This window comes from Winogradskyella sp. HaHa_3_26, from assembly GCF_019278425.1.
Classification (GTDB): Bacteria; Bacteroidota; Bacteroidia; order Flavobacteriales; family Flavobacteriaceae; genus Winogradskyella; species Winogradskyella undariae.
The window spans coordinates 3,093,873-3,209,215 of sequence record NZ_CP058981.1 but is presented as its reverse complement, the minus strand read 5'-3'; the positions used below and the strand labels follow the sequence as shown (position 1 = coordinate 3,209,215).

Genomic DNA, 115,343 nt, shown 5'->3' with positions numbered 1-115,343 from the left:
AAAACAAAAAAGTCAACAAATGCTTTTCGACATGGAGTTGTTAGAAATTAAAAACAAAAAACAGAAACTCTATTATTTAACTATTAGTGCCATACTTGCAAGTATAACTCTACTATTAGGAAGTATTCTATTATTTAGAAAATATAAAAAAGGAGAAAAAATTATAGAAGTTCTAATGAGTAATGAGAAAAAATTACTTGAAGAAAAAATTATACTTCGTGAAAACGAACTTGAAGCTTCTGCTATTGCATTATCACAACGTATAGAAACACTAACATTAATTAAAAACGAACTAAACGAAATAAAAAAACCAGTAATACCTAAGTTAGAAGCTGCTAAGCAAAAAGTAAACGACCTTATTAAATCTGCTTCTGATGTATCTATTATTACAAAAAGAATAGAATCTGAATACCCAACCATGTCGGCTAAATTACTAAACAAATATCCAAACCTATCAGATACACAAATTCGCTATTGCTTATTAACTAAAATGAATTTGTCTATAAAAGAAACGGCCACAATCTTAAATGTAACACCAGATACGGTAAAAGTAGCCCGAAGCCGATTAAAGAAAAAACTAAACATACCTACAGAGGTGTCCATTAAAATGTTCTTAGACCAACTCTTTAAAGAATAGCGCAACAACGGTTTAAAACGCTCCTTATCATATAAGTAATCTAAAAACCTTAAAAACCCATAACTTACACTTAACCAAAAAAATAAGCTACAAATAAACAAAACGAAGTTAATGGGATTAAAAAAAGATAAAGATTTTTAACAACTAATTGGTGGAGGTCCCTTTCGGTTTCACCTACAGCGACTTCTCACATATAAGCTAGCATAATATAAGGTCTTAAAAGTTCACCAAACATTCGCAACGCTTTCTTTAACCCTAATCTCATACAGATACGCAGAAATCTTGGAAAGTTAGGGTGTTCTAAGTGGTTTTATGGCGGGCCTTTTTACACACTACCACCAGCAAAAAAGAGCAAACCATCCAAAGTCCCCTTTTATCTAATAAATGAATTGTTATGCTCCTTAATAATTAAAATTTTAGACACGTCAACCTATGTCATAAAGTAGCTATAACATATCGTGGTAAATACCCAAAACTTTTTAGTATAATAAAGTAAATTAAGGAAGAATACCGATCTAGAATGGGTTAAAACTAGCCGACTATAAATCCAAATCTTACAGCTAGTAAACGATCACTTCACTTAACAACTAGAAACCAGACGTATAAAAAACAGTTCAATAAACAAACAATTCATTTGTAGGTATTTACAATAAAACAGCCCATTTTAAAATAATGTTCTAAAATTCAAATAAAAAACACAACCTAAATTGAAGAAATAACACCAACACCCGAAATCCAATTAAGAATTCTATAAAAATGAAAACCTAACAATGCACCACCGACACAAACAACCATTTAGCAACACTCCAAACAAGAGCTACGTCGGGTATGCGTCGGGTATACGTCGGGTGTACCTCGGGTAAGCCTCGGGTCAGACCACTAGTAATTTAAAAAGTCAGACATGTAAGAAACAAAAAACTAACAATTCTAATAACAGCCAACCACCAAAAACCGCATTAAAACCACATTAAAAACGCATTAAAAACGCATTAAAAACGAAAAAAGAACTAAAAAAGAACTAAAACAATAAGAACAATCAGGCACCTCTTAAACAAGAAAAAAGCTACAATAAAACAGGAATAAAACAAGAATGAAATAAGAATGAAGCAAGAATGAAACAGGAATAAAATAAGAGTGAAGCAAGAGAGAATCAAGAAGTTATAATAAATGAAAGACCTTTTTAAGAGGAATAAACTTACTAAAACCTCACAATCACCACCTATCCAACCAAATAAGCCACTAAAAAACGGAACTGAGTCAATAGATTAAAAAAAATATAAAGAGTTTTGAATCGCAATGAATAAATAAGATTCTAAACCCTAAAGTTTTCAAAATTTAACGGTGATAAACACAGCAACCATGAAAAATTATTACACTGTTTTGCTCATTATTGGTATCGCAACACTTCTAGCGAGTTTCCTTCCCATCTTATTAAAAAAATTCAGAATCAGTTTCACAATTCCCCTATTACTATTAGGAGCCATTTTGTATTATTTAAAAACCCCGCTCCCTTGGCCAAACCCCGTCTGGGATATTGATATCACTTTAAGGTTTTCAGAATTAGTCGTCATTATCAGCTTAATGGTGGCGGGTCTAAAAATCGGACTTAACTACTCATGGAGAGAGTGGCTTATGCCCTTACGTTTACTCGGCTTTACCATGCCTTTATTCATGTTGGTCGTCTTTCTAATCGCCTATTACCTTTTAGAGTTTGATGGGCCGGTGGCCTTACTATTAGCTGCGGTTTTAGCGCCTACAGACCCTGCTTTAGCGTCAGAAATACAACTCAATAAAAAACAAACTATCGACACTAAAAATGTAGGCGTTCAGTATAATCTTACCGCAGAAGCCGGACTCAATGACGGCCTAGCTTTTCCCTTTGTATTTCTAGCTATTGTATGGTCTCAAAACGGAACTTTAGGCATCCAAGAATGGAAAGAATGGCTGTGGTACTACATGCTTTTTAAAATTACCGTTGGGCTATTGGTGGGGGTCGCTATCGGTTTCGCCTACAGTTACTTCACATGTAAGCTAGCTAAATATAACCTCTTAAAAGTACACCAAGCATTCGTAGCGCTTTCGTTAACCCTAATTTCATACGGGCTCGCAGAGATTTTAGATGGCTATGGCTTTCTAAGTGTTTTTATGGCTGGCCTTTTTGCACACTACCACCAACATACTAAAAACAAAACAACTGAAAGCGACCCAAGCTTAGACTTCATCACTAACGTAGAAAAGTTTCTTATTATCTTTTGGATGATTTTCTTTGGGGGCTCTTTAGTCGGTGGCATCCTTAACTTCAACTCCATTGCCACAATAGCATTTGGTACTTTCTTAGTGTGCATTGCACGTCCCTTTTTAGGCTATTTTAGCTTGTACAAAGCTAAACTCACTTCTAAAAAAAAATGGGCCATATCCTTTTTTGGCATCCGCGGTATCGGTTCTGTGTTTTACCTCACTTATGCCATTAAACATGGTAACTTTAAAGATATCAATCACATATTCTCTATCGTCGCATTGATCATTTTACTATCCATTTTACTACATGGAGTCACAACAAAACGATTAATCTCTAAAATTGAAAAAGATTAAATAACAAATACAATAACCTAATGCACTAACTTTTAAATGATTTGAGCTAAAAACCCTATTCTATAGGTTGTACTTTTAGTCGGAATTTAAAGACTAACATAATGAAATACTTTTATAACATTTTTGCAATAACCTTAGTAACACTTTCTTTTTCTTGTAAAAATGAAACGTCAGAGAAAAGCATTCCAGAGACCAGAAACCCAATGAACGAAGAACTCACCGATACGCGGAACTATGAGTCGGATGGAAACTTCAAGGAAGACACTTATACCTACGAAGAAAAAACAGACAGTATAAACGAAAACTGGAACCTTAACAGCCCTGAACGTCAAATGGAACTCTATGCAAGGTTTAAAATGACCGATATGCAACAACAACGTTACGAAACAGCATTAACCAAATGGTGGGATTCTGAAACAGAGGATTCTTTCGAAAAACACTCTGCAAACAAACGTATTGAAGTCGAATCTAATATCTTAAAGAACATCCTTAATGAAGATCAGTACGAAAACTATGAAGAATGGGCTGATGATAACAATAAAAGATAGTATTGCCCAAACATTCAAAAATACCATTACCTAAAGGCTCTCTTCCGTGATTAATATAACAATTAGGATAAAGTTCGATTAAGGCTTTAAACTGTGCTTTATCTAAATACCTGGGTCTCTTTACAAAGTGAAGATAACGCTGTAACCTTTTTGTTCTTCCAAAAATGATCAAACCTAAGTTAAGATAAACTCTAAAGCTACTACTCCAGAAGTATGAGAACTTTAGTCTAATTATTTTTGATATTTTTCAACAATATCCAAATGCTTATTATGCAATTTTAAATACACTAATAAATCGCAAGGGTAACCATTTTTTGATTTCTTATAATGCTCTGGAAGTGGACTGTATTTTTCGGTCATGAGATTATGAAAATGCTGTAACTTCATGTAATAATCTATAATATACTCATAACCTTTTATTACTATCTTAACTTCTGTAACATGGGTTTTTAAAATAATATAGCCTTCCTTTCTTATTTTTTCAAAATTTATAAGCCCTTTAATAAAATCGTGATCTTTTCTGTTTTCATAAAACCATATAAGCTTTTCACGCTCTGTATGTGTATCACTATAATTAATTAGAGCTTCTGTAGTATGCTCTTCATTTGATTTTATATTCGCTATTTTTTCAATATCAGCAATTACACCACTTGCATCATTATATAATTTATATTGAAATTTAAGATAAATACTGATATCCTGTAAAGATGTTCTTAAGGAACTAAAACTGTCAAACCAAATGATAAAATCGTCAAATAGAACATTCTTCTTAAATGCCTTTAAATCAGCTATCAATTGTTGATACTGAGCTTTTATCAACTTATAATCTTCACTAGGTCTAAATTTTACCAGCTCGTCTTTTGAGTAATAAAAACCTAAACTATATGTTTTATTAAGATCTATAACATTTGTTAGCTTATTACAAACATAGATATCATCTACATGTATCTCATCTTTTGTCTCAATAAAAAGATCTAAATAATAACCTGAATCAGATAGAAATGTCATGCCTTCACAACCTTTATTACAGTATTCACAGATTCCGAAAAAAACATCATCAAAAGCTTCACATCCATTTGCCTTAGCTGTTCTAAATCCTTTTTCTAAGCTACTAATAAATTTGTTTTTTGTAACATTCATGTAAGACTTGTCATCGTCTAGCAATTGATGGAGTGCTGTAATGTCAAAATCTTTTATGGCTTGTATTATCTGCGTTTGCATTATTTGCTTTTAGGTTTTAATTATAGAATCATCTAAAAACTTTTATAAGCGCTTTAGAAACTATTAACGCATTTGGCAATTTAAATTAAATAGGGCATAAAAAAACTGATAAGAATCAATTTTACTAAAAACAGGACTGTTTATATTTTTAAGTATATTTCTTTCTCTCATTAGAATAGACAGAAAAAAAAGTGCACATTTTTACATGTGCACTTAACCTATTCCCCCTAGGAATTTATATTAACTAACTAATATACTCTCCAAATATAAGATTGTTTTTTAACTTTTTATTACGGTTTTCCACATTATGCCTAATTTAGATAGAGTCTTATGTATTAATTATCTTCATCAAAAAAATATTCATGTATTTTAATTAGATCACCACCTCCCAATTTGCACTAAATCTTTTGATTCTTTAAAAAAAATCCCCAAAGATCTTTCATTATATAATAACTTCATCTCTTCTGAATAATCAGTTGCAAAATACATACCTCCTTCTAATTTATAAAAAGGAATAACTAATTTACTTTTAACTTTCACCCCTTTATTCACAACTTTTCCTTCTTTCAATGTGGTTTATAAAGCATTTTCATCTTTTTCTCCAAAAGACACCCTTAGATAAGCAACCATCATATTTAACCACTCATCCGCATCAATTAAATACCACGTAATTTTATCAAAATTAATACCGTTAGCACTAATCCATCCTTGACTCGTAAAAGCAAATAAAACTTGTTTCTTTCCATCTAATAGAGGCTTATCTACGGGTATAAGAAATCACAAAAACGGCTGACATATCTTTTAATTTTCCCCCATCAAAATCTAAGGTTTTTAAAGAAAAACTTGATAATTCAGGATGATTTACAAGAATGTACTGTGTTGCATTAAGTTCTGCACGCTCTTCCATTTGCTTTACTGCAGCAATCCCAGTTCCAACGGCTAACAAGCCTCCTGTTATGCCAGCAGCTAAAGCTCCATCATTTTGAGCTGTAATTTTTGATTGAAATACCAATATGCAAACAACAATAAAGAGTACTATTTTTTCATTTAATAATTGATTTAAATAATATTATTAATACCTATTTGAGGTTTCCTGTAATTCTTCAAATAAAAAAGACAACTATTTCTAGTTGCCTTTAAACATCAATACACTTATAACATAAAATCCCCTACAACTTTATACTAAGAATAGTGTCGATGTCTTTATCTATGATTTAAATCTTTTAAATTAATCCTAAATCTTTTGTTATGGATATCAAATGAATGGCATTACTTGCCTTAAATTGTTCCTTAAGTTTATTGAGTCGTTTTTCAATAGTACTTAAGCTATTAGGTTGAATTCCTTGAAATTTCATCGATGTACTAATTTCATCCTGAGATAATCCTTGAGAAAGCATTTTTAATAATGTAATATCAAAATCATCTATTTCTAATTGTGATTTTGGGCTCATTGCATTTTTTACCTGAGGTGAGATATAAACATCTTTATTAAACACACTACTTATTGCTTCTTTTAATTCTAAAGCTCCTCTACGATCCTTACACACATAACCATTAATATTATAATTTTTAACTAACCCACGAATCTTTTGAAGTTGATCTTTCATGGAATAAACTATGATAGGCAACTCAGGGAAATCACTTCGTATTTTAGCAATAAGAGATTCTCCAGAATCTACATCTATTGCTCTATGATCTTTTTTAAATGATAAATCCGTAATTAATAAGTCGTAATTTTCATTATCTAATTCCGCCTTTTTTAATTTTAAATAAGCTTCATCACAATATTGAGATTTATCAATTGACACCACATTTAAATCGACTAATATCAATTCAATACTAGCTAAAATAGCATCATGATCATCATTTATTAAAACTCTTTTAAACATAACTAAACTCTAATTTTAGTTTTAAACCCTTTATTTGACTTTGATTCAAAAGTAATAGTTCCATTAATAGCTTGAATACGGTTTTCCGTATTTTGCAATCCAGATCCTTTTTTTAAATCACATCCAACACCATTATCACTATAACTGATTGTTACTTTTTTTCTATCTAAACTAAAAACAAAAACAACAATAGTGGCTTCACTGTGCTTTTTCATGTTAATTAGCAATTCTTGTAATACCTTATAAATTGTAGTCTTATTTAATTTTGGGATTGCTTCCCAAGGAATCACCGAAATACTTTTAATAATAATATTTGTATCTTCATTATTAAAACTATCAATTAATTCGCTTAAACTATGAAGAAAAGGAAGTTCTGTATTAATAACGTCGTGTTCTTTTGAAATATCTCGTGTTTTGTAATATAAATTATGAAGGTCATTTTTAATATCTTCACCAACTTCATCCTTATCTTCAAGCCTTGTCATAACATGAAATAAATCATTAGCAACCTCGTCGTGTATACGTTTAGAGATTTTAGATTCTGTTTCATAAACTTCTTGAAGCTTCTCTTTTTTATATTTGAATTTCTGATAAGCACCTACAAAAACAATAATTGTAATAACAAATACCGAAACAATAATAATCCGTTCTTTTATTCTTTCACTTTGCTCTAATTCTAGTTCTTTTTTAGAAACCTCATACCTAATCATAGCAAACTGATATCTATTCTCTTGTTCTGCTTTTTGTATGCTATCGTTTAATTCTTTAAAATTATTAGCATAAGGATCATCACTTATCTTCATTAAGATGCCGAGTGCGTTATTTTCAAAAGAGGGAGATTTTATTTTCTGAGCATAATTTAATGCTCTTAAAGCATATGTTTTAGATTTTAAAGTATCACCTGTACTTTTATAATACTCTGCTAAATGAATATAACTTGTGTAAATTCTTGAAGTATCCTTTACTTTTTCTCGTAAGTTTAGTCCTTGATTTATTAACGAAAAAGCTTTATCTGATTTTGTTTTTAGATAAAGCATCCCTAAATTATCTAAAATTAATGCTTGGGTTAATGTATCTGCAAGTCTTGGTATTAATTTATAAGCCTTTTGTAATGCTTTTTTTGCGTTAACACTATCCTTATCATTTATATAAAAGACAGAAATATTATTGTAAACAATAGCACTATCCTTAGTGGTCACTGCCATTGACAATGTTTTATTATAAAGATCTAGAGCTTTGGTCTGATTCTTATTTTCTTGATAAATTATACCTAAAAGATTATAAAAACTTTTTTTTATTGCTATGGTAAAAGACGTATCTTCCATAGTATCTATAAGCTTCAAGGCTTTCACCACAGTTTCTTCACTCTCATCATAAGCCCCTAACTTAAAATCGACACTAGCCATATAATATAAAAACCGTAACGTATATTTAGTATCGTTTTTTTTTATAGAGCTATGAATGTTATTTTTAAAAAAAGCTTTTGCTTTAACTAAATCATTGGCTTTCTGAGGTTGTAATGCTAATTTTGAATAATAACTTACACTATCAACATAGTGTTGAGCACTCATTTTTTGAATACTAAAAAAGCTTAAAAGCACAAATATTATAGAAAAAAAAAGAGATGACTTTGTGATTGGTATCATAAATCTAAAATACTAAGATTTTGATTATTTCTTTTTGTCTAAAACTAGAATTAATCAACATTAAAATCTTCAATAAAAGGTCTTTTAAAACATATATTTCTGCATTAAAATATCGCGTTCTTGTTTTAATTTATGACTTAATCCTATTTTATATTTATGTGGATTTTGAAAACGCTTATATTCTTCTGGGAGTTGCGCTAGCCTAGTTTTAGTGTATTCAGCGATATCTTGAACTGAACGTGGAGGGTTAACTTTCTTTCCATTTTCCATTACTTTTTCTAGTAAAGGCTCATGTAAAAAACTAGTAAGATTCAAACTTTTAGTCGGGTCATAAGCATGTATCATTTCTGTTACAACTTCCTCATCGTAAAGCACAATAGCATCAGCACCATAAAACATACCGTTTTCATCAATCATTCTAAACACTTGTTTTTTTGATGGTAATGACGTTTTCTCTATATTTTCTGAAAGCTTAATCCGTGGTTCCCCATTGTACTCTGATAATTTATAAACACCTCCTAATGATGCATCAGGTTTCCCTGTAACTAAATTTGTACCTACACCATATATATCAATTGGAGCTCCTTGTTCTTTTAAACTTTTTATAACGTATTCATCAAGTTGGTTTGAGGCTATAATTTTTACGTAACTTAAATCTGCATCATCTAAAATTTTGCGTACTTTTTTAGATAGATAAGCTAAATCACCACTATCTAATCGTACTCCTAAAAGCTTTTTACCACTACTTTCCATTTCTTTAGCCACTATAATAGCATTAGGTAAACCGCTTTTTAGTGTGTTGTAAGTATCGACTAAAAACACACAATTTATAGGACGAATTTTAGCAAAATCGCGAAACGCTTTTAATTCGTCTCCATAACTTTGAATAAAAGAATGTGCCATGGTTCCTGAAGAAGGAATGTTATAATCTTTAGCTGCAATAACATTACTTGTACTATTAAAACCACCTATATAAGCAGCTCTAGAAGCATAATAACCACCTGTAGCATGCGCACGACGTAACCCCATATCTAATAAAATTTCATCTTGAGCACTGTAACGAATCCGGCCTGCTTTAGTCGCTATTAATGTTTGAAAATTAAGTAAGTTTAGTAAAAATGTTTCTATAATTTGTGCTTCAATAATATTAGCCTCTACTTGTAAAATAGGTCGATTAGGAAAAACAACATCTCCTTCTTTGCATGAAAAAATAGAGCCTGTAAATTGAAAGTTTTCTAAATAATCTAAAAACTCTTTTTCAAAGCCATGTTGTTCTAGATAAGTAATATCAGAAGCTGAAAATTGAATTGTTTCAAGTATATTTAATACATCCTCTAAACCCGCAAAGATGGCATACCCCCCTTTAAAAGGATTATTTCTAAAATAGTAATCAAAAACAGCCCGTCCTTTAGGCTTAGTCTTAAAATAGACCTGAGCCATAGTAAGTTGATAAAGATCGGTATAAGATGCTGTAATATTCATAATGCTGTTTTAAAAAATAAATTTTAAGTCTTCTAAATTAGAGATAAAAGTACAAAACTAACATAATTATAGATGTATTTAATATTGAATAATTTCTGCTTTAGATTTTGTATTAAAACATTGTAAACCTTACTCTAAAGCAACAAAACGATAGCTTTTCAGCTAAAAATATTCTTCATGATTTTTTAGATGTCTTCATTTGTTAATTCATAAAAATATGATACCTTTCATAATCCAAAATTCTCAACGGAATATAACAACACTTTATAATTTCTGCTTCATTTTAAAATGAAAACTACAAAAAAGAAAATTGGTCTCTTTTTAGGACCTTTGTTATTTATACTTGTCAACTTTTTCTTTCACCCTGAAGGTTTAGACGATTCTGCTAATGCTATTTTAGCCTCTACAGCATGGGTTGCTGTTTGGTGGATTACAGAGGCTATTGCCATCCCAGTAACCGCTTTACTACCCATTATCTTGTTTCCTCTATCTGGTGGACTTTCTCTAGGAGATACTACGGCTTCTTATGGTCATAAATATATTTTTCTATTCCTTGGTGGATTTATTATTGCTATTACTATTGAAAAATGGAACCTTCATAAACGAATTGCCCTTAATATTATAAAAGTTGTTGGGACTAACATTAATAAAATTATTCTTGGCTTTATGATGGCCACAGCTTTACTATCCATGTGGATTTCGAATACAGCTACAGCCGTTATGATTCTGCCTGTTGGTATTGCCATTGTATTACAATTAGAAGACAACCCTAACACTAATGTTAATGAAAATTTAATTTTTGGTAAAGCACTAATGCTGGCCATTGCTTATAGCGCTTCGATTGGTGGTATTGCGACTCTCATTGGTACGCCTCCTAATTTGGTATTGGCAGGTGTTGTAGAAAGTACTTACCATACTGAAATTACGTTTGCACAATGGTTTATGTTTGGGTTTCCTATTAGCGTAATCTTATTATTTATTTGTTGGTTTTATTTAACCCGATTTGCTTTTAAATTTGAACAAAAAGAATTTCCAGGAGGAGAACAAGAAATCGATAAGCAACTAAAAGCCTTAGGTAAAATATCTTATGAAGAAAAAGTCATTTTAACCGTATTTTCAATTACTGCTCTGGCATGGATTTGCAGATCTTTTATTTTAGTAAAATGGCTGCCTGCAATAGATGATACTATTATTGCGATTATAGCTGCCATCGCTTTATTTTTAATTCCGGATGCTAAAAAAAGCAAAGCTCTAATCACTTGGAATGACGCCGTAAAATTACCTTGGGGTATTTTATTACTTTTTGGTGGCGGTATGGCATTAGCTTCAGGTTTTGAAGTTAGTGGATTGGCCGAATGGATAGGTAACCAAATGACTTCTCTTGTAGGAATGTCTATCTTTTTATTGCTTTTAATCTTAATTACTGCAGTAAACTTCTTAACTGAAATCACCTCTAATATGGCAACAACAGCAATGCTTTTACCTGTTTTAGTTTCTCTAGCAGCAGTACTTAATATACATCCTTATATTTTACTTGTAAGTGCAACTCTAGCGGCTTCTTGTGCTTTCATGCTGCCCGTGGCAACACCTCCAAATGCTGTAGTTTTTGGATCGGGGTATTTAAAAATAGAAGATATGGTAAAAAAAGGTATTTGGATGAATGTGATTTCTATTATACTCGTAACACTAGCCGTTTACTTTATTCTTCCTCTAATTTGGGATTTAAATTAAATATTTAAGCGACTATAAACCAACGATTTATAACTTTCACCGATAGGAATTCTTTCATCTTTAATGATGATTCTATTTTTTTGAATTGATGTGATTTTATTCACATTTACAATATAAGAACGGTGAACCCTTATAAAAGTATTTTCGGGTAATTTAGACTGTATTTCTTTAAAACTCATTAAGGTTAAAATGGCTTTAGAGTCTTCTGAATGAATCTTTAAGTAATCTTTTAGACCTTGAATTATTTTAATTTTTTTAATATCTATCTTTATATTTTCATATTCCGATTTTACAAAAATGAAATCATCTTCATGGTTTACAACTTCACAACCTGCTGAAGACACATTAAAAGGTGTATTACCATGAATTAATTTTAGCATTTCTTTTACTCTGTTTACAGCTTTTATAAACCTAGGAAACGGAATCGGTTTCACTAAATAATCTATAGCATTAAGATCAAACCCTTCTAATGCATATTCTGGATAAGCTGTTGTAAAAATAAAATAAGGCACCTTACCTTCAAGCGATCTAATTAACTCAATACCAGAAATATTAGGCATTTCAATATCAGAAAACACTAAATCTATTGGATTATTATTTATAAAATCTAAAGCTTCTATAGCGTTTGTAAATGTAGCTATTACATCTACTGCACCTAATGCCTGACAATACGATTCTATGATATCTATAGCTAAAGGCTCATCATCTATTATTATACATTTCATAATTATTCTAGATTTAAAGTTAAATGAACTCTATAATAAGATTTGTCTTCCGTTATGGTTAGCTCATGATTATTTTTGTACAGATAATTAAATTGATTTTTAATATTCTCTAATCCAACACCAGAGTTTTTATCATCACGTTTATATAACCCTATAATATTTTCGATATGGAAGTAAAATTTATTTCCAACAACTTCAATTTTAATGTCTATATGTGTATTTCCTTTATAGTCTGTTCCATATTTAAAAGCATTTTCAATAAATGAAATTAGCAATAAAGGATAGATTTTAAGGTTTTTTGTCTCTCCTTTTATATTCAATTTAACAGCTTCAGTATTTTTAAGTCGTAAGCGTTGTAAAGCAATATAATGTTGTATGTAATTCATTTCCTTTTCTAAGGCGACTTTTTCATCTTTAGCCTCATAAAGCATATATCTCATCAATTCTGATAATGTAATTACGGCTTCTGGTGCATTATCTGATTTGCTTCGTACTAAAGAGTAAATACTATTTAGTGAATTAAACAAAAAGTGAGGATTTAATTGGTTTCTTAAAAACTGTAATTTAATTTCTTTTTGTTCATTTTCTAATTCTTTAGACTCGCGATCTCTTTTGTAAAAATCAACGACTAAACTAAAAATACCACCTAAAAGAAAGATGGAAAATGAAAATACTAATGGGATTGCATGTCTTATAACTAAAGGACCACCTGGTCTACCACTTGGTGACTTTGGCATGTCTATAAATTGGCTTGCAAAATGTGATGCTATTAATTCTTCACCCACATAATTGTAAAGTAATAAGAAGAGAATAGAAACTATAACGTAGAGTCCTAATTTACGTTTTAATAAAATATAAGGTACTAAAAATAAGTAATTAACATAAAATAAAATTGGACGTATTACTTGTCTAAAATACATCGCTGAAGGAATTTCACCTAAATCAATATAAGCTGTAAGCAGAGGAAATATACTTATACATAACCATATTATGATATGCACAATTAACTCTTTATAAGATATCTGTTTTATCAACATTTAAACTTAAATAGAATTAAATTTTCTTAAAAGTTATAGCATTAGCATTTAACTCTTCTACACTAATAATCGGCATCTTGTTATTAGAAAGTTTACTCATAACAAGGTTACCAATTTTTTCTGCGTCTTCTTTAGACTGAAACCCTTGTCTTCCTTTTACAGCTGGAATATATTCTTGTCGAATAAATAAACTATTTCCTTCATATACTTCATAAATCCAAAGGCTATCTTGCTCTATGACTTGTAAAGCAAATGAACTTTGATCTTCTGTAGAATTCTCACTGCCCATAAATTGAATATAAAAAAACAATACAAATAGGGTTGTAATCCCTAAAAAAACAGTTTTATAATTTAAAAATTTTTTCATCTTTTTTTTAATTTAAAAAAAAGAGCCAGGATTAATGAAGGATACCTACATTACCCTGACTCTAAATTTGGTCATACCGTCAATCACTACAGTGATGACCCATCAATCAATCTAAACAAATTTTAATATCTTAATTATCGTCGTCGTCTTGCTCTGCATTAGGGAAAAATTCCATGTTATCATCTAGATACAAAGTTCCGTTTCTACCTAAAGCTACAAAAGCACGTGATCCATCTCCGAATGCTACAGCATCTCTTCGTGCAAAATTCTCAAAAGCTGTTCTTTCTTCCCAACTATCATTAGAAGGCGTATATTGATAAACTGTACTTATACTTCCTGAATAGTCACCACAAGCAATATATCCTTTACCATCAATAGAGAATGCTACTGCATTAGATCTAAAAACGTAATCATCATCATCTTCATCAATATCATCATGTTGCGTCCAAACTTCAGAATCTAAATTAAAAGACCAGAAATCTAATTCATATACACCGTTACTAATTCCTGTTCCTAAATACACTTCGTTTCCTATTGTGAAAGTCACACCATCTCTTCTCTTATCTCCACCAAAACCAGATATTTCTACCCAAGAATCAGCAGTAGGATCATATTTCCAAAAATCTTTTTTATCACTACCGTCGTAACCTGTACCTACATAACCATAGCTATCTGATCCAAAACCAACAGATCCATATCTCGCTGTACCACCAAAATCTGCTATTTGTGTCCAACTATTTAAACTTACATCGTATTTATAAAAATCAGATAACTCTTCGTTTAAATCTCCATCATAACCAGTTCCCATATAACCGTTGTTACCAATTACAAATGAAGTTGCAGAACTTCTTTCTATACCTGGGAAATCTGATAATTGTTGCCATGAATTTGTATCCATGTTATAACCCCAAAAATCATTGTAATAATCACTACCGTCATATCCAGTACCCATATATCCAATGCTACCAATACTAAAGGCAGATGAACTACTTCTTGCTTCTTCATTAAATGTAGATGTCTTTACCCAGTTACCTAAATTATCATCATCATCATCGCTATTACAACTCGTAAATAGTGCCAATACGGCTCCTAAATAAAGCATTATCACGGCTGGTTTGTTATTCATTTTTCTCATTTTATTTATTATTTATGTTTAAACTGATTCCTATGTTTAATGACAGAGAATTATTAGCTTCAAAGTCATAAATTGTATTTTCATTTTCGCTTATTGTTAATTCACTTGCTGTTAAATAGCCTACACCAAAATTTGAAGACCAATTCTAATCAAATTGAAATTTATAATCTAGCGCTAATTTTAAAGCTTTAAATTCTAGTTTAGAATCGTTATATGATTCATCTATCAAATTAAAATCAGAAGCATTGTTTGCATATACAGATTTAGGCTTTGCTTTAAAATCTAAATTCTAACGATATTAAATCTCCTTGGTTTGTTGTTGTGAACATTACTTGCCCAAACGACACCATATTAACGAGATTAAAGATTAAATAATGTGTTACATTTTTTTTCATTGTTTGCTAAAATACTACCACAATCTTATACTTCAATTACAAAATATACCTAAGCTATTTTTTTGTAGACAAACACCAATTTTTAATCTATAAAACAAAGTACAAACTTTTATAGTATAAAAAGCCCTTTTTGTAGACAAATATACGCTCTATGTATATTATACTTTTTATTAGATCAATTGGGCCTTTTTTTTGTAAAAATTCTACAAAACAAATGTTGAAATCATTTCTAAAATTATTTACAGTAATTACCGTTTTAACGATGGTAGTAGCATGTTCTACAGACATAGAAGATAGCTTATTAGCAGGAGAAGACTTCACTGGCACCAATATTAGAGTTCTCTCTATTGATACATTTACGGTTCAATTGTCTACAATGAAATTTGATTCCATTACGACATCAGATTCTGATAATGTTCGTCTATTAGTAGGTCAGTATAATGATAATGATATGGGGATTGTAAAATCTTCAGCTTATTTTCAGCTTAGTTCATCATCTTATTTCATAGACAATGATGCTATTTTAGACAGTGTAGGTATAAATCTTGATTACGATACTTATTATTATAATGACACGACACAAGTCTCTACTATTAATATCCATAAACTAACAGAAAAAATGGATACTGATGATAATGATCCTTATTACTATAATACAACAGAAACAGCATATGAATCAACACCAATTATAAGTAAAAGCTATTATCCTACGCCTAATAAAGATTCTCTTTACATAACTCTACCTTATGATTTTGGAGAGGAAATATTTAATGCGATAAGAGATAATAACATTACAGATCAAGAATCTCTTTACCAACAATTACAAGGACTTACCATACGACCAGGAGACAATGACAATAGCTCCGTTATTGGTTTTTCTGCAACTAGTGGTATTAGTTATCTTAGATTTTATTACACCATTCCTGATGAAGTAGAAACTGACGAATACACTTATGATTTAAATATAAACACTTATTATAATCACATAGAAAGTGATGTTAGTGGCCTACCTCTTGAAGCGATTACTGATCAAGAATATAATTTAGCGTCTCAACAAAGTAATAATATTAGTTACAATCAAGCTGGTACAGGTTATGTAACTCGAATAGAGTTCCCTAATATTAAAAATATTTATGATATAGGTAGCGAAGGAACAATTTTAGACGCTGTACTTTATATAGAACCTAATTTTGATTCACTTTCTGATATTCAACCTCTAAGTCAATCATTGTTACTTTATACAATAGATCAAAACAACGATTTAGCGAGTCAAGTTTCTAATAGTGTTGATGTCGTTACTGCAGGAGTTACAAATGAAGATTCTGAATATAATGACGTTACTTACACCGTTCCTGTTATTGATTTTGTAGATCAAAAGCTAACTGAGAGTCCAGAAACTGAAGATGCTCTTATTTTAATTCCAGCAAATTATAATTCTACCGTAAATAAAATAATTTTTAATGACAGTCAGCGGTCAGATTATAAAACAAAATTAATTATAACCTATGCAGTATATGAATAAGTCTAAGTACATAATAATTTTCACAATGCTGTTTGGGGTTTATAGCTATTCTCAAACTAACAGTCTTACGGGTTCACCTTATTCTCTTTTTGGCTTAGGTGTTGAAAACAACTCTAATGTAGGAAGAAATAGTGGTCTTGGTAAAACAGGAATTTCTTTAGATGCTGATTACGGAATTAACCTTTACAATCCTGCTTCATTTATATCGCTAAAAGAAAATGAAATTACATTTGACTTCGGAGGCTCTGTTGAATTTATTAACTTAACAGCTGATGATTTAGACGAACAAAACACAACCTATAATTTTACAAATATCTCATTAGCCTTTAACCGTAATGACAATTACGGTATAGGATTAACTTTAAAACCTGCTACCACTGTCGGATACTCTCTTACAGGTTTAGAAAATAATATTGAAGGGAGTGAAGAGGAATTCACAAGTAATATTATCGGTACTGGAGGTTTGAGTGAGATAAGATTAGACTATGCCCGAACCTATTTTAAGGACTTTAATATTGGTGTAAAAGCATCATATCTATTTGGCAAAATAGATGAAACAGAATCTATAATCACTTCTAATAGTTATTTAGAAATTAATGAAAGCAATTACTATAGTGGAGCACAACTTGGTTTAGGTTTACAATACAATTTATTAGATAAACATAATTTTGGATTAATTGTAGATTTACCTACAGTTTTAAAAGGTAGTAAAGATGTAGTCATTGGTAAATATTCAAATGCAGCTTATAGTATTCTTGAAGAAACAGAAGACGAGTCTATAGATAGTTTTTACCTTCCTTTAAAAATCGGATTTGGTTATAGTACCAAATTTAAAAATTTACTTTTAACAGCAGATTACAACATAAATTTTTGGTCTAGTACAGATCAATCAGATGCTATAGGAGATTATACAGATCAAAATATTTTTAGCCTAGGTGCATCTTACGCTAAGGATCCTACTAGTTATAAATATTGGAACCGTGTTGATTTTAGAATGGGTTTAAACTACAACTCTGGGTATCTTAAAATAGATGGTACAAATATTGATTCTTACACGGGGTCTTTAGGTATTGGGTTACCTCTTGGTAGAAGATCTCTCTTAAACATATCTTATGCCCTAAGTAAAAAAGGAACGACAGAAAGTATTCTTATTCAAGAATATGTAAATACCATAAACATCAATTTATCATTATCTGATTTATGGTTTCAAAAACGAAAATTTAATTAAGAGGTTAATTGTTTCAGTAATTAAAAAGTCTCAACCCTTATTTAGGATTGAGACTTTTTTTTATTTTAATAGCGCTAGCAAAGCTTCAAAATCAACTTTATGCTGCTCTCCGGAAATCATATCTTTTAATGTGAAGATTTCCGATTTCAATTCCTCGTCCCCCATAATCACTACAAATGGAATATTACGACGGTTTGCGTAATTCATTTGCTTTTTCATTTGCTTACCAGAAACAGCTGCATCCGGAAATAGTTCAGCTTTAATATTTGCACGCCTTAACTTTGTTACAGCACCTAAACTATACATTGCTTCTTTATCACCAAAATTTATAAAGAGCACTTTTGTAGATTCTGCTATCGTTGAGGGGAATAATCCTAATTCTTCAAGTACCAAGTAAATTCGGTCTAAACCAAAACTAATCCCAACGCCACTCATGTCTTTAAGACCAAAAATTCCGGTAAGGTCATCATAGCGACCACCTCCACCAATGGAGCCCATTTTTACACCTTCGGGAGCAGAGACTTCAAATATAGCACCTGTATAATAATTTAGACCTCTCGCTAAAGTAACATCTAATTGTAATTTTGCTGTTTTTAATTCTAAAGTTGAAATCGCTGTGTTTATAAATTCAAGCTCGTCAATACCTTTTAAGCCTACTTCTGAAGTACTTAAAATAGTTTTTAAGCTTTCTATTTGATCACCAAAATCACCTTTTAAAGTAAATAAAGGTTGAAGCTTCTCAATGCCTTCTTCAGAAATACCTTTACCACGCATTTCTTCTTTTACCTTCTCCTCTCCTATTTTATCTAGCTTATCTAAAGCTACCGTAAAATCGATTAATTTATCTTGTGCTCCAATAACTTCTGCAATACCAGATAAGATTTTACGATTGTTTATTTTAATGGTAACACCTTCTAATTTTAAAGCTGAAAAAACAGCATCATATAACTGTACAAATTCTACTTCTTGAAATAAAGATTTAGAACCTACAACATCGGCATCACATTGAAAAAATTCTCTAAAACGTCCTTTTTGTGGACGGTCTGCACGCCAAACGGGTTGAATTTGGTAACGCTTAAACGGAAACTCTATATCGTTTTGGTGTTGTACAACATAACGTGCAAAAGGGACTGTAAGATCGTAACGCAATGCTTTTTCTGAGATCTTAGGCGTTAATTTACTTTCAGATTTAGAACTGTAATCATCTTCTGAAATTTTCTTTAGAAATTCTCCACTATTCAAAATCTTAAAAATCAAGCGATCTCCTTCATCACCATATTTCCCCATTAAAGTATCAGAATTTTCAAAACTTGGAGTTTCAATAGGTTGAAATCCAAAAATCTGAAATTGCGCTTTTATCGTCTCCATAATATAAGAACGCTTTGCAACTTCTTCTGCGTTAAAATCTCTTGTACCTTTTGGGATGCTTGGTTTTTGTGCCATAATATGTTCCTTATAAATAGGAATCTCTTTTAATGAAACTTAATTTTAAAATGAATTCAACATTTAAATCAAACATTGATATTCTACGCAAAAATATTATAATTTTCAGAGGTCTTACTAAGATAATTAGATTTTATAGTAACTTTATGCAGATTACGTCGTCTTATACTTTAAACAACCCAACTAACGCGAAAAAAACTATGTTTTCATTAGCTAAAGAAAATATTAGAATTGCCTTTGATTCTATTAAAAGTCAATTACTCCGAACCATTTTAACGGTTTTAATTATTGCTATTGGAATTATGGCTTTGGTCGGAATTTTGAGTGGTGTTTCGGCTTTAGAAAATACGATTTCTAGTAATTTTTCTTCAATGGGTTCTAATACCTTCAATTTTCAACGTTACGAATTTACTGCACAACGCCAAAGTAGTCGAGAACGACAAAAAATAAATCCGATTATAGATTACAGAAATGTAAAAGATTTTGAAGACACCTATAATTATCCTTTTACAAAAGTAGCGGTATCGTTTTACGGAACTTCTACTGCAGAAGTAAAATACGAAAACAAAAAAACAGATCCTGAAGTTGCTGTGCTTGGTGCTAATGAGTTTTTTATTGAAAATTCGGGATTAGAAATCGAAAACGGACGTTCTATTAATGTTTTTGATGTGGGTAATAGTAATGCTGTTTGTGTTATTGGTAGCGATTTACAAAAAGCGTTATTTCCTGTTGAAAATCCTGTAGGAAAAACAATAAGCGTTAGAGGTTCTAAATTTAAAGTCATTGGAATTTTAAAAGAAAAGGGATCTACTTTTGGAAATAATCAAGATTTACGTGTTATAATGCCCATTCAAAAAGCACGATCTATTTTTACCAATCCTAACATTAATTATAGTTTAAGTGTAAAAGTAGATAATACTGATATGCTTGAAAGTGCTCAAGATGATGCGATACTTACGTTTAGAAATATAAGAGGATTAAATCCTATTGAAAAGAATGATTTTGGTATTGAACGAAGTGACGATTTACTAAATCGTGTTGCACAAAATACAGCTGCACTTTATGTCGCTGCTTGGATTATTAGTATTATTACCATTTTTGGATCTACAATTGCCTTAATGAATATTATGCTTGTTTCGGTGAGTGAGCGTACAAGAGAAATAGGAGTTAGAAAAGCACTTGGTGCAAAAAGTAAAACTATAGCGTTTCAGTTTTTTATGGAAACCATAATTATTGGACAATTAGGTGGTTTATTAGGGATTTTCTTAGGAATATTAATTGGTTGGGGTGTTGCAAAAGGATTTGATTTAGAATTCTCCACTCCATGGGTGGCTATGATTTGGGCCACAAGTATCGCTTTTATAGTTGCTGTAATTTCTGGTCTATATCCTGCAACAAAAGCAGCTAAATTAGATCCTATTGAATCTTTACGTTATGAGTAAAATTCATTTAAACAAAGGGAGTTTAATTCAATAAAATATAAATAATTAAGTTGGCAGCAGTTAGAATGCCTGACATAAACTTAAGTAGATAGAGAAATAAATAACTGTTTAAATAGAGAACTTAAAACTTCTCGATACAATTTTATCGTTCCTCTATAATCACACGAAGTAACGAAACAAAAAAAACACTCATTTAGAAAATGAGTGTTTTTTTTATAATATTATAGGACAGTTTATCCTTTTACTAAATTTGCAAAATAATTAAACAATTCTCCTTTAGTGATATTTGCACCAGATTCAATCATTTTAAAAAGATCTAAGTGTTTATCTTCTGTATAATCTTTTTTAGCGTTAAAAAATTCAACAGAATTAGATAATAAATTATTACGTAACCACTCAAAACCTTCTTTAGTCGTAAAATCTACTTCAGGAATCTCAATTTTAAGAGCAATTAATCGCATACTCTTTTCTTGACATTGAAAAAGATGAATTTGGTTTGGTGAAATATGTTCTAAATATTCAACTTTACTTAAAACACCAAGCCATACTAAGTCACTAAAAACGTCTAATTCTTGTTCTGCAGCTTCAGGTTTATTCTTTTTTATATCTTCCCACTCATCTCCTGTAATAGATTGTGTGGCTAAAAAATTGATAAATTCTTTATGTAATTCTTCAAATTGTTCTTTTGTTAATCTAGAATATTTCATCTGGTAATAATTATCTGTTTTTTAAAGATGAGATGCTACGTCTTTAAAAGGTTATTTATATTTTTTATTCAAAAGTATTTCAACACCTAAAATACTATAATAGAAATATGGCATTACATATTTATAGCACCAAAAGCAGCAAAGGGTCTATCTGTAGCAATAATATCAATCCCCATTTTTTTCCACTTTGCATATAATTTTTCACCTTTAGCTTCTGCACTTTTATCTAAGTTACCGATGGTTCCAAGCATACAGACAATATTGTAGTCGTGTAATCTTTTAAAAAGTGAAACATCAGATAAGCGAGTTCCTGTAAAGGCAATCATATTATTTGTTGGAATTTTAGTTTCTAACAAACGATCAAATTCTTCATTACTTCTAGCTGAAACAGATATTAATAAATCTGATGCTAGCTCGTATACCATTTTAGTCTCTTCTACATCATAGGTAATAATGATGCAAATATCCTCAGCACTAGCTTCTCTAATAGCATCAATAACAACTTCTGTGCTTACGCTTGGCTTAATATCAACTGTTAGAATAACGTTATTTTCTTTACTCCAGGCTAAAATTTCTGAAAATAAAGGAATTTTAAATTTTGTTTCATTGCCGTAATCGTCAACCATATTGAATTTTAGTAATTCATCATAGGTTAAATCGCTGACTTTACCACTTCCTGTTGTCGTTCTATCTATAGAATTATCGTGCATTAACACCAAATGACCATCCTTAGTTTGCGCTACATCTATTTCGTAGATAGCTGAAATGCTATCACTAACATATTGTAAAACTTCTAAACTGTTCTCAGGATAATCAACTAGTCCTTTACCTCCGCGATGGACACTAATATTTGGATAATTATTTTCTGAAGCTTTAAAAAGCTCTATCAATTTTGAGTGATGAACTTCAGCTGATACTTTTTGAGCTGTTAATTTATTACAACTAAAAAAAGAAAATACGACAAAAATTAAAAAGATATTTTTCATATAAAAACCACTTTAAAACCTCCTAATTATAGAAACTAGCAAGGTGATGTAAAATTTAAATGATGTTAAAAAAATTAATTACAAAAAAAACCGTTTAGTTAAACTAAACGGTTCTTTAAAATTGTATGACTAAAGATTATGCGTCAGCAATAACTTCGAAAGTTAAATCTACAGTTACTGATCTATGTAATCTGATTGCAGCTACATATTGACCTAAACGCTTAATGTTACCACCTGTAATAGCGATAAACTTTTTATCAACTTCATGACCTGCAGCTTTAAGTGCAGCAGCTAAATCCATATTGGTAATAGAACCAAATAATTTATCTCCAGCAGTTGCTCCAGTTCCAGCCTTAGCTGTGATTTTAATATCTAAACCATTTAATCCTTCAGCAGTTTTTTCTGCATCAGCAATAATAGTTTTTTCTTTATAAGCTCTTTGCTTTAAAGTTTCTGCTAATACTTTCTTAGCAGAAGAAGTTGCCATTACAGCTTGTCCGTGAGGAATTAAAAAATTTCTACCATAACCGTTCTTAACAGATACAATATCGTCTTTAAATCCTAAATTATCAACGTCTTGTTTTAATATAAGTTCCATTGTGTTATGATATTTTATTTTAATAAATCAGCAACATACGGCATTAATGCTAAATGTCTTGCTCTTTTTACTGCTACAGATACTTTTCTTTGATACTTTAAAGAAGTTCCTGTTAAACGTCTTGGTAATAACTTACCTTGTTCGTTTACAAAACCTAATAGCCAGTCTGCATCTTTATAATCTACATACTTGATTCCAGATTTTTTGAAACGACAATATTTTTTAACTTTAGACGTCTCAATATTTAACGGAGTTAAATATCTAATTTCTCCGTCTTTTTTTCCTTTTGCTTGTTGTTCTATTGATGACATAATTATGCTTTTGCTTTAACTTTAAGTTTCTCTCTTCTTCTCTCAGCCCATGAAATAGCATGTTTGTCTAACTTCACAGTTAAGTAACGCATAAAACGCTCATCACGTCTAAATTCAACCTCTAAAGGCTCAATTGCTTCACCATCTACGGTAAATTCAAATAAATGGTAAAAACCACTTTTTTTGTTTTGAATTGGATATGCTAATTTTTTTAGCCCCCAATCTTCTTTTGATACCATCTTAGCTCCTTTAGAAACGAGGAAATCCTCATATTTCTTTACTGTCTCCTTTATCTGGTCTTCAGATAAAACGGGATTTAAGATGAAAACAGTTTCATAATGATTCATAATAAATAATTTTGTTTATTGTTAAAAACGGCTGCAAAAATAATAATTATTTCTAACTTAGACAAAGTTTTTAAAGGTTAATTTAAAACACGTTATCTTTAGATTTTAGCATATCTTAACATACTGTTTGTCGGTATTATTTGTTTTTTAACCGAATTTATTGTACTATTGTCGATATCTTAACCTAAAATTAATAATGTTATGACTTTAAACTGTGTAGTTGTTGATGATTCTGCGATTCAGCGTCTCTCTATAGTAAAGTTAATTGAGAATCATTCCTCTCTTAATCTTATTGCAGAATACAGCAGTGCGTTAGAAACAAAAAACGGTCTTAATACACATAAAGTAGATCTTATCTTCCTAGATATAGAGATGCCTGTATTAAACGGTTTTGAATTACTTGATGTACTTAACAACAAACCCCAAATTATTTTTGTTACTGGTAAAACAGAATATGCTTTTAAAGCATTTAATTACGACGCTACTGATTATCTTCAGAAACCAATTACTAAAGATCGTTTTAATATTGCCGTAGAAAAAGCTATTGAGCAGCACAAATTAAAATTAGACTTTAATGAGACTGAAGGTGAACATATCTTTGTAAAAAGCAACCTTAAAAAACGTAAAGTATATATTAAGGATATTAAATGGATTGAAGCTCTTGGTGATTACGTAAAAGTAGTAACAGAAGAAAACAGCCTAGTTGTATTATCAACTATGAAAGCTTTTGAAAGCGAATTACCTGAAGGTAAGTTTTTAAGAATTCACAAATCTTATATTGTGAACCTCGATAAAATTGACAGATTTAACAGTAAAAATGTTGAAGTTGGCGCTTATGAAATTCCATTGAGTCGTAATAAAAAGACACAATTAGTAGACGCTTTAAATAATATGTAACCCCAAACGCATATACATTTAAAGTAATACATTATAATTTACAGAAATCCTGAGCCTTGCTTGGGATTTTTTGATTTTAATAATAAGATAAATAAAGTTCGGTTAAGCAGAGTTGAAAGCTTTTTTACTTAAACCAGAAAAAACTATTTGTATTACTAAACAATGTGTTTTTAATAAAATACAAGTTCTTTTTTAGCAACTTTAAACATCAAAAAAGGTTAAAAAAACCGACTAAGTCTTAATAATTATCTACATTAATCACCACACGTACAGATCTAAAATCTTTAACAGCATTAAAACTATTATCAATCTTTCTTATCGCTTCTTTTGTTTTTCCTAAAGATTGGTTTTCTGGAATTTTTATCAATATATTTTTATGATATAAATTACGTATTCTAGAAACCGGTGGAAATTCCGGACCTAAAACATTCGTTTTAAATAATTGTTTTAAAGATTTAGCATACCAATCTGCCGCTAAATTAACACGGTCGTAATCTTTATGCTTAAAAGTAATTTTTATCAACCTATAGATTGGTGGATATTTAAAATTGTAACGCTCATTCATCTGTTCTGCGAACATTTCCTTATAAGAATTTGTAGAAACTTGCTGCAAAATATTATGATGCGGGTTGTAAGTCTGAATCAATACTTTTCCGCGTAAATCTGTCCGGCCAGCTCTACCAGAAACCTGAGCCATTAATTGATAACTACGCTCGTGTGCTCTAAAATCAGGGAAGTTAAGTAAGTTATCTGCATTCATAATCCCAACTAATTTTACATACCTAAAATCGAGCCCCTTGGTCAACATTTGCGTACCTACCAAAATATCAACTTCGCGTTGCTCAAAACTATTTATAATCTTCTCAAAACCGTATTTTCCACGTGTGGTATCTAAATCCATACGTGCTACTTTTTTCTCAGGGAATAAAACTTTTACCTCTGCTTCTATCTGCTCCGTACCAAAGCCTTTTGTATCTAAAGTTGAATTTCCGCAACCCTGACAAGCTTTTAGCATTACTGAATTATAACCACAATAATGACAACGCAATTGATCTCGATATTGATGATAAGTTAAACTTACATCGCAATTAGGACATTGTGGTGAAGTTCCGCAAGTGGTACATTCTATAACAGGCGAAAAACCTCTTCTATTTTGAAATAATATAATTTGAAAACCTTCATCTAAAGTTTCTGTCATTTCTTCAATAAGCCGGTCGCTAAAATGACCTTTCATGCGCTTACGCTTGTACTTATCTGCGATATCTACAAGCTCTATATCTGGCATTAAAACGTTATTGTAACGCGTATTTAATTCAACCAAGCCATATTTACCCTGACTAGCATTAAAATAACTTTCTAAACTCGGTGTTGCAGATCCTAAAAGGGTCTTAGCTTTAAAAATATTTGCTAAAACAATTGCCGCATCCCTAGCATGATAACGAGGTGCTGGATCAAATTGCTTAAAAGATTGCTCGTGCTCTTCATCTACGATGATTAACCCCAAATTACGAAATGGCAATAATAATGACGAACGAGCCCCGATTACCACTTGCGCTTTTTCTGAACTGGCCAACATGTTTTGCCAGACTTCTACACGTTCGTTTGAAGAATATCGAGAATGAAAAACAGCTACTTTTTCTCCAAAATACTCTTGAAGACGATTCACCAACTGCGTTGTTAAAGCAATTTCAGGTAACAAATACAACACCTGCTTCCCTAATTCTAATTGCTTTTCAATCAGCTGAACATAGATTTCAGTTTTACCTGAAGATGTAACACCATGTAATAATGCTACTGATTTTTCTTTAAATATTTCTTCAACTTCATCGTAGGCAATTTGCTGCGCCTCACTTAAACGTTTTGTCGCTGCATCTCCTTCGCCTTCAAACTGAACACGATCTATTTGAATGTGATATTCTTCTAAAATATCCTTATTAATTAATGTTTTTATAATACTAGTTGATGCACCACTTCGCTCCGTTAAATCTGTAACTTTTATAGGTTGCTTAAGCGAAGCCTCCATAGTAAACAGAGTTAAAACGACTTCTCTTTGTTTTGGAGCTCTGCTTAATTCCTCTAATAATTCTTGAAGTTTTTCAGGTGATTTATGGTTATGATGTAACTTTACATAACGCACTAATTTGGGCTTGTATTTTTCGTAAATCTCTTCTTGAAGATTTATAACCCCTTTTGCTACTAAACTATTAATAACTGGTAGTACACGTTTTTTATCTAAAATAGAGACAACATCACTAATCTTTAATGACGATTGACGATTTAAAGCCTCATAAATTAAGAATTCTTCGTCTTTTAATTCAGACTCGTTAATCTCTGTCTTTTCATTTTTAGAAATAACAGTTTCACTTTCTAACATAAAAGCATTAGGCATTGCTGCTCGCATTACCTCTCCTAAACTACACATGTAATAACCAGAAATCCATTCCCAATGTTTCAATTGAGTTTCTGTTATTACAGGTGAGTCGTCTAGAATTTGATGGATGGTTTTAGCATCATAAGCCGTTGGTGGATTTTGATGAATATTACGCACCAAGGCTGTATAAATTTTACTTTTACCAAACGGAACCGCAACACGCATACCTACTGACAAAAACTTAGATTCAGCTTCTGTAATATGATATGTAAACGCCTTTTGAAGCGGAATTGGTAAAATGACGTCTATAAAGTGCAGCATTATTTAACGCGTTTCCAGTATTGTGTTCTATAGAAAAAAGCCAAATAACCTCTTACTTGAAGTGTATCGTTATCATCATCTTCTAATTTTAATCTACATTTAAAAACTTTACCATCTTCAGGGTTAAGAATTGTTCCTCCGTCATAAACATCATCATTTTTAGTTAATCCTTCTATAAATACTAAACCGACTAATCTCTGGTCTTTTTGCTTACCCTCACAATCTACACACTTTGCAAATTCTTTTTCAGGATTAAACACGGATAGAATTTTACCGTAAATCTTACCATCCTCTTTGTATATTTCTACTAAAGACTTGGCCTTACCTGTGTTGTCGTCAATTGTTTTCCACTTCCCAAGAATGTCTTGACCTGTAAGATTAAACGATACCATTAATAAGATAAATAGAATAAATGTGTTCTTAATCATAATTGTTGTTTTTATAGAGTTTATAACCCAAATGTAATGGGTTTAATTAAATAACCATAATTATAGATCATCAAACGCTTTACTAAACACGTATTCAAACCAAAAAATAGAATGCTAAACAAAACAATAAAACATTGTTTTACAGATATTTAAAATCAAAAACACACTTTAATTAAGCTACTTAATTAAAACTTATTATAGTTTATAAAGCGATCTCTTAAATATGATTTATAATCTTTTTACGAGAACCAGGATGTTTTCTTAGAAACTGAAGTGATGCATTTAACTCATATCCTAACAATAAAATATTAGAATTTAGCCACAGATATAAAAGCAGAATTAATAACGCACCAATCGAACCATACAACTCATTATATTGAGAAAAATTATCAATATAAATACCAAATAAAAAGGACGTTAACATTATTAATAAAGTAGTTAGCAATGCACCTACAGAAAAGAATTTAGACGCTCTCCCTTCCTTTGTTCCAAAATAATACAACGTAGCGGTTGCTAAATAAGTCATAATCACAAAAAACAAATACTTTGCAAAAATAATCCATCCTAATATGCCATCATCTTCTGTTCGGAAACGACCACTAAAACCTTCATATAAAGGTTGAATAACATAAATTTGAAAATAACCAAAAACAGCAACGGTCAATAACAATAGGAAAACAAGAATCAATGCTACACCAAGCGCAAACATATATTGCTTAAAAATATTTCGGTTTAATTGCTTATGGTAAGACGTTTCAAATCCAGAAAAAACAGCATTAACGCCGTTAGCCATTAAAAACATAGACAGTAAAAAAACAGAAGAAATTAATCCCCCTGTTGTGTTACTACTCATATCTTTAAATATACGATCTATTAAAAACTCGGAAGTTTGAGGTGGTAATATTGAATTTAAAAAATCTAAAAACTCCACTCTAAATCCATCTATCGGGATGTAAGGAATTACGATAATTACAAATAATAAAAAAGGGAAAATAGCCGTAAAAAAACTAAATGCAATAGCACTAGCTCTAGTAGTTAGTGCTCCATTTACGATCCCCATAATATAAAGTTCTAATAAATCGTAAACAGATAACCCTTCAAAACCAGGAAGCTTAATTTGCTTAAAAAAACGAACAACAATCTTTACAACTGGAATTTTATTTAATTTATCTTCTATGGGTTTACTCATTATTCAATTAAATATTTAAGACCTTAAATTATACTGCTTTTAAACTTAAATCCATATTGTAAACTGAATGCGTTAAAGCACCAGAAGAAATATAATTAACACCACATTCTGCGTATTTTCTTAATGTATTTTCATTAATTCCTCCAGAAGATTCAGTTAAACAATGATCACCAATTAGTTTAACTGCTTTACGTGTATCATCATAGTTAAAATTATCAATTAAGATTCTATAAACTCCGCCACAATCTAAAATTTCTTTAATTTCTTCAAGATCTCTAGCCTCCACAATAATTTTTAAATCCCTGTTGGTTTCCTTCAAATATTGCTTAGTTAAATTTATCGCTTTTGAAACACCACCTGCAAAATCAATATGATTATCTTTTAGCATAATCATATCATACAAAGCAAACCTATGATTTTCACCTCCACCAATTTTTACAGCCCATTTTTCTAGCGCTCTAATACCTGGTGTCGTTTTACGTGTATCTAAGATCTTAGTTCCTGTACCCTCTAACAAATCAACAAACTGCCTTGTTTTGGTAGCAATAGCACTCATACGCTGCATAGCATTTAAAACTAAACGTTCAGCCTTTAAAATGGACTGTGAAGCGCCTTCAACATAGAATGCTATATCTCCATGTTTCACTTGACTACCATCTTCAATTAAGGTTTCAATTTTCATATCAGGATCGACATGTACAAAAACTTGCTTTGCAAATTCTACACCTGCAATAATCCCTTTATCCTTTACCAACAACTTTGCTTTTCCTTGTGCCGAAGCAGGAATACAAGCTAACGAACTATGGTCGCCATCACCAACATCTTCCCTAATCGCATTAGAGATTATTAATTCTATTTCTTTATCGAATTGCGCTTTTGAAATCATTAAAATACTTATTTGCTGTAAAAATAGGAATTGAAATCTGAAAATTTGAATAAATCTATAGTCAGTTGAAGTAAATTTGTAAGTAAAACCAATAAATTTGCACCGAGAATCATGTAAACAAGATTTCTCAATACTATTCCGAAAAAATTGGAATCACTCGAAATAAAGAAATCATGAATATAAAGCTCATAGCCATTGGCAAAACCGACAACAAAAATCTACAAGCCTTAATTGCCGATTATTCAAAACGTTTAGGTTTTTATATTAAGTTTGATTTTGAAGTGATTCCGGATCTTAAAAAAGTTAAAAACTTATCTGAAGCTCAACAAAAAGAAAAAGAAGGCGAACTTATTTTAGCTAAAACACAAACTTCTGATGTTTTAATTCTTTTAGATGAAAACGGAAAACAATTAGATTCCGTTGGGTTTTCTGGCTATTTGCAAAAGCACATGAACTCTGGTATTAAAACTCTAATATTTGTTATTGGTGGTCCTTACGGATTTTCAGATGCCGTTTATAGTAGAGCTAACGGCAAATTAGGGTTGTCTAAAATGACTTTTTCACACCAAATGGTACGTTTATTCTTTATTGAGCAATTATATAGAGGGTTTACAATTCTTAGAAATGAACCCTATCATCATCACTAAAAACTATAAACCCTCTAAAAATCAAACATCAAAATGTATTAATGCGTTTTATAAATCTCTTTTCTCTTTTTAAGCTGTCTTGTTAAATCATTAATTGTCTCTGTCATTGCCACTTCATAATTTTTCTCATTAGAAGTAGCAAAAATACGGGGACCAGGTAAGCTTAATTCTATATTACAAATTTTACCCGCATCATGATCTTTTTCATCTTGCTTAAAATAAACTTGAGCTGAAATTAAAAATTCAAACTTATTAGATAATTTTTCTAATTTCTCTTCTGTTAATGCTGAAAGCGTATCACTTGTATCTATATCTACGTATTGAAAGTTTACTGTCATAATTTATAGTTTTTAAATGAATAATATAATTGTTCTTTTGTCTAAGATACAAATATTACCTTCTTTTATTGATGATAAATATCATAAATAATTGGTAAAACTTTAGTGCATTAAGAATTCTTGAAACTAAATTAGTTTTTATTTAAACAACATTAAAAAAGCTAAATAAATATCTATTTCACCTAAAAAAAAAAAAAAAAAGAAAAACACCCTAAAACTGAAGGAAAGCTTAATGTTATTATTATCTACGACGTCCTAACTTATAACCTACTGCTAATTTTGCTTTAGTTAAATTTAAAAGGTAATTATTACCATAATCTAGACTCGTACTATTTAGATCGTTATTATAAGTAAGACTCACATAAAATTGATTAAAATTATAATTTAACCCAATTAAGAAATCTAATTTATATAACATTGGAGAAGAAGGATGGTAGCTATCATCTTCAATTGTTACTTTCTTAGCCGCAAAACCAATTCCTGGCATAAAGTTTACAGTTGCGGTAATATCATAAGGTAATTTAAAATAAGAAATCACGCCACCCATAGCTCCCAAAGATAAACCTTGGTATCGCTTAACATTTCCTTCCTCATTAAAATAAGGACTCGTCGTCTCTGATAGTAAGCCTGAGTCGGATGAGAAATAATCAAAACTACCAAAGACACCAACACCTCCAGTTACAAATATGTTTTTATTATTTTTTTCTGAAAGTCCTGCTTTTAAAAGTGAATAAGAGAATTCTATATCATCAAAAGTGTGCAAATAATTAACACCTATACTAACAGATCTTACATCTCCTCTAAATACTGTAGGCTCATTAAAGTTATTTTTAGCATTAAAACCTTTATAAATCTGTGTAAAGAGTTTTACGTAATTACGATTCTTTAGAATGGTAGTTCCCTGTAAATCAAAACGACTTGTTTTATTTTTATTTGGATTTTTAATATTGACTGCTAAATCTATAATTATTTTTTCATTAGCAAACCCAAGCCCCAAGCCATACCTATTATTGGGCACAAATTTTGCTTTAGAGTCTCCATCTCTAATACTAAATTTATTGACTTTAAAATTGGTAAACAATCGAATAGAATAGTTATCAATATCCCGATCTAGAAGTAGAGAATCTAAATCCTCCATATCTTGTGCACTTAGCGTTAAGCCCGTAAAACATAATATGAAAAGAAAAAAAGGCTTGACTCTCAAGGCTAAATTAAAAATATGTTTTTTTGACAAATGATACAAAATTAGATTGCTATTTTTACAAAAGCTAAATTACACTAATTAAGAGATCTTATGCAACTTGTTTTCACAACTAATAATTTAAATAAAATCAAAGAAGTTCAAGCTATTATGCCGCAGCATATTAAACTCATCAGTTTAAAAGATATTGCTTGTACAGAAGATATACCTGAAACCCAACCTACTATTGAAGGTAATGCCATTCAAAAAGCAGAATATTTAAAGAAACATTATGGCTACGATTGTTTTGCAGATGACACAGGTTTAGAAGTTGAAGCGTTAAATGGAGCGCCCGGTGTATATTCTGCTCGTTATGCTGGTCCACAGCGCAACTCAGAAGACAATACTAATAAATTACTTACTGAACTTGAGGACGAATCTAACCGAAATGCACAGTTTAAAACCGTAATTGCTTTACATCTTAACGGCAAGCTACATACGTTTACCGGAATCTGTAAAGGTGAGATTACAGCAAAAAAACATGGTGAAGGAGGTTTTGGTTACGATCCTGTTTTTAAAGCTGAAGGTCATGAGAAAACATTTGCTGAAATTACTCTTGAAGAAAAAAATAAAATTGGACATCGAGGAAAAGCCGTTTCAAAATTGATAGATTTTTTAAAAGATGAACAATAACGTTTCAACCCTTTAAAACTAAGACAACATATTAAATATCAATACGCTAAACCTAATTTGACGCACCTCTAAACAAATTCATATTTTTATAAAACCTAAATAATTAGGTGTAATAAATTTATATTCCAAATAATTGTTGTAGTTTTGCACCTTGCAAAAAATTCAGGATATGAATTTTTAAATTCCTCAGCGTGAGGATGTGTTACCTAGAAGTTTAAGTGTTTAGTATGTCGATTCGCTTCTCTTGTAACACCAAAAGAACATAATCGAATACATAAAACTCAACAATGAGCACATTCCAAGAATTAGGTCTTAATGAAGACCTTCTTAAAGGTATTACGGATTTAGGTTTTGAAAAACCTAGTGAAGTCCAAGAAAAAGCAATCCCACTTTTATTAGAACAAGACATAGACTTAGTGGCTTTGGCGCAAACTGGTACTGGTAAAACAGCAGCCTTCGGATTTCCGATGTTGCAAAAAATAGATATTGCTAGCAGAACAACTCAAGGCCTTATCTTATCTCCTACTCGTGAACTCTGTTTACAAATCACAAACGAACTTAAAGCCTACGGTAAACATTGTAAAGGTTTAAATGTAGTTGCCATTTATGGTGGATCTAGCATTTCTGACCAAGCAAGAGCCGTAAAACGTGGTGCACAAATTATTGTGGCTACACCTGGTCGTATGAAAGATATGATTAGCCGTAGAATGGTTGATATCTCTAAAATACAGTACAGCGTTTTAGATGAAGCTGATGAGATGTTAAACATGGGATTCAAAGAAGATATTACTGATATCCTTTCTCATACCCCAGAAGAAAAAAATACATGGTTATTCTCTGCAACAATGCCTAAAGAAGTAGCAACCATTGCAAAGAAATTCATGGATAATCCAACAGAAATTACTGTTGGTAATAAAAATGAAAGTACAAGTAACGTAACGCACGAATATTATTTAGTTAATGCTAGAGATCGTTACCAAGCTTTAAAACGTTTGGCAGATGCTAATCCAGATATTTTCTCTGTGATTTTCTGTCGTACAAAAAGAGATACTCAAAAAGTAGCCGAAAACTTAATTGAAGATGGTTATTCTGCAGGAGCATTACATGGAGATTTAAGTCAAAATCAACGTGATTTAGTAATGAAATCTTTCCGTAACAATCAAATACAAATGTTAGTTGCAACTGATGTTGCTGCTCGTGGTATTGATGTAGATGATATTACACACGTAATTAACTACCAATTACCTGATGAACCTGAAATTTACACACACCGTTCAGGTAGAACAGGACGTGCTGGTAAAACAGGTATCTCAATGGTTATTGTTTCTAAAAGTGAAGTTAGAAAGATAAAAGGTATTGAACGTATCATTAAGAAAGAATTTGAAAAGAAAGAAATTCCTTCTGGCGTTGATATTGTTGAAGTACAATTAATGTCTTTAGCAAACAAAATTCATACTACTGAAACTAATCACGAAATTGATAAGCATCTTGAAAATATCAACGAATTATTCGCAGATACAGATAAAGAAGAATTAATTAAAAAATTCTTCTCAGTAGAATTTAACCGTTTCTTTAACTATTACCAAAAATCGAAAGATTTAGGGACTGTAGCCTCTAGAGATTCTGATAGAGATGGTGGACGTGATTACGATAAACAATCTAATGACTCGCGTTACTTTATAAACGTTGGTAGCAAGGATGGTTTTGATTGGATGAAATTGAAAGATTTCTTAAAAGAACAATTAGAATTAGGACGTGATGATGTATTTAAAGTAGATGTTAAAGAAAGCTTCTCTTTCTTTAATACTGAAAAAGGATTACAAGAAAAAGTTTTAGCATTCTTTACAGACTTTAAATATGAAGGTCGTTATGTAAATGTTGAAGTTAGTGAAGATAAAGGCAGAAGTCGTGGTGGCAGAAGCGGCGGCGGAAGAGGTCGTGGTGGAAACGATAGACGTTCTGGTGGCGGAGGCGGAAGCCGTAGACGAGATGATAAACCAAGAGGAGATAGACGTTCTAGTGATAGACGTTCTAGTGATAGACGCTCTGATGGTGGAAGCTCTGATAGACGTTCTAGTGATAGAGGAGAAAGATCATTTAACGATTCTCGTGGAGACAGACGTTCTTCAGAATCTAGTGGATCTGGTTCAGAAAGACCAAGACGTTCTAGAAGAAGAGACTAATTTATCGATTACACCTTAAATTTATATAAAAATCCAAAACTTAAAGTATTACTTTAGGTTTTGGATTTTTTTTAGCCCTAATTTAATCAATTATAAATCTAAAAAAGTTAATATTTAGTCAAATCTAAACCTGCAATATGTTAAATCCGATTTCTTTATTACCTTTACAACGTAACACATTTACATGCGATATCTACTTTTATTATTTATATGCTTAACTACCATCAATGGCTTTAGCCAAGATAGTACAGCAACACAAACACCTACAAAAGTTAAAGGAACTTTAGTTAGCTCTTCTACAAGCCTTCCTTTAAGCGAAGCAAATATTGTTAATATCAATCAAGTTGTTGGTACAGCAACAAATGAAGATGGTGTTTTTGAAATAAGAGCCAAAGTAAATGATACCTTACATTTATCATATTTAGGTTTTAAATCTATTAAAGTTAGAGTAACTAATGACTGGTTAAAATTTGGAAATACTAAAATTGAAATGACCGAATTAGCTTTAGCATTAGAAGAGGTTACTGTAAAGCAACTTCAACTAACTGGTTACCTAAAGGTTGATATGAATCAAGTTCCAATAACGTCTAATAATCGTTATCGTATATCAGGCTTACCAGGTCAAGGTTATGAAGCTGGAAAAACGAATATAGCAACCAAAGTTCTTGGCGCTATATTTAATCCTGCAGATTTCTTATATAATATGTTTGGTAGAAAACCGAATGAGATGCACAAGCTAAAGAAAATGAAAGAAGATGACGAGATTAGAAGTCAACTTTCTAAACGTTTTGATAGAGAAATGCTTCTTGTTTTACTACAGGTCACTAAATTTGATTTAGACGAAATTGTGAATCAATGTAACTACTCTAAGGACTTTATTAACACCGCTAACGATCTTCAAGTATTAGATGCCATTAGTGAATGTTATGAAGAATACAAGGTGATTAAGCGTAGTAAAGAGCGTAAAAACAGCAAAGATAAAGATTAATTTATACAGACTTAAAGACCACTATTGTAACGTTCTACAATTGCATCATAATCTTTTAATGTCTTTTTAATCCAATCGAATCGTTTTTCTAAAATTTCATCATCTGTTAATTTCCAATCTATTTCAGATTTTCTCAATTGTGCCGTAACGTGCTGAAGAATAATAGCAGCAGAAACCGAAATATTTAGACTTTCAGTAAAACCCACCATCGGAATTTTTAAAAAGCAATCGGCTTCATCAATTACTTGTGGAGATAAACCTTCTGTCTCTCTTCCAAAGAAAAAACACGACTTCTTTGTAATATCAAAATCTATTAGTTCACAATCTTCGGCATGAGGTGTGGTTGCCACAATTTGATAATCCTTAGCTTTTAAATCCTTAATACAATCTGCAACCGAATTAAAACGATTAAGATCTACCCATTTTTGGGCTCCCATAGCTATTTCGCGATCAATACTTTTAGAATTTACCTCTTCTACAATATTTAATTCTTGAACTCCAAAAACATCACATGTACGCATAACTGCACTTGTATTATGCAATTGGTATACATCTTCTGTAGCAACAGTAAAATGCTTTGTTCTATTTGGTAAAACACTATTAAAACGCTCAATTCTGTTTTCGGTAAGAAATGTTTCTAGATATTCTAAAAGTTTTAAATCTGCTTTCATATATTCAAAAATATAAAATATAGTAACAAATAACACGAAGCTTCTTAATCATTTTTATTAAAATTTAAATACTTTAAAAAAATAAAATACTAATCATATTGTATTCTATATACTATTACATAAATCACTATTTTTAAACTATGAAAAAACACATCGTCGTATTAACAGGAGCAGGTATTAGTGCCGAAAGTGGCATAAAAACATTTAGAGACGCAGATGGACTTTGGGAAGGCCATGACGTAATGGAAGTTGCAATACCTGAAGGTTTTAAAAAGAATCCTGCTTTAGTTTTAGATTTTTATAATCAACGAAGACAACAACTGAATGAAGTAAAACCCAACCAAGCCCATTTTGATTTAGCTGCTTTAGAAAAAAAATATCACGTTACTATAATTACGCAGAATGTAGATGATTTACACGAACGAGCAGGCAGTAACAATATCATTCACTTACATGGTGAACTGCGTAAAATGAGAAGCTCTGAAGATGAAAATGATATTAAAATTTGTAATGAAGATATTAAACTGGGAGACACTTGTGCAAAAGGCTACCAACTAAGACCACATATCGTATGGTTTGGAGAAGCTGTTCCTATGATTGATAAGGCTATGGAGATTTGTAAACAAGCAGATATTTTAGTCATAATTGGTACAAGCATGCAAGTTTACCCTGCTGCTGGATTAATGGATTATGTACACCCCAACATTCCGATATATTATATAGATCCAAAACCTGCTCATGTAAATAATAAAAAAGTAATTATTATTGAAAAATCAGCTACAGAAGGTACTAAAACCTTATTAGAAATTTTAACCGAAAACGAATAAACCGACTTCCATTTAATGGAACAGCACACTCCTATTTCTTGTTAAATATTTTACAAAAAAACAAAAACATACTACTTGGTATTTTATTTTGTTTATTTTTGAATCATGGAACAAAAACAAAAATCAGAACTTACTAAAGAGTTAATTCTCAATGAGTCCTTTAAGTTGTTCTATAAAGAGGGTTTTAAAACCACTAGCGTAGATAAAATAATGAAAGCAACTAAGCTTACTAAAGGTGCTTTTTATCATCACTACAAAAGTAAAAAAGAGTTAGGTATCGAAGTTATCAGCACAAAAATACAAAAACGTGTTTATGATGGAATGATTACACCACTCTATCAAGATGGAAATGCACTAAAATTACTAGAGACTACATTTTCTGGTCGAATAAAATCATTTTCCCTATACGATAAGCAGCATGGTTGTCCAATGAATAATTTTATTAATGAAATTGCTGACGAAGAAGAAGCTTATCAAATAGCATTAAAACGTATTATTGAAGAATGGAAAGCTGCATTGATTCACTTATTAGAAAGAGGTAAATTAGAAAATAGTATCAATAAAGACATTTCAAATAATGCCGTTGCTATTTATTTAATTAGTGCTTTTGAAGGCATTCGAGGTATTAGAAAACTCTATAATGATGATCAAGTAATAGACGATTATATTTTAGGTCTTTCTTTATATCTAAAACAATTAAAAGTATAATATTTTTTTAACTAAAAACATACCATATAGTATGTTTTAAACAAGAAACAAAAGCGATGAATACCAACAACAGAAGAAGTTTTATTAAAAAATCAGCAATGCTAGGTTTAGCAGGAGCTACAATTCCGCAATTTGGATTCGCTGCAAACACAAAATCAGAAGAAAAAAAAGAAAACATGGATACAACGAGACCAAAAGTATTATTTTTTGACGTTAATGAAACATTACTAGACCTTACTGCTATGAAAGATAGCGTAGGTAAAGTTTTAGGTAACAGAAGTGATTTATTACCGTTATGGTTTACCACTATGTTACAATATTCTTTAGTTAGTACAGTAGGTAGACAATATAATGATTTCGGTATTATTGGTGCCGCAGCTTTACAAATGGTAGCGGCTAATCACGGTATTACGATTACAGAAGAAGAAGCAAGAGCTTCAATTTTAGGTCCTATACGTTCTTTACCTGCACACCCTGAAGTAAAACAAGCTTTAACGGACTTAAAAAAAGCAGGTTATAAATTAGTTTCATTTACAAATTCGTCTAATAAAGGTGTAGAAACACAATTTAAAAATGCTGGATTATTAGATTACTTTGAAGAACGCTTAAGTATTGAAGACATAGGTAAATTTAAGCCACACACAGATGCTTATGATTGGGCTGCTAGAAAAATGGGAGTAGAACCAAGTGAATGTTTACTAGTTGCAGCGCATGGATGGGATATTGGAGGTGCTATTTGGGCAGGCTGGAGAGGTGCTTTTGTAGGAAGACCTGGTGCTCAATTATATCCACTAGCTCCTAACCCAGAAATTAATGAGCCCAATTTAAAATTAATAGCCGAACGTTTAATTGCTTTAAAATAAAATACTATGGCCTTAGATAACAAAGTAATCATCGTTACAGGTTCTTCTAGAGGAATCGGTAAAGAAATCGCTATTCAATTAGCAAAAAACGGCGCTAAAGTTGTTGTTAATCATTCTAATAGTGCTGATGAAGCTCAAAATACTGTAAATACAATTACAGAAGCTGGCGGAACTGCAGTAGCAATAAAAGCAGATGTAAGCAATAAAGCAGATGTTACACAATTATTTGATAAAACCATTTCAACTTATGGAAAAGTAAATGTATTGGTAAACAATGCTGGTGTTATGATTTCAAAACCTTTGAAAGATAATACTGAAGAAGATTTCTCAAAACAATTTGATATCAATGTAAAAGGAATCTTTAATACCTTACAAGAAGCATTTCATAAATTGGAAGACAACGGAAATATCATAAATATTTCTTCAAGCACGGTAAAATTAATGTTTCCTACCTATGCCCTATACTCAGCTTCTAAAGCTGCTGTAGAACAAATGACACGTGTTTTTTCAAAAGAAATTGGTAGAGGAATTTCTGTAAACGCTCTTGCACCAGGCGCTACAGAAACCGAATTATTTATGAAAGGAAAATCACAAGAATTCATTGATAAACTAAGCAGTATGAATGCTTTTAATAGACTTGCAAAGCCTATAGATATAGCTAAAGTTGTATTATTTTTAGCAAGCGATGATTCTAAATGGATCTCTGGTCAAGTAATTGGAGCTAATGGCGCTCTAGTTTAAATAATAAATAAAAAAAATATAATGAAAATCTATACATTAACATTTATCACTTGTCTTTTATTAGCTTCTTGTAATAACAACAAAGCTAAAACAGAAACCCCTCTTCCCCTTGAGGCCGAAATTGCTAAAGAAGAAACTATTAAGACTTTTGCTAATAAAGGACAAGAATTAGTGTATAACCTCACTCAAAAAACAGGTAACTACCAGACGCTTTTAAACAAAAAAGATGTGGTTTACACCTACACTTACCAAACACCAGATGGTAAAAAAGATGTGAGTACTGAAAAGTATATGTTTAACGGCGAATTATCTTATGGTGCTTATAAGCAACATGAAAGAACGCTTCCTAATCTAAAAGGCTTAATAGAGCAAGGTTATGACGGTGATACATATTGGCTTAAACATGATGGAGTAGAAATGAATGACGAAGCCTATTTAAAACGTGTTGCTTTTAATAGACCTACTAATTTCTATTGGTTTTCTATGATGCCTAAATTATTAGATCCAGGAGTTGTTTACGATTATTTAGGAGACAAAAGCATTGATAATAAAGCTTATGAGATTGTAAAAATCTCTTTCACTTCAGAAAAAAATAAACCAACTGATATTTATCAACTTTATATTAATAAAGAAACAGGAATGGTAGATCAGTTTTTGTTTACGGTTGCTGATTTTGGAAAAATGGATATACCTAATTTAATGCAATTAGAATATGAAGATATTGACGGTATGTTAATCCCCACAAAACGCCAGTATAAAAAATCTAACTGGGAAGCTGAAGTCACAGATTTACCTTGGATTTACGTCACATGGACTGATATTAAATTTGATAACAATTTAAAAGAAGAAGACTTTAAAATATAAAATGATGAGTGATACAAACACAACTTCTTTAAAATCTAAATTAGATGAAAAGAAAGCCAATTTTGAATTAAATGCAGACGAGACAAAAAAGAAAATTTATGCTGCTGGATTTGCTGACGTAGAAAATAGCGACATTCTAAGTTTAGCAAAGCAAGTTGGACAACAAGCTCCTAATTTCACATTAATAAATGCTTTAGGAAAACCGGTAACGTTAGAAGATTACTTAAAAAAAGGTCCTGTTGTACTCACATGGTATCGCGGCGGATGGTGCCCGTATTGTAACCTTACATTACTACAATTACAGCAAGAATTACCAAATTTTAAAGCTAACGGAGCTAATTTATTAGCATTAACTCCAGAATTACCAGATGCTTCTGTAAGTACTTCAGAAAAAAACGACTTAGAGTTTGAAGTCTTAAGTGATATTGGAAACAAAGTAGCTAAAGACTACGGAATAGTATTTAAATTAACCGATGATGTTGCTAAAGTATATAACGCATCATTTGGGTTAAATGATCATAATGGTGACACCTCTAACGAACTTCCGTTAGCTGCCACCTATATAATAAATGAAGAAGGAAAGATTGATTACGCTTATTTGAACACGGACTATAGAAACAGAGCTGAACCCTCTGAAATTACAGCGTTTTTAAAGAATAATTTTTAAATAAATTATACTAAAATTACTATTTGATTAATAGTTCTGTTCATTTTTACTAAAAAAGTCATTATTTAATAATGGCTTTTTTTTTATGCATTTTTTAAAACTGTTTAAGTTGAATTTGCAACAGTAATTATTTTAAATTAACTTGTAATAGTTGCTTTAAATATTAAGATAATATAGTGTAACAAATTTTAAACTTGAATTACTAATATTAAAAACAGAACAAGATGAAAACAAGAAAACAACAAAAAACTTTATTACTTCTATGTGTTGGATTATTTATAATTGCAGCTTCACAGATTATTTCATATTACGTACAATTAACGGATTTTATTAAAGGTTCTGCAACAGGTATCGGTATAGGTTTATTACTAACGGCTTTAATTTTTAGTACTTCTAAAACAAATATAAAATCATCAAATTAACAGAAACTCATATTGTACCTCAACGCTCTATCGCTATTCGACTTCAAGATTATGGCGTTGGAATTTTTGATGCATTCCCCACAAAATCGGCTTTTAAAAAAGCACTAAAGAAAGATTATGTTTCCATAAATGATAATATTGCAACTTCTGCAACATTTATAAATGGAGGAGAAACCATAACTCTATCGGTTCCTGAAAATGTGAGTCCCAAAAAACGGCTCATCTTTAAACTTAAGGTGTTATTTGAGGATGATTATTTGGCCATAATTCATAAACCTGGTGGAATTTTAGTGAGTGGTAATCATTTTAAAACCATTACCAATGCACTTATTCAGAATCTAAAACAAAGTACATTAGAAGATGCAACACAACCACAACCGGCTCACCGTTTAGATTTCCCTACAACAGGTATTTTATTAGTTGGAAAAACCAGTAGTAGCATTCGTGCTTTAAATAAATTATTTGAAGACAGAGCTATTAAAAAAACCTATTACGCAGTTACTATTGGAAAAATGAAACCTGAAGGAAGTATCACTACGGAAGTAGACGGTAAACCTTGTAAATCTAATTACAAAGTTCATCAAACTGTTCCTTCTGAAAGATTTGGTTACCTTAATTTAGTGGAATTAGAACCTTTTACAGGACGAAGGCATCAATTACGCAAACATTTGTCGGGAATCGGAAATCCTATTTTAGGAGATAAAGATTATGGAATTGAATCGCTTATTTTAAATGGTAAAGGATTGTATTTACATGCTTATTCTTTAAAATTTGTACATCCATTTACAAAAGAAAAAATGTATTTAAAAGATGATTTCCCGCTGAATTTTAAAAAGATATTTGATAGTTTGGAAGTAGGAGAAATAAACTAATCTTTTTTCACTTTAAAACAAATTAAACATCACTTATTCTTCGCTTCAATCCACTTACTCATGTACTTACTACTCTGCATAGATTGATGCATAAATAACTGCCCTATAAAATTGTTTTCACGATGAGAATTCAGATCACTAGAAAGTGCTTCAATTTTAGATGTAAACCCTTCTTCAAAATTAGCTTTATTAAAACGTTGATTTAAAACCTGAAATCCATTTTTTTGGTTTTCTTTCCAAAGTTCTACATTATTGTAAATCTCAACTGCTTTTTCTGCAAAATCCTCAGGATTATCTTCAATAAATCCATTAATTTCTAAATCGGCAAACATTGCTTCAGCAGCAATACTTGTCATAACACAGGGCGTTCCGTTTTGCATAGCATCTACAAGTTTCCCTTTTAGACCTGCGCCAAAGCGTAAGGATGCTAAACATACTTTAGCATTTTTCATAACCTCATTTACATCTTCAGCAAATCCTTTAATAAAAAAGCCTTCTTTAGGTTTATGTAATTGTGTTACTTTTTGAGATTCATAAGCGCCATAAATATGCAACTCTGCTTTAGGTAATTGTCGCCTTATTAATGGCCAAATACTCTGTTTTAAATATAAAACGGCATCATAATTTGGTGCATGAAGAAAATTGCCAATGGTAATAAAATGTTCCCTTTCTTCAAAAATTGGCAATTGTTTTATATCCACTTCCAAAATAGGTTCTAATAAAAAAGGTAAATAATAGAGTAAGCTTTTATCAATTTTAAATTGCTTGGTTAAAATTTCTATTTCAACTTCAGAAATCATAATGCTTAAATCGCAACGGTAAATACTTGCAATTTCGCGTTTTGTTGTTTCGTTTTGCAAATAAGACAAAGAAACGATTTCATTCTTTTTTAAAGCCACTTCCCTAGCCTTTCGTAAACCATGAAAATCTTCTGTATCTAAAACTCTAATAGCATCCGGACATTGTTCTGCCACACGCCAGCCATATTGTTCTTCGGACATAAAACGATCAAACAATATCACATTAGGGTTTAATTCTTTTACAAATGTATCAAAAGAAGAATCATTTAAATGAATTGGCTTCGTTTCAACATTTATAGAACTTAAATTAAATGTATTATCAGAAGTTTTAGCTGCTGAAGAAAACGTAACAATATAACCTTGTTTTTGAAATTGTGTAATCAACTGAAGTATGCGACTACCAGCTGCTGAACTTTTAGGTTCAGGCCAAACAAAACCAATAACGAGTAATTTTTTATTCATAAAAAGATTCTAAAATTCAATTAGAGTACTAAAATGCAATAGTACTAATTTTGAAATTCTTAGAGTTACTCAGCGTCTTTCAAAAAAATATATTTTAATCGTACGGTTTTTGCCCAAGCTGTAACGTCTTCTATTTGCGCTTCCGTTAATTTTGCCTCGTCATGTATCCAAGTATAACTATCTAAGGGCATTTCTTTTTCTTCGACCATTTCAATTAATTCATCTAATTTATGGTCTTTTTTCTTATCCGAATAATCATCCCACTTCGATAAATTTAAATGCTTTACACCATCTTTAACGTGTTCATCTAACCAATAATTAACGGGTGTAATATTATTATACCAAGGGTAATTCGTATTGTCACTATGACAATCTAAACAGGCATTTTTTAAAATTAATTTTACATTATCGGATGGATTGGTGTCCGCATAAAAAGGTTCCAAAGAACCACTATCTCCTACATTTTTTTTAGGCCCAAAAAATTGTGCAATAATTAATACAACTAAAAGTATGAGTCCTATTCTTTTTATAATCTTCATTTTTCATTAATTTTAAAGTCATAAAATTAACATTTTTATTTTGACCAAAGCTAAACTCTATAAAGAATTAAAGCACGTAAATCATTCTCGTGAAAAACGTTTACATTATTCTAATTTGGTTATCTCTAATCCAGAATGGGTAAAACCATTATTAGAAATTCTTTTTGATGTTGATGATAAAATTTCGTGCAGAGCTGCTTGGGTTTTTGAGTTTATGTGCAGCGAAAGTATTATAGAAATAATTCCGCATTTAAATGTATTTACACAAAATATGCATAAGGTACATTTAGATCCTGCGGTAAGACCTGTTGCTAAAATCTGCGAACTTTTAGTAACTGCTAATTACACAAAAACAGATAATATAATGGCATCTCATATATCTGAACAACATAAAGAAAAAATTACAGCGGCTTGTTTTGATTGGATGATAAACGATGAAAAAGTAGCACCAAAAGCCTACGCTATGACAAGTTTGTACATGCTAGGAAATGAATATAATTGGATTCACCCAGAATTAGCAATTATATTAGAACGTGATTTTAAAACACAAAGTGCCGCTTTTAAAGCTAGAGCAAGACATATATTGAAAAAGATTAAAGAGTGAGTTAGTTGTTAGTTGTTAGTTGTTAGTTGTTAGTTGTTAGTTGTTAGTTGTTAGTTGTTAGAAAAATAAATATTCTATATTATAAATAAGTCTAAATATTTAATCATAAAAAAGACGTGCTATTCCTGTTATAGTATACCTCATTTTTCAACTTAGTTTCTTATATTTGACGCTTCTAAAAAATCAATATAAATGGCACTTTCAGCACTAAATGCAATCTCACCAATAGATGGTCGTTACCGATCTAAAGTCGAAAAATTAAAAGATTATTTCTCAGAAGAAGCACTGATTAAATACCGTGTTTTAGTAGAAATCGAATATTTTATCGCACTTTGTGAATTACCATTACCACAATTAGAATCTGTATCTTCTTCTGTTTTTGAAGATTTAAGAGCGATTTATAAAAACTTTACTGCAATTGATGCACAAGCTATTAAAGATATCGAAAAAGTTACCAATCACGATGTAAAAGCGGTTGAGTACTTTATTAAAGATAAATTTGATGCTTTAGAGCTTTCTGCATACAAAGAATTTATTCACTTCGGATTAACGTCTCAAGACATTAACAACACTGCAATTCCTTTAAGTATTAAGGATGCGATGAATGATGTTTATGTTCCTGAATATTCAGAATTATTAGAGAAAATTGAAGGCTTAGCTACAGATTGGGCACATATCCCAATGTTAGCTAGAACGCATGGTCAACCAGCTTCTCCTACACGTTTAGGAAAAGAGATTAGCGTTTTTGCAGCGCGATTAAAAGAGCAATTTAATTTATTAAACAATGTACCAAGTGCGGCTAAATTTGGTGGAGCAACAGGAAATTACAACGCTCATAAAGTAGCTTATCCAAACATTGATTGGAAAGCTTTTGGAACAGAATTTGTTCAAGGAAAATTAGGATTACAACATTCTTTTCCAACAACTCAAATAGAACATTACGATCATGCAGCAGCTTTGTTTGATGGTCTTAAACGTATAAATACAATAATCATTGATTTAGATAGAGATATCTGGACGTATGTATCAATGGATTATTTTAAACAAAAAATTAAAGCTGGTGAGATAGGAAGTTCTGCAATGCCACATAAAGTAAATCCTATTGATTTTGAAAATAGTGAAGGGAATTTAGGAATGGCAAATGCTATTTTTGAACACCTTTCTGCAAAATTACCGCTTTCTAGATTGCAACGTGATTTAACAGATAGTACGGTTTTAAGAAATGTTGGTGTACCTTTTGGACATACAATTATTGGTTTTAAATCTACAGTAAAAGGTTTAGGTAAATTATTATTGAATGAACCTAAATTTGCTCAAGATCTTGAAAATAACTGGGCTGTAGTAGCAGAAGCTATTCAAACGATATTAAGACGTGAAAGCTACCCTAACCCATACGAAGCCTTAAAAGGATTAACAAGAACTAACGAAGCGATTACGCAAACTTCTATTTCAAATTTTATTGATACCTTAGAGGTTTCTGATGCTATTAAATCGGAATTAAAAGCGATTACTCCTAGTAATTATACTGGGATCTAATATTTAACTATTTGTGAAACTCATTCCAAAATCAAAAGACAAAATTGCTTTAACACTTGCAACCCTTGTAGCACTTGGTTTGTTTATATCTGGTCTATTTGATTTACTTGATTATCTTTTTATAAAAATAATCTTATTTACCAGTTTTGGGTTTCTCTTTATAATAGCTTGTTTATACGCTTTTAAAAATAAAGCAGAAAAAAATCGTCTTGAAGATACTCCTCAAGACGATTTTAATTAACATTTAAATAAGTTACTGATAAACTTTATTGCTCACCATAATGTCAGATTATTTAAAAAAGTCTTTTAAACCTTTTAGTTTTTCTTCATCAAAATCTGCATTTTTAAGTACAGAACCTAAAGACATTAGCTGGCTCGCATTCATATCATCACCTAAAATTCTTGCAATTACAAAACCTTTATTTGTAGCGTTTCCAAAAATGATAAGTTCATCTATACGATCTACATCACCTAGAAATTTGACTACAAATTTTCCCTCTTTAACACTCCCTCCACGTATTAATTCTTCGTATTTAGGATCTTTAAGAATGGTATTAACCTTTGCTAATTCTGATTTATACACCTCTGTATCAGTGTTATCTTTCATATAAGTTAATACATTCAACTTATCTACAGAATTATAAGCTTCTTTTTGTTCTTTAGTCATTTCAATATTTTCAACATTGAAAAAACTTGAAGGGATATCAAACGAAGCAAAACCAGGTTCTAATTCGTTATCTACATAATAGGTTTGTAATGTAGGCTCTTGGTTACAGCTCGTAAAAGCCGCAACCAAAAACAACATTACCATTGATTTTTTGATTGATTGTATCATAATTTTATTTTTTATTTCCTGCTTTCTTTAACTGATCTCCACCTGGAATATCCATTTGGCTCGTCATTTTAGATATTTGTCTTAAATCGATATCTCCGGTTAAAGAGATTACAACAGTTTCAAAATTAAGATTCTTACCATTCACCTCTATATTTCCACCTTCAGTTAACTCACCTAAACCGGTCATAAACATAACGAGTTCTTTTACATGATTTTCATCTTTCCCTTCCTTTACATAGAATTTTACTGTTTTATCTCCTTCTTTAAAACGCATTAATTCTTCTAATTTTGCAGATGTCAAATAACTCTTCACGGTAGTTGTCATTTTTTTTGAGGTCGCTTCATCACCTGATGTAAAAACTTTAAGACTCGTAATATTATTAACCATGTCAACATATTCTTGATCTTCAGAATCCTCTACATTCATCCCCATTGTTGCTAACATCCTAAACATTTTTTGATTTAGAACCAACGCCATTACATTTTCATCATCTTCTAGTTTGTCTATTGCAGATTGACCAAAAGAGGTTAATGTTGTTAGCATCAATACGGCTATTATCACGGTCTTTTTCCCCATTTTTAAGTACGATTTATAATTTTTCATAAGATTTTGTTTTTTAATGTTTTTGTTTTTAATTCTTTAATAATTTATTTGTTGTATCTCCAAATACAGTTATATAACTTGCTTTTTCTAATCCCATATTAAGATTTTCACCTGTCATATCTAAAGCATTCATCCCTAACAAACCTTTATTTAAATTTTTAGAAATTAAGGAGAGCGTTTGCTTGGTCTCTAAATATAATTCCTGTTCTTCTGGCGTATAATCCGCTAGAGTTTTGGGTTCATTACTCCAATTAGGAATAAAAAAACCAAGCATTAAAACAGCTACTGCTGCGACAGAAATCCATTGATACAATTTTGTTTTCTTAGTGTTTAATGGAACGTCTTTGGTATACTGCTCTTTTTTAGATTCAGAAAAAAATAGAAACATTGGCTTGTAATGCTCTAAATGTGGCGCTACATTATTGCTTTTAAAATAGGCTTTTAACTCTGCTTCTTCTTGCAATGTGGTTTCCGCACTATTGTATTTTTCTATTAACTTTTCTATATTATTTAAGTCCATGTTGATGTGTACTCGTTAATTTTTCTCTTATTGTTTTTCTTGCTCTAGATAAATTAACACGAATTGCTGTTTCGTTCATATCTAGCATTTTTGCAATTTCTGCATAATCATATTCTTCAATATCTCTTAATTGAACAATTATTTTTTGCTGTTCTGGCAGGTCTTCCATTATTTTAGAAACCCAATCTATACTATCTTTTGCTTCTACTTGTTTTTGTAATGACGAATTGTTATCCGTGTAATTACTATGAACGATTTTTAAATTCTGTGCTTGTTTAGATTTCAAACGATCTAAGCAAAAATTCTTAGTCATCGTCATACTAAAAGCTTCTACATTTTTATAATCACCAATCTTTTTACTATTTTTCCATAATTTTAAAAGTATTTCTTGCGTAGCATCTTCGGCTTCTTCACGAGAAACGAGTAATCGTTTAGCTAAACGAAATACTTTATCCTTAAATGGCATTACTAAGCTTACAAAATCTGCTTGCTTCATTATTGTTTGATTGGTTGGTTGGTGAAGTTGATTATTATTCGCCTTCATTATTACGACGATACACTTTGGCTTTTGTTACAAAGTTTTTTTTATTTATAATAATGTGAGTAAATTTAGAGTTTTACATTTATATTGCTAATAGAAGAAAAATTTAAAGATGAAAAAATTTAAGATATTACTTTTTACCTGTATTATTCTATTTTCTGTAACAAGTTGTTTTGAAGATATGGATGATAATATTATAGATGCATCCACCGAAGAAATTAATGATTTTGTATGGAAGGCAATGAATTTTGTTTACTTATACAAATCAGAAATACCAAATCTCTCTGATGACCGATTTACAACAACAGACGAGTACGTTGACTATTTAAATAGTTACGCTTCTCCAGAAGAATTATTTGAATCTCTATTATACTTACCAAACGAAATCGATAGATTCAGTGGTATTTACAGTAATTATTTTGATCTTCAAAATGCACTATCCGGAATATCGCTTAGTAACGGAATCGAATACAATTTATATTATGTACCAGGAAGTGATACTGAAGTTTTTGGTGCTATAACTTTAGTGTTAGCAAACAGTCCTGCAGAAAACTTAGGCTTAGAGCGTGGTCAAATTTTTAGAGCTATTAATGATGAAAATTTAACCCTAAATAATTATGTCAATTTATTAAGTAGTACATCTTACACCTTAAATTTAGCAGATTATGATGATAATGATACTTCTGATACTAATGATGATGACACTATTGTACTTTCAGGTATTAACGCAAGCCTTACAAAAGTTTCTTACACTGAAAACCCTGTTCATAAAACAGAAGTTTTAAATGTAAATGGAACAAGCATAGGCTATTTAATGTATAACGGTTTTACCAATGAATTTGATAATAATCTTAACGATGCTTTTGGTGAGTTTAATGCTGCTGGTGTTAGCGAATTAGTTATCGATTTAAGATATAATGGTGGTGGATCTGTACAAACAGCAGCTTATTTGGGTAGTATGGTTACAGGGCAGTTTACAGGTGAAGTTTACTCTAAATTATTTTACAATGAAAACTTAGCAAGTAACGACACCAACTATTTATTTACAAACTCAATAGACGGTGGTGGTTCTATAAACAGTCTTAATCTCTCTAAAGTGTATATACTAACAACAAATAGAAGAACGGCTTCTGCTAGTGAATTAGTTATTAATAGTCTAAAACCTTACATTGAAGTTGTTGTGATTGGCGAGAATACTGTTGGAAAAACACAAGCCTCTAGAACCGTTTACGATTCTCCTACATTATTTTCAGATACAGAAGCAAATCCAAGCCACACTTATGCACTACAACCTTTAATCGCTAATTCTACTAATGTAAATGAAGAATTAGTACCTTCTACTGGTATGGTGCCAGATATTGATCTTTCAGAATCGGTAAACAACCTAGGAATTCTTGGTGATGTTAACGAACCCCTTTTAGCTGCTGCTATATCGCATATGTCATTATCTGGAAGATCTTCAACTTTTACAGAAGACCTTCCTAAGCTGAGAGAAATAAACCTTCCTATTTCTGCTTTACAACAAGATATGCAAATTGATTAACCTTTAACTTTATAAGAAATAAAAAGCCGCTTCTATAATTTGTAGAAGCGGCTTTTATGTTAACAATTCAAACGAAATCTAATAGTACTAGGATCTATTTGAAGATATTATCATTTAGTTAAAATAGATTTTTGAAGCTAATACTCCAACACTAAACGTATTCATTTCTGTTCCTGACACTAAATCATAAACCAATAAAGTACTATTTCCAGAAAAGCTAGCATTTGCATCTGTAACAAATAATTGATTATCATCAACAGATAAACCATAAGCATTAGCTGTCGTTATACCAAATAAAGAAGATATTGGTAAACTTGTAGCATTATCCGTTAAACCATAGACTTCATTATTTAAAATATAATAAGCAGTACCATCTTCATAAGCCATTAAACTTGGGTGCTCACCTGTAGGAAATTCTAAGTTAGAAATTATAGAATTATCACTTAAATCAATTCTTGTAATTGCTGCTTCAGTTTCAACAGGTGGTGTTAACCAAGATTGATCAGCACCAGAACTCAATACTAATAAATCTCCAGATTCATCTATAAACATTTCATCTGGCACATCATTTACGGTTATTGTTTCAACTGTATTATCCGCTATATTAATCACAGAAATCACATTATTAAGACCATAACCACCTTTATGAGATACATAAAGTTTATCCGATGCTTCTAAAACTTGTTCTGGACCTTCAGAAACAGAAATTGTAGAAATTACGGTATTAGAAGTTAAATCAATTACTGCAACATAATCATCTGTTGCATCAAAAGGATCTCCCCAATCTGATACATAAGCTGTATTATCTTCAAAAGCAATATATCTTGGTGTTGTTAAACCTGTAGAAATAGTTGCTAATTTTTCGAATGTGTAACGATTAACAACTGTAATTGTTCCTGCATCTGCAACGATATATGCCTTATCCTCATCAAAACCTATAGATTGTAAATACACATCTGTAGCTTCATTGTTGACATTAAAATAAATTTCATTTTCTGATGACATTAAGTCTTCAGAAATAAAAGATATTGAGCTTGGTGACGAAAAAGACCCTTCTCCACTAACTATAATTCCATCTTCATAAGCACCTAAAGGCTCCGTTGATATATTATCATCATTGTCTTCCGAACATGAAACGATAAATAATGACATTGCAAAAATTGATAAAATGACTTTTTTCATTGTAATTGGTTTAAAAATTATATTGAATTTGAAACTTAAAATTAATATCATAACTCAACCTAGAGTTCCCAAAGATTTTCAGCATAAAACTTATAGTTATTGAAAAAATCCTTGATTTGAAAATAATTTGTTGACAAACATAAACTTTTAAAGACCTCTAAAACTTGATTAAAGTCACTTTTTTTTATTCATTTTATAGATAAGATAAATAAACCCAATTAAAAAATGCGCTATGATTACACCTGAAATGATATATAGTGTTAAATTTGAATTGTCTCTCATGACTGTATTTTTAACAAAATTACCGATTCATTAAATAAACATTAGTTACAAAGGTTACATATGAAAATCATTAAATTCTTCATTCTACTACTTATCGTTAGTGCATGTAAAAATGAAACTAAAAACAACGAGTCAAATACATTAGATAGCATAACAGCAACAGAGACTCCTCTAAAATATGCTGAAGGTTTTAAAATCTCACAATCTAACAATCTAAAAACTATAGAAATAACAAAACCCTGGCCAAAGGCTGAAAAAAAATACACCTATTTAGTACTCACTAAAGAGCAAGCTGCGAAAACAACTTACAATAAAAATGATTATGATGGCGTAATAATTACCCCAATCACAAAAATGGTGGTGACTTCTACAACACATATTCCCGCTTTAGAACTTCTAAATATTGAAGATAAATTAGTGGGATTCCCAGGTACAAATTATGTATCATCAGAGAAAACCAGAAAATTAATAGACGATAACAAAGTAAGAGAACTCGGTAAAAACGAAGGTATAAATACCGAGGTTTTATTAGAACTAAACCCTGATGTTGTCATTGGATTTGGAGTAGATGGTGTAAACAAAACCTTTGAAACTATTAAAAAAGTAGGCATTCCTGTTATTTATAATGGTGATTGGGTAGAGTCTTCTGCCTTAGCAAAAGCGGAATGGATAAAATTATTTGGTGCGCTTTTTAATAAAGAAAAAGAAGCCGATTCTATCTTTAATAAAATTGAAAAAGACTACTTAGAGGCTAAAGAAATCGCTAAACAAGTTGATTTTCAACCTACTGTTTTTAGTGGTGCGTTATATAAAGATGTATGGTATCTTCCAAATGGTTCTAGTGCAGAAGCTCAATTTCTAAAAGATGCCAATGTTAATTATTTATGGAGCGACACTACAGGTAATGGTAGTTTAGCTTTAAGTTTTGAAGCCGTATTAAATAAAGCCAAAATGGCTGACATATGGTTAAGTCCATCTTATTATACCAGTTTAAAACAACTTGAAGAAGCCAACGCATTATATACTAATTTTGAAGCCTTCAAAAAACAAAATATTTATAGCTTTTCTAACACTACAGGAGCAACTGGTGGTGTATTGTATTATGAATTAGGCTCTGCAAGACCCGATTTAGTTTTAAAAGATTTAATTAAAGTTTGCCACCCAGAATTGTTGCAAGATTATACACCTTATTTTTTCAAAAAATTAAAATAAAACGTTGAGAGTTTCAAGATTAAAAAATCTAAAAGCTCTACTTATTAATGAAAACCAACTACACATATCAATTTATAATTTTAGCTGTTATTCTGTTGTTTTGTTTTGTACTTAACATAAGTCTTGGTTCTATCAGTATTCCATTTTCAGAAGTTCTTAAAAGCTTATGCTCTACAACTGATAATGATACTTGGCAAGTTATTATTATGGAATTTAGACTCCCTAAAGCACTCACTGCAATTATGGTGGGTTCAGGTCTAGGAATTTCAGGATTATTAATGCAGACATTGTTTAGAAACCCCTTAGCAGGTCCTTTTGTTCTAGGTATCAGCTCTGGTGCTAGTTTAGGTGTTGCCATAGTTATTTTAGGTTCAGGGCTTTTTGGTGGCTTATTTGCTACAGCACTTATTGCTAAATGGAGCATTGTTATCGCTGCTAGTTTAGGTAGTTTTTTAGTGCTACTTGCTGTTTTAGCGGTTTCAAACAAAGTGAGAGATACTATGGCTATTTTAATTATTGGGTTAATGTTTGGAAGCATTACCTCTGCTGTTGTTAGTGTTTTATCTTACTTCAGCTCTGCAGAACAATTGCAACAATATGTATTTTGGGGCTTTGGAAGTTTAAGTAACTTATCTTGGTACGAACTTTTAATTTTCTTTATCATTTACGCTGTTGGACTGCTATTAAGTATAGCCTCTATAAAAGGACTAAACAGTTTATTATTAGGTGATAATTATGCGAAAAGTTTAGGGTTAAATTTAAAACAAAGTCGACTCATTATCATTTTAGCAACAAGTTTAATTGCCGGAACAATTACGGCATTCTCTGGCCCAATTGCATTTATTGGTTTGGCTATTCCGCATTTAACAAGACAGCTTTTTAAAACAACAAATCATAAAATATTATTACCTGCTGTATTTTTATTTGGTGCTATTGTAATGTTAATTTGCGATAGTATAGCACAAGTTCCTGGAAGTGACTACACCTTACCAATTAATGCCATAACCGCTTTAGTTGGTGCGCCTGTTGTAATTTGGCTATTAGTTAAACAACGAAAAATGATGTTTTAAAATGAAAAAAGAAACATCACATAGCATACTAAAAGCAAAACAACTTTCTATAGGGTACAAAACCAAGAAGGCTGAAACCTTAATTGCTTCAAATATTAATTTTGAATTGCAAAAAGGACAATTAATTGGCTTGGTGGGGGCTAATGGCATAGGGAAATCAACCTTATTAAGAACCTTAATTAAGGTACAACCTGAATTATCTGGTTCTATTTATTTAAAAAATAAGGAACTTAAAACAACCTCTATTTCAGAACTCGCTAAACAATTAAGCATTGTTTTAACCGAACCTTTAACGTCTAAAAACTTATCAGTTTTCGAATTGGTGTCTTTAGGTCGTCATCCTTATACCAATTGGATAGGAAACCTCACGGAGTCAGACACAACGATTATAAATAATGCTTTAACGCTCGTAAATATTTCAGAACTGAAAGACAAAAAGTGTTACGAACTTAGTGATGGACAATTACAAAAAGTAATGATTGCACGCGCTTTAGCACAAGATACAGATGTAATTGTTTTAGACGAACCAACGTCGCATCTCGATATGTATCATAAGGCTTACATTTTAAAACTGCTTCAAAAATTAACTAAAGAAACAGGTAAAACAATTTTGTTTTCTTCTCACGAAATTGACCTAGCGATTCAACTTTGCGACACCATGATTGTAATGACCAAAGATCATGTGGTTTGCGATCAACCTTGTAATTTAATTTCTAAAGGTATTTTTAATTCTCTTTTCCCAAAAGACTTAATTGTTTTTGATGAGATTACAGGAAGCTTTCGTGTGACGAAGTAGACTGAAAATTTTAACATTCAACATTTATTTCATTTTCTTCTTATTCATTTTTCAACATTAAAAATTATCTTTGATTCATATCCTTTTCAATTATGAACAACACCATCATTCTTTTTATAGCCAGTCTTGTTTCTGCAAGTATTGGTGCTTTCATCGGGCTTAAATTTGCGCAATTGAAAAGTAAAAGTGATAAAAGCACACTTGAAGAACGCAATGCAAATCTTCAGCTACAACTCAATGAAGTTAAAAAAGCTTCGGAAATAGAGAGCGAAAAACAACTTCAATATTTCAATCAACAATTAACGGCATCTAAAGAAAACAGTTCTAAAATAGAATCGGAACGTGAAGAAATTAGAAGAGAAAAAGATTTTTTGAATGCAGAGCTTTCAAGACGGAATACAGAGTTCGAAAACTTAAAACAACAAAATCAAAAACGTGATGAAGAGTTTGTAACACAACAAGAACAACTTCGAAAAGATTTTGAATTAATGGCTTCAAAAATCTTAGAAGAGAAATCAGAAAAATTCACACTTCAGAATAAAGAAAACATAAAAAGTATTTTAAATCCGCTTGAAGAAAAAATAAAAACCTTTGAGAAAAAAGTAGATGATACACAAAAGGAAAGTATCAGTATGCATTCGGCTTTAAAAGAGCAACTTTTAGGTTTAAAAGACCTGAATCAGCAAATGACAAAAGAAGCCACCAACCTTACAAGAGCTTTAAAAGGCGATAGTAAAACACAAGGTAATTGGGGCGAATTGGTATTAGAGCGCGTTTTAGAAAAATCAGGATTAGAAAAAGATAGGGAGTATTTTGTACAGCAAAATTTTCAGCGCGAAGATGGTTCTCGTGTACTACCAGATGTGGTGTTACACCTTCCGGATTCTAAAAAAATGATTATTGATTCTAAAGTTTCACTAACGGCATACGAACAATTTGTTAACGCAGAAGATGAGGAACGTCCGCTATTTTTAAAAGCACATGTGAATTCTATAAAGAAACATGTAGACCAACTGTCAGCTAAGAATTACCAAGATCTATATGATATTGAATCACCAGACTTTGTACTGATGTTTATTCCTATTGAACCTGCTTTTGCTGTAGCTATAAATGAAGATAATTCTCTTTATAATAAAGCGTTTGAGCAGAACATTGTTATTGTCACCCCTTCTACCCTTTTAGCAACATTACGTACTGTTGATTCTATGTGGAATAACGAAAAACAACAACAAAATGCCATTGAAATAGCAAAACAAGCAGGAGCTTTGTATGATAAATTTGAAGGTTTAGTCATCGATTTAACGAGTGTTGGTAAAAAGATAGATGCTGCTAAAAGTGATTATTCTTCTGCGATGAACAAACTTGTTGATGGTAAAGGCAACTTGATTACCAGAGTTGAAAAAATAAAAAAAATGGGTGCTAAAGCTAAAAAAGCACTTCCTGAAAGTATTATAAAACGTGCTTCAGAAGACGATTTATAAAATATGCCTATAATTAAGCATAATCTATATTATGCCTTTAAAACAAAATAATTAAAATTATGCCCTTAAAAAGGAATATACTTGTTTATTCCATAAATAAGGAATATATTTGATATATTAATAGTTTAATTATGACGAGTATTATTACTGGAGATATTATAAAATCGCGTCAAGCCACAAACGAAGAACTGTGGCTTACACCTCTAAAGTCTGCTTTAGCTCAAATAACTACAGATACTAATTTTTACGATATCTATAGAGGAGACAGCTTTCAATTAGAATGTACAACTATTGAGGATAGCTTTAGAAACGCCGTTTATATAAAAGCATGTCTAAAATCTGTTAAAAATTTAGATGTACGTATGTCTATTGGTATTGGCACAAAAGATTATCAAGGAGATTCTGTTAGCGAGTCTAACGGCGAAGCCTTTATCTATTCTGGTGAAACTTTTGAAACTTTAAAAAAAGACAAACAAAACCTTAAAATAAAAACGAAAGACAACATCTTAAATAAAGAAATTAATCTTTATTTTAGGCTATCGCTTATTGCTATGGATAATTGGACGGTCAATTCTGCAGAAATTGTAAAACTCAGCTTAGAACATCCTAACATGATTCAAACAGAATTAGCTAAAATTATTGGCATTAACCAAGATGCTGTAAGTAAGCGTCAAAAGCGTGCCTATTTAGACGAAATATTAGATTTAGACCGTTTATACAGACAAAAAATTAGCCAACTATGATGTTATTAATTTTAAAATTGACCTTAGCGCATCTCATTGCTGATTTTTTTATGCAACCTGATAAATGGGTTAAAGCAAAAGAGAGAAAAAAACTAAAATCAGTTTGGCTGTATGTCCATGCTAGTATTCATATCGCCTTGATGTTTATAATTGTATGGGATTTAAGTTACACCTTATTAATATTAAGTATTGGTGCTTTACATCTCATTATTGACGGAGCTAAGCTTTTACTTCAACATAAAAAAACAAAACGTTTATACTTTTTTATAGATCAACTTTTACATATCGTTTCTATTATAGGTTTAACAATCTTATTCTCTGAAGGAGATTTACCATTTACCTTTTCTTTTAGTTCTCATTTTCTATTATTGGTCATTTGTGCTGCTTTTTTAACGACACCGACTTCTATAATAATGAAAATTATATTTTCTAAATGGAACATTACTAAAATTACAAAAGACAAAGAATCTTTAAAAGATGCCGGAACCTACATTGGTATATTAGAGCGCTTGTTAGTCTTTATATTTATTGCGACTGATCATTGGGAAGCTGTTGGTTTTTTAATCACAGCAAAATCTGTTTTTAGATTTGGTGATCTTACCGCTTCTGGAGAACGAAAACTAACGGAATACATTTTAATTGGTACACTTATAAGTTTTGGAATCGCTATACTTGTAAGCCTACTTTACTTAAATTTAAAAATATATGTTTAAATCAATAAAAGAATCAAAAATTGAAATTTCAGAACTCATGTTACCTTCTAACACTAATTTTGGTGGTAAAATTCATGGAGGTTATATCTTAAGTTTAATGGATCAAATTGCCTTTGCATGTGCATCTAAGCATTCAAGAAGTTATTGTGTAACTGCTTCTGTTGATAAAGTAAACTTCTTAAGACCTATTGAAGTTGGAGAATTGGTAACCATGAAGGCCTCTATTAATTATGTCGGTAAATCGTCTATGGTTGTTGGGATTAGAGTTGAAGCTGAAAACATTAGAACAGGAAATATAAAACATTGTAATTCGTCTTATTTCACAATGGTGGCTGTTAATGAAAATGGAAAAACAGAATCTGTTCCTGGACTTGTTATAAGTTCTAAAATTGAAGCCAAACGTTTTATTAGAGCGATAAAACGACGTGAAGATGATATTAAAAAAGATGAATATCTCAGTGAAATCTACAAAAATGTGGATCAATACTTAGAAATCTTAAATGATTATAGAGTTAAAATAGAGATTTAAAACAAAAAGCCATTTCAATAAAGAAATGGCTTTTTTAATTTTAAGTTCTAAAAAATATTTATTTAGAACAAAATATATTCTAAAATTAGTTAATAACTAATTTCTTTGTTGCTTTAGTACTTTCTCCATTTAATTCTAATAAATAAATACCCGAATTTAATTCCAAAAACATAGCATTCTCACCAATTTTAAGAGCTTTTTGCATGATTAGTTTTCCATCAAGACTATACACATTCATTTGGTTAAATGACATATTATTAGATAAAGTCAATTGACCAGAAGTTGGATTAGGATAAATTGAAATAGTATTCTGAGTTATTTCATCTACACTTAAGAAACCACAATTTACAGGATCGAAAGTTACCAATCCTAAACTAGAGATATCATTTTCGTGTACAATTACAGCTTCTGCATCTGCTAGTGTGTTAGGAGTATTTTCTTCATCCCAACAATTATGCATAGCAGAAATAGCATTACTCGTATTGTTATAAAGTGCATAGATAACACCTCCATTACCATTTTCTGAAAATACATTTTCACCAATATTTTCATCATTATCTCCTAAATTAATAGAAGCAGAACCAATAACTGTTATTCCCCATAAGTTACGACGTATTTCATTTCCACTCGCAATAACTTCCATATCTGAAGTAGACGAATTTAAAGAGATACCACTTCCACCTAAATTAGGACTATTTTGAGAATCATTATCTTCAATAATATTATTTCTGATATAAGCAAAAGAATTACCACCAACAACGGTAAGACCATAGCGGTTATCTCTAATAATATTATCATCAATGATGACATTTATAAAACCATCTACAAAATTAGAAACTGCAATTCCTCCTACTTGATCTAAAGTACGATCACCTATAATAGTATTCTGAATGATTTCTAAAGGTTCATCTTCCATTGTTGTCCCCATATTAATTTGAGGTCTATTAGAATTATCTTTATTATTACCTTCAATATAATTATTAAAGATATAAGCAGAAACTTCACTATTGGCTCCAGAACTTATTGCTGCAGTATCATTAAATGTAATGGTGTTGTTTGTTATTTGCGCTCTACCTCTAAGAAGAGAAATAACACTTCCTGTAGAAACACCAGACACATTATTAGTAACTAAACAATTATTGATTGTAAATGTTTCCGTAAGCACACGCAAGCCACCACCATATTCTATAGTTGCGTTTTGAATGTTAATATCAGAAAGTTGCTCAAAACGAAAACCTTCATAAGGCATTGTAGGATCAATAGCTGTAAACACAACATTTTCTCCATTAACAGTAAAGTTTCCAAAAATGGTAATTAATAAATTTTCACCGATTTCTAAAGTTAAGTCCGAATCGATAAGAAGTGTATCACTTGCAGAAATAATAAGTTCATCTACTAATGTATAAGTCGAACCTGATACAGAAATTGTAGATGGACTTAAAGTAACAAGATCATCTAAGCTGTAAGTGACTCCGGTATCTGGAGTGGTATAACCTTGAGCTGAAAGCATCGCAATGACACTAATGTTTGCTAAAAGACTGAGTAAAAATTTTTTCATAAATAAATTGATTTTAGTTGCCATAAAACTATAAAAAATATTACAAAAACAACATTCAAAATCGTTTTCTTTATAAGAATTTTCTTATAAGTATATATTTAGAAATATAAAAATTATAATATTTTAAAATCGAAATCTGTTAAATGCTTTAACTTATTTTCTACATTTTAACAAGTAGCATACTTCATTTAACATCTAGTATTAAACTGAAGTTAAGCCTCTTTCAAAATTAGCTACAACGCAATACATCCTTTATCTTAGTGATAGTTAAAATGAATAATAATTTAAAAAATAAAATCACAAATGGAAAATTTAAAAAGAAAGACAGTTGCAATTTTAGCAACAAATGGATTTGAGGAAAGTGAATTAAAAGAACCAATGGATGCTTTAAAAGAAGCTGGAGCTGACGTTCATATCATCTCAGATAAATCAGGAAAAATTAAAGGATGGCAAAACGGTAATTGGAGTAATGAATATGATGTTGATAAAACATTAAATGAAGCTTCTGAAGCAGATTATAATGCTTTAATGTTACCTGGAGGCGTTATGAATCCAGATACTTTAAGACAAAATAAAGAAGCCGTTAATTTTGTAAAAGCCTTCTTCAAGAATAAAAAACCCGTTGCTGCAATTTGCCACGCACCATGGTTGTTAGCAGAAGCTGATGTATTAAAGGGACGTAAAATCACCTCTTATGGCTCTATTAAGCAAGATATGATTAATGCCGGTGCTGAATGGGAAGATAGCGAAGTTGTTGTAGATCATGGATTAGTAACAAGTAGAAACCCAAATGATTTACCTGCGTTTAATGCTAAGTTAATAGAAGAAGTTTATGAAGGTAAACATCAATTGCAAACCGCATAATACTAACATTATAAAAACAAAAAAGCGAACTTTAAAAAGTTCGCTTTTTTTTATGATTAAAACTTCAATTTAAAAATTGAGTTTTTAAACTAATGATTATTTAGTCCCCATTAATTCAACATCAAATACTAAAGTTGCATCTGGTGGAATTACACCACCTGCACCTGCAGAACCGTATGCTAAATCACTAGGAATTACTAAACGAGCTTTATCACCAACGTTTAATAAACAAATTCCTTCATCCCAACCAGAAATAACCTGACCAACTCCTACTTGAAAATCTAATGGCGAGTTTCTTTTGTAAGACGAATCAAAAACAGTCCCGTCTGCTAACTGACCTTTATAATGTACAGAAACCATTTGTCCTTTCTCTGCTTTTTTACCGTCTCCTTTTTGAATGATTTTATAACGTAAACCAGAAGCCGTTTCTTCAAAACCAAGAGCTAATTTATCTAACTCAGCTCTTGCTGCTTCACGCTCTGCTGCAACACGCTTTTCACGAGAACCTTCAAATGTTCTAAAAGCTTCAATAGCATTAAATTTTTCTGCTGCTTCTCCTTGTCTTACAATTTCTAAACTATCAACAGTATCACCTTGAGCAATAGCATCAACAATATCTTGTCCTTCAACTACATTTCCAAAAACAGTATGTTTACCATCTAACCAGTCGGTAGCAACGTGAGTAATATAAAATTGACTACCGTTTGTACCAGGACCAGAATTTGCCATAGCTAAAACACCAGGCCCACTATGTCTTAAATCGGGATGAAACTCATCGTCAAATTTATAACCTGGGTTTCCAGTACCTGTACCTTGTGGACAACCACCTTGAATCATAAAATCAGGAATTACTCTGTGGAATTTTAAGCCATCATAGTAAGGTGTTCCTTGTGGCTTCACCGAATTTTCTAAATTACCTTCAGCTAAAGCTACAAAATTACCTACCGTTCCCGGAGCTTTTTCGAACTCTAAATTTACTAATATCTCACCTTTTGAAGTGTTGAATTTTGCGTATAAACCGTCTTGCATTGTCTGTGTTTTTATTTGAAGTTGCAAAGATAGTGAATTGAAAGTTTAGAACATAAAGCCAAAAGTTTAAAGCCTATGATTCTGAAAATATTATAAATTGTTTAACAATAATCCGTCAGTTCGAGTAAAATATTAATTGAAGCAAAGCGGAAATTTATATTTTATATCAAGAACCATTAACACTTAACACAAATAAAAACCAAGAATCAAATAATCACAAACAACGTCAGTTCGAGTGAAGTGTAAATTAAAGCACAGCGGAAATTTATATTTCGTATCGAGAACTATTAACACACATAACAACAAATAAAAACCGAAAATCAAATAATCACAAACAACGTCAGTTCGAGTGAAATATAAATTAAAACACAGCGGAAATTTATATTTCGTATCGAGAACCATTCAGTACTCTTAACACAAATAAAAAAACAAGAATCAAATAATCACAAACAACGTCAGTTCGAGTAAAATATTAATTGAAGCGCAGCTGAAATTTATATTTCGTATCGAGAACTATTAACACACATAACAACAAATAAAACCGAAAATCAAATAATTACAAACAACGTCAGTTCGAGTGAAGTGTAAATTAAAGCACAGCGGAAATTTATATTTTGTATCGAGAACCATTCAGTACTCTTAACACAAATAAAAAAACCGAAAATCAAATAATCACAAATAACGTCAGTTCGAGTGAAATGTAAATTAAAGCACAGCGGAAATTTATATTTTGTATCGAGAACCATTCAGTACTCTTAACACAAATTAAAACCAAAAATCAAATAATCACAAACAACGTCAGTTCGAGTGAAATTTAAATTAAACAAAGTGAAGATTTAAATTTTGTATCGAGAACAATCCTTAATAACTTACTATCAAATGAAGACGATTATAAAATTGGGGATTTAAATTAATAGAGTTAGTTTTGAAAAAAAATCACAAATATGGCATTTTCATTATCTCAACTTTTTGGTACTAAATCTTCTAAATCTAATGATTCTATTGAAGCTATTATTAATGATGTAGAAAATAATCCTTTTGGTGTTGCAGACACAAATGTTCTTTTTGCGGGTTTAAATGAATTAGGAGGCTATCATTTCTTTCAAACTGTAATTGTAGGAGACCTCAATGTAAAATGTAAAAATGGAGCAAAACTCACATTTATTGGTGATGATTTTAAATTAAAATTAGAAGCTGACATGCCTGAATTTGAATCTGAAAGTTCAGAAGTTAAAGGAAGACATATTACAAAAATTGATTTTCAGATTGAAGAAAGTGAAGTGCAAAAATTAGATAGCGCAACACTTAGAAGCATTCAAATTAAAGTAAAAAAACACGATATTTCATTCAGTAAATATATCGTTATAGAAGAAATCTCTGACGAAGAAGAATAGTTATAAAACAAATTACAAAACGTCAGTTCGAGTGAAATTTAAATTGAAGCACAGCAAAAATTTATATTTTGTATCGAGAACTATTCAATACAAATATCAAAAACTGATATCCAAATAGACATAAAAAAACGTCAGTTCGAGTGAAATTTAAATTGAAGCACAGTGAAAATTTATATTTTGTATCGAGAACCATTCAAGACAAATACCAAAAACTGATATCCAAATAGACATAAAAAAACGTCAGTTCGAGTGAAATTTAAATTGAAGCACAGCGGAAATTTATATGTTGTATCGAGAACCATTCAAGACAAATACCAAAAACTGATATCCAAATAGACATAAAAAAACGTCAGTTCGAGTGAAATATAAATTGAAGCACAGTGAAAATTTATATTTTGTATCGAGAACCATTCAAGACAAATACCAAAAACTGATATCCAAATAGACATAAAAAAACGTCAGTTCGAGTGAAATTTAAATTGAAGCACAGCGAAAATTTATATGTTGTATCGAGAACAGCTTAAAAACACAAACTATTCTCGATTCAAAATACTTAATTTCAATCTAATAAAGATTATAAACTGTATATAATAACGTCAGTTCGAGTAAAATTTAAATAAAACGCAGTGAAGGTTTAAATTTTGTATCGAGAACCATTCAAGACAAATACCAAAAACTGATATCCAAATAGACATAAAAAAACGTCAGTTCGAGTGAAATTTAAATTGAAGCACAGCGGAAATTTATATTTCGTATCGAGAACCATTCAAGACAAATACCAAAAACTGATATTCAAACAGACACAAAAAAAACGTCAGTTCTACTTAATTCAATAAATTAAGTAGAACTGACGAAAGTTATATAATTGAGTTTGCTTACTAAAATTGAACTTTAATTAGCCACTTCACTCATAAATTTAATACGATACAAACGTAATTCTTCATCATCATAATCACCATCAAACTCTTCAATAGCATCGTCTATCTTATCACTTTCAGTTTCCATGAAATAATCATGAATTTCTTCTTGTTGATCTTCATCTAAAATATCATCAATCCAATAGTTAATGTTCAACTTCGTTCCAGAAAAAACAATAGCTTCCATTTCCTTTATAAACTTAGACATGCTCATACCCTTAGACGTAGCAATATCATCCAATGGTAATTTTCGATCTACATTCTGAATAATATATAATTTTATGGCAGAGTTCGTTCCTGTTGATTTTACAACCATATCTTCTGGTCGTAATATGTCATTATCTTCTACATAATCAGCAATTAAACCTACAAAATCTTTACCGTATTTTTTAGCTTTACTCTCACCAACACCGTGTACATTGTTCAGCTCTTCAATAGTGATAGGATATTTTAAAGCCATATCTTCTAATGAAGGATCTTGAAAAATAACAAATGGAGGCACTCCTAACTTTTTAGCATTACGCTTACGTAAGTCTTTAAGCATTCCCATTAATTTCTCATCAGCTACAGCTCCACCGCCTCGTGTATTGGTTATAATACCGTCGTTAGAATCTTCATCAAAAACATGGTCTTCTGCCATCATAAAAGAAACTGGGTTTTCAATAAAGTCTTTTCCTGTAGCGCTCAATCTTAAAACACCATAGGTTTCAATATCTTTCTTTAAATAGCGAGCCACCAATACTTGACGGATCAGAGCCATCCAATAACGTGGATCTTTAGTTTTTCCGATTCCGAAAAAGGGCTGTTGATCCGTTTTATGAGAAGAAATCAATGCATTTGCATTCCCTACTAATACTTGTACTAAATCTTTAGCTTTATATTTTTCATTCGTTTTTGCAACAGTTTCTAAAAGGATTTTAACATCATCTTGTGCTTCTACTTGCTTTTTAGGATGACGAACATTATCATCCATGTCACCACCATCACCGGTTTCATTATCAAATTCTTCACCAAAATAATGAAGAATAAATTTACGTCTAGACACCGACGTTTCAGAGAAAGCAACCACTTCTTGTAAGAGAGCATGACCAATTTCTTGTTCTGCTACAGGTTTACCTGCCATAAACTTCTCAAGTTTTTCTATATCCTTATAAGCATAATAAGCTAAACAATGACCTTCACCTCCATCTCGACCTGCTCGCCCTGTTTCTTGATAATAACTTTCTATACTTTTAGGAATATCATGGTGAATTACAAAACGCACATCCGGTTTGTCAATTCCCATTCCGAAGGCAATCGTAGCAACCACAACATCGGTATCTTCCATTAAGAACATATCTTGGTGCTTTACTCGTGTTTTAGCATCTAAACCGGCATGATAAGGAACGGCTTTAACACCATTAACTTGAAGTACTTGGGCTAAAGCTTCAACACGTTTACGACTTAAACAGTAAATAATACCCGATTTTCCTTCGTTCTGTTTTACAAAACGAATAATATCTGCATCTACGGTTTTTGTTTTAGGGCGTACCTCATAATATAAATTAGGTCTATTAAAGGACGCTTTAAATGTAATAGCTTTAGGCATTCCTAAACTCTTCAAAATATCTTCTTGAACTTTAGGTGTTGCCGTAGCAGTAAGACCAACGATAGGGATATCATCGCCAATACGCTTAATAATTGTCTTAAGGTTTCTGTATTCTGGCCTAAAATCATGACCCCATTCACTAATACAATGGGCTTCATCTACGGCCATAAAAGAAATCTTAACAGTCCTTAAAAAGTCAACGTATTCTTCTTTAGTTAAAGATTCTGGTGCTACATACAACAATTTTGTAATGCCATTTGTAATATCATCTTTAACACGTTTTATTTCTGTTTTATTCAAAGATGAATTTAAAACGTGCGCCACACCTTCATGTTCAGACACGGCCCTTATAGCATCAACTTGATTTTTCATCAACGCAATAAGTGGAGATACCACAATAGCAGTACCTTCTTTTATTAGCGCTGGGAGCTGATAACATAAAGATTTACCGCCTCCTGTTGGCATAATAACAAAAGTGTTATTACCTGCAACGACGTTCTTTATTACTTCTTCTTGAAGCCCCTTGAATTCTGAAAACCCAAAGTACTTTTTTAATGCGATGTGTAAGTCAATTTCTGCAATACTCATTAATCCCTATTGGTATTTTATATACATTTGCAACAAGTTTAAAGATAATAAATTCTTTAAACCAAAAAAACTCAATAAAAAATAAGTTTTGAACACTAAGCAATCCATTTTACATACCGCAAAATCTACTATAAAATTAGAGAGTAAAGCGATAGAGCATTTGTCCGAATTAGTAACTGAAGATTTTGCTGAAGCAGTACAATTAATTTACAATTCTAAAGGTCGTGTGATCATCACCGGAATTGGCAAAAGCGCCATTATAGCTAACAAAATCGTTGCTACATTAAATTCTACAGGAACACCGGCGGTTTTTATGCATGCCGCAGATGCCATCCATGGAGACCTCGGATTAATCCTAGAAAACGACATTGTAATCTGCATTTCTAAAAGTGGAAATACACCCGAAATAAAAGTTTTAGTACCACTTATTAAGAAAGCAAAAAATAAAATGATTGCCATAACTGGTAATATAGAATCGTTTTTAGGGCAACAAGCCGACTATATTTTGAATGCTTTTGTTACAAAAGAAGCTTGTCCAAATAATTTAGCACCAACAACAAGTACGACCGCACAATTAGTTTTAGGTGATGCTTTAGCAGTTTGTTTATTAGAATTACGTGGATTTTCGAGCAAAGATTTTGCAAAATACCATCCAGGGGGAGCATTAGGTAAACGTCTTTATTTAAGAGTGAATGATATATCTTCTCAAAATGAAAAACCTCAAGTAAATCTTGAAGCTTCAGTTAAAGAGGTGATTGTAGAGATTACTGAAAAAATGCTTGGCGTTACAGCGGTTATCGAAAATGATCAAATTATAGGAATCATTACAGATGGAGATTTAAGACGTATGTTAAGTAAAAGTGACGATATTTCTGGTTTAAAAGCCAAAGATATTATGAGTAATAACCCAAGACGAATCCAAGAAGACGCAATGGCTGTTGACGCTAAAGAAGTTATGGAACAATTTGGTATTTCTCAATTATTAGTAGAACACGATGGTAAATATGCTGGTGTAGTTCATCTTCACGATTTAATAAAAGAAGGAATTATATAATGGCAAAAAAACATATAGACGAGATGTCTTTTTTAGATCATCTTGAAGAATTAAGATGGCATTTAGTTAGAGCTACAATTAGTATTGTTATTGCAGCAACAGCAGCTTTTATTTTTAAGAAATTTATTTTTGATGTCATCATTTTCGGGCCAACACACATGGATTTCCCAACCTATGAGTGGCTTTGTAAAATGTCTCAACTTATAGGAATGACAGACACCACATTTTGTGCTGAAAAATTCCCTTTTATTATTCAAAATAGAACTGTGGCAGGTCAGTTTTCAGCTCATATCTGGACTTCAATATACGCCGGTTTTATAGTTGCCTTCCCCTATGTACTTTACCAATTATGGAGTTTTATAAGTCCTGGGTTAAAAGCTAATGAACGTAAAAGCTCTAGAGGATTTATAATTGTAGCATCACTCCTATTCTTTTTAGGCGTACTTTTTGGCTATTATATCATCACCCCTTTATCAATTAACTTTTTAGCCAATTACAATATTAGTGATCAAATTTTAAACGAGTTTGATGTCAGTTCTGTAATTGCCATTGTTCGCTCTTCTGCTATAGCTTCAGGTTTTGTATTTGAGTTACCTATTATCATTTATTTTTTAACCAAAGTAGGTTTAGTGACACCTGAATTTTTAAAGAAATACAGAAAATTTGCTTTAGTTATTGTACTTATTATATCTGCTGTTATTACACCTCCAGATATTGCAAGTCAGGTTATAGTCGCAATTCCTATTCTAATATTGTACCAAGTAAGTATTTATATTTCGGCTGTTGTAGTTAGAAATCAAAACAGAAAAAAATCAAAAATTAAGTCATAAATAGATGTCTGATATTGTAAAAGAATTTAATGATTATCGTGCTAAAATGAACGATAAAATATTAGCCGATAATAATAAAGTAGTAAAGCGTATTTTTAATTTAGATACCAATGCTTTTAAAGAAGGGGCTTTAGATAAAAAGACAAAAGAGCTTTTAGGTCTGGTTGCATCTACTGTTTTACGTTGTGACGATTGTGTCAAATACCATTTAGAAGCCTCTTATAATGAAGGAATTTCTAAAGAAGAAATTAGTGAAGCTCTAGGGATTGCAACGTTAGTTGGTGGTACAATTGTAATACCACACTTAAGGCGTGCCCATGAATATTGGGATGCTATAGAGCAACATAATGCTGATTCTAATTCATAATTAGAAAGCATTACAAGGTTAAACTTTTAATAAATGACAACTAAAGCAAATAGAATCCACATGATTTTATTAATTTTAGCATTCTTAGACCATATATGAAGTTACGAGCAGAACATTTAATGAAGTCCTACGGCGGACGAAAAGTAGTAAAGGATGTCTCTTTAGAGGTTAACCAAGGAGAAATTGTAGGCTTATTAGGACCAAATGGTGCTGGTAAAACCACGTCTTTCTATATGATTGTTGGGATTATTAAACCCAATGGTGGTAATATCTTTTTAGATGATACTAACATTACAAAATACCCAATGTACAAACGTGCCCAAAACGGTATTGGTTACTTAGCTCAAGAAGCTTCTGTATTTAGAAAACTAAGCATTGAAGATAATATTTTAAGTGTGTTACAACTTACTAAATTAAGTAAGAAAGAGCAACTTGATAAAATGGAATCACTAATTGAAGAATTTGGTTTAGGACATATTAGAAAAAGTAGAGGTGATTTACTTTCTGGTGGTGAGCGACGCCGAACAGAAATTGCACGTGCCTTAGCCACAGATCCTAGTTTTATTCTCTTAGATGAACCTTTTGCTGGTGTAGATCCTGTTGCTGTAGAAGATATTCAACGTATTGTAGCAAAGCTAACAAAGAAAAACATTGGTATCCTTATTACAGATCACAACGTACAAGAAACTCTAGCGATCACTGACAGAACGTACTTAATGTTTGAAGGTAATATCCTTAAAGCAGGAAAACCAGAAGAATTAGCTAGTGATGAAATGGTTCGTAAAGTGTACTTAGGCCAGAATTTTGAATTACGTAAGAAGAAATTATTTTTTTAATTAATAAGTCTTCTATTTAATTTCTACAATGCCATTGTTCGTGTTTACCAACAACAATCACAACCTAAAATCTGAGATAAAACTAAACTCATCACTCCTTTCTTTATAAAACAGTCCAGATTTAACAGGGTTTTCATGAATATAGTCCTAAATGCCATTGTTGGCGTTTCTCACCAACAATTACAACCTAAAATCTGAGACAAAAACAAATCCTTCACCTTTATCTCTATAAAATTTAGCCGATAAAAAACTATAATCTTCAGTTTTAAAGCAAAATACATATTTCACTGTATTTTCATGAGTATAGTCCCAAATGCCATTATTGGTGTTTTCCACCAACAATCACAACCTAAAATCTGAGATAAAACAAAATTCGTCACCCTTTTCTTTATAAAATTTAGCCGATGAAAACCTATAATCTTCAGGATTACAACACAGTCCCGCTTTAACAGGATTTTCATGAATATATTTTAACTTCTGCTCTATAATTTTATCAGAATAGAGATCCACACAAAGTGAATTTCTTTTCCAAAATTGGTATGATCGATCTTTAGATTCTACATAAAAACACTTTAAAACAGCTTTATGATGTAATTCTAAATCTTGTTTTATGCGTTGCGCAGTAAACTTCATAAAACTCAATTGTGTATGCTTTAATGAATACAAAAGCATAGGTTTCCAAATAATATGGATATGGTTATCCATTATAACATAACCATAAACTTCAACTCTTTTCTCTTCTACTAAAAATTGTAAAGATTCAATAATGATTAATTTATATTTTTCTGGCTTTAAAAGTTTTTTCCAATCTAAAATTGTAGCTGTATAAAATTGCGGACAATCTTCTATTTTTAAAGGTTTTAAAATCATCTTAAATTATGTATTGGAATTACATCTATAAAATATTGGTGAGAAACACCAATATTGGCGCAATGACATTAATAGTATTTATAATGTAAAAATAAACATCATAAACTTGCCATTGTTGGTGTTTCCCACAAACAATCAATTTAGTATAAATCCCTACCTCAACAGGAATAACAAAACCTAATATCCTCTCTTTTCAGGAAGCAACAACTTGCCATTGTTCGTGTTTCCCACCAACAATCAATTTAGTATAAATCCCTACCTTAACAGGAATAACAAAACCCTAATGCCCACACTTTTTAGGAAGCAACAACTTGCCATTATTGGTGTTTCCCGCCAACAATCAATTTAATATAAATTCCTAACTAAGCAGGAATAAAAAAACCTAATATCCTCTCTTTTCAGGAAGCAACAACTTGCCATTGTTGGTGTTTTCCACCAACAATCAATTTAGTATAAATCCTTACACACACGAATAACAAAACCTAATGCTCCTTGCCATTGCTTGCCGTTGTTGGTGTTTTCCACCAACAATCAAACTAAATAAATCACATCCTTCAACTATAATCTAAGTTCTACTTGTTTTGTCTTAAAGTAAAAAAACGAGTAACCTTGAACGATCTATACCATTGTTGGTGTTCCCCTCCAAAAATCAATTTAGTATAATCCCTGCCTGCGCAGGAATGAAAAACCCTAATGCCCATTCTTTTTAGGAAGTAACATCTTAACACCATTGACAAGAAGTAAACAAACAACACCTGCAGCAAGACCCACAATAAAATCTCGTAAAACCGAAGGAATCTGTTCTAAGAAATGATGCATATAATCAATATTATGAACAAAAATACCACCCGCAACAAGCAACAAAGCAATAGTTCCTATAACAGACAAACTCTTTATAACCATTGGTAAGGCTTTCACTAAAAATGTTCCAATACCAAATAAAAAACCCTTACCATCGTCACTTTTACCAATCAGTTTTAAACCAAGATCATCCATCCTTACAATTAAGGCTACAATACCATAAACACCAATAGTCGCAATTAAAGCCACTATAGAAACCACAATAATCTGAGTCACTAAAGGTTCATTAACCACAGAACCTAAAGCGATAATTACAATCTCTACAGACAAAATAAAATCGGTAACAACGGCAGACTTAATCTTAGCTTTTTCTAAATCTAATAATTCTTGTTCTGTAAAATCCTTTTTAAGATCTACTTCTACTGCTTTCGGGTGAGGCACAATAAACTCATAGATTTTCTCAGCTCCTTCATAAGCCAAATACAGCCCTCCAAGAATTAAAATAATGATGATTGCCCAAGGTACAAAAGCACTTAATAAAAAAGCCAAGGGTAATATAATTAACTTATTCAGTAAAGAACCTTTGGTTATAGCCCAAAGCACTGGGATTTCACGAGAAGACACAAAACCAGAAGCTTTTTCCGCATTTACAGCCAAATCATCACCTAATATACCTGCTGTTTTTTTAGTCGTAATCTTAGTCATAACAGCAACGTCATCCATTATCGCTGCGATATCATCAAGTAGTGCAAAAAATCCTGAGGCCATAAATTATAAGTGTTTAAGAAAGTAAGAATAAATAGAACTTTAAGATTAATGAATCTTAGATTTCGTTAATAATGAAAGTAAAATATACAAACCAATAACTAAAGGAATGGCTGCAAAATGAAGTACTATAATTAAGACAACACTTAATATTAGAAAAATATAACGTACGGCATTATCCTTAAAACCATAGTTTTTAAATTTTAAAGCGAATAACTTTATATTCGAATTTAAAAGGTAACAGCTCAACAAGGTTAAACCAATTAAAAACCATTTATTGATAATAATGTTATTAATAAGGTCATTATTCTGATACTCTAAAATAAGAGGTAGCGATAATAATACTAGAGTATTAGCAGGCACAGGCAAACCTTTAAAATAACTTTGCTGATCTTCATCTAAATTAAACTTTGCCAAACGATAAGCTGATGCTAACGGAATAAACAAACCGATTAACGGTAATACAGACATTTTAAAACCTTGCCAATGAAAAACAGAATTCCAACTATCACTGTAAGCCGAATAATCTGGCGCATCAATAGTCAATCCAATAAGCTTAAACATAATAATCCCTGGCACTACACCACTGGTTACTAAATCTGCCAAAGAATCTAACTGAATTCCCATCGGACTCTGTACATTGAGTTTTCTAGCTAAAAGCCCATCAAAAAAGTCGAAAAATATCCCTAAAAAAACAAATATAGAGGCGGCAATAAAATTACCATTAACAGCAAATATTACAGCAATACAACCCGAAAACAAGTTGAGAAGTGTTACTAAATTCGGAATGTGTCTTTTAAAGCTCATAATCTTAATTTTTGTAAAAATAGAAAGTATTTAATTCTAATCTTATATTTTTTCTCAAATTATATCTTTTCAATTCTTAAAACAACATAAAATAAACCTCCATTTATATTAAAATAATACAACCTATATAGACAATAAGAGAATACATATTATGGAGCTTGGGTAAAATAAGTCATAAAATTATATTTAAAAACAATAAGAACGCCGTTATAGAGTTTAATAGATAGGAAAATATTATGCATCTTTGTAAAAAAAAATTGTGTTGTTGAAAAATTACTATGTAATTCTCTTAACGCTTGCTACTCTTACGGTTTCAGCTCAAACGAAGTATTCAAATGAATTTATGAATATTGGTGTAGATGCTGCTGCCTTAGGGATGAGTAATGCTGTGGTCTCCCAAACGGCTGATGTAAATTCAGGTTACTGGAATCCTGCAGGATTGGTACATGTTGAGGACACACAGCTCTCATTAATGCACTCCAGTTATTTTGCGAATATTGCAAATTATAACTACATCGCTTATGCCATGCCTATAGACAAATCAAGTGCTATGGGAATCTCTTTAATTCGTTTTGGTGTAGATGATATTTTAGATACCACACAATTAATTGACGATCAAGGAAACATTAATTACGATAGAATAAGTACATTTTCTACGGCAGATTACGGGCTTACCTTCTCTTATGCTAGAAAATTACCTTTAGATGGATTAAATTTTGGAGTGAATGCAAAAGTGATCCGACGAATTATTGGTGATTTTGCATCCTCTTGGGGATTTGGTTTCGATGCAGGAATTCAATTTGAAAGCCGACGAAATGATTGGAAATTTGGACTGATGGCTAGAGATATTACAACCACATTTAATGCCTGGTCTATAGACGAAGATAAATTTGAAGATATTAGCAGTGCCATTGATGGTGAAAACCAAGAATTGCCTGAGACCACAGAAATTACAATTCCAAAACTACAATTAGGAATGTCTAAAAAATGGATCTTTCATTATGACTATTCTTTATTAGCAGCAGCAAACTTAAATATGCGCTTTGCAGAAAATAACGATATTATATCCACATCTTTTGCCAGTATTAATCCTGCTTTAGGTTTCGAATTTGGGTATACAGATCTTGTTTTTCTAAGAGCAGGTGTTGGTAATTTTCAAAATGAATTACAAATCGACGATTCAGAGCAAGTGACTTTTCAACCTAATTTCGGAGTCGGATTTAAATACCGAGGCATACAAATAGATTATGCTTTTACAGACATAGGAGATCAAAGTGCTGCTTTATACTCAAATATCTTTTCTTTAAAAATAGACTTCAGTGTCTTTAGATAATTCAACAGTAATGAAACTAAAATTATCAGTTCTTGTTTTACTTTTCACTTGTATTTCTGGATTCTCACAACAATATCAACTCTCTGACAACGCAAAAATATCAGTTATAACCATTGGGCCAGGAGAATCTTTAAATGATGCTTTTGGACATAATGCTTTCAGGATAAAAGATAAAGCTTTAGGTATCGATGTGGTTTATGGCTATGGAGAATATGATTTTGATGCCCCTAATTTTTATTTAAAATTCGCTCAAGGAAAACTAAATTACCTCATTAGCAGGCATCCATTTCAAAATTTCTTTTATGCCTATAAAAGAGCTAATCGTACGATTGAAGAGCAAGTTTTAAATCTTTCTACTCAAGACAAACAGAAACTCTTTAACTACCTAGAAAATAATTACAAACCAGAAAACAGACGCTATTTATACGACTTTTTCTATGATAATTGCGCTACAAGAATTAGAGATGTTACCCAAAACACAACTTCAGAAACAATAGATTTTATATTACCTCAAAATTTCGAACCTAAAACATTCAGAGACCTCATCCATGAACACGTGGGCTTAAATACATGGGGCAGCTTTGGTATAGACATTGCTTTAGGTGCCGTAATAGATAAACAAGCTACAGCAGAAGAGTTTATGTTTTTACCGAAATATATTCATACTTTTTTTGAGACCGCAAAATTAAACACTTCTAAAAACTTGGTTAAAAGCGCAACGACGCTTTATCAAAAAAAAGAAACAAATACCAAAGCTAATTTTATATTAAGCCCATTAGTCATCATTGGTTTACTAGCCGCTTGTATCCTTTTTATAACCTATAAAGATTACAAAAACAAAGTAAGAAGCAAATGGTTAGACATCACCCTTTTTGCACTTACAGGTCTTATTGGTATTGTATTATTACTATTATGGTTTGCAACAGACCACTCCGCAACAGCATTAAATTATAATGTATTATGGGCATTCCCACTAAATCTGTTTGTAATCGGACAATTAGCAAAACCAAAGGTTAAAATGTGGTTTAAAAAGTACCTAAGATTCTTAATCATCATGCTTTGCTTAATTGCCTCACATTGGATTATAGGAGTTCAGGTCTTTGCCATAGGTTTAATTCCTCTGCTTATAGCACTAATGGTTAGATATGTATATTTAGTAAAGTGGTTTAATCTGTCTGAAGAAAAGTAAAAAGTGTGAAGTGTCTTATTTTTAATATGAAAAGCAACACATAAGCACTATTTTTAGTATCCGTTATTAAAGAAAGCATCACCAATCTCACCATATCACCATCTCACCAAATCACCATCTCACCAAATCACCATCCCACCAAATCACCATCTCCCCAAATCACCATATCACCATATCACCATATCACCACCTCACCACCTCACCATATCACCATATCACCATATCACCATATCACCATCTAACCAAACCTACTGCCCCCTATAATAAAGAATCGTACTCAAGGTCTTTATAAAAATATTAAGGTCTAAGAAAACACTACGATGCTTTATATAATACAAATCGTACTGTAATTTAGTCAGACTCTCATCTACAGAAGCGCCATAACGCGTACTTACCTGTGCCCACCCTGTTAAACCTGGTTTTATGATATGTCTTGTTTCATAAAACGGAATAATTTGTGATAACTCATTCACAAAGAAAGGACGCTCTGGTCTTGGGCCAATAATACTCATATCCCCTTTAAGAACATTGTAAAACTGCGGAATCTCATCCATACGAGAACGTCTTAAAAAAATCCCGAACTTCGTAATTCTAGTATCATTTTTCTGAGCCCATTTAGCTCCGCCTTGCTCTGCATTAACCACCATGCTTCGTAGCTTAAGAATATTAAAAGGCTTACTGTTTTTACCAACACGCTCTTGTCTATAAAACAAAGGCCCTTTATTACCTATAAGATTACCAATAAGCACAATAGGTAAGATCAATAGACCAAGTATTAAACCTATAATTGAAAAAACAACATCGAAAGTACGTTGAAAAAAGATATAAAGCTTATTCTCATTACTACGGCTAAAAGGAAAATACTTATAGAAATCTTTGCCTACAAATTGAATTGGTACCTTTTTTAATAACTCCTCATAAACTTGCGTATAATCTCTAATCTTAAAACCACGTTCTAAAAGCAACATTAAATCATGATAAACCTCAGCTGTGATGGCTTCAGTATTTGTACTAGCCACTAAGATTTCAGATATTTTTTCTTCTTCAATCGTTTTTAAAAAGTCTTTAGGTTTAAATTCTGTTAAACCTCTATATTTTACAGGTTTTGAGATTACGATTTCACTATTAATAAATCCAACAATTTTATAATTGGGATCCGTAGTACTCAAAGCCGAAGTTAAACCCTCAATACTCGAAATTTCTCCGACTAAAAGAACACGCTTATAAAAACGTGGAGACTCTATTAAGTAAATGTAAAGTACTCTCCATAAAAGAACAGAGAACATCAATGTAAAATAAAAATACACAATTTGAATACGTTCCAAGGGTAAATAAGGAGAGAGCACAGGGGTTAATAAGTAAAATAAAACGACTACAGAGGTAGTAATTACAATGTTTTTAAACGTGGAATCAAGCTGACTTGCCTTCTGTAAATCGTAAAGTTCAAAAATACTAGCAAAAACTGTAAAATAGACGCCTAATAAAATTAAAGCCACACTATTATTAATATTGACTTCAATATATTCAAAATCATAATAAAGACTTAAGCAATAGACACCTACAAAAACCATAAGCAAATCTAAAATTCTAAGTAGAATCTTACGTTCAGAAATTTCGAAATGAATGCTTTTCTTAATCATTATTATTCATATAAACTGCTTGTAAATATAAGAAGTACAAACTATTATTAACATAAATTTAAGACAAAATAGAATCCCATCTTGATTTTACTGCCTCCCATGCAAAACTCTCACTTTTTTCACGTGCGTTATAAACTAATTTTTCTCTGAGTTGTACATCTAGCATTAGTTCTAAAATTTTATTGACCATAGCTTTAGAATCTTGAGGTTGCACTAATAAACCTTCTATAGTATCTGAAATTAAAAAAGGCATACCTCCAACGTTTGTAGAAACCACAGGTAATCCGAGAGCCATAGCTTCAATTACACTCACTGGGGTGTTATCTAAATTTGTAGTATTAATAAATATATTATAGTTTTTTGAAACTGAAATCCATTCCTTTTTTGTCAATTTCCCTGTAAACTCAACGTTTAAATTGAGTTGAGTCGCTAACATTTTAACGTCTTCTAAAGTACCATCTGCATCAGGACCAACCATACACAACTTAGCTTTTGGATAGCTTTTTTTTATGTCATTAAAAACTTGAATGGCCAATTGAGGATTATAAATTTTTGAAAACGAACGTACCCATAATAGCTTTGGAGTATCGAAATCTTTTTTTAAAATAGGATAATCTTTAATCTCTATGACATTAGGAATATGAACAACATTCTTATATCCAAACAATTCGAATTCTTGTTTTAAATATGCCGAAGGAGACACATTATATGCCGCATTTTTAAAGATTAGTTCGCTTAATTTTGGACTATTTTTTAATCTTGAGGGGAGATTTCCCCCATGTAATATGGGAATATATTTTATTTTTAACAGACTACATAATTGACTAATAATAAGAGCAAAATAAAAATTCTGAGTACTATAAGTGTCTATTAAAACGCAGTCTATGTTTTTAGATAATGCAACACACGACCTTACCATATCTAATAATCTACTTATTTTATTGGTTTTAGAAGAAGTATAATGTATTCTATAGCCTTCTTTCTCAAGCAGAGCACCAAGTATTTGAATTCCAGAAATATTAGATTTGTTGTTCTTTAAGTTGTTTCCTACGTACAGGATTCTTTTCATTTTTAACATTTAATAAGGCTAAACCATATATAAAAGCTGGCATCGCTATTCGCATAGACATATGATTTATGGTTAAAAACCAAAAAGCTAAAAAAGCATAAAAATAGTAATTACTCTTATTCTTTGATCGCATATCTAAAGGTTTAAACATTAGAATCAAAAGAATAACGACTCCAAACATACCATGTTCAGCTAAAGTACGACTAAACTCACTATGCGAAGTAACCCCCTGCCCTTCCTGTTCTATACGCTGATCTTTTGCTCTACTAGAACCAATTCCAAAAAAAGGACTATCTATAAAACCTTCTAATTCATGCTCAAACAACTCTGCTCTTCCTGTTGATAAACTTGCCTTTTCTCTCCCTAAATGATCTTTATTAGAATAACGTAAACTTACCAAACCACCAGACTGGTTAATACTAACAAACCATGTAAATACTAAACTTAAGCAAAATAAGCCAAACATAGTAATTAACTCATTTCGTTTTTTCACACGAGATTGTCTATAGTAATAAAATAAAAATACTAAAGTTGCCATTAATGCAGCTATAACACCACCTCGACTCATGGTGGTAACAGCTCTAAAAGCAATTAAACCTAGAATAGTAGCGTTTAAAACTTTTAACCCTAAGCTCGGTGACTTCGTAAATAAACGTATAGCCATTAAAAACATACCTAAACCCAAAGCTGCAGATACCTGATTTGCTCCCCAACCTCCCGCTGCTGAACGGTTAGATGCCGTACTCGAGAGTACCTCTTTTAAATCAGGAACATAAAAATAAATATAAGCTGTGTGTGCTATGATAGGCAACACCATAAAAAGAAGTATCTGAGACAACTGATTATTGCTTATACGTTTATCATAACAAAATAAAGCAGACAAACCCAAACAGACAGGGCCACTTAATACAAAAGCAATATTGGTTCTAAAATTAGCATCAAAACTCAATGTAGTAGAAGCTACAAATATTGAAGGTACTAAAAACATTAAGTAAATAAAATAAGGATAACCTTTTCCTGAGAGACCTCTATAAAAAATTCCTAACAACACAAAAAATATCACTAAGTACTTCCCTGCTTCATAAGAAACAGAACCTTTTGTCGTTCTGAAAAAAACCTCAGCACCCACAAAATAAGCACAAGCCTTTAAGACTTCATAAGTTCTTTTATCATCAGCGATAGTAATTATACGATAAATAAAATAAACAACAGCAGCAAAAAAATACAGCTTTGCAATACTTTCATTAAGGTAAATTATAACACCTAAAGCAGCATGAAAACCAACAGCGCTAATATAAGTAATATTGGTTTTCAATTTATAAAGTCAGGTTTTAGAATAAAAGAAGTCGTGTAAATAATGATAAAGTGTATATTAATAAATATCAAACTATCTAATTAAGAAAAAATAATTTTATAATTATCTAATGGAAAACGGTAATGGTAACTTTTTCTAAAAACATACAAAACAAAGTGTGTTATAAAAACAGGAATATAAGGACGTGTATATTTTAAAAATACATCGTATGTTTTATTATCATAATTACAAATTAAAAAAGGAACCGTATCTTTATTTAAGTAATTTCTATAAACACTACCCTCTTCTAATGGTTTATTCTCATTAAAAGATTTATAGTGAACTGTCTTCTTATTTCGAGATAATTGAAACAATTCAATAACAGACAATAGTAATTTATCTTCATTAAAAAAAGTAAAACCATTATAAACATCAATAAGCACCCATTTATTTAATTCCTTACTAAATACTTCATTAAAAGAATGTCCACCATATTCGGTATTAAAAGGTGCTCTTGTAGTTCCCCATTCCCTAACTTTTATTGAATTAATGACACAAAAATTATTAAAAATCTGTGCCATATCACTACAAACACCGCCTTTACCATCCAGCATAATTCGTAATGCCTTCTCTGAAGGCTCACTTAATCCTGGCCCACCTTTAATGTTATTCTGTAGCCAAATGCTTAATTTTTGAATTAAACATAAGTCAGATTCTGGCATAGAATCTTTAAAGATTGATTTATTAATCTCTTTATAATATGCAGGAATATCCTCCTTTCTGTTGGTTTTATTATAGGTACAAGCACTTAAATCACTAATCTCAACATTTTTAGACAGTAATTTAAAGCGGGTAATATATAAGATTGGGTGACGTTTAAAAACCCAAAACAGTTTTTTTAAGATCATCTAGAATAGCACATTTTTTAACATCGGCTAAATGTAATTATTTTTTTTTTACTAGGCATAATAAATCAATTTTTAACCAAAATAAAATCAGCATCTTACGGTATTAATAGTTAATTCCAAACCCTACATTAAATCGATCTTAATCCGCTCATTATAATACGAATATGCGAATTTTGAAATAGTTGTTTTCTTTGAATCTATCATCTTAGAATATGTTAATTCAGATAGTTCTAGTAGTTTTTCAATTTTAGTTAATAAACCTTCTTCTGTAATTGAAGCTAGTAAAAATCCGTTTTGATTATCAATAACATAATTAGAAATCGAAGACACATCAGAAACAATAGGCAAACAACCATAATTCATAGCTTCAGCTATAACTTTTGGAAAACCTTCAGATGCAGATGGTAAAATGATAGCATGAGAAATCTGATAAATTTGATGAACATCTTCACGAGATAAATAGCCATGAAAGATAAAATTCAAAGAACTATTTAGAGTTTGCGCTTTGTAGTAATCAATTAATTCTCCATCTCCCACCAAATGAATATCTCCTATACACGATTCTTCTTCTTGTGAAAGTAATTTAAATGCATTTATAAGTAACCCTAATCCTTTAGCTTTTTCTAATCGCCCAACGAAACAAAAATTAATCGCTTCTTTGTTTAATTTTTTATTTTGAGTAATAAATTGTCCTTGTGTAATTTCTTCGGCTGTTAAACATGGGTTTTCAAATGTAAGACAGTGTTTTTCTTGATTCTCCCATCTTCCATTTATCGTAACAGTTCTACGCTGTTGTTTCAGTAAATAACGTTGAAAGCGATAAGCCATTGGCGCATTCTCCTGTTTCCAATTACCAGCATATTTAAACCATCCTTTTTTTGAACTTAAAAAGATTAAATAAGGAACAACAAAAACTCCAATTCCTGTTGGTGCCCTAAACTGAAAATAATCTGATTTATTTAAAGCTTTTTGAATCGTTCTCAATATTTGAGGCGTTTTCCATATTATAGCAAGTTTATCTACTGTCTTTGTTCCGCCAACAGCTGGTAAAGCAACAAAAGTTATAGTGTTAGACGTGTAAGCTAATGCACTTGATGGCGCAGGAATATCATGCAACATAGCCACATGAATAATCGAATCAAAAACCTCTACCAAATTATTGACCTCAGTAACAGTAGATCCTAATCCTACAATAGTACCATCTGTTTTTTTGTAATGCTCCGTATGAGATATTATAGTTAATGTACTCATATTAACAAAGCTATATAGTGTTTAATAATAGTGGTCCAATTATGATCTAAAGCCCAATCTTTTGATGCTTCAGAAAAGGTGTCTTTTGATTTTAATATGCTATCAATGGCCTTTAAAAATTGACTCGTATCACTTGAATCTATTAATACTCCAGAAACATTAGGTTTAATAGCATCTTCAATACCACATTTTTTAGATCCTATAGCTGGTACACCTAAGGCATTAGCCTCTAGAATTGCAATACCAAAACCTTCAACATCTCCGGTTTTACTTTCACTACTCAACATTACAAAAATAGTAGTACTACTTAATACCTGTTTTAATTGTTCATCGTCTAAAGCGCCATGAAATGTTATATGTGAATTTACACCTAAATCTATTGCTACTTGAGTAAAAGAATCTGACTCAGTTGGAATACCTACACAATGGTAATGCAGGTCTGGATAATGTTTAAGTAATTCTGGTAAATGTTTTATAACATTGAGTTGCCCTTTTCTTGAACTCACACGACCAATTGTTGTTAGTACAGGATTACCTTTTAAAGTTATTGAATTTCTCCCATCAGAATTCCATTCGTTTGCACGTATACCGTTTGGAATCACCTCAACGTCTTTATTTAAATAGGATATTAAACTTTTTGTATAACGAGAAACAGCAACGATACTATCCATTTTATTTAAAGAATAATCTATCGATTTTTTCAAAATAAAAGACTTAAAATTAACTTCTGTTCCGTGAACAACTGCTATTGTTTTGGCTTTTTTAAACCTGCTTATAAAAGCCACATTCCATAGCGAGAATTTACCAGTAGCGATGACATGCGATGCTTTTGAAAAATTTTTATAGGTCACAGCAATTCTATTCAAATACATTTTAAATCGTTGTTTGTGGCGTTTTATTCGTATCACTTTAAAAGGCAACGTTTTATCAAAAACGGCTTCTTCTTCACCTAATGTTGATCGTTGATCTGCAATAACCGTAATTGAATAGTCATTTTTAGATAATTCTAAGGCTAATTGATAAGCATGATTACCTATTCCGCCTGGTTGTGGCGGGAATTCTGAAGTAACAATTAATAGCTGCTTGTTTTGTAATTGCATTATAAAGTTTCTATTAAAGGCCCCTTATTAATTTTCTGACTCGCTAAACTCCAAGATTTAAATACCTGATAAAATACTATTGGAAGAATAAGCAGTGTTAGAAAAGCTCCCAATATCAATAAAGGTTTATTTTTTTTAAATTGATAAGGAAAAATTGATAATGGAACCATGCGAAACAAAGCTAATTTTGTCGCTTTTTTTCCATAATAGCGTCTAAAATAATAAATAACACTTGGTATAGGCCTTGGCGCAAAAAAATTAGAGGGTCTAAAAGCATCCCAACTACCCATTTCTCGTAAACCACCGGTTCCTGCTTTTACATCAATGCAAGATGCTATTGGGTTAGATACACTTTTTATACCTTCGAGATAAACGCGCATACCAAACTCACCATCTCCCATACGTTGTTTTTCAAATTGCCTATCAAATAAGCCTACGCTAGTAAAAACAGTTTTATAAAGCATAGCGTTACCTGTGGCAAACTGAGATGCTAGTGCAAAATAAGATCTATCTTTAGGTATGTGTTGCCCTTCTGGATAAAAAACACCAGCCGAAACTTCTGAATCAAAAAAATCTAAACACTTTAAATGAGAACTAATCCAATTAGAAGCAATACGAACGTCATCTTCAGAAAGCGCAATTAAATCTCCTGTAGCGTCTTTAACAGCTGTATTACGTGCTAACCAAAGTGCTTTTTCTTCCTGTCTTATAAGATTAATATCTAAATTATAATTCTTATAAAATTCTGGATTAAAGGGTTCTGATTGATCTACAACTATAACTTCAAAATTAGAATAATCTTGTGTTTCTAAATCCTTTAAAACATCGTGTAAATAATTGTACCGATTCAAGGTAGGAATAACAACACTTACTTTAGGACTTTCTTTTAGTAATGACGAATTAAAAGTATCCCAATCTTTGTAAAAAATGGGATTAGCACCAACAGAAACTCTATCAACAGACCTTGTTTTTAACCAAGCTCGTATTTCCCTAAATGGGTTATGAAATGAAAAAACTCTTAATAGCAACACATATAAAACCCAAGCTGAATTAAAATACTTTCGGGCAAAATGGTAATTATCTTCAATACTAATGGTTTCAAAACGAGAATACGTAGGTGTATCTCCAACGTAGCCATTCTGTATGGCTTGCCAAGACAAATCATATTCTGCAGCACGTTCAGATGAATATTTAGTATCTCTACTTAATTTTGACAAGACAAATTCAGGAAGCTGTTCTACTTCAGGAAAAACAGAACCATTAGTTTTAGTAAAGCACTGAAAATAATGTGTAGGCTGTATATATTTTAAAAAAGTGAATAGCATTAAACTTTTTTTATCGTTTTTAGAATTTTTTTGAAAATAAGGTCTTTATTGAAAGTGCTAGTATATAAATCATTAAAATAATTACTAGCCATTCCTCTTTTCTCTACATAGTTCAGTAAACTGTGTTTTAAATCAGTTACCGAATTAGGGTCAAATGTAAAGTTTTTTAATGAAAATTGTTCTTTATCTACAAAGTCTAAAGCTCCAAATTTTGAAGATACAATAACTGGTACTCCCAAAGCTATAGCCTCTATAAAAACCAAACCAAAAGCTTCATTATAACTAGGCAGCACAACCACATCCATACTTTTGTAAAAAGCAACCATTTCCGTTACAGACAAATTCCCTAAAAATGTAACACTATCGTTAAGATCTAATTGATCTACCAATAAACTTAAGGATTCCTTATATGAACCGTTTCCTGCTAAATATAATTGTATTGGCTTATTACTTTCCGATTTTAGCTGACTTACAGCTTTAATTACGGTTTGATGATTTTTATCTGATACCAAACGTCCCGGACTGCCTATTTTAAAAACCTTTTTGTTTTCTAAACGTTTTAAGGTTTTTGGACAAGGCTTATAATCGTTAATATTAGTCCAAAAAGGTACAGCATTTGTTCGCTCTCTTGGTACTTTGTAAACCGTATGCATTTCTTCTTGTAATTGTTTGGAATTAGCCAAGACTAAATGTGCCATATTTAAATACAAGGTTTTGTTTAAAACTTTAATAAAACTAGGCTTAGTGTGTCCATAAGCAGAATGAAACCAAGCGATGTTATGCTTAATCCCTAAAAGTCTGCCAGCTAAAACTGCAGGATTAATATAGCTAAAATTGGAAATAACAATGTTGGGCTTTTCTTTCTTTATTAGTTGATATATTTTATAATAATTACTAAAATACCCTTCATTTTTCTCAATACGAACCGAGACTCCGTTTTGAAAAAAAGATTTATTTTTTTGTTTTAAACAGAAGTTAATAACCTCATAACCTTCTTCTTTAAGTTTTTTAGATAATTCTTGAAAAAAACTAGAAAGTAAACCTTTATTATGTGTGTATAGAATTATAATTTTCAAACTAATTTTTTCAATTTTATATAAACACTTAACTATTTTAGCTCAAGATTTCCAAGGAACATATCAAAAATAATAGCTTTATTATAGTTGTCTTCATATAGATTTTCAAAGTATATTTTAGGTAATCCTTGATGTTCCAAATATGGAATTAATCGGTCCTTAAGTTCTTTTACCGAGTTGGGTTTAAAAGTAACTTTAGTAAACATTTCGTTTTTATCCTTTATAAAAGATAAGGCACCAAATTGTGAAGACACAACAACTGGTGTTCCTAAAGAAATTGCTTCTATGAAAACCAATCCAAATGCCTCATGCAAACTAGGCAATACAACCACATCCATTTGATTATAGAAATTTAACATCTCATTGGCAGATAATTGTCCTAAAAATGTAACCTCATCTATTAGGTCTAAGTATTCAACTTTCTTTTTTAACTTAGAAAGTGCATTTCCAACTCCTGCAATGTAAAGATGAAAATCATAATTATTTTCACTTTTTAATTGAGAAATTGTTTCTATTATTATTTGTTGGTTTTTATCATCAGTTATCCGACCTGGGCAACCAATTTTAATAATCTGAGAATCTGTTTTAAATTTTAATTCAGATGGCATCAACTTTTGCTCGGAAATATTACTCCAAAAAGGTATAGCTTGTGTCTTTTGCTTCTGAACACCATAAAGCTCATGTAATTCTGTCTTTGTTAGAAACGAATTAGCAATAACTTTATTTGCTAATTTCAAAAATTGTTTTTTTATAAAAATTTGAGTTTTACTCGATTCTAACTGTTCATTTAATGAGTGAAACCATACCAAATTCTTTTTTACTCCAAACAACTTCCCAAATAACAATGCGGGATTTACATAACTAAAATTAGAAAGAATAACATCTGGCTTTTCCTTTTTAATAATGTTATATACATTATGATAATTAACTACATAACCTTGTTTTCTTCTTACAATGACTTTAACACCATCTATCTCTCGCTCACTTACAGAACCTTTCCAAGAAAAACTAACAACATTATATCCTCTCTGAACAAGCTTTGCTGATAGTTCATGAAAAAAACTAGAAAGATACCCTTTATTGTAAGTGTGGAATAGAAGAATTTTCAAAAACCTTATTGTAAGTTAATTCAGATTAAAAGTTATAGTTTATTTTAAAATTTTATTATACCAAAATGGAGTTCTCAAAACATGTATAATTTGTTTTATTTTAAATTTTAAAAGCCCGTGATCATATGAGGTTCCAAAACCTCCACTTACACCTTTTATTCTTAAAGGGCTAAACAACTGTTTAAATACTCCTTCCTTTAAATTATAGCAAATAACAGAATTCCATAACGCCATCTCAAATGAGTAATTTAAATTAACATTTTCTCTTTCATTTTTTAAATACGGCCAAAAATCTAATGAAAATATAAAACACCTTGAGTCCATTTTTTTTAATTTAAAAATATTGCAAGAAACTATTTCACTGTTTTTTTTATTCTTAGCAAGAAACTTATCTACTAGAATGTTTAAGTTAAGAACTTTTAATCTTCCTGTAATTTTTATGATGTATTCTGCTTCTCTTATTCTTTTCGAATTTTCAATCGTATAATCAATTATCCCCAATTCTTTAAAACCTTTACCTTTATCTTTTTCCTTATCTTCTTTTTCCAACTTATAAACAAGAAATTCAATCCTATCTTCGAAACCTTTAAAATATTTTTTTAAAGAAACTCCTGAATTTTCAGTAAAAACAATATTGTAACTTGTTTTTATTAGATAATAAGAGATAGCGTCAATGTATTGTTTTTTTCTCACCTCTGGATCTATCAAAACTAATGTTTTAAAACTATTAGGATTAATAGTTCCCGTAAGTAGAACTACAATTTTATTATTTGAGATCATATAAAAGTAATTGAATCACTCATTTTAATTAAAACCGATTGCAATTAAATGTGCCGTTTCTTGTGATGTCTCTTCTAAACCTTTAGATTGAACACGATTAATAATATTAGAACTTATAGACTTTAATACACTAAAAGGATTACCACTTTTATAACTCTTTAAACCGTTTACTCTGTGTTTTCCTGTCTTTACAGCATAGTGAACATCAACGTTATCAAAATATTTTTCTAATAAGGTTTTTAATTCTAATCTTGTATAATGCCTTACATGATCTGGATTTTTACCAGGACCTTCGTTTTTTATAAAATCCCCATTTGGCGTTGTAAAATAAGCCCAACCACCTTTGTCTACAACTTTGGCTATATTTCTTATAAAAACATCATCTGCCTCCACATGCTCTATAACTTCTATACAAACCACTGCATCGTAGGATGCATCAGGTAACGTAGATTTCGTCATATCTTCAATGACAACGTCTTTTATATTACTTCGTTTTTTTTGAATTGTTTTTAGGATTTCTGATGTAAATCCTAAATTTAAAGCCTCTCTTGTACCTTCTTCCTGAGGAACATCTAGCAAAGTAACAGCCATTGGTAAATTGATGGTATAAGGAGATTTACGACCACCTACATCTAAAACGGAAGGTATTGTATTTCCTTTTTTATGCTGTTTTAATAGTTGTTTAATATCCTTTCTAACGGTTACCAAATGCGTTGTCATCACAGGAAATGTTATCCAACGCAAAAATTCATAATTTGTCATAATTACCTTATAGAGTATGTTGTGCTATATCTTTCAGCTACAATAATAAAGATAAAGAATGAAAAAAGCATTGGGTTTTTATAAAAGGGGTCATTTTCTCTTATTTTCATAGAAATTTATAAACGCTTGATTTTGTTGCTCTAGATTAAATATGCTTTTTACCCGATATTTTGCTGTTGTAATAATCTTCTCTTTTTCATCAATACTTAAATGGTGTACATCATTTATTTTTTGAGCCAAAACTTTTGGCTGTCGTTTAGGAACTACCCAACCTGTCTTACCATCTAAAACATTCTCTCCCAAGCCTTCAGCATCAGACACGATACATAACAATCCCATAGATTGGGCTTCTAGAACGGCGTTACAAAACCCTTCTTGTATACTGTATTGTAAATAAATCGATGCTTTTTCTAATGTTTTTTGTACTTGATCGTGAGGTAATTTCCCTGCAAAAGTTATATTATCTAGAATATCTAGTTGGTATGCTGCAAATACTAAGCGCTCTCGTTCTATACCATCTCCAATAATGGTGTAATGAAAATCTACACCTTGCTGTTTTAGATCAGCTAAAGCTTCAAAAGTATACTCTAATCCTTTTTTCCAATGTAATCTAGCGACCGTTATTAATTCTAACGTATCTGTAAAAACCCTTTTCTTATGAGAAGTGAAGAATTCTGTATCAATGGCAGGTGTAATAACATGTATATGTTTAGAAGCAATATTTTGACTTATTAAATCTTGTTTCATTTCTTGGGATAACACATGATAGTCAATAGCTTTTTTAAATAAAACATCATAACATCCATGATGTTTTAAGGGAGATAAATAGAGATCAAAACCTCTAAAACTAACAGCCATTTTCGATCCCATAGCTTCAGCAATGTTTTCTCTTTTAACGGCAAGCATGCCAAAACCAAAATGCAACCAATCGATAGAATAGTCTAGAAAAAAATGGTTAAGAATAAGACATCTCATATTTTCCTTAAAAACTAAACCATCCTTTTTATTTAATTGAAATAAATTATAAGTCCTTTTCGGATGTATAAAAATCAATTTCAATAAAGCAAAAAAACGACTCCAAATAGCAGATAAAATATTTGCACTAAAATGAGGTGCACTTACTACTTTACAAGAAAAAGAAGCATCATCTGGATTTATATAATCCACAAATAAAATAACCCGAAAACCATGTTCCTGTAAACCTTTAATTTTATTTCTAAAAAAAGTTTCGGAATAGCCAGGTACTGATGATAATACAATACCAATAGTCTGCGAATGTGTATCAGTTTTGGCCATCTTATAGAGTTTCATATAACGCCAACATATTACCAACCATTTGTTGTTCTGTATGCTGGGATTGAATAGTATTTAACGCATTATTTACTAGCTTATTTTTTAATTCACTTGGAGTATTCATGATGTCTATAATTTTTTTTGCAATAGCATCAGAATCACGAATAGGAACAATAAAACCATTGTATCCGTCTTCAATCACCTCTTTCATACCACCACAATCCGTAGTAAGCACTAATGTTCTGTTCTGCATAGCTTCTAAAACAACATTCGCAATACCTTCTTCGATGCTTGGTAATAAAAGTAAATCTGCATCAACCATTAATTCTTGGACTTTGGCATAAGGCAATGTATCTAATAACGTGACTTCATTTTCTAACTTCAAATCATGTACTTGATAAGAAAACTCAATGTGGTTTGCACCACCAATAATTGTATAATGAAATTTAAAACCCTGACTTTTAAGTATTTTTAAAGCATCTATAGCATATGTATAACCTTTTTTCCAATGCGGTCTACCTATAGAAATAATTTGGAAAACAGGATTCTCCTTAGGTAATTTCACACTCATCTGGTCTGGTCGCAAACCACTATAAACTACCTGAATTTTTTCTCTTGATGCATTATATTTTTCAGCTTCTAAACCAATCGCTATAGACACAGCATGAAAAGCATCTACCCTTGGGAAATTTTCTTTATACATTGAAGCTAAAGTAGCATCTGCAATAGGTGAGTAATTAATATGAGCGCCTCGCAAGCTTAGTACTAATTTAATACCAAAGGCTTTAACCCAAACCCAATCTGCTAAACCTTTAGCCCATTGCACATGAAAAACATCTGGCCTATGCCATAATACAGGATAACATTTCACCCTATCTAATAAGAGGTTTTTAGATTGTTTTCTTAAAATAGCATCTAGTTTTCTTTTGTCTTTACCTTTAAAGAGTAACAACAACAAACTGTATTTTATTAAAAATAAAGTTTTACTAATTTTTGTATTTTTATACGCAAAAACAGAAACAGATTTAGAATAAGATATTTTTTTCTTAGTAAACCCAAAAAGATAAATCTCACAATCTTTACGAGACAACCCTATAATAAGCCGTTCTATAAACGTAGTGCTAGGTATATCACCTGAGTAAATTGCTATTTTTAATTGATCTTTCATTAACTAAGTATTCCTATTACTTCCATAAACTCTTCAAATTTCTAGCAAAAGATTCACTAGCAACTTGTCTCCCTTTAGTATTAACGTGTATAACGTCATAAAAAAGAGCATTATTCGTCAACAAATCACTATGGTTAATTATGGTATAATTTGCAGACTCAGCAATGACTTGACGTCCTTTAATTGGTGAGAAATAACAAATTAACTGTATCTTATTCTTTACACATAAGTCGTTTATTTTTTTTACAAATTTATTTTCAAAAAATACAGGTAATGCTTTAAATGTTGTAATAGCAATATCTTCATTGTTTTTTAAAGGATATGTATAATTGCCTTTAGCATCAAATCTATTTCTCTTTTCAGGCTGAAAAAACGAGAATATAGAGGGATAAAAAAGTTCCGTGTTAAAATAAGAAACACCTAAAACAGGAAACCATTTAGAATATGAAAGCAACTGTGTTGGTTGGCTAGAAAAGGATGAATAATATCGATGTATATAGTCTACAGAAGCGTATGGCAAAAAACGATAATCGTTATCACTTATATCTTTATTTTTAGCATCAAAACTAACAGCGCTCGGTGCTAAAACACAATACTTTGTTTTTTTTCCTTGTGCTAAAAAGTGTTGTAACATTAAGTATTGGCTAGATAAAGCGGTATTATCCATAGATAAATTGATACCATCAATATCCAAAACAGAATCTATAACCTGAGTATTAAGCGTTGTTAATCCTGTACTAGATCCTAATATGATATAATCAAACTCTTTGTCTTGAACAGAATTAACTAAAAAAGAAGGTTTATAAAATGACGATTGCCGTAAAGACCATAAACTTCCCACTGCTACACACATCGAAATGCTAAAAAAAAGCAGTAACACAAATCCTATTCTTTTTAAAAACAAACGCATATTTAAAATTGAAAATAAATAAAATCAGATGGATTTTTAAACACTCCCATAAAACAGATAAGTAGCGCAATAAAAATTGCTGAATACCTGTTCAAAGTGACCTCTTTCTTATTGTCTTGAACAGACAAGAATTCAAACAAGAGCAAGGTAAGGATACTTAATACAATAACATAACTAAACAATATCATTTTAGAACTTTTAATAAATACAGAGACCGAGCTTCCTTTAAAACTAAATATATCTATAATAAACTGATATGCTATACTCACCGTATCTGCTCTAAAGAAAATCCAAGCAAATGTCACCAATGTAAAAGTTACTATAAGCATAGGAATCTGTTGCAATCTAATTTTCGTGAATTCTAGATGTTTTCGGTTAGATTTTAACAATAATAACGGTAAAAAGAGTATGGCATGAATCGCACCCCAAATAATAAAAGTCCAATTCGCTCCGTGCCAAAACCCGCTAACTAAAAATACTATAAAGACATTTCTTATACGATGCCAATCAGTACCTAGAGAACCACCTAGAGGTATATAAAGGTAATCACGAAACCAAGTAGACAAGGAAATATGCCAGCGTCTCCAAAACTCTGCTATATCTCTTGAAAAATAGGGAAAAGAAAAATTGGTCATCAATGAAAACCCAAACAATCTTGACACACCAATAGCTATATCTGAATACCCAGAGAAATCACCATAAATTTGAAAGGCAAACAATACGGCTCCTAAAAACAGTTCCATAGAGCTGTAACTTGTTGCTCCATCGAAAATCTGATTAACAAAAAATGCACAATTATCTGCTACAACGACCTTTTTAAAAAGTCCCCAAATAATTAAATAAAATCCACTAATAGCGAACTCGCTATTAAACACACGTTTTTTATTAAACTGAGGTAATAAATGAGAAGCCCGTTCAATAGGTCCAGCTACTAACTGCGGAAAAAAGGATACAAAAGCGGCAAACTGAATAAAATTAGAAGTAGGTTCAATTTTCGCTTTATAAACATCTATAGTATAACTCAAGGTTTGAAATGTATAAAATGAAATACCAACAGGCAAAATAATACTTAGTGTACTCGTCTGCATTGTAACACCAAAAAATTGCCAAGCCTCTACCCAACTTTCAATAAAAAAATTGAAATATTTAAAAAAGGCTAACACACCTAAATTAAATATTAGACTAACTAAGAGCAGTATTTTTCTTGATTTTTTATGTTTCGTTTTTTTGATTTCATTAGCAACTAAATAATCTACAACTGTACTCAATATTATTAATCCTAAAAACCGATAATCCCACCAGGCATAAAACAAATAGCTTGCTCCTACAATTAAAAGATTTTGTAAAGAAAGGGAACGCTTGGTTACATACCAATAAAGTATAAATACAATGGGTAAGAATATTGCGAAATCAATGGAATTAAAGAGCATCGTATTATTTTGCTTCTAATATGTTAGATATAACTTCAATAGTTATCTAAACATTTTTAAATATAAATTTTCATGTTTTTTTATAAAGTCTTGTATAGAAAACTCTTTTACAACTTGTGCCCGCATATTTTCTCCTAACTCTTTTCTATCACTAACATCCATCCGTTTTACATAATCAATTTTTTTTGCTAGGACATCCACATTACTAGCTTCAAATAAACAATCAGGAAACTCTCTAAGTATATCCTTCACACCCGACACATTAGAACCCAATACAACACAATTAGTAGCCATAGCCTCTAAAGGTGCATTTGGTATTCCCTCTCTTCTACCTTCATCTTTAGTTGGTATTACAAATAAATCTGCCAAATTCAAATAAGGTCTTATTTCTAACTGCTTTCCAACAAATACAAAATTCGTATTACCCGCATACCTCGATTTTAAATCTTTTCCATACTCACTTTCATCATTACCGACTATGAGTATTTTTATAGAATTATCATTCATTTTTTGTACAGCTTCAAAAAGAACTTCTATACCCTTTACTGCGACTAAATTTGCAACAGACAAAATAACGAAATCGTCTTTTCCAAAATATGTTTCTTTATTAATATCCAAAGAACTAGAGTTAGGTTTATAAACGTTAGTATCAATTGCCAATGGGAAACGCTCAACCTTATGTAACATTTTTGAAAAATACTGCTCAATCATATCTTCATTAACGACAATTATCCTTGAACTTAATTTAGATCTCCAACTCCAATATCTATTTGCCCACCCCATTGCTTTTTTAGTATACACATAAGGAATCCCTGCTAATTTAGCTGCTAATGGCTCAGAAATATCAGAGCTCCAATGCCAAGAATGAATGATGTCAAATTGATTGGATTTAAAAAACGCTCTTATTTTTAAGACACGAGACAAAAACGTTAATCTAGGTCTATAACTCGTAGTAAATGGAAATATATGAATCTTTATATCGAGTTTTTCAACCTCATTATAAAAATCACCTTTATTATGAAAGATACAAATCTCAGGATCAAAAATATCTTTGTCTATATTCTTTACCAAATCATAAACAGATTTCCCACTTCCTGCTGTATTGAAATTAGGAATTGTATATAAAATTTTTATTTTTTTAGACATAAATATACTTACTTATTAATAATCTTAGCAGGATTCCCAGCAACAACACAGTTAGAGGGCACGTCTTTCACCACTACTGAGCCAGCTCCAACAACAACATTATCTCCTATAGTTATTTCCCCTATAATTACAGTATTTGCTCCAACAGTTACATTATTTCCTATGGTTGGTAATAAACTATTATTATTCCCTTTGTTACCTATAGTTAATCCATTTCTAAATTGAAAATTTTCTCCAATAGACTTGGCGTTAATAACGGTAGCAAATGGGTGATAACAAATCATACCTCCCGCTATTTTGGTACTTCTAAAGATCTTACAAGGCACTTCTGCTGTAAACCAATTTTTCCATCTGTAATTTACTTTTCTAATCCTCCAGAAGAAAATAAATGCAAAATCCGGATAATAAACCATTAAGTGTTCAAACTTTTTCTTTAAAGTATTAGGAGTCACTTCGCAGCCCCTAGCTTTTATTGATTGCTCAATATCTTTTTGGATAATTTCATTTTTAGCGACATAACCATTAAACAATCTTATTATAATAAGTTTTTTTAAAGCGTGCTTATAAAGAAAAAACAAACGTTTCATTATTAAAGTTTTTCTATAAAATTCTTCATGTAAAAAGGGACAAGGTAATAAACATAAAATTTAAGTAAAAATGAGAAAGGTAATAGTGTCAGTTTAAATAGATATATACGCAAAAGTAAAGGCAATTTTATGGGTGCAATTTCTTGTAATAGTACTTTTCTTAAACTATTTCTATTAAAAAAACCATCTGTTTGATATATACGTTTACCAATAGTTTTATAAAAATAAGCGTATAATAATTGCTTATACCTAAGGGGTACATCATTTTCTAAATAAAAAGGTAAGTGAGATTTTAAAAACCGCGTCCAATGCAACGAAACAAGGTTTTCTTTTCTTTTCGCCATCTCTATCGTTGATGTAGAATGCTTAAAATACAAGTATACATAGGTGTCTAAAAATGCAACTTTACTAGTCATTCCAAGCTTTATATCAAAAGCAGTGTCCTCGGTGTTTTTTATGTTTTCATTATAAGATCCAATACGCTCAAAAATCGTTTTTCTATACAGAAATGCAGGAGGTCCTACAACATATTTTAAATTTTCAAACCAATACATACCCCAATAAGGTTGCTCTTTAAATAACACATTATTAGTCTCATCATTTGGTTTTTTGGTTTCTGAAATCCCTTTATAGGATTTTACCATTTTACCAAACACAGCTTCCACGTCTGGGTTGGCATCTAATACGGCAATCATTTTATGTAATGCCGTTGGGTAAATCTCATCATCTACATCAAAAATATAGATATATTCCCCTTTTGCATTTTCTATACCTAAATTTCTTGCAGGTGCTGCTCCTTGTTTCGATTGTATTAGTAATTGAACTCTTGAATCCTGATTTACTAATTTGTTTATTTCTAAAACAGATGTATCAACCGAATTATTGTCTACATAAAGAATTTCAAAATCTTCTAACTCTTGATTTAAAATAGACTGATAAGATTTCTGAATAAAATTGGCACCATTATAAACAGGAATAACTACTGATAATTTCATAATTTATTTAGTGTAATAATGTTTATGCCATAACGAAAGTGTAAGCAGTATACTTACAGGCGTAGAATAGTTTACGGTATCAACCATTTTAAACTTATTATAAAAGTCATCTACAATTTCTTTTGGAATAAATTCTTGGAAGGAAGAATCATTGAGATACTTTTTTAAGTGATTATCATTTTCAGCTCCTAAAAATTGTAACTCAAAGTTGCGTTGAATATACGGATTACCAATAGCACTATTAAATTCTCGTTTCAATTTATTAACTATCCTATATGGTATATTGTAGGGACTTTTGTTGTAATGGAAATTATTTATATTAAATGGCTTATTCGCATGCCATGTAATATTAGCTAATTTTTCATTTTGTTTAATGTGAGCAATCTGTAAACGTCTATCGGCTAAATAGACCTCTGGTATGGTACAAATAAACTCACACATTCTATTATCATAATAAGGCATAGATATAGGATGTACAGATTCAAAAACACATAAATTCGTTGTTGTCCACCGATGTGCCCATTGTGAGGTTTTAAAAGCTCTAACTCTAGCGCTAATATTTTCAATTTTTATTTTGGCTAAAGATTTTTCTATTCTAGATACTAAATAAGGCTTAAATTCTCCTTCTAGATTCCATGATTTCCAAAGCGCTTCTGCGAACTCCAAACCTCCAGGTTTTAGCATTTTTTTTAGCAGTAACTTGGTTACGTCTTCCTCTTTAGTACCCTCAGGCGCACCACGATCAAAAAGCACATCTCCCCAATGCCCTAATGAAAAAACACCTTTCATTTTCTTAAGTTCTTCTAAAACTCCCATCTGCCTAGAATGTGTAAATTCAGAATAACAGCGGTTTAATTGGGCTAAATCGTCAATACAATTCCATAAATAGCCTTTAGGTATTTTAAATGCTTCAAATGTAAAATTACAAACGTTAGCAATCTGCTTGCTTATTTTATGCTCTGGGTAACCGCCCGGAAAAGCATAACTATAGGCATGTACAGGATTTTTTACATCTTTTAGAATTAAAGCTTGACTTCTACTATCTAGACCTCCAGATAATGGCAAAATAACAGGATGATCCCCAATTTGATCTTTGGTTATTGCGGTTAACAACGCTATATACTCGTTTAAAGCTTCCTCAAATGAAATATTTCTAGGAGTGTAATGCCATTCAAAATTAGGTTTACTGTCTACTAATAAGTTCTCATCATTGAAATAATGATCATGAGCTGGCAATAAGCAAACGGTATCTTTCCAATACGTATCACCATCTAAAAAGAACCCCGTAGCCGCGAAGATACAGATGGCTTCTTTATATAATTCGTGAGGCGCATCTATTTTTGCAAACTCTTGCTTGTTGGGTAGTATTCGGGTTTTTATAATCATAGTTAATTTGGTGAAACAAATATATAATAATAAAAAACTAATTATTGAAAAGTACTTTATCTGCTAAAGTCTCATCTAAAACTTCCGGATAGTCAGTTGATAATAAATCCTCTAAATTATAACCATTATCAATATACCATTTGTTACCTTTTAATTTATTTATACAATTCTCTACTGATATAATTCTATAATGATAACATAGTAAGTAAACTTGTTGAATATCTTTTTCTCTTAAACTATAGAAAAAAGGCGTCAATCTACTTTTTTCTTTTTTTATACTATCAACTATTTTTAGGTTTATTTTACGTGTTGGCGATTTGGGATGGTGATCCCAAATAGCATTAAAATATTTCGTTTTAAAAATGCACTTAACTTCAATTTCATTATAACGACAACGAAATTTTTGATGCTCACTCATTTCATTTTCATGCTTTAAATCATGATTCCAACGATATGTATTTCCTTTTAATATGCTCTTAGGTGATTTTTTTAATCCATTACTACTCATCATTACCCAAGGTACTTTAATACAATGTACGTTTTTAAAGGTTGTTGCTAGTGATTCTCGAATAGTTTTGTTTCCATGTTTTTTTGTCGAAATAAACTCATCTACATCCACATAAATCATCCAATCAAAATCATTTTTAATCTCTTGATATAAAGTATTTGCATAATTGTTCTGAATAATATTTTTTTCAAAAACCACTTTTACATTATGTTTATTTAATAGGTTAGTATAAATAGATTTATCACTAGAGTTATCGTCTATTATAAAAATCTTGTCCACTCCTTCATTTAAATAATACTTAGCAAATTCTTCTATAAAAAACTCGTCTTTACATCTACATATTAAGCCTATGGTAAATTTTTGCCTAAAAAAACTCATAAATTACCAATCTTCTTTTATATAAAAATGTTTCCAAACCTCTTTAGTACCACTTTTTATAATTTCTATTTCTTCTGGTTCTAATCTCTTCTTCCACGTAAAAATGTTTTCTTTAGAATCTCTTGAAAGGTAAGAACCCTCTTGAGGCTTAGATGAATTGATAATAGCATTTTTTATTGGCGTTGTAAATTTCAAATTTAATTTTTTAAAAATTTGATTATACTTTTCTTCAGGACTTCTCGATAAATCTTCATGTCTAATAAAAATCCAATTAGGATTATCTTTATATTTTTCTTGAAGCTTAAAAACAACACTATAAAGAATATTCCATATTAGAATACTCGATTCAATCAGGTCTTGTTTTTCATTAGCTAGTTCCATTTCTAACTTGTAATCAAGAAGATAATCTTGCATTAATTGATCTTGTTTTAATAAATTATTAAAATCAAATATCCAATTTTTCACTTTAACACTTGCTACAAAAGCAGCAGGATGTCGTATAGACACAATTACATATGCATCTAATTCTTCATAAAACCATTCTGACAATAACAATGCTATAGGATCTTTATATAGCGGAATAGCATGAAAGCACTTAAACTCATATAAAAATGCATCTTTTGCTTGCCCTAAATATTTGGTTTTTTTTAATGCTTTAAAAAGCCTGATGAAATCTATTTGATGAAACTTATTAAGATATTTCTTTAATTTCTTTCTGACACTTACATCAGAGTCCAAAGTAAAATATTGATACCAATATTGTAAAGGCATATCACTGTTTTTTGCAATATTAAAAGGCTCGTGTATATATTGCAATTCTTTAGACATCCCCATTATTTTCCCCATCCAAGTTGAACCTGATCTATGAATACCTGTGATTAAAAGCGTTTTTGGTTTCATTTTTATCTTTTATCCTTATTTTTTTACAAGCAAACTTAAAATTCTACGAACATAGATGGCTTTTCTCCTAAAATGTATTTTCGTACTTAATAATGGTCTAATTGCTAATTTAAGTCCCTCTACTTTATCACCTCTATTTAAAAGCTGCATAGACTGACTCAAATTATCATAAAGCAACTCTTTTTTTCGTTGCTCATTTGCAAACACAATTTTTGAAGTACGAAATGCCCAAGACTTTAAATTAATAGCTTCCCAACTTAAAATTGTTTCATTAAAAAGTGTTTTATATGCAGCACCTAAAGCTTCCCAAGAATATATCGAAGCAATGTTTTTCGATTCTGATGCGTAAGCTAAATACTTATTTTTATCTTCTTTCATTACTACCAAAGCCTCTGTTAAAGCTAAAACATCTGCTTTATCACACAGAATACCGCCACCTTTTTTTAATACATCTGCGGCGACACCTACATTAGTAGAAACCACGGGAATACCACTAGCTAAAGATTCTAAAACAGGTAAAGGTCCCCCTTCATAATCGGAAGTACATAAATAAACGTGTATTAACTCAAAAAACTTTAAAGCTTCACTGTCCGCCGTTAATTTATGGTGGGTGTAATTAATATTTGCTTTTTTCAAATCCGCATAATAAAGCTCCCAACCTCCGCCTTGAATTATTAACTCGACATCTATTTTATTATCTACAAGTCTTTTGAGTACTTGAATAGCAATATCGACACGCTTTCTATTATCTTTTCCAGGGTAAGACCCCATCATTCCTATTTTAAATGCTCCTTTTCCTGAATATAAGTTTGATTCAATGTCTCCAAAATCTTCGAGCATAATTCCTAATGAAGCCCTAATAGTATTCGTTTTCGTGCGATATTTTAGGTCATTTAACCACTCATTAGATACAACGTGAATAACATCTGCAAAAGAAGCTTCTTCTATTTTGTAAGTTTCATCAGAACAGACATGATGTACAGTAGCTATTTTGGGAATAGATATTTGTCTATATGCTATCTTTCTATTTTCTCCTAAATGGCCGACATTAAAAAGCCAATGCACAATATCTACGTGTTGCAACAAACGTTCAAACTCTTGATATCTATATTTAAATTCATGAATCGAAAAAAAATAAACATCATCGTCAGGTAGAGCCTTAACTATACCTTTAGCAATAGCACCTTCGGACCAATGGAAATTACCAGAAACTAATAAAACTCTCATAACTTACTTTTCATTCTTTTTATTTTATAAGTCATAATTTTATTTACTACAGAATAATCGAACCAATTTTTAAGGAGAACATAATTATGTATGCGATTATACTCTGCTAATTTAAATGTGCTTTTTTCTGGATTATTACGCACGGTACCTTTATGCTTGCGCATAAAGTTTAGTTTTTCTGCGATATATGTAAATTTATAATTTTCAACACATAAATGTACCCAAAAGTAAAAATCACCAATTGTTTTAAATGAAATTACTTCTTTTGCCTTTTGAGAAAGCACCGTTTTCTTAAAAACCGCAGAACTTGCATTTCTAATAATGCAATAATCTGGCATAAAAAATCTTAAAAATGCTTTACCATCTATATTAAAGTCTTTTTCTAAGAGCTTTTTATGTGTTCTTTCTATTCTAGTAGTGTTGCCTATATCGTTATTATATTCATCTATATTGGTTGTACCAACAAAAACAACATCTGGCGCATAATCGGTATTAAAACGGGTCATTGATGTCTCTAAAAGCAAGGGTGATGCGTAGTCATCACTTTCCGCAATCCATATAAAATCACCACTAGCGAGATCAATCCCTTTAAGCCATTGCTTAAATGTAGATCCCGAATTTACCTGGTTATATACAATATGTACTATTTTAGGATGATCTCTATAACTATCTAAAATAGTTTTGCTACAGTCTGTAGAACAATCGTCTAACAATATAACTTCAAAATTCGCATAGGTTTGCGCAAGTACAGAATCTATGCGTTGTTTTAAATAGCGCTCATGATTATAATTTGGAATTATTATAGAAACTAATGGTTTGTTTTGCAATTTCACTATTGTTTATCTATGACTTCATTTTAATATTTTCTCTTAAGAGAAATATCAATATAAATACTATTATTCTTTATTTATTAAACATGCTCTTAATGTAATTCTTCCAATATTTTAAAGGAATAAAAAAAACAGAAGGGCATACAGCTTTTAATGTTTCAACTAAGTTCTTTTTATTACAATAAGAATAATTAAAAAACTGAAAATCTGTTTTAAATTTTTAATAAACTAATTGTTTTCTATAAAAATTATAAAACACAGAATAGTGTCTAAATTTCTTTATCCCTTTTTTTGAATGTACATCAAAAAAATCATCAGTCAGTTTTAAATCTTGCTTTAATTTTTCAAATCCATCTTTAATATTTTCCATACGGATAACCAAATCATACGTTACTTCTTCTCCGTTTAAAAAAAAATATTCTTTTTGACTATTTAAATGATCTCCTCGATACCTTGTACAACTATTATCATTTAAAATAGTTTTGAATTTTCCTCTTTTAAAAATATAATTCTTAAAACTATCAATATAGCCCGAATCTTTTATCATATAAAAATAGTCTGATACTGCACGTCCATAAGGATTCCTAACAATTACAAACTTATAATAAGTTTCCCATTCCTGTTTACTTACAAAACCATAATCCAATAATTGTTGTGGTGTAGCATGTTGTAAATGCAAACCGTGCTTTTGATTCCAACCAAATAAATTAGAATTATTAGTCGCGGTGTTATCTAAATGATCTATACCAAAAGCTTTTTCCACAGAAGTTCCCGCACATTTAGATATATGAATAAAAATAATTTTATGGATATGATTTATCATGTAATATTACTGAATCTGTAGGTCTTAAACACTTCATTATTTTTTAGTCGCATATAAAATTTATAATACTTCCCAAAGAACTTTTGTGAAATTTTGGTGAGGTAATAATAATAGCGCTTCGGAAACACGTATTTAAGTTCTTTAATAAATTGAGAAGGTAAATTTATATTCTGCTTTAATTCAAAATAATTTAACCAAAAAGTATTAAAGAATATTCGTTTATGATGTTTCACATTAGCTCTCCCTTTTACTTGTTTAAAATCCGATAAAAACCGTTTTAAAGTTAAAAATTCTTTAACACACACAAGCTTGTTAGTAATTAAAAATAATTTAGAGTTAAAATTATATTCCTGTCTTCTCAATATTTTTTCATTTAAAAAACGAAGTTCTACAAATTCATTTAATATCAGATTTTGGTATTTATAGTAAAATGTTTTAGGTCCCAAAAACCGAAAACTTTATACAGTGAAATAATTATAATAATCAACAATCCAGACCTGAACATATCCTTATTTCTTATTAAGTTTACTTTTTACAAAAAAAGTTTTCCCTGTGAACATCGTAATTGGAGAAAGCAATGCTATGGATAGACTATGCAACAAACTCGTATTGAACACTATAAAATTTGTAAAAATAGATAACGCAAATTTCACATTCATACTCCTCAAAAAATTCAAATACTTACTCAATATGTAATTAAATAAATGTTTTAGCAAAAATGATTGTTCCTTATGTGGCAAACCTTTCAAAAAGTAATAAAATTTCACTCTTGCCAAATAATAATGATAATTCCTCAAAGGAATATTCCCGTAACTTATACTTTTCTGATTTTTCCGATAATATACTAACGGAACATCAATTGATATGTAATTAGTTGAAAAGTAAAGAAGACGACATATAAATTCCCATTCCTGCGCAGCTTTTAACTCTTCATCAAAAATTAATTTTTTTTCGACTAGAAAAGATTTTCTTATTAATGGTGCTTGCGTGAGAAATTGAATCTTAGCGGTTATAAAATCCGATAGCGCATTTTCTGTATAGATTTTGTCACTTCTAAGTCCTAAAATATTTTCTTTCACCCCTTGAAAAACCAAAGTTTGGCATACTGATAAAATATAATCATTTCCTTTAAGGCTGTCTACCTGCTTTTCAAGTTTTTTAGGATGCATCAAATCATCACTATCAAACCAATTAACATACTCTCCTATACTGAGTTCAAACCCATAATTACGAGCGGCATTACCACCAGGCAAGCGGTCATCTGGACGGTGGTAATATTGAAATCGGGAATCTTTTGCAACATACGTGGCCATGAGCTGGTCGGTACTATCTGTACTTCCGTCATCCACAACAATACATTCCCAATTGAGGTAAGTTTGAGCTAAAACAGAATCTAAAGTTTCCCCAATTAAATGAGCACGATTAAACGTGGGAATAATAATGGACACTAACGGTTCTTTTTCTAACATTTTATATTATAAAAGGCTAATATACGAAGTCAAAATAAAAAGGAAAGAAAAAAACAAATTGAAATACTTAAGTAAAAACCTATCTTGTAGAAGAATAATTAGAAAGAACTAAAATAATCTAAACTATAAACCCTAAGTTTGATAATCCATAACTTTATTTATAAATAATGTTCCCCTTGGGTAGTATTAATATCCCTACTTTTAATAATTAAAGATTTAATTCTATTTAAAATAAACAACTCGTATTTAATACTATTTGCATTTGCAAATTTCAGTTGGAATAGAAACTTTAAAATCAATATTCTAAGTTTATAAACTTGAGAATCTAATTTATTATCAATGTTAATATTAGCAAACTCTACTTTATACATCTTCTCAATATTTCGATAATATTCAGGACTAAATAATTTTGGTTTAGTTGATTTTCGCTCTTCCCGATCATGAATAACATATTCTCTTGGTAAAACACCTATTTTAAAGCCATGATACTGCACACGCTGACAATAATTATCATCTTCACCATAATGAAAAAATAAGGGATCAAAACCGCCAACTATTTCAATACATTTCCGAGACACCAACCAAGATGCCGCATTCACAAAGGGCACCTCATATACTGAAGCTAACTTATTACCTAATACAAAATCAGAATAAAACATTCCTGATTTTTCTTTACGCATATAATTATTAAAGAGCCTATCCATTTTTTTCATATCACGAGTAATATGAATAGGGCTTAAAACCCCATAGTCTCGATGCCCTTTTTGATAAGCTACTAAATTATCTAGCACAGCATCCACTAAATAAGCATCTTGGTTCAATAAAAAAACATGTTCAGCACCTTGATCTAAGGCATAGCGAATACCCAAATTATTAGCTTGACCAAATCCTAAATTTTCAGCTTGTTTAAATAAGACCACATTAGGATAATTGGTTTCAATAAAAGAAACGGTTTCATCTGTAGAAGCATTATCTACTATAATAACGGGATAGTTAGCACAACTTTTTAAGCACTTTTCTAGCCATTGCATGCCGTTGTAGGTGACGATGATGATATATGTTTTAATCATTATCCATTTTTTAACTTTTAATATTTAAATCAAAATATAGCTTAAGCATCATCCTATTTTTATATAATTTTTTTTAATCAATTTTAAACTTTGCTTTAGTGATTTAGTTTTTCCTTTTACACCTCTTCTTTCTTTAATATTAAAATAAGTAATATATATAGAAGCTTTAATAAAGTCAACAAAATAAATTTTAAAAGAATACTCTAATACAGTTTTAGAAATAAAACTTTTTAATCTATAAATGTTAAAATCTGTATTATACGTTTTAATATATTTAGCTATATTATAATCCAATTTCATTTGCTTAGAAGTGACTTGTCGAGAAATACCACCATCATTTTTTCTATATACGGCAGTAACATCGTCTAATAGCTTAATAGAACCAAAACAAGACACTAATAAAAATAAAGTTCTATCTGCTGATAACACTTTTTTTGGGAAATCATTTCTAAACGCTGTTTTTCTAAATAGAAACGTTGCTGTATGAAAATGTCTTGATTCCAGCAAGTCATTCGTTTGTAACTCAGACTTAAGTTTTTTCCTAAACAAATGTTCTTTGGTGGAACCTTCATACTTTACTAGCGAATTACTAGCGACTCCTGAAAAATTGTTGTTTTGTTCTAAAAAATCTACTTGCTTCTGTAATTTTAAAGGATCTGTCCAATAGTCATCGCCATCTAGTAAAGCGATATATTTTCCTTGGCAATGGTGAATTATATCCACAAAATTTTCAAGACGTCCATTTTTTTCTCTATAAATACTATATAAATCACCTACTTCACGTTTTAATAAACAAAATGTAATATTAGGGTTCGTGTGTCCTTTGATAGTTCTTTCTATAACTTCTATTGAATTATCTTTCGAAAAATCATCTCCTATAACCACTTCGAATGGGAAATTTGTTTTTTGAGCTATTATGCTTTTTAAAGCTTGCTCTAAATAATTTGCATGATTAAAACATTGTAACCTTACACTAAGCATCATAACCGAACAGCTTTAAAGATTGATGAGCAATAGAGTTAAATTCTTCGATTTCTGAAATCATTAATTTCTCTTTATAAACACCTATATTACTCTTGTCCAGAGGCTTTAAAGTTTTTAACTTCCATGCCAGGGTTTCCTTTGGTTCAATTTGTTTTAAAGCATTTTCTTTATAAAAGTCTAACATTTTAGATTCAAAACTTAAACTTAACTTCTTTAATAGTTCTGTCAAAACAACATCGGGTCTTTCTAACAAATCTTCATATCGCACAATTAAATAATTGCTTTTATCCTTATAAAAATTAAAAATGTTTAAATTATTTTTTTGCCATTCTTTAGCAATATCAGGAATCGAAAAAGGTAAATTTGGCTTGTATTTATAAGTATCAGAAACGTTACTAATTTCTCTGTAGGAATTAACGACATCTCGACCATCACGCACTAAATGTACTACAAGAGCATCAGGTGATAAATCATCTAATTTATGAAGATAATTTATATAATAATTATTTTTGTCGCCTACATACTTAGGCATTTTATTACTATGAAAGGCATAACTTAAATAAACACAAAGAGATAGCTCATTATAATTTTTTGGTTTATTTCTTTTAATAATTTCTTCTAGAATTTGATTAGATAAATTCCACGTTTCAAATTTTTTGGACGCCTGTACATCCTCAATAAATTCTTGAATATTCTTAGAGTTCAAGTTAGATTCATCCCAGTTAATATATTTAGGTGCTAACCATAAAAAAAAACCACATTCTGGCGGTACTGTTATTAAAGAATGACTATTAAGTAACAATCTTAATAAACTAGTTCCCGATCTTGGGTTACCTAAAATATAGAATTTACCAATACTCATAAATTTTCTTTTATAATATTTACAATACTACTAATTTCATTTTGTTTTAAGCCAACAAATAGAGGTAAGCAAAGTACTCGTGTACTAATTGATTCCGATATTGGCATAAAATCACCTTTAACATAATTTAATGTATTTAAAGATGGAAAAAAATAACGTCTAGTATTAATATTATTATTTTTTAATTCCTTTTTTATAATTAGTAATTGATCTTCAGTTTCAAATAATATTGGAAAATAAGCATAGTTCCAATTTGTGTTTTCTCTAATTTTAATTAAATGCATATTTAAATCATTTAATTCTGTGATATAAAAGTTGACAGATGCTTTTCTCGATTCAATAATAGTATCAATATATGGCAATACGGCTAAACCCATTGCCGCTTGGGGTTCACTCATTTTTGCATTAATACCTAAACCCTTAAAAACATCAGGACCATCATGCCCAAAATTATGATGAGAATACATAATATCATAATAATCTGCCTTACAAAACAATGCTCCACCTTCTCCAGTATGAAACAACTTAGTAGCATGGAAACTACAAGTACTGACATCTCCATAGTTAAAAATAGATTCTCCTTTATAAGTGACACCAAAACAATGCGCTGCGTCATAAATAACTTTTAAGTCATATTTTTTTGCTAGCGTATCAATTGCTTCTACGTTGCATGGATTCCCAAAGACATGAGTCGCCAAAATTGCTGTAGTTTTAGATGTAATGGCAGCTTCGATCTTAGTTTCATCAATAGTTAAATACTCTGGATTTATATCTACAAATATAGGTATACAACCTTCCCAGACGATACTACCAGTTGTTGCAACATAACTAAAAGGTGTGGTTATGATCTCACCTTGTAGCCCTAATGCCTTTATAGCTATTTGTAAAGGCAAAGTACCATTAGTCATGGCAATGATATTTGGAGTGTCTAGATAGGATTGTAATTTTGATTCCAACTCCTTTACCAACACTCCTCTGTTAGTCATCCAACCCGTATCCCATGCTTTTTTTAAAATGGCTTGGTATTCGCCTTGTACTGGTAAAAATGTTTTGGTAACGTTAATCATTTACTTTGATTTATTTGCATGTACCTGATAATCATTAGGCAATTCGATATTAAAAAAATCACCTAACCTTTTCCATTTATCAGCATCTTCAAGCTGAGCCGTAAATAAAGAATTTGGACTAATAGCATTAAAAAAGTCTACAATCTCTTTATTTCTGAGATTATATATATTAGTGTAATGTGCTCTATGCACCTCATTAATATCTAAAAGGTTATCATTTTTAAGAATAGTTTTATAATAATCTAGATTTGGAAACGTCCTATAAAATTCTTCTACTCTATTATAGTTATTACAATGTCTAAAGGTATTACCTAAACTTTTACCTTTGGAATGACTTAACATAGAGTCAAACCACTTATCTGCATCTCGAGTAAAAAGGATAAATTTAGCATTGGGAAATCTATGATAAAGCACTTTATAAAAGTCTTCTTCCCACCAGGGGTTATCTTCAAAAACTTGATGATTTTTAAAATCTTTAGACTTAAATATACTTTCAAAATCTCCTAAAAACCGCTTTGCTGACCATTTAAAACTTCTCTTTTGATCGTAACTAGCGACTTTATATCCAAAATCTTTAAAAAACTGACCTACAGAAGTTGTACCTGTTCTTTGAAAAGAGACACAAAAAATTTTATTCTTTTTCTTAAGCATTTCTAATTCTCTTTATGAATTAAACCAGTCAAATTTCGGTTTTAAAGGCCCTTTGGTCTTCCCCATCCATTGTCCTAATTCTTTAGCTTCCTGAAGCATCGTAAACTGAACACAGTCGGGTTCAAAAAACAATTGTTTTTTCCCATTTGTAATCATAAAATCTATACTGAAGTTCCCTTCATTAAAAAAGAAACATGGCAAAAGCATGGCTAACAATTGTTTTCCCTCTTTTTCTAAATTCATTTGAGCATCTTTAGAATTTGTAACAAATATAATGTTACCATCATCGTCTTTAAAACGAAAGACAACAACTAAAGCTTCTAAAGAATGATTAATTAAAGTTAGATTTATAATCAAATCATCTTCTCTTGTAAGAGGATCATTATAATTTTTATGCTCCCCTTTCAATCCCACAGATTCTATAAAAAAAGATTGTTTTTCAAAATCTTCTTCTTTAAAGTAGCGTAAAGTTTCACCGCCTTTTGTATTCCCTAAATTCAAATAAAAACTAACAGCGTCATCGGTTCCTCCTTCAAAAACGGATGTACCATTTTCTAACACAATAGCACGCGTACACAAACTCTTTACGGCCGCCATATTATGGCTTACAAACAAAACAGTTCTACCATCTCCTTTAGAAATATCCTGCATTTTACCTATGGCTTTTTTTTGAAACTCAGCATCACCTACAGCCAAAACCTCATCAATCACCAAAATATCAGGCTCTAAAAAAGCGGCCACAGCAAAAGCTAAACGCACACGCATACCAGAAGAATAACGTTTAACTGGTGTATCTACATAACGTTCACAGCCAGAAAACTCAATTATCTCTTGTTCTTTTACTTTTATCTCGGCTTTGGTCATGCCTAAAATAGCTCCATTCAGGTAAATATTTTCTCGTCCAGTTAACTCGGGGTGAAATCCAGTGCCAACTTCTAATAAACTTGCTATGCGGCCTTTAGTTTTTATTTCGCCTGTCGTAGGGATAGTAACTCGGCTTAGTATTTTTAACAAAGTACTTTTACCTGCTCCATTTTTTCCAATAATACCAAGGACTTCTCCTTGTTGTACTTCAAAATTAATTTCTTTTAGAGCCCAAACATAAGCACTATCCGCTTTGGTACTCCGATCATTAACGGCACCTACTTTTAAATACGGATCTTCCTTGCCTCTAATACCAGCCCACCATCGATTCAAATCGTGACTGATAGTCCCTGTACCTACTAATCCTAGTCGGTATTGTTTGCTAATATTTTCGGCTTTAAGTATTACCATTGAAAATTTATATGCTTAACTTTTTAACTCTTAACTCTTAACTCTTAACTCTTAACTCTTAACTTACTATACCGTATCAATAAACGTCTTCTCCGTTCTATTGAAGATAATAATACCAAAAAATAACACAATGAGCGTTACTATAACGGTATATATAATTCCGAACCAGCTAAAGGTGCCAGTTCCTAATAACATATACCGTGCAGTTTCTATAATATAAGCCAAGGGATTATATTCTACGACCCAAGAAATTTTTGGTAATTTCTCTCGCATTAACGTTAAGGGATACATCACAGCAGAGACATACATTAGTAATTGTACACCAAAACCAACTAAAAATTTTAAGTCACGATATTTAGTCACCATACTAGAGATAATCATTCCCATACCTAAGCCCAACAGACCCATTAACAGCACTATAAAAGGAAAAAACAAAACACTACTCGTAATGTTAATTTCAGCACCATTAAGATAATAATAAATATAAAATGCAATGAATATCAGTAGCTGAATACCGAATTTCATCAAATTAGACATGATAATAGATAAAGGAACAATGATACGTGGAAAATAGACTTTTCCAAAAATGGCAGCGTTTGTTTTAAATGTATCACTTGTAGCCGTTAAGCAGGTATTAAAATAATTCCAAATAGAAACTCCGGCAAGATTAAATAAAAAGGGAGGTACGGTTCCGGTTTCAATATTAGCAACTTTATTAAAAATAAGAGTAAAGGTCAATGCAGTAAACAAGGGCTGAATTAGATACCAAAGTGGCCCAAGTATGGTTTGTTTATAAACGGTAACCACGTCGCGCTTCACAAATAACATCAGTAAATCGCGATAACGCCAAATTTCCTTAAAATTAAAATCTATTAATTTACGTTCTGAGGAAATGGTATACAACCAACCATCATCTTCTATCTTACTCAATTTGACTCTTATTTTTTGTTGGGTAAATATAGTAATTCCATAGAGATACTAAAAAATAAGTTATAGAATTAATAACGACTTTTAAATAGAAAAATGTCATTCTGATCAAAGCGAAGAATCTTTTTATCCATTAATTGAAGCATTAGCGCGAAGCGATGGTCACTGAGCGTCGTTCACTGAGCGAAGTCGAAGTGAGTCGAATTGAGTCGAGAGCCAATCTAAATCAACCAACTATCAGCAACCATCAAGCCACACCATTAGCATTAGCATTATCGCTATCATCCACATTCAAATTATTTTTCAAATCTTTCGGAGTCATACAAACTTCAAAATCCTTATGATGTAAATAATTAGTATAGCCGTCCTCTAGCGTCTTTTTTTGATACTGACGTCGCACAAGCTCTTCATTAATAGGACACTTATTAAATATATTGGTATTAACATAATCAAAGACAACACTCACAGGTAAGTTAAAGACGGCACAAAAATCATAAATATGAATCAATTGACGCGATCCTAAGTCACGTTCATCACGTATAAACTGCATTATATTACGAGCAGTACGCATACTTAAACCTGTGATATGCTGAATATCAGTGGAGGTTAAAAATAGTTTCTTCTTTTCCATTTGGGGTAAATTTTAGGGTTCAACAGATTAATAATTACTCACAATTTACACAATACCTTGAAATACAACCCACTAAACGCATTAATTTTCGACGTAACACGTATTATCGTAAGAAAAATTCAACAAAACAAAACTACACCTGCATTTCATCGATTTAATTACATAAAACACTATAAATCAGACTTAAAGATTAATATAACTTAATCTACCCTACATAGCAACTAAACTAAAGCTAGTGTATACATAATGTATGGATGGTGTATAGATAGTGCATAAGTACTGTATTAAAATAGAAATACGATTAAAATATACTGTTACAAAATCGGCAATAAAAGTCAAAATCGGAAACAAAAAGAAAACAATTACAATTTCGGAAATCTTAAAAAAAAGACCCAAACCCTCAACCTAAATTTGTCATATCAGTAGTAAAATTATAAACCTAGTGTTCAATAAGGCGCCAATGATAATCGAAGTTTTTAAAATGAATACTGAATAAATTTTTATTAATAATTTAAACCCCATTTCGTATGGCAAAATTAAGAAGCTTAATCAAGATCGAAGGAACCCTGGACGATCTTACCTTTTACAAGGGCAAAGAAGGGTATTTAGTTAGAACCAAAGGTGGTGTAAGTGCAAATCGTATTAAAAACGATCCCGCATTTGCAAGAACCCGAGAAAATGGTTCAGAATTTGGACACTGTGCAACAAGTGGTAAAATACTACGTCGTGCAATCATAAACTTATTAACTGACGCTAAAGACAATCGGGTAACTCCACGATTAACACAAGTAATGAGTAAAGTTAAAAATTCTGATATCACGTCCTTACGTGGTCAACGAGAAGTTGGTATAGGTCTCACAACTCCTGAAGGAAGAGCACAATTAAAAAGCTTCGACTTTAATAGTAATGCACAGATGAGTTCTGTACTACGTTCCGATTTTACTTTAGACACCGCCTCTGGTGAAGTGAATATCGTAGATTTAATACCGAACCATGATTTAGGAATTCCAGGAGGAGCGACCCATGTAAGTTTTATTGCTGGATTTCTAAATTTAGATTTCAGTTCAGGTGACAAAGAATTACAAGTGAGTCCCACAATTAATTTAGCTATTAATGGTGTAACTAGTGCTGTAAATTTAGCACCAACAGCTATTCCTGCAGGTGCTGGAAATCAACTTTACTTCTTAAAAGTAGCATTCTTCCAAGAAGTAAATGGTATACAATACCCTTTAAATAACGGAGCATTCAATGCTCTTCAGTTAATAGAAGTATTGTAAACATTATTCTCTAAATCTAAAAAGCTGTCTGAAAAGACAGCTTTTTCCATATATAATCCCTAAAAAACAAGCTTACCAAGCTCCCCTCTTTTTTTCAAAGAGGACGACCAGACATATGGAAATAGTCCTGCGGACTATTTTAGTGAAGGGGCGAGCTGGCGCATGGGCAAAATTCCCCGAAGGAACATAGGTGAAGAAAGGGGTGTTCAACACGCACAAAAGCGTATATTAAGAATCAAACGAATCCCAAGTAATCTTTAAACCCTCCCTAACCGTATATTTAGGCTGATACCCTAAAAGATCTTGGGCTTTAGAAATATCAGCTAAAGAATCCCTAACATCACCCTGGCGGTTAGGCCCATAAATCACTTGTAATTCAGAATCAGCAGCAAGACGCAAAGACTCCCATAAATAGTTAATAGTAATACGTTCACCACAAGCCACATTAAAAACTTCGTTCTTAGCCGACTCTGAAGCAAAAAAACCTTTGATATTAGCTTGAACTACATTATCTATAAATGTAAAATCACGAGTCTGCTCACCATCTCCATTAATTTTAGGAGACTCATGATCTTTTAGTCCTTGCATAAACAGAGGAATAACAGCTGCATAAGCGCCATCCGGACTCTGTTTAGGACCAAATACATTAAAATAACGTAAACCAATTACATCGGTATCATAAGTCGTACCAAAAACATCGGCATATAATTCATTGACGTATTTTGTTACTGCATAAGGAGACAAAGGTTTTCCTATGGTGTCTTCTATTTTAGGCAATGCTTCACTGTCCCCATAAGTAGAACTCGATGCGGCATAAACCATACGTTTCACGGTTGAACTATCTTTCAGCGCAACCATCATATTTAAAAACCCAGAAATATTAACTTCATTCGTAGTCGCTGGATCATTAATAGAACGCGGAACAGATCCTAGAGCTGCTTGGTGAGAGACATAATCTATCCCATCCATAGCTTTTTTACAGGTCTCAATATCTCGTATATCACCTTCAATTAATTCAAAGGCCGGGTTATCCATAAACTGCGTCAAATTTTCACGATGACCATTAGAAAAGTTATCTAAAACGCGAACTTTTTTAGCATTATATTTTAATAAGTATTCTGTAAGATTAGAGCCAATAAAACCTCCGCCCCCTGTAATTAAAAAACTTAATTTTGAAAGCTCTGCTGTGTGATGTGGATGAGAATACATTATAATCTTGCGTCTATGGTATCTATTGGAAGTAAAGATTTCACATCGAAAACAACACCGGTTTCTGATTTCAGTTTGGTAATATCTAGGTCTAAAAACTCTTGATGTGCTACGGCCATAATAACCGCATCATAATCGCTTCTTAAGATATCAAAATTACTAATAAGATCAAAATCATATTCATGCTTCACCTCTTCTGGCGAAGCCCATGGATCATAAACATCTATATTAATATCATAAGTTTCTAATTCCTTAATAATATCAATCACTCTAGAATTTCTTATATCTGGGCAATTCTCTTTAAAAGTAACCCCAAGAACAAGAACTTTAGAACCTTTAATTGTTGCTCCTTTTTTGATCATCATTTTTACAGTTTCAGTAGCAACATAACTCCCCATACTGTCATTCATTTTACGACCTGCTAAAATAATTTCAGGATTATAACCCGATTCTATCGCTTTTTGCGCTAGATAATAAGGATCTACACCAATACAGTGTCCCCCAACTAATCCTGGTGAAAAATTCAAGAAATTCCATTTGGTCCCTGCAGCCTCTAATACTGCTTTCGTATCAATATCTAAGAGTCTAAAAATCTTAGACAACTCATTAACAAAGGCAATATTAATATCGCGTTGCGAATTCTCAATCACTTTAGCTGCCTCCGCTACTTTTATAGAAGGTGCTAAATGCGTCCCCGCTGTAATGACTTTTAAATAAAGTTCGTTCACCCTCTTAGCAATCTCTGGCGTAGAACCCGAGGTTACTTTCAAAATCTTAGTCACTGTATGTTCTTTATCACCAGGATTAATACGCTCTGGCGAATAACCTGCAAAGAAATCTTTATTGTATTCTAGCTTAGAAAACGCTTCTAAAATAGGTACACATACTTGTTCTGTTGCTCCAGGGTATACGGTAGATTCATAAATAACAATAGCGTCTTTAGACATCACCTTACCTACTGTCTCACTTGCTTTTATTAAGGGAGTAAACACAGGTTTATTTAGTTTATCAGTAGGTGTTGGCACCGTAATAATATAAATATTAGTTGTTGCTAAAGTTTCTGAAGCATCCGTGATATAGAGTCCTGTTTTTGCGTTTAAATCCGTAGTTAAAACAGACTTTAAATGTGCATTATCCACCTCTCTTGTCTTATCTAAACCTGTATTTAACTCGTTAATGCGTTGTTCATTAATATCAAACCCGATAACAAAGAATTTTTTAGCAAATTCTACTGCTAAAGGCAAGCCTACATAACCTAGTCCAATAATGGCAATTTTATCTTCTGAATGCATCATGTCTAAAAATGGATTTTAATATGAGTCTCAAATCTAAGTAAAAACTATAATTAAGCACATAATTTTTGTTGATTTTAACCTTATCTGGCCAAATAACCGATCTATTGAATATTTCCGGAGATTTGTGCTTTGCTAATAGATCCTCCTCATTTCTGTACTTTAAACTTGCTGGCCCTGTAATACCTGGTTTAACGTTTAAAATTATACGATCATCGCCTACTAAGCTGTCTGCAAAACCTGGAATATCTGGACGAGGACCAACAAAACTCATATCGCCTTTAAGTACGTTATACAATTGCGGCAATTCATTAAGTTTTGTATTTCGAAAAAAAGCACCTATACCAGAGGCGTGAGTATTTAAGTGCCCAAGCTGATGATTCCCTTCTTTTAAGGTTCTTATCTTATAAATCTGAAATGACTTACCATATTGACCAATACGTTGCTGTGTATAAACCCCCCATTGTTTGCTATCAATTGTTGCGATAATGACGAGGAGTGCGATAAAAACAAAGAGTAAAGGCAAGAAAAGTAATACAATACTGATATCAAAAATACGCTTAACAACAAGTTGTACTCTAGTAATCATTATCCTATATAATTAAAATTATGAACTTAGACAGTCTCAAGTCTCAAAACTAAATCCTTCTGACAAATTCCTTAAAACGTTTGAATATCGAATTATTATCCTTTTCATGGTAAGCATTTCCATAAACACCATAACCGTAGCCATAGCCGTAACCATAACCGTAACCATAACCATAATTACTGTTATTTTTATGTCTATAAAAGTTAAGAACATAACTAACATTTTTAAGCTCCCCACTACGCTGTTTTGCATTGACCAATTGTAACATTCCTTTTTTAGTGTAATCTAAGCGAACCATAAAAATAGTAGCATCAGCATATTGAGTAAGTTCTAAAGCATCTGTTACTAACCCTAGGGGTGGAGTATCTAAAATAATGACATCATACTTATCTTTTAACGTCTCAATCAACTCTTTTAAATGATCGCTCATTAATAGCTCTGAAGGATTAGGAGGTATTGGCCCTGAAGGAATAAGATCTAAATTTTCGATATGTGTATGTGTTGTAATTTCTTCTAAAGTACCATCACCAATAAGATAATTCACCACACCTTTATCGTTATTAATATTAAAATCATCAAAGATTTTTGGCTTACGTAAATCCAGTCCTAATAAAATGG

113 protein-coding genes (2 of these 113 cut by a window edge) are annotated in these 115,343 nt (G+C 31.1%); 40 read left to right on the top strand and 73 right to left on the bottom strand.

The genetic code is table 11. From position 1 onward, the window contains the following. The 3 genes from H0I32_RS13875 to H0I32_RS13865 form a co-directional block, all read left to right on the top strand. A protein-coding gene (locus tag H0I32_RS13875) for a tetratricopeptide repeat protein (RefSeq protein WP_179314539.1) crosses the window boundary here: on the top strand, positions 1–637 show its end. It extends 1,115 nt beyond the left edge of the window; the window shows 637 of its 1,752 coding nt (coding positions 1,116–1,752); its start codon lies beyond the left edge, outside the window; it ends in the stop codon at positions 635–637. Positions 638–1,996: 1,359 nt separating this feature from the next. Beyond that, complete coding sequence (locus tag H0I32_RS13870) at positions 1,997–3,229, top strand: cation:proton antiporter (protein ID WP_173588449.1); 1,233 nt, start codon at positions 1,997–1,999, stop codon at positions 3,227–3,229. A 101-nt stretch (positions 3,230–3,330) separates the two neighbouring features. Beyond that, complete coding sequence (locus tag H0I32_RS13865) at positions 3,331–3,777, top strand: hypothetical protein (protein WP_179314540.1); 447 nt, start codon at positions 3,331–3,333, stop codon at positions 3,775–3,777. A gap of 231 nt (positions 3,778–4,008) precedes the next feature. Here the strand turns inward: H0I32_RS13865 and H0I32_RS13860 are convergent, their stop codons facing one another. The 6 genes from H0I32_RS13860 to H0I32_RS13840 form a co-directional block, all read right to left on the bottom strand. Continuing rightward, on the bottom strand, positions 4,009–4,998 hold the full coding sequence (locus tag H0I32_RS13860) for a hypothetical protein (RefSeq protein ID WP_179314541.1): 990 nt from the start codon (positions 4,996–4,998) through the stop codon (positions 4,009–4,011). A 378-nt stretch (positions 4,999–5,376) separates the two neighbouring features. Beyond that, positions 5,377–5,568 carry a hypothetical protein gene (locus H0I32_RS18095; RefSeq protein WP_246293643.1) on the bottom strand — a complete coding sequence of 64 codons (192 nt, stop codon included), beginning with the start codon at positions 5,566–5,568 and terminating at the stop codon, positions 5,377–5,379. A gap of 187 nt (positions 5,569–5,755) precedes the next feature. After that, complete coding sequence (locus H0I32_RS18090) at positions 5,756–6,010, bottom strand: hypothetical protein (RefSeq protein WP_246293644.1); 255 nt, start codon at positions 6,008–6,010, stop codon at positions 5,756–5,758. Between the two features lie 211 nt (positions 6,011–6,221). Continuing rightward, on the bottom strand, positions 6,222–6,887 hold the full coding sequence (locus H0I32_RS13850; RefSeq protein WP_179314542.1) for a DNA-binding response regulator: 666 nt from the start codon (positions 6,885–6,887) through the stop codon (positions 6,222–6,224). Positions 6,888–6,889: 2 nt separating this feature from the next. Then, entirely contained in the window at positions 6,890–8,458 is a 1,569-nt protein-coding gene (locus H0I32_RS13845; protein ID WP_179314543.1) for a tetratricopeptide repeat-containing sensor histidine kinase, read from the bottom strand. Between the two features lie 159 nt (positions 8,459–8,617). Next, on the bottom strand, positions 8,618–10,018 hold the full coding sequence (locus H0I32_RS13840) for a nicotinate phosphoribosyltransferase (protein ID WP_179314615.1): 1,401 nt from the start codon (positions 10,016–10,018) through the stop codon (positions 8,618–8,620). A gap of 285 nt (positions 10,019–10,303) precedes the next feature. On the opposite strand from H0I32_RS13840, the gene H0I32_RS13835 reads away from it, so the two are divergent. After that, a complete protein-coding gene (locus H0I32_RS13835) occupies positions 10,304–11,746 on the top strand; it encodes an SLC13 family permease (RefSeq protein ID WP_179314544.1) in 1,443 nt (480 codons plus the stop codon). On the opposite strand, the gene H0I32_RS13830 is transcribed toward H0I32_RS13835, so the two are convergent. From H0I32_RS13830 to H0I32_RS13815, 4 genes are all read right to left on the bottom strand, one after another. Next, complete coding sequence (locus H0I32_RS13830; RefSeq protein ID WP_173588443.1) at positions 11,743–12,471, bottom strand: LytR/AlgR family response regulator transcription factor; 729 nt, start codon at positions 12,469–12,471, stop codon at positions 11,743–11,745. The two genes, H0I32_RS13835 and H0I32_RS13830, sit on opposite strands and share 4 nt — an antisense overlap. Before the next feature lie 2 nt (positions 12,472–12,473). Further along, positions 12,474–13,472, bottom strand: a complete 999-nt coding sequence (locus H0I32_RS13825) for a sensor histidine kinase (RefSeq protein WP_173588442.1) — start codon at positions 13,470–13,472, stop codon at positions 12,474–12,476. Positions 13,473–13,524: 52 nt separating this feature from the next. Continuing rightward, entirely contained in the window at positions 13,525–13,875 is a 351-nt protein-coding gene (locus H0I32_RS13820) for a DUF4907 domain-containing protein (RefSeq protein WP_179314545.1), read from the bottom strand. A 130-nt stretch (positions 13,876–14,005) separates the two neighbouring features. Then, positions 14,006–15,001 carry a Kelch repeat-containing protein gene (locus tag H0I32_RS13815; RefSeq protein WP_246293645.1) on the bottom strand — a complete coding sequence of 332 codons (996 nt, stop codon included), beginning with the start codon at positions 14,999–15,001 and terminating at the stop codon, positions 14,006–14,008. A 618-nt stretch (positions 15,002–15,619) separates the two neighbouring features. Here H0I32_RS13815 and H0I32_RS13810 point away from each other — a divergent pair. Together H0I32_RS13810 and H0I32_RS13805 are read left to right on the top strand one after the other, a co-directional pair. Then, complete coding sequence (locus H0I32_RS13810) at positions 15,620–16,927, top strand: DUF4270 family protein (RefSeq protein WP_179314546.1); 1,308 nt, start codon at positions 15,620–15,622, stop codon at positions 16,925–16,927. Next, positions 16,920–18,155: a hypothetical protein gene (locus H0I32_RS13805; RefSeq protein ID WP_179314547.1), complete on the top strand. Its 1,236-nt coding sequence runs from the start codon at positions 16,920–16,922 to the stop codon at positions 18,153–18,155. The genes H0I32_RS13810 and H0I32_RS13805 overlap by 8 nt, the downstream gene beginning before the upstream one ends. A 60-nt stretch (positions 18,156–18,215) precedes the next feature. Here H0I32_RS13805 and hisS read toward each other — a convergent pair whose 3' ends face one another. Further along, on the bottom strand, positions 18,216–19,598 hold the full coding sequence (gene hisS, locus H0I32_RS13800; RefSeq protein WP_179314548.1) for a histidine--tRNA ligase: 1,383 nt from the start codon (positions 19,596–19,598) through the stop codon (positions 18,216–18,218). 200 nt (positions 19,599–19,798) lie between these two features. Here hisS and H0I32_RS13795 point away from each other — a divergent pair, with 200 nt between their 5' ends. Then, positions 19,799–21,040 (top strand): ABC transporter permease, encoded by a 1,242-nt coding sequence (locus tag H0I32_RS13795; protein ID WP_179314549.1) that lies wholly within the window; start codon positions 19,799–19,801, stop codon positions 21,038–21,040. Positions 21,041–21,273: 233 nt separating this feature from the next. On the opposite strand, the gene H0I32_RS13790 is transcribed toward H0I32_RS13795, so the two are convergent. The 5 genes from H0I32_RS13790 to rpsF form a co-directional block, all read right to left on the bottom strand. Further along, a complete protein-coding gene (locus H0I32_RS13790; RefSeq protein WP_179314550.1) occupies positions 21,274–21,747 on the bottom strand; it encodes a DUF6495 family protein in 474 nt (157 codons plus the stop codon). Positions 21,748–21,860: 113 nt separating this feature from the next. After that, a complete protein-coding gene (locus H0I32_RS13785; protein WP_173588434.1) occupies positions 21,861–22,733 on the bottom strand; it encodes a glycerophosphodiester phosphodiesterase family protein in 873 nt (290 codons plus the stop codon). A gap of 136 nt (positions 22,734–22,869) precedes the next feature. Next, positions 22,870–23,331 (bottom strand): 50S ribosomal protein L9, encoded by a 462-nt coding sequence (rplI, locus tag H0I32_RS13780; protein WP_173588433.1) that lies wholly within the window; start codon positions 23,329–23,331, stop codon positions 22,870–22,872. A 14-nt stretch (positions 23,332–23,345) separates the two neighbouring features. Beyond that, entirely contained in the window at positions 23,346–23,645 is a 300-nt protein-coding gene (gene rpsR / locus H0I32_RS13775; protein WP_173588564.1) for a 30S ribosomal protein S18, read from the bottom strand. After that, entirely contained in the window at positions 23,645–23,989 is a 345-nt protein-coding gene (gene rpsF / locus H0I32_RS13770) for a 30S ribosomal protein S6 (RefSeq protein ID WP_173588432.1), read from the bottom strand. Before rpsF ends, rpsR begins: the two co-directional genes overlap by 1 nt. A 201-nt stretch (positions 23,990–24,190) precedes the next feature. On the opposite strand from rpsF, the gene H0I32_RS13765 reads away from it, so the two are divergent. After that, on the top strand, positions 24,191–24,886 hold the full coding sequence (locus H0I32_RS13765) for a LytR/AlgR family response regulator transcription factor (RefSeq protein ID WP_173588431.1): 696 nt from the start codon (positions 24,191–24,193) through the stop codon (positions 24,884–24,886). 238 nt (positions 24,887–25,124) lie between these two features. On the opposite strand, the gene priA is transcribed toward H0I32_RS13765, so the two are convergent. From priA to nadC, 4 genes are all read right to left on the bottom strand, one after another. Further along, positions 25,125–27,578 (bottom strand): primosomal protein N', encoded by a 2,454-nt coding sequence (gene priA, locus H0I32_RS13760; protein ID WP_179314551.1) that lies wholly within the window; start codon positions 27,576–27,578, stop codon positions 25,125–25,127. Then, positions 27,578–28,006, bottom strand: coding sequence for a DUF2147 domain-containing protein (locus H0I32_RS13755; RefSeq protein ID WP_173588429.1), 429 nt, complete (start codon positions 28,004–28,006; stop codon positions 27,578–27,580). The genes priA and H0I32_RS13755 overlap by 1 nt, the downstream gene beginning before the upstream one ends. 217 nt (positions 28,007–28,223) lie before the next feature. Continuing rightward, a complete protein-coding gene (locus H0I32_RS13750) occupies positions 28,224–29,195 on the bottom strand; it encodes a YihY/virulence factor BrkB family protein (RefSeq protein WP_173588428.1) in 972 nt (323 codons plus the stop codon). Positions 29,196–29,223: 28 nt separating this feature from the next. Then, on the bottom strand, positions 29,224–30,081 hold the full coding sequence (gene nadC, locus H0I32_RS13745) for a carboxylating nicotinate-nucleotide diphosphorylase (RefSeq protein ID WP_179314552.1): 858 nt from the start codon (positions 30,079–30,081) through the stop codon (positions 29,224–29,226). A 173-nt stretch (positions 30,082–30,254) separates the two neighbouring features. Here nadC and rlmH point away from each other — a divergent pair, with 173 nt between their 5' ends. Then, the gene (gene rlmH, locus H0I32_RS13740; RefSeq protein ID WP_173588426.1) at positions 30,255–30,728 is read left to right on the top strand and encodes a 23S rRNA (pseudouridine(1915)-N(3))-methyltransferase RlmH; all 474 of its coding nucleotides are present in this window, start codon (positions 30,255–30,257) and stop codon (positions 30,726–30,728) included. 38 nt (positions 30,729–30,766) lie between these two features. On the opposite strand, the gene H0I32_RS13735 is transcribed toward rlmH, so the two are convergent. Together H0I32_RS13735 and H0I32_RS13730 are read right to left on the bottom strand one after the other, a co-directional pair. Continuing rightward, entirely contained in the window at positions 30,767–31,066 is a 300-nt protein-coding gene (locus tag H0I32_RS13735; protein WP_173588425.1) for an HPF/RaiA family ribosome-associated protein, read from the bottom strand. 241 nt (positions 31,067–31,307) lie between these two features. After that, positions 31,308–32,204: a DUF4421 family protein gene (locus H0I32_RS13730; RefSeq protein ID WP_179314553.1), complete on the bottom strand. Its 897-nt coding sequence runs from the start codon at positions 32,202–32,204 to the stop codon at positions 31,308–31,310. Between the two features lie 156 nt (positions 32,205–32,360). On the opposite strand from H0I32_RS13730, the gene H0I32_RS13725 reads away from it, so the two are divergent. From H0I32_RS13725 to H0I32_RS13715, 3 genes are all read left to right on the top strand, one after another. Next, a complete protein-coding gene (locus tag H0I32_RS13725; protein WP_179314554.1) occupies positions 32,361–32,939 on the top strand; it encodes a non-canonical purine NTP diphosphatase in 579 nt (192 codons plus the stop codon). Positions 32,940–33,226: 287 nt separating this feature from the next. Further along, the gene (locus tag H0I32_RS13720; RefSeq protein ID WP_173588422.1) at positions 33,227–35,122 is read left to right on the top strand and encodes a DEAD/DEAH box helicase; all 1,896 of its coding nucleotides are present in this window, start codon (positions 33,227–33,229) and stop codon (positions 35,120–35,122) included. Positions 35,123–35,306: 184 nt separating this feature from the next. Further along, the gene (locus H0I32_RS13715) at positions 35,307–36,110 is read left to right on the top strand and encodes a carboxypeptidase-like regulatory domain-containing protein (protein ID WP_173588421.1); all 804 of its coding nucleotides are present in this window, start codon (positions 35,307–35,309) and stop codon (positions 36,108–36,110) included. 11 nt (positions 36,111–36,121) lie between these two features. Here the strand turns inward: H0I32_RS13715 and H0I32_RS13710 are convergent, their stop codons facing one another. Next, positions 36,122–36,781: a TrmH family RNA methyltransferase gene (locus H0I32_RS13710; RefSeq protein WP_173588420.1), complete on the bottom strand. Its 660-nt coding sequence runs from the start codon at positions 36,779–36,781 to the stop codon at positions 36,122–36,124. 140 nt (positions 36,782–36,921) lie between these two features. Between H0I32_RS13710 and H0I32_RS13705 the strand changes: the two genes are divergently transcribed. The 8 genes from H0I32_RS13705 to H0I32_RS13670 all read left to right on the top strand — a co-directional run bounded on the left by H0I32_RS13705 (position 36,922) and on the right by H0I32_RS13670 (position 42,745). Then, complete coding sequence (locus H0I32_RS13705) at positions 36,922–37,608, top strand: SIR2 family NAD-dependent protein deacylase (protein ID WP_179314555.1); 687 nt, start codon at positions 36,922–36,924, stop codon at positions 37,606–37,608. A 105-nt stretch (positions 37,609–37,713) separates the two neighbouring features. Continuing rightward, positions 37,714–38,316 (top strand): TetR/AcrR family transcriptional regulator, encoded by a 603-nt coding sequence (locus tag H0I32_RS13700; RefSeq protein WP_179314556.1) that lies wholly within the window; start codon positions 37,714–37,716, stop codon positions 38,314–38,316. 56 nt (positions 38,317–38,372) lie between these two features. Further along, positions 38,373–39,179: a haloacid dehalogenase type II gene (locus H0I32_RS13695; protein WP_179314557.1), complete on the top strand. Its 807-nt coding sequence runs from the start codon at positions 38,373–38,375 to the stop codon at positions 39,177–39,179. A 6-nt stretch (positions 39,180–39,185) separates the two neighbouring features. Then, positions 39,186–39,920 carry an SDR family oxidoreductase gene (locus H0I32_RS13690; RefSeq protein ID WP_179314558.1) on the top strand — a complete coding sequence of 245 codons (735 nt, stop codon included), beginning with the start codon at positions 39,186–39,188 and terminating at the stop codon, positions 39,918–39,920. A 21-nt stretch (positions 39,921–39,941) separates the two neighbouring features. Next, positions 39,942–40,784, top strand: a complete 843-nt coding sequence (locus H0I32_RS13685) for a DUF6503 family protein (protein ID WP_218747077.1) — start codon at positions 39,942–39,944, stop codon at positions 40,782–40,784. A gap of 4 nt (positions 40,785–40,788) precedes the next feature. Then, complete coding sequence (locus H0I32_RS13680) at positions 40,789–41,451, top strand: peroxiredoxin-like family protein (RefSeq protein ID WP_256928770.1); 663 nt, start codon at positions 40,789–40,791, stop codon at positions 41,449–41,451. A gap of 224 nt (positions 41,452–41,675) precedes the next feature. Then, positions 41,676–41,873 carry a hypothetical protein gene (locus tag H0I32_RS13675; protein ID WP_173588414.1) on the top strand — a complete coding sequence of 66 codons (198 nt, stop codon included), beginning with the start codon at positions 41,676–41,678 and terminating at the stop codon, positions 41,871–41,873. Positions 41,874–42,109: 236 nt separating this feature from the next. Then, positions 42,110–42,745: an RluA family pseudouridine synthase gene (locus H0I32_RS13670; protein ID WP_317167000.1), complete on the top strand. Its 636-nt coding sequence runs from the start codon at positions 42,110–42,112 to the stop codon at positions 42,743–42,745. Positions 42,746–42,774: 29 nt separating this feature from the next. Here H0I32_RS13670 and H0I32_RS13665 read toward each other — a convergent pair whose 3' ends face one another. Together H0I32_RS13665 and H0I32_RS13660 are read right to left on the bottom strand one after the other, a co-directional pair. Beyond that, positions 42,775–44,007, bottom strand: a complete 1,233-nt coding sequence (locus H0I32_RS13665; RefSeq protein ID WP_179314560.1) for a glycosyltransferase — start codon at positions 44,005–44,007, stop codon at positions 42,775–42,777. Between the two features lie 65 nt (positions 44,008–44,072). Further along, complete coding sequence (locus H0I32_RS13660; RefSeq protein WP_173588412.1) at positions 44,073–44,546, bottom strand: heme-binding domain-containing protein; 474 nt, start codon at positions 44,544–44,546, stop codon at positions 44,073–44,075. Between the two features lie 40 nt (positions 44,547–44,586). Between H0I32_RS13660 and H0I32_RS13655 the strand changes: the two genes are divergently transcribed. From H0I32_RS13655 to H0I32_RS13645, 3 genes are all read left to right on the top strand, one after another. After that, positions 44,587–45,150 carry an adenylosuccinate lyase gene (locus H0I32_RS13655; RefSeq protein ID WP_179314561.1) on the top strand — a complete coding sequence of 188 codons (564 nt, stop codon included), beginning with the start codon at positions 44,587–44,589 and terminating at the stop codon, positions 45,148–45,150. 192 nt (positions 45,151–45,342) lie between these two features. Beyond that, entirely contained in the window at positions 45,343–46,686 is a 1,344-nt protein-coding gene (gene purB / locus H0I32_RS13650) for an adenylosuccinate lyase (protein WP_179314562.1), read from the top strand. 13 nt (positions 46,687–46,699) lie between these two features. Further along, complete coding sequence (locus H0I32_RS13645; RefSeq protein ID WP_173588409.1) at positions 46,700–46,927, top strand: hypothetical protein; 228 nt, start codon at positions 46,700–46,702, stop codon at positions 46,925–46,927. A gap of 48 nt (positions 46,928–46,975) precedes the next feature. On the opposite strand, the gene H0I32_RS13640 is transcribed toward H0I32_RS13645, so the two are convergent. Genes H0I32_RS13640 through H0I32_RS13625 form a run of 4 tightly spaced genes read right to left on the bottom strand, consistent with a single transcriptional unit; the run spans position 46,976 to position 49,141 of the window. Further along, positions 46,976–47,521 carry a DUF4252 domain-containing protein gene (locus H0I32_RS13640; protein ID WP_173588408.1) on the bottom strand — a complete coding sequence of 182 codons (546 nt, stop codon included), beginning with the start codon at positions 47,519–47,521 and terminating at the stop codon, positions 46,976–46,978. Positions 47,522–47,525: 4 nt separating this feature from the next. Next, the gene (locus tag H0I32_RS13635) at positions 47,526–48,125 is read right to left on the bottom strand and encodes a DUF4252 domain-containing protein (RefSeq protein WP_246293646.1); all 600 of its coding nucleotides are present in this window, start codon (positions 48,123–48,125) and stop codon (positions 47,526–47,528) included. A gap of 28 nt (positions 48,126–48,153) precedes the next feature. Further along, positions 48,154–48,645, bottom strand: coding sequence for a hypothetical protein (locus H0I32_RS13630; protein WP_173588407.1), 492 nt, complete (start codon positions 48,643–48,645; stop codon positions 48,154–48,156). After that, a complete protein-coding gene (locus tag H0I32_RS13625; protein ID WP_173588406.1) occupies positions 48,632–49,141 on the bottom strand; it encodes an RNA polymerase sigma factor in 510 nt (169 codons plus the stop codon). The genes H0I32_RS13630 and H0I32_RS13625 overlap by 14 nt, the downstream gene beginning before the upstream one ends. Before the next feature lie 157 nt (positions 49,142–49,298). Between H0I32_RS13625 and H0I32_RS13620 the strand changes: the two genes are divergently transcribed. Beyond that, positions 49,299–50,729, top strand: a complete 1,431-nt coding sequence (locus H0I32_RS13620) for a S41 family peptidase (protein ID WP_246293647.1) — start codon at positions 49,299–49,301, stop codon at positions 50,727–50,729. Positions 50,730–50,843: 114 nt separating this feature from the next. Here H0I32_RS13620 and H0I32_RS13615 read toward each other — a convergent pair whose 3' ends face one another. Beyond that, complete coding sequence (locus tag H0I32_RS13615; protein WP_179314563.1) at positions 50,844–51,911, bottom strand: YncE family protein; 1,068 nt, start codon at positions 51,909–51,911, stop codon at positions 50,844–50,846. A gap of 342 nt (positions 51,912–52,253) precedes the next feature. On the opposite strand from H0I32_RS13615, the gene H0I32_RS13610 reads away from it, so the two are divergent. The 7 genes from H0I32_RS13610 to H0I32_RS13580 all read left to right on the top strand — a co-directional run bounded on the left by H0I32_RS13610 (position 52,254) and on the right by H0I32_RS13580 (position 58,737). Next, positions 52,254–53,405, top strand: coding sequence for an ABC transporter substrate-binding protein (locus H0I32_RS13610; protein WP_179314564.1), 1,152 nt, complete (start codon positions 52,254–52,256; stop codon positions 53,403–53,405). Between the two features lie 47 nt (positions 53,406–53,452). Continuing rightward, complete coding sequence (locus H0I32_RS13605; protein WP_179314565.1) at positions 53,453–54,475, top strand: FecCD family ABC transporter permease; 1,023 nt, start codon at positions 53,453–53,455, stop codon at positions 54,473–54,475. Position 54,476: 1 nt separating this feature from the next. Continuing rightward, on the top strand, positions 54,477–55,271 hold the full coding sequence (locus H0I32_RS13600; RefSeq protein ID WP_179314566.1) for an ABC transporter ATP-binding protein: 795 nt from the start codon (positions 54,477–54,479) through the stop codon (positions 55,269–55,271). A gap of 92 nt (positions 55,272–55,363) precedes the next feature. After that, positions 55,364–56,752: a DNA recombination protein RmuC gene (rmuC, locus tag H0I32_RS13595; protein WP_179314567.1), complete on the top strand. Its 1,389-nt coding sequence runs from the start codon at positions 55,364–55,366 to the stop codon at positions 56,750–56,752. A gap of 131 nt (positions 56,753–56,883) precedes the next feature. Beyond that, positions 56,884–57,495: a transcriptional regulator gene (locus H0I32_RS13590; RefSeq protein WP_179314568.1), complete on the top strand. Its 612-nt coding sequence runs from the start codon at positions 56,884–56,886 to the stop codon at positions 57,493–57,495. Beyond that, entirely contained in the window at positions 57,492–58,208 is a 717-nt protein-coding gene (locus H0I32_RS13585) for a DUF3307 domain-containing protein (protein WP_317167001.1), read from the top strand. Before H0I32_RS13590 ends, H0I32_RS13585 begins: the two co-directional genes overlap by 4 nt. Continuing rightward, complete coding sequence (locus H0I32_RS13580; RefSeq protein ID WP_179314569.1) at positions 58,201–58,737, top strand: acyl-CoA thioesterase; 537 nt, start codon at positions 58,201–58,203, stop codon at positions 58,735–58,737. Before H0I32_RS13585 ends, H0I32_RS13580 begins: the two co-directional genes overlap by 8 nt. A gap of 85 nt (positions 58,738–58,822) precedes the next feature. Here the strand turns inward: H0I32_RS13580 and H0I32_RS13575 are convergent, their stop codons facing one another. Beyond that, the gene (locus H0I32_RS13575) at positions 58,823–60,295 is read right to left on the bottom strand and encodes a T9SS type A sorting domain-containing protein (RefSeq protein ID WP_179314570.1); all 1,473 of its coding nucleotides are present in this window, start codon (positions 60,293–60,295) and stop codon (positions 58,823–58,825) included. A gap of 303 nt (positions 60,296–60,598) precedes the next feature. On the opposite strand from H0I32_RS13575, the gene H0I32_RS13570 reads away from it, so the two are divergent. Beyond that, positions 60,599–61,159 (top strand): type 1 glutamine amidotransferase domain-containing protein, encoded by a 561-nt coding sequence (locus H0I32_RS13570; protein WP_173588397.1) that lies wholly within the window; start codon positions 60,599–60,601, stop codon positions 61,157–61,159. A gap of 96 nt (positions 61,160–61,255) precedes the next feature. Here the strand turns inward: H0I32_RS13570 and H0I32_RS13565 are convergent, their stop codons facing one another. Next, on the bottom strand, positions 61,256–62,188 hold the full coding sequence (locus H0I32_RS13565) for a peptidylprolyl isomerase (RefSeq protein WP_179314571.1): 933 nt from the start codon (positions 62,186–62,188) through the stop codon (positions 61,256–61,258). Positions 62,189–63,132: 944 nt separating this feature from the next. Between H0I32_RS13565 and H0I32_RS13560 the strand changes: the two genes are divergently transcribed. Continuing rightward, positions 63,133–63,582 carry a hypothetical protein gene (locus H0I32_RS13560; RefSeq protein ID WP_179314572.1) on the top strand — a complete coding sequence of 150 codons (450 nt, stop codon included), beginning with the start codon at positions 63,133–63,135 and terminating at the stop codon, positions 63,580–63,582. 891 nt (positions 63,583–64,473) lie between these two features. On the opposite strand, the gene recQ is transcribed toward H0I32_RS13560, so the two are convergent. Continuing rightward, positions 64,474–66,675 (bottom strand): DNA helicase RecQ, encoded by a 2,202-nt coding sequence (gene recQ / locus H0I32_RS13555; protein ID WP_173588209.1) that lies wholly within the window; start codon positions 66,673–66,675, stop codon positions 64,474–64,476. A gap of 88 nt (positions 66,676–66,763) precedes the next feature. On the opposite strand from recQ, the gene H0I32_RS13550 reads away from it, so the two are divergent. From H0I32_RS13550 to lptB, 4 genes are all read left to right on the top strand, one after another. Beyond that, positions 66,764–67,729: an SIS domain-containing protein gene (locus H0I32_RS13550; RefSeq protein ID WP_173588208.1), complete on the top strand. Its 966-nt coding sequence runs from the start codon at positions 66,764–66,766 to the stop codon at positions 67,727–67,729. Next, positions 67,729–68,559 (top strand): twin-arginine translocase subunit TatC, encoded by an 831-nt coding sequence (gene tatC, locus H0I32_RS13545; RefSeq protein ID WP_173588207.1) that lies wholly within the window; start codon positions 67,729–67,731, stop codon positions 68,557–68,559. Before H0I32_RS13550 ends, tatC begins: the two co-directional genes overlap by 1 nt. 4 nt (positions 68,560–68,563) lie before the next feature. Beyond that, the gene (locus tag H0I32_RS13540; protein ID WP_173588206.1) at positions 68,564–68,926 is read left to right on the top strand and encodes a carboxymuconolactone decarboxylase family protein; all 363 of its coding nucleotides are present in this window, start codon (positions 68,564–68,566) and stop codon (positions 68,924–68,926) included. 95 nt (positions 68,927–69,021) lie between these two features. Continuing rightward, positions 69,022–69,762 carry an LPS export ABC transporter ATP-binding protein gene (gene lptB, locus H0I32_RS13535; RefSeq protein ID WP_173588205.1) on the top strand — a complete coding sequence of 247 codons (741 nt, stop codon included), beginning with the start codon at positions 69,022–69,024 and terminating at the stop codon, positions 69,760–69,762. A gap of 342 nt (positions 69,763–70,104) precedes the next feature. Here the strand turns inward: lptB and H0I32_RS13530 are convergent, their stop codons facing one another. The 3 genes from H0I32_RS13530 to H0I32_RS13520 all read right to left on the bottom strand — a co-directional run bounded on the left by H0I32_RS13530 (position 70,105) and on the right by H0I32_RS13520 (position 73,005). Further along, the gene (locus tag H0I32_RS13530; RefSeq protein WP_179314573.1) at positions 70,105–70,632 is read right to left on the bottom strand and encodes a transposase; all 528 of its coding nucleotides are present in this window, start codon (positions 70,630–70,632) and stop codon (positions 70,105–70,107) included. Positions 70,633–71,322: 690 nt separating this feature from the next. Then, positions 71,323–72,201 carry a DUF808 domain-containing protein gene (locus H0I32_RS13525; protein ID WP_179314574.1) on the bottom strand — a complete coding sequence of 293 codons (879 nt, stop codon included), beginning with the start codon at positions 72,199–72,201 and terminating at the stop codon, positions 71,323–71,325. A 45-nt stretch (positions 72,202–72,246) separates the two neighbouring features. Next, a complete protein-coding gene (locus tag H0I32_RS13520) occupies positions 72,247–73,005 on the bottom strand; it encodes a CDP-alcohol phosphatidyltransferase family protein (protein WP_173588202.1) in 759 nt (252 codons plus the stop codon). Between the two features lie 265 nt (positions 73,006–73,270). Here H0I32_RS13520 and H0I32_RS13515 point away from each other — a divergent pair, with 265 nt between their 5' ends. Both H0I32_RS13515 and H0I32_RS13510 read left to right on the top strand, forming a co-directional pair. After that, a complete protein-coding gene (locus tag H0I32_RS13515; RefSeq protein WP_173588201.1) occupies positions 73,271–74,338 on the top strand; it encodes a PorV/PorQ family protein in 1,068 nt (355 codons plus the stop codon). Between the two features lie 10 nt (positions 74,339–74,348). Beyond that, on the top strand, positions 74,349–75,527 hold the full coding sequence (locus H0I32_RS13510; RefSeq protein ID WP_179314620.1) for a DUF4105 domain-containing protein: 1,179 nt from the start codon (positions 74,349–74,351) through the stop codon (positions 75,525–75,527). A gap of 248 nt (positions 75,528–75,775) precedes the next feature. On the opposite strand, the gene H0I32_RS13505 is transcribed toward H0I32_RS13510, so the two are convergent. From H0I32_RS13505 to H0I32_RS13345, 33 genes are all read right to left on the bottom strand, one after another. Then, positions 75,776–77,167 carry an exopolysaccharide biosynthesis polyprenyl glycosylphosphotransferase gene (locus tag H0I32_RS13505; protein ID WP_179314575.1) on the bottom strand — a complete coding sequence of 464 codons (1,392 nt, stop codon included), beginning with the start codon at positions 77,165–77,167 and terminating at the stop codon, positions 75,776–75,778. 58 nt (positions 77,168–77,225) lie between these two features. After that, complete coding sequence (locus tag H0I32_RS13500; protein WP_179314576.1) at positions 77,226–78,236, bottom strand: glycosyltransferase family 4 protein; 1,011 nt, start codon at positions 78,234–78,236, stop codon at positions 77,226–77,228. Next, positions 78,187–79,551 (bottom strand): O-antigen ligase family protein, encoded by a 1,365-nt coding sequence (locus H0I32_RS13495; protein WP_246293648.1) that lies wholly within the window; start codon positions 79,549–79,551, stop codon positions 78,187–78,189. The genes H0I32_RS13500 and H0I32_RS13495 overlap by 50 nt, the downstream gene beginning before the upstream one ends. A gap of 80 nt (positions 79,552–79,631) precedes the next feature. Then, positions 79,632–80,438, bottom strand: a complete 807-nt coding sequence (locus tag H0I32_RS13490; protein WP_179314577.1) for a transglutaminase domain-containing protein — start codon at positions 80,436–80,438, stop codon at positions 79,632–79,634. A gap of 123 nt (positions 80,439–80,561) precedes the next feature. After that, positions 80,562–81,689, bottom strand: a complete 1,128-nt coding sequence (locus H0I32_RS13485) for a glycosyltransferase (protein WP_179314578.1) — start codon at positions 81,687–81,689, stop codon at positions 80,562–80,564. After that, the gene (locus H0I32_RS13480) at positions 81,686–82,789 is read right to left on the bottom strand and encodes a glycosyltransferase family 4 protein (protein ID WP_179314579.1); all 1,104 of its coding nucleotides are present in this window, start codon (positions 82,787–82,789) and stop codon (positions 81,686–81,688) included. The genes H0I32_RS13485 and H0I32_RS13480 overlap by 4 nt, the downstream gene beginning before the upstream one ends. Beyond that, complete coding sequence (locus H0I32_RS13475; protein ID WP_179314580.1) at positions 82,789–84,114, bottom strand: glycosyltransferase family 2 protein; 1,326 nt, start codon at positions 84,112–84,114, stop codon at positions 82,789–82,791. Before H0I32_RS13475 ends, H0I32_RS13480 begins: the two co-directional genes overlap by 1 nt. Beyond that, entirely contained in the window at positions 84,114–85,190 is a 1,077-nt protein-coding gene (locus H0I32_RS13470; RefSeq protein WP_179314581.1) for a glycosyltransferase family 4 protein, read from the bottom strand. Before H0I32_RS13470 ends, H0I32_RS13475 begins: the two co-directional genes overlap by 1 nt. Positions 85,191–85,222: 32 nt before the next feature. Next, positions 85,223–86,299 (bottom strand): glycosyltransferase family 4 protein, encoded by a 1,077-nt coding sequence (locus H0I32_RS13465; protein WP_179314582.1) that lies wholly within the window; start codon positions 86,297–86,299, stop codon positions 85,223–85,225. A gap of 39 nt (positions 86,300–86,338) precedes the next feature. Continuing rightward, the gene (locus tag H0I32_RS13460; protein WP_179314583.1) at positions 86,339–87,079 is read right to left on the bottom strand and encodes a hypothetical protein; all 741 of its coding nucleotides are present in this window, start codon (positions 87,077–87,079) and stop codon (positions 86,339–86,341) included. A 24-nt stretch (positions 87,080–87,103) separates the two neighbouring features. Further along, on the bottom strand, positions 87,104–87,841 hold the full coding sequence (locus H0I32_RS13455; protein ID WP_179314584.1) for a class I SAM-dependent methyltransferase: 738 nt from the start codon (positions 87,839–87,841) through the stop codon (positions 87,104–87,106). 90 nt (positions 87,842–87,931) lie between these two features. Then, positions 87,932–89,137 carry a glycosyltransferase family 4 protein gene (locus H0I32_RS13450; RefSeq protein ID WP_179314585.1) on the bottom strand — a complete coding sequence of 402 codons (1,206 nt, stop codon included), beginning with the start codon at positions 89,135–89,137 and terminating at the stop codon, positions 87,932–87,934. A 1-nt stretch (position 89,138) separates the two neighbouring features. Further along, on the bottom strand, positions 89,139–90,302 hold the full coding sequence (locus tag H0I32_RS13445) for a glycosyltransferase family 4 protein (RefSeq protein WP_179314586.1): 1,164 nt from the start codon (positions 90,300–90,302) through the stop codon (positions 89,139–89,141). Between the two features lie 16 nt (positions 90,303–90,318). Further along, complete coding sequence (locus tag H0I32_RS13440) at positions 90,319–91,155, bottom strand: hypothetical protein (protein ID WP_179314587.1); 837 nt, start codon at positions 91,153–91,155, stop codon at positions 90,319–90,321. Positions 91,156–91,214: 59 nt separating this feature from the next. Continuing rightward, positions 91,215–92,642 carry an MBOAT family O-acyltransferase gene (locus tag H0I32_RS13435; RefSeq protein WP_179314588.1) on the bottom strand — a complete coding sequence of 476 codons (1,428 nt, stop codon included), beginning with the start codon at positions 92,640–92,642 and terminating at the stop codon, positions 91,215–91,217. 42 nt (positions 92,643–92,684) lie between these two features. Next, the gene (locus H0I32_RS13430) at positions 92,685–93,788 is read right to left on the bottom strand and encodes a glycosyltransferase (RefSeq protein ID WP_179314589.1); all 1,104 of its coding nucleotides are present in this window, start codon (positions 93,786–93,788) and stop codon (positions 92,685–92,687) included. 8 nt (positions 93,789–93,796) lie between these two features. Further along, complete coding sequence (locus H0I32_RS13425) at positions 93,797–94,375, bottom strand: DapH/DapD/GlmU-related protein (protein WP_218747076.1); 579 nt, start codon at positions 94,373–94,375, stop codon at positions 93,797–93,799. Between the two features lie 2 nt (positions 94,376–94,377). Further along, on the bottom strand, positions 94,378–95,370 hold the full coding sequence (locus H0I32_RS13420) for a glycosyltransferase family 2 protein (protein WP_179314590.1): 993 nt from the start codon (positions 95,368–95,370) through the stop codon (positions 94,378–94,380). A gap of 3 nt (positions 95,371–95,373) precedes the next feature. Then, positions 95,374–96,756 carry an asparagine synthase-related protein gene (locus tag H0I32_RS13415; protein ID WP_179314591.1) on the bottom strand — a complete coding sequence of 461 codons (1,383 nt, stop codon included), beginning with the start codon at positions 96,754–96,756 and terminating at the stop codon, positions 95,374–95,376. Positions 96,757–96,793: 37 nt separating this feature from the next. Beyond that, on the bottom strand, positions 96,794–97,642 hold the full coding sequence (locus H0I32_RS13410; protein ID WP_179314592.1) for a glycosyltransferase family 2 protein: 849 nt from the start codon (positions 97,640–97,642) through the stop codon (positions 96,794–96,796). A 3-nt stretch (positions 97,643–97,645) separates the two neighbouring features. Further along, positions 97,646–98,542: a sulfotransferase gene (locus tag H0I32_RS13405; protein ID WP_179314593.1), complete on the bottom strand. Its 897-nt coding sequence runs from the start codon at positions 98,540–98,542 to the stop codon at positions 97,646–97,648. Positions 98,543–98,557: 15 nt separating this feature from the next. Continuing rightward, positions 98,558–99,769, bottom strand: a complete 1,212-nt coding sequence (locus H0I32_RS13400; RefSeq protein WP_179314594.1) for a glycosyltransferase family 4 protein — start codon at positions 99,767–99,769, stop codon at positions 98,558–98,560. Further along, positions 99,766–100,596 carry a glycosyltransferase family 2 protein gene (locus H0I32_RS13395; protein ID WP_179314595.1) on the bottom strand — a complete coding sequence of 277 codons (831 nt, stop codon included), beginning with the start codon at positions 100,594–100,596 and terminating at the stop codon, positions 99,766–99,768. The genes H0I32_RS13400 and H0I32_RS13395 overlap by 4 nt, the downstream gene beginning before the upstream one ends. A gap of 223 nt (positions 100,597–100,819) precedes the next feature. Then, on the bottom strand, positions 100,820–101,422 hold the full coding sequence (locus H0I32_RS13390) for a sulfotransferase family 2 domain-containing protein (protein ID WP_179314596.1): 603 nt from the start codon (positions 101,420–101,422) through the stop codon (positions 100,820–100,822). Positions 101,423–101,931: 509 nt separating this feature from the next. After that, positions 101,932–102,891, bottom strand: a complete 960-nt coding sequence (locus H0I32_RS13385; protein WP_179314597.1) for a glycosyltransferase family 2 protein — start codon at positions 102,889–102,891, stop codon at positions 101,932–101,934. 158 nt (positions 102,892–103,049) lie between these two features. After that, complete coding sequence (locus H0I32_RS13380; protein ID WP_179314598.1) at positions 103,050–103,961, bottom strand: glycosyltransferase family 2 protein; 912 nt, start codon at positions 103,959–103,961, stop codon at positions 103,050–103,052. Positions 103,962–104,009: 48 nt separating this feature from the next. Next, a complete protein-coding gene (locus H0I32_RS13375) occupies positions 104,010–104,945 on the bottom strand; it encodes a glycosyltransferase (RefSeq protein WP_179314599.1) in 936 nt (311 codons plus the stop codon). Beyond that, positions 104,935–105,807 carry a sulfotransferase family protein gene (locus H0I32_RS13370; RefSeq protein ID WP_179314600.1) on the bottom strand — a complete coding sequence of 291 codons (873 nt, stop codon included), beginning with the start codon at positions 105,805–105,807 and terminating at the stop codon, positions 104,935–104,937. Before H0I32_RS13370 ends, H0I32_RS13375 begins: the two co-directional genes overlap by 11 nt. Further along, positions 105,804–106,874 carry a DegT/DnrJ/EryC1/StrS family aminotransferase gene (locus tag H0I32_RS13365; protein WP_179314601.1) on the bottom strand — a complete coding sequence of 357 codons (1,071 nt, stop codon included), beginning with the start codon at positions 106,872–106,874 and terminating at the stop codon, positions 105,804–105,806. Before H0I32_RS13365 ends, H0I32_RS13370 begins: the two co-directional genes overlap by 4 nt. Further along, positions 106,875–107,525 carry a sulfotransferase gene (locus H0I32_RS13360; RefSeq protein WP_179314602.1) on the bottom strand — a complete coding sequence of 217 codons (651 nt, stop codon included), beginning with the start codon at positions 107,523–107,525 and terminating at the stop codon, positions 106,875–106,877. A gap of 12 nt (positions 107,526–107,537) precedes the next feature. After that, positions 107,538–108,800, bottom strand: a complete 1,263-nt coding sequence (locus tag H0I32_RS13355; protein WP_179314603.1) for an ABC transporter ATP-binding protein — start codon at positions 108,798–108,800, stop codon at positions 107,538–107,540. Positions 108,801–108,866: 66 nt separating this feature from the next. After that, on the bottom strand, positions 108,867–109,730 hold the full coding sequence (locus H0I32_RS13350; RefSeq protein ID WP_179314604.1) for an ABC transporter permease: 864 nt from the start codon (positions 109,728–109,730) through the stop codon (positions 108,867–108,869). 244 nt (positions 109,731–109,974) lie between these two features. Then, positions 109,975–110,358, bottom strand: a complete 384-nt coding sequence (locus tag H0I32_RS13345; RefSeq protein ID WP_179314605.1) for a hypothetical protein — start codon at positions 110,356–110,358, stop codon at positions 109,975–109,977. A gap of 527 nt (positions 110,359–110,885) precedes the next feature. Here H0I32_RS13345 and H0I32_RS13340 point away from each other — a divergent pair. Beyond that, on the top strand, positions 110,886–111,635 hold the full coding sequence (locus tag H0I32_RS13340) for a hypothetical protein (protein ID WP_179314606.1): 750 nt from the start codon (positions 110,886–110,888) through the stop codon (positions 111,633–111,635). Positions 111,636–111,863: 228 nt separating this feature from the next. Here the strand turns inward: H0I32_RS13340 and H0I32_RS13335 are convergent, their stop codons facing one another. The 4 genes in view from H0I32_RS13335 to H0I32_RS13320 are tightly spaced (at most 49 nt apart) and all read right to left on the bottom strand, a layout consistent with a single transcriptional unit that may run on beyond the window. After that, a complete protein-coding gene (locus H0I32_RS13335) occupies positions 111,864–112,844 on the bottom strand; it encodes an SDR family oxidoreductase (RefSeq protein WP_179314607.1) in 981 nt (326 codons plus the stop codon). Continuing rightward, complete coding sequence (locus H0I32_RS13330) at positions 112,844–114,139, bottom strand: nucleotide sugar dehydrogenase (protein ID WP_179314608.1); 1,296 nt, start codon at positions 114,137–114,139, stop codon at positions 112,844–112,846. Before H0I32_RS13330 ends, H0I32_RS13335 begins: the two co-directional genes overlap by 1 nt. Next, positions 114,120–114,725: a sugar transferase gene (locus H0I32_RS13325; RefSeq protein WP_179314609.1), complete on the bottom strand. Its 606-nt coding sequence runs from the start codon at positions 114,723–114,725 to the stop codon at positions 114,120–114,122. The genes H0I32_RS13330 and H0I32_RS13325 overlap by 20 nt, the downstream gene beginning before the upstream one ends. A gap of 49 nt (positions 114,726–114,774) precedes the next feature. Next, positions 114,775–115,343, bottom strand: the 3' end of a protein-coding gene (locus H0I32_RS13320) for a polysaccharide biosynthesis tyrosine autokinase (protein WP_179314610.1). The gene runs 1,912 nt beyond the window's last position; the window shows 569 of its 2,481 coding nt (coding positions 1,913–2,481); the start codon falls outside the window, past its right edge; its stop codon occupies positions 114,775–114,777.

Excerpts from the sequence above, each read along its gene's own strand:
- H0I32_RS13870 (WP_173588449.1), top strand. The coding sequence starts at position 1,997 with ATGAAAAATTATTACACTGTTTTGCTCATTATTGGTATCGCAACACTT.
- H0I32_RS13865 (WP_179314540.1), top strand. The coding sequence starts at position 3,331 with ATGAAATACTTTTATAACATTTTTGCAATAACCTTAGTAACACTTTCT.
- H0I32_RS13860 (WP_179314541.1), bottom strand. The coding sequence starts at position 4,998 with ATGCAAACGCAGATAATACAAGCCATAAAAGATTTTGACATTACAGCA.
- H0I32_RS13850 (WP_179314542.1), bottom strand. The coding sequence starts at position 6,887 with ATGTTTAAAAGAGTTTTAATAAATGATGATCATGATGCTATTTTAGCT.
- H0I32_RS13845 (WP_179314543.1), bottom strand. The coding sequence starts at position 8,458 with ATGAGTGCTCAACACTATGTTGATAGTGTAAGTTATTATTCAAAATTA.
- H0I32_RS13835 (WP_179314544.1), top strand. The coding sequence starts at position 10,304 with ATGAAAACTACAAAAAAGAAAATTGGTCTCTTTTTAGGACCTTTGTTA.
- H0I32_RS13830 (WP_173588443.1), bottom strand. The coding sequence starts at position 12,471 with ATGAAATGTATAATAATAGATGATGAGCCTTTAGCTATAGATATCATA.
- H0I32_RS13820 (WP_179314545.1), bottom strand. The coding sequence starts at position 13,875 with ATGAAAAAATTTTTAAATTATAAAACTGTTTTTTTAGGGATTACAACC.
- H0I32_RS13815 (WP_246293645.1), bottom strand. The coding sequence starts at position 15,001 with ATGAATAACAAACCAGCCGTGATAATGCTTTATTTAGGAGCCGTATTG.
- H0I32_RS13810 (WP_179314546.1), top strand. The coding sequence starts at position 15,620 with ATGTTGAAATCATTTCTAAAATTATTTACAGTAATTACCGTTTTAACG.
- H0I32_RS13805 (WP_179314547.1), top strand. The coding sequence starts at position 16,920 with ATGAATAAGTCTAAGTACATAATAATTTTCACAATGCTGTTTGGGGTT.
- hisS (WP_179314548.1), bottom strand. The coding sequence starts at position 19,598 with ATGGCACAAAAACCAAGCATCCCAAAAGGTACAAGAGATTTTAACGCA.
- H0I32_RS13795 (WP_179314549.1), top strand. The coding sequence starts at position 19,799 with ATGTTTTCATTAGCTAAAGAAAATATTAGAATTGCCTTTGATTCTATT.
- H0I32_RS13790 (WP_179314550.1), bottom strand. The coding sequence starts at position 21,747 with ATGAAATATTCTAGATTAACAAAAGAACAATTTGAAGAATTACATAAA.
- H0I32_RS13785 (WP_173588434.1), bottom strand. The coding sequence starts at position 22,733 with ATGAAAAATATCTTTTTAATTTTTGTCGTATTTTCTTTTTTTAGTTGT.
- rplI (WP_173588433.1), bottom strand. The coding sequence starts at position 23,331 with ATGGAACTTATATTAAAACAAGACGTTGATAATTTAGGATTTAAAGAC.
- rpsF (WP_173588432.1), bottom strand. The coding sequence starts at position 23,989 with ATGAATCATTATGAAACTGTTTTCATCTTAAATCCCGTTTTATCTGAA.
- H0I32_RS13765 (WP_173588431.1), top strand. The coding sequence starts at position 24,191 with ATGACTTTAAACTGTGTAGTTGTTGATGATTCTGCGATTCAGCGTCTC.
- priA (WP_179314551.1), bottom strand. The coding sequence starts at position 27,578 with ATGCTGCACTTTATAGACGTCATTTTACCAATTCCGCTTCAAAAGGCG.
- H0I32_RS13755 (WP_173588429.1), bottom strand. The coding sequence starts at position 28,006 with ATGATTAAGAACACATTTATTCTATTTATCTTATTAATGGTATCGTTT.
- H0I32_RS13750 (WP_173588428.1), bottom strand. The coding sequence starts at position 29,195 with ATGAGTAAACCCATAGAAGATAAATTAAATAAAATTCCAGTTGTAAAG.
- nadC (WP_179314552.1), bottom strand. The coding sequence starts at position 30,081 with ATGATTTCAAAAGCGCAATTCGATAAAGAAATAGAATTAATAATCTCT.
- rlmH (WP_173588426.1), top strand. The coding sequence starts at position 30,255 with ATGAATATAAAGCTCATAGCCATTGGCAAAACCGACAACAAAAATCTA.
- H0I32_RS13735 (WP_173588425.1), bottom strand. The coding sequence starts at position 31,066 with ATGACAGTAAACTTTCAATACGTAGATATAGATACAAGTGATACGCTT.
- H0I32_RS13730 (WP_179314553.1), bottom strand. The coding sequence starts at position 32,204 with ATGGAGGATTTAGATTCTCTACTTCTAGATCGGGATATTGATAACTAT.
- H0I32_RS13725 (WP_179314554.1), top strand. The coding sequence starts at position 32,361 with ATGCAACTTGTTTTCACAACTAATAATTTAAATAAAATCAAAGAAGTT.
- H0I32_RS13720 (WP_173588422.1), top strand. The coding sequence starts at position 33,227 with ATGAGCACATTCCAAGAATTAGGTCTTAATGAAGACCTTCTTAAAGGT.
- H0I32_RS13715 (WP_173588421.1), top strand. The coding sequence starts at position 35,307 with ATGCGATATCTACTTTTATTATTTATATGCTTAACTACCATCAATGGC.
- H0I32_RS13710 (WP_173588420.1), bottom strand. The coding sequence starts at position 36,781 with ATGAAAGCAGATTTAAAACTTTTAGAATATCTAGAAACATTTCTTACC.
- H0I32_RS13705 (WP_179314555.1), top strand. The coding sequence starts at position 36,922 with ATGAAAAAACACATCGTCGTATTAACAGGAGCAGGTATTAGTGCCGAA.
- H0I32_RS13700 (WP_179314556.1), top strand. The coding sequence starts at position 37,714 with ATGGAACAAAAACAAAAATCAGAACTTACTAAAGAGTTAATTCTCAAT.
- H0I32_RS13695 (WP_179314557.1), top strand. The coding sequence starts at position 38,373 with ATGAATACCAACAACAGAAGAAGTTTTATTAAAAAATCAGCAATGCTA.
- H0I32_RS13690 (WP_179314558.1), top strand. The coding sequence starts at position 39,186 with ATGGCCTTAGATAACAAAGTAATCATCGTTACAGGTTCTTCTAGAGGA.
- H0I32_RS13685 (WP_218747077.1), top strand. The coding sequence starts at position 39,942 with ATGAAAATCTATACATTAACATTTATCACTTGTCTTTTATTAGCTTCT.
- H0I32_RS13680 (WP_256928770.1), top strand. The coding sequence starts at position 40,789 with ATGAGTGATACAAACACAACTTCTTTAAAATCTAAATTAGATGAAAAG.
- H0I32_RS13675 (WP_173588414.1), top strand. The coding sequence starts at position 41,676 with ATGAAAACAAGAAAACAACAAAAAACTTTATTACTTCTATGTGTTGGA.
- H0I32_RS13665 (WP_179314560.1), bottom strand. The coding sequence starts at position 44,007 with ATGAATAAAAAATTACTCGTTATTGGTTTTGTTTGGCCTGAACCTAAA.
- H0I32_RS13660 (WP_173588412.1), bottom strand. The coding sequence starts at position 44,546 with ATGAAGATTATAAAAAGAATAGGACTCATACTTTTAGTTGTATTAATT.
- purB (WP_179314562.1), top strand. The coding sequence starts at position 45,343 with ATGGCACTTTCAGCACTAAATGCAATCTCACCAATAGATGGTCGTTAC.
- H0I32_RS13640 (WP_173588408.1), bottom strand. The coding sequence starts at position 47,521 with ATGATACAATCAATCAAAAAATCAATGGTAATGTTGTTTTTGGTTGCG.
- H0I32_RS13635 (WP_246293646.1), bottom strand. The coding sequence starts at position 48,125 with ATGAAAAATTATAAATCGTACTTAAAAATGGGGAAAAAGACCGTGATA.
- H0I32_RS13630 (WP_173588407.1), bottom strand. The coding sequence starts at position 48,645 with ATGGACTTAAATAATATAGAAAAGTTAATAGAAAAATACAATAGTGCG.
- H0I32_RS13625 (WP_173588406.1), bottom strand. The coding sequence starts at position 49,141 with ATGAAGCAAGCAGATTTTGTAAGCTTAGTAATGCCATTTAAGGATAAA.
- H0I32_RS13620 (WP_246293647.1), top strand. The coding sequence starts at position 49,299 with ATGAAAAAATTTAAGATATTACTTTTTACCTGTATTATTCTATTTTCT.
- H0I32_RS13615 (WP_179314563.1), bottom strand. The coding sequence starts at position 51,911 with ATGAAAAAAGTCATTTTATCAATTTTTGCAATGTCATTATTTATCGTT.
- H0I32_RS13610 (WP_179314564.1), top strand. The coding sequence starts at position 52,254 with ATGAAAATCATTAAATTCTTCATTCTACTACTTATCGTTAGTGCATGT.
- H0I32_RS13605 (WP_179314565.1), top strand. The coding sequence starts at position 53,453 with ATGAAAACCAACTACACATATCAATTTATAATTTTAGCTGTTATTCTG.
- H0I32_RS13600 (WP_179314566.1), top strand. The coding sequence starts at position 54,477 with ATGAAAAAAGAAACATCACATAGCATACTAAAAGCAAAACAACTTTCT.
- rmuC (WP_179314567.1), top strand. The coding sequence starts at position 55,364 with ATGAACAACACCATCATTCTTTTTATAGCCAGTCTTGTTTCTGCAAGT.
- H0I32_RS13590 (WP_179314568.1), top strand. The coding sequence starts at position 56,884 with ATGACGAGTATTATTACTGGAGATATTATAAAATCGCGTCAAGCCACA.
- H0I32_RS13585 (WP_317167001.1), top strand. The coding sequence starts at position 57,492 with ATGATGTTATTAATTTTAAAATTGACCTTAGCGCATCTCATTGCTGAT.
- H0I32_RS13580 (WP_179314569.1), top strand. The coding sequence starts at position 58,201 with ATGTTTAAATCAATAAAAGAATCAAAAATTGAAATTTCAGAACTCATG.
- H0I32_RS13575 (WP_179314570.1), bottom strand. The coding sequence starts at position 60,295 with ATGAAAAAATTTTTACTCAGTCTTTTAGCAAACATTAGTGTCATTGCG.
- H0I32_RS13570 (WP_173588397.1), top strand. The coding sequence starts at position 60,599 with ATGGAAAATTTAAAAAGAAAGACAGTTGCAATTTTAGCAACAAATGGA.
- H0I32_RS13565 (WP_179314571.1), bottom strand. The coding sequence starts at position 62,188 with ATGCAAGACGGTTTATACGCAAAATTCAACACTTCAAAAGGTGAGATA.
- H0I32_RS13560 (WP_179314572.1), top strand. The coding sequence starts at position 63,133 with ATGGCATTTTCATTATCTCAACTTTTTGGTACTAAATCTTCTAAATCT.
- recQ (WP_173588209.1), bottom strand. The coding sequence starts at position 66,675 with ATGAGTATTGCAGAAATTGACTTACACATCGCATTAAAAAAGTACTTT.
- tatC (WP_173588207.1), top strand. The coding sequence starts at position 67,729 with ATGGCAAAAAAACATATAGACGAGATGTCTTTTTTAGATCATCTTGAA.
- H0I32_RS13540 (WP_173588206.1), top strand. The coding sequence starts at position 68,564 with ATGTCTGATATTGTAAAAGAATTTAATGATTATCGTGCTAAAATGAAC.
- lptB (WP_173588205.1), top strand. The coding sequence starts at position 69,022 with ATGAAGTTACGAGCAGAACATTTAATGAAGTCCTACGGCGGACGAAAA.
- H0I32_RS13530 (WP_179314573.1), bottom strand. The coding sequence starts at position 70,632 with ATGATTTTAAAACCTTTAAAAATAGAAGATTGTCCGCAATTTTATACA.
- H0I32_RS13525 (WP_179314574.1), bottom strand. The coding sequence starts at position 72,201 with ATGGCCTCAGGATTTTTTGCACTACTTGATGATATCGCAGCGATAATG.
- H0I32_RS13520 (WP_173588202.1), bottom strand. The coding sequence starts at position 73,005 with ATGAGCTTTAAAAGACACATTCCGAATTTAGTAACACTTCTCAACTTG.
- H0I32_RS13510 (WP_179314620.1), top strand. The coding sequence starts at position 74,349 with ATGAAACTAAAATTATCAGTTCTTGTTTTACTTTTCACTTGTATTTCT.
- H0I32_RS13505 (WP_179314575.1), bottom strand. The coding sequence starts at position 77,167 with ATGATTAAGAAAAGCATTCATTTCGAAATTTCTGAACGTAAGATTCTA.
- H0I32_RS13500 (WP_179314576.1), bottom strand. The coding sequence starts at position 78,236 with ATGAAAAGAATCCTGTACGTAGGAAACAACTTAAAGAACAACAAATCT.
- H0I32_RS13490 (WP_179314577.1), bottom strand. The coding sequence starts at position 80,438 with ATGATCTTAAAAAAACTGTTTTGGGTTTTTAAACGTCACCCAATCTTA.
- H0I32_RS13485 (WP_179314578.1), bottom strand. The coding sequence starts at position 81,689 with ATGAGTACATTAACTATAATATCTCATACGGAGCATTACAAAAAAACA.
- H0I32_RS13480 (WP_179314579.1), bottom strand. The coding sequence starts at position 82,789 with ATGCAATTACAAAACAAGCAGCTATTAATTGTTACTTCAGAATTCCCG.
- H0I32_RS13475 (WP_179314580.1), bottom strand. The coding sequence starts at position 84,114 with ATGCTATTCACTTTTTTAAAATATATACAGCCTACACATTATTTTCAG.
- H0I32_RS13460 (WP_179314583.1), bottom strand. The coding sequence starts at position 87,079 with ATGATCTCAAATAATAAAATTGTAGTTCTACTTACGGGAACTATTAAT.
- H0I32_RS13455 (WP_179314584.1), bottom strand. The coding sequence starts at position 87,841 with ATGACAAATTATGAATTTTTGCGTTGGATAACATTTCCTGTGATGACA.
- H0I32_RS13450 (WP_179314585.1), bottom strand. The coding sequence starts at position 89,137 with ATGGCCAAAACTGATACACATTCGCAGACTATTGGTATTGTATTATCA.
- H0I32_RS13445 (WP_179314586.1), bottom strand. The coding sequence starts at position 90,302 with ATGAAAGATCAATTAAAAATAGCAATTTACTCAGGTGATATACCTAGC.
- H0I32_RS13440 (WP_179314587.1), bottom strand. The coding sequence starts at position 91,155 with ATGTGTGTAGCAGTGGGAAGTTTATGGTCTTTACGGCAATCGTCATTT.
- H0I32_RS13435 (WP_179314588.1), bottom strand. The coding sequence starts at position 92,642 with ATGCTCTTTAATTCCATTGATTTCGCAATATTCTTACCCATTGTATTT.
- H0I32_RS13430 (WP_179314589.1), bottom strand. The coding sequence starts at position 93,788 with ATGTCTAAAAAAATAAAAATTTTATATACAATTCCTAATTTCAATACA.
- H0I32_RS13425 (WP_218747076.1), bottom strand. The coding sequence starts at position 94,375 with ATGAAACGTTTGTTTTTTCTTTATAAGCACGCTTTAAAAAAACTTATT.
- H0I32_RS13420 (WP_179314590.1), bottom strand. The coding sequence starts at position 95,370 with ATGAAATTATCAGTAGTTATTCCTGTTTATAATGGTGCCAATTTTATT.
- H0I32_RS13415 (WP_179314591.1), bottom strand. The coding sequence starts at position 96,756 with ATGATTATAAAAACCCGAATACTACCCAACAAGCAAGAGTTTGCAAAA.
- H0I32_RS13410 (WP_179314592.1), bottom strand. The coding sequence starts at position 97,642 with ATGAGTTTTTTTAGGCAAAAATTTACCATAGGCTTAATATGTAGATGT.
- H0I32_RS13405 (WP_179314593.1), bottom strand. The coding sequence starts at position 98,542 with ATGAAACCAAAAACGCTTTTAATCACAGGTATTCATAGATCAGGTTCA.
- H0I32_RS13400 (WP_179314594.1), bottom strand. The coding sequence starts at position 99,769 with ATGAGAGTTTTATTAGTTTCTGGTAATTTCCATTGGTCCGAAGGTGCT.
- H0I32_RS13390 (WP_179314596.1), bottom strand. The coding sequence starts at position 101,422 with ATGATAAATCATATCCATAAAATTATTTTTATTCATATATCTAAATGT.
- H0I32_RS13385 (WP_179314597.1), bottom strand. The coding sequence starts at position 102,891 with ATGTTAGAAAAAGAACCGTTAGTGTCCATTATTATTCCCACGTTTAAT.
- H0I32_RS13380 (WP_179314598.1), bottom strand. The coding sequence starts at position 103,961 with ATGATTAAAACATATATCATCATCGTCACCTACAACGGCATGCAATGG.
- H0I32_RS13375 (WP_179314599.1), bottom strand. The coding sequence starts at position 104,945 with ATGATGCTTAGTGTAAGGTTACAATGTTTTAATCATGCAAATTATTTA.
- H0I32_RS13370 (WP_179314600.1), bottom strand. The coding sequence starts at position 105,807 with ATGAGTATTGGTAAATTCTATATTTTAGGTAACCCAAGATCGGGAACT.
- H0I32_RS13365 (WP_179314601.1), bottom strand. The coding sequence starts at position 106,874 with ATGATTAACGTTACCAAAACATTTTTACCAGTACAAGGCGAATACCAA.
- H0I32_RS13360 (WP_179314602.1), bottom strand. The coding sequence starts at position 107,525 with ATGCTTAAGAAAAAGAATAAAATTTTTTGTGTCTCTTTTCAAAGAACA.
- H0I32_RS13355 (WP_179314603.1), bottom strand. The coding sequence starts at position 108,800 with ATGGTAATACTTAAAGCCGAAAATATTAGCAAACAATACCGACTAGGA.
- H0I32_RS13345 (WP_179314605.1), bottom strand. The coding sequence starts at position 110,358 with ATGGAAAAGAAGAAACTATTTTTAACCTCCACTGATATTCAGCATATC.
- H0I32_RS13340 (WP_179314606.1), top strand. The coding sequence starts at position 110,886 with ATGGCAAAATTAAGAAGCTTAATCAAGATCGAAGGAACCCTGGACGAT.
- H0I32_RS13335 (WP_179314607.1), bottom strand. The coding sequence starts at position 112,844 with ATGTATTCTCATCCACATCACACAGCAGAGCTTTCAAAATTAAGTTTT.
- H0I32_RS13330 (WP_179314608.1), bottom strand. The coding sequence starts at position 114,139 with ATGATGCATTCAGAAGATAAAATTGCCATTATTGGACTAGGTTATGTA.
- H0I32_RS13325 (WP_179314609.1), bottom strand. The coding sequence starts at position 114,725 with ATGATTACTAGAGTACAACTTGTTGTTAAGCGTATTTTTGATATCAGT.